114 protein-coding genes and 1 pseudogene (2 of these 115 cut by a window edge) are annotated in these 115,343 nt (G+C 33.6%); 72 read left to right on the forward strand and 43 right to left on the reverse strand.

Annotation, left to right across the window (positions count from 1 at the left end):
• Together GSY47_RS21015 and GSY47_RS21020 are read right to left on the reverse strand one after the other, a co-directional pair.
• Window positions 1–601, reverse strand: the 5' portion of a protein-coding gene (locus tag GSY47_RS21015; protein WP_179002978.1) for an RDD family protein. 47 nt of this gene lie to the left of the window's left edge; the window shows 601 of its 648 coding nt (coding positions 1–601); its start codon is at window positions 599–601; its stop codon lies beyond the left edge, outside the window.
• Between the two features lie 160 nt (window positions 602–761).
• Window positions 762–1,712, reverse strand: a complete 951-nt coding sequence (locus tag GSY47_RS21020; protein WP_179002979.1) for a 2-hydroxyacid dehydrogenase — start codon at window positions 1,710–1,712, stop codon at window positions 762–764.
• A gap of 256 nt (window positions 1,713–1,968) precedes the next feature.
• On the opposite strand from GSY47_RS21020, the gene nhaA reads away from it, so the two are divergent.
• Together nhaA and GSY47_RS21030 are read left to right on the forward strand one after the other, a co-directional pair.
• The gene (nhaA, locus tag GSY47_RS21025) at window positions 1,969–3,132 is read left to right on the forward strand and encodes a Na+/H+ antiporter NhaA (protein WP_179002980.1); all 1,164 of its coding nucleotides are present in this window, start codon (window positions 1,969–1,971) and stop codon (window positions 3,130–3,132) included.
• On the forward strand, window positions 3,125–3,646 hold the full coding sequence (locus GSY47_RS21030) for a hypothetical protein (RefSeq protein WP_179002981.1): 522 nt from the start codon (window positions 3,125–3,127) through the stop codon (window positions 3,644–3,646). The genes nhaA and GSY47_RS21030 overlap by 8 nt, the downstream gene beginning before the upstream one ends.
• 109 nt (window positions 3,647–3,755) lie before the next feature.
• Here the strand turns inward: GSY47_RS21030 and GSY47_RS21035 are convergent, their stop codons facing one another.
• The 9 genes from GSY47_RS21035 to GSY47_RS21075 all read right to left on the reverse strand — a co-directional run bounded on the left by GSY47_RS21035 (window position 3,756) and on the right by GSY47_RS21075 (window position 12,759).
• Window positions 3,756–3,896, reverse strand: a complete 141-nt coding sequence (locus GSY47_RS21035; protein WP_179002982.1) for a hypothetical protein — start codon at window positions 3,894–3,896, stop codon at window positions 3,756–3,758.
• A 158-nt stretch (window positions 3,897–4,054) separates the two neighbouring features.
• Window positions 4,055–4,831, reverse strand: coding sequence for a pyrroline-5-carboxylate reductase (gene proC / locus GSY47_RS21040; protein ID WP_179002983.1), 777 nt, complete (start codon window positions 4,829–4,831; stop codon window positions 4,055–4,057).
• Window positions 4,832–4,942: 111 nt separating this feature from the next.
• Complete coding sequence (mgtE, locus tag GSY47_RS21045) at window positions 4,943–6,292, reverse strand: magnesium transporter (protein ID WP_179002984.1); 1,350 nt, start codon at window positions 6,290–6,292, stop codon at window positions 4,943–4,945.
• Window positions 6,276–7,061 (reverse strand): 16S rRNA (adenine(1518)-N(6)/adenine(1519)-N(6))-dimethyltransferase RsmA, encoded by a 786-nt coding sequence (gene rsmA, locus GSY47_RS21050; protein WP_179002985.1) that lies wholly within the window; start codon window positions 7,059–7,061, stop codon window positions 6,276–6,278. Before rsmA ends, mgtE begins: the two co-directional genes overlap by 17 nt.
• 200 nt (window positions 7,062–7,261) lie before the next feature.
• On the reverse strand, window positions 7,262–7,573 hold the full coding sequence (locus GSY47_RS21055; RefSeq protein WP_091489692.1) for a DUF4286 family protein: 312 nt from the start codon (window positions 7,571–7,573) through the stop codon (window positions 7,262–7,264).
• Window positions 7,574–7,649: 76 nt separating this feature from the next.
• Window positions 7,650–9,431 (reverse strand): tetratricopeptide repeat protein, encoded by a 1,782-nt coding sequence (locus GSY47_RS21060; protein ID WP_179002986.1) that lies wholly within the window; start codon window positions 9,429–9,431, stop codon window positions 7,650–7,652.
• Between the two features lie 56 nt (window positions 9,432–9,487).
• Window positions 9,488–10,324, reverse strand: a complete 837-nt coding sequence (gene lgt / locus GSY47_RS21065; protein WP_179002987.1) for a prolipoprotein diacylglyceryl transferase — start codon at window positions 10,322–10,324, stop codon at window positions 9,488–9,490.
• Window positions 10,325–10,407: 83 nt separating this feature from the next.
• The gene (serS, locus tag GSY47_RS21070) at window positions 10,408–11,679 is read right to left on the reverse strand and encodes a serine--tRNA ligase (protein ID WP_179002988.1); all 1,272 of its coding nucleotides are present in this window, start codon (window positions 11,677–11,679) and stop codon (window positions 10,408–10,410) included.
• Between the two features lie 159 nt (window positions 11,680–11,838).
• On the reverse strand, window positions 11,839–12,759 hold the full coding sequence (locus tag GSY47_RS21075) for a PA3715 family protein (RefSeq protein WP_179002989.1): 921 nt from the start codon (window positions 12,757–12,759) through the stop codon (window positions 11,839–11,841).
• A 196-nt stretch (window positions 12,760–12,955) separates the two neighbouring features.
• On the opposite strand from GSY47_RS21075, the gene GSY47_RS21080 reads away from it, so the two are divergent.
• Window positions 12,956–13,438 (forward strand): hypothetical protein, encoded by a 483-nt coding sequence (locus GSY47_RS21080; protein WP_179002990.1) that lies wholly within the window; start codon window positions 12,956–12,958, stop codon window positions 13,436–13,438.
• A gap of 21 nt (window positions 13,439–13,459) precedes the next feature.
• On the opposite strand, the gene GSY47_RS21085 is transcribed toward GSY47_RS21080, so the two are convergent.
• Window positions 13,460–13,999 (reverse strand): DMP19 family protein, encoded by a 540-nt coding sequence (locus tag GSY47_RS21085; RefSeq protein WP_179002991.1) that lies wholly within the window; start codon window positions 13,997–13,999, stop codon window positions 13,460–13,462.
• A 97-nt stretch (window positions 14,000–14,096) separates the two neighbouring features.
• Between GSY47_RS21085 and GSY47_RS21090 the strand changes: the two genes are divergently transcribed.
• Both GSY47_RS21090 and GSY47_RS21095 read left to right on the forward strand, forming a co-directional pair.
• A complete protein-coding gene (locus GSY47_RS21090; RefSeq protein ID WP_179002992.1) occupies window positions 14,097–14,537 on the forward strand; it encodes an SMI1/KNR4 family protein in 441 nt (146 codons plus the stop codon).
• A gap of 88 nt (window positions 14,538–14,625) precedes the next feature.
• Window positions 14,626–15,075 (forward strand): protease complex subunit PrcB family protein, encoded by a 450-nt coding sequence (locus GSY47_RS21095; protein WP_179002993.1) that lies wholly within the window; start codon window positions 14,626–14,628, stop codon window positions 15,073–15,075.
• A gap of 3 nt (window positions 15,076–15,078) precedes the next feature.
• Here the strand turns inward: GSY47_RS21095 and GSY47_RS26500 are convergent, their stop codons facing one another.
• The 3 genes from GSY47_RS26500 to GSY47_RS21110 all read right to left on the reverse strand — a co-directional run bounded on the left by GSY47_RS26500 (window position 15,079) and on the right by GSY47_RS21110 (window position 18,763).
• Window positions 15,079–16,635 carry a patatin-like phospholipase family protein gene (locus GSY47_RS26500; RefSeq protein WP_179002994.1) on the reverse strand — a complete coding sequence of 519 codons (1,557 nt, stop codon included), beginning with the start codon at window positions 16,633–16,635 and terminating at the stop codon, window positions 15,079–15,081.
• Window positions 16,636–16,782: 147 nt separating this feature from the next.
• Window positions 16,783–17,010 (reverse strand): CDGSH iron-sulfur domain-containing protein, encoded by a 228-nt coding sequence (locus GSY47_RS21105; RefSeq protein WP_057115344.1) that lies wholly within the window; start codon window positions 17,008–17,010, stop codon window positions 16,783–16,785.
• 253 nt (window positions 17,011–17,263) lie between these two features.
• A complete protein-coding gene (locus GSY47_RS21110; RefSeq protein WP_179002995.1) occupies window positions 17,264–18,763 on the reverse strand; it encodes a family 43 glycosylhydrolase in 1,500 nt (499 codons plus the stop codon).
• 454 nt (window positions 18,764–19,217) lie between these two features.
• Here GSY47_RS21110 and metG point away from each other — a divergent pair, with 454 nt between their 5' ends.
• The 14 genes from metG (at window position 19,218) to GSY47_RS21180 (ending at window position 34,382) form a co-directional block, all read left to right on the forward strand.
• Window positions 19,218–21,353: a methionine--tRNA ligase gene (gene metG / locus GSY47_RS21115; RefSeq protein WP_219071527.1), complete on the forward strand. Its 2,136-nt coding sequence runs from the start codon at window positions 19,218–19,220 to the stop codon at window positions 21,351–21,353.
• 198 nt (window positions 21,354–21,551) lie between these two features.
• Window positions 21,552–21,827 carry a hypothetical protein gene (locus tag GSY47_RS21120; protein WP_179002997.1) on the forward strand — a complete coding sequence of 92 codons (276 nt, stop codon included), beginning with the start codon at window positions 21,552–21,554 and terminating at the stop codon, window positions 21,825–21,827.
• A gap of 149 nt (window positions 21,828–21,976) precedes the next feature.
• Window positions 21,977–22,543: an NfeD family protein gene (locus tag GSY47_RS21125; RefSeq protein WP_179002998.1), complete on the forward strand. Its 567-nt coding sequence runs from the start codon at window positions 21,977–21,979 to the stop codon at window positions 22,541–22,543.
• A gap of 11 nt (window positions 22,544–22,554) precedes the next feature.
• A complete protein-coding gene (locus GSY47_RS21130) occupies window positions 22,555–24,075 on the forward strand; it encodes a flotillin family protein (protein ID WP_179002999.1) in 1,521 nt (506 codons plus the stop codon).
• A gap of 145 nt (window positions 24,076–24,220) precedes the next feature.
• Entirely contained in the window at window positions 24,221–25,699 is a 1,479-nt protein-coding gene (locus GSY47_RS21135; RefSeq protein ID WP_179003000.1) for a hypothetical protein, read from the forward strand.
• Between the two features lie 78 nt (window positions 25,700–25,777).
• The gene (locus GSY47_RS21140) at window positions 25,778–26,662 is read left to right on the forward strand and encodes a DMT family transporter (protein WP_179003001.1); all 885 of its coding nucleotides are present in this window, start codon (window positions 25,778–25,780) and stop codon (window positions 26,660–26,662) included.
• A 409-nt stretch (window positions 26,663–27,071) separates the two neighbouring features.
• Complete coding sequence (locus GSY47_RS21145; RefSeq protein ID WP_109191051.1) at window positions 27,072–27,779, forward strand: HAD family hydrolase; 708 nt, start codon at window positions 27,072–27,074, stop codon at window positions 27,777–27,779.
• On the forward strand, window positions 27,779–28,408 hold the full coding sequence (locus GSY47_RS21150) for a chloramphenicol acetyltransferase (protein WP_219071528.1): 630 nt from the start codon (window positions 27,779–27,781) through the stop codon (window positions 28,406–28,408). Before GSY47_RS21145 ends, GSY47_RS21150 begins: the two co-directional genes overlap by 1 nt.
• Before the next feature lie 33 nt (window positions 28,409–28,441).
• The gene (locus tag GSY47_RS21155) at window positions 28,442–29,839 is read left to right on the forward strand and encodes a hypothetical protein (protein ID WP_179003003.1); all 1,398 of its coding nucleotides are present in this window, start codon (window positions 28,442–28,444) and stop codon (window positions 29,837–29,839) included.
• Window positions 29,840–30,016: 177 nt separating this feature from the next.
• Entirely contained in the window at window positions 30,017–31,147 is a 1,131-nt protein-coding gene (locus tag GSY47_RS21160; protein ID WP_179003004.1) for an OmpA family protein, read from the forward strand.
• A gap of 215 nt (window positions 31,148–31,362) precedes the next feature.
• Entirely contained in the window at window positions 31,363–32,715 is a 1,353-nt protein-coding gene (locus tag GSY47_RS21165) for a hypothetical protein (RefSeq protein WP_246611371.1), read from the forward strand.
• Window positions 32,716–32,816: 101 nt separating this feature from the next.
• The gene (locus GSY47_RS21170; RefSeq protein WP_179003006.1) at window positions 32,817–33,335 is read left to right on the forward strand and encodes a ferritin; all 519 of its coding nucleotides are present in this window, start codon (window positions 32,817–32,819) and stop codon (window positions 33,333–33,335) included.
• Window positions 33,336–33,417: 82 nt separating this feature from the next.
• Window positions 33,418–33,603 carry a hypothetical protein gene (locus GSY47_RS21175; protein WP_091489749.1) on the forward strand — a complete coding sequence of 62 codons (186 nt, stop codon included), beginning with the start codon at window positions 33,418–33,420 and terminating at the stop codon, window positions 33,601–33,603.
• 86 nt (window positions 33,604–33,689) lie between these two features.
• A complete protein-coding gene (locus tag GSY47_RS21180; RefSeq protein WP_179003007.1) occupies window positions 33,690–34,382 on the forward strand; it encodes a DUF2461 domain-containing protein in 693 nt (230 codons plus the stop codon).
• A 78-nt stretch (window positions 34,383–34,460) separates the two neighbouring features.
• Here the strand turns inward: GSY47_RS21180 and GSY47_RS21185 are convergent, their stop codons facing one another.
• A complete protein-coding gene (locus GSY47_RS21185) occupies window positions 34,461–34,787 on the reverse strand; it encodes a single-stranded DNA-binding protein (protein ID WP_091489754.1) in 327 nt (108 codons plus the stop codon).
• A 177-nt stretch (window positions 34,788–34,964) separates the two neighbouring features.
• Between GSY47_RS21185 and GSY47_RS21190 the strand changes: the two genes are divergently transcribed.
• From GSY47_RS21190 to GSY47_RS21240, 12 genes and pseudogenes are all read left to right on the forward strand, one after another.
• The gene (locus tag GSY47_RS21190; RefSeq protein ID WP_179003008.1) at window positions 34,965–36,494 is read left to right on the forward strand and encodes a bifunctional GNAT family N-acetyltransferase/carbon-nitrogen hydrolase family protein; all 1,530 of its coding nucleotides are present in this window, start codon (window positions 34,965–34,967) and stop codon (window positions 36,492–36,494) included.
• 24 nt (window positions 36,495–36,518) lie between these two features.
• Window positions 36,519–36,863 (forward strand): hypothetical protein, encoded by a 345-nt coding sequence (locus GSY47_RS21195; protein ID WP_179003009.1) that lies wholly within the window; start codon window positions 36,519–36,521, stop codon window positions 36,861–36,863.
• Between the two features lie 10 nt (window positions 36,864–36,873).
• Complete coding sequence (locus tag GSY47_RS21200; RefSeq protein WP_091489760.1) at window positions 36,874–37,221, forward strand: hypothetical protein; 348 nt, start codon at window positions 36,874–36,876, stop codon at window positions 37,219–37,221.
• 16 nt (window positions 37,222–37,237) lie between these two features.
• Window positions 37,238–39,634 (forward strand): M28 family peptidase, encoded by a 2,397-nt coding sequence (locus GSY47_RS21205; protein WP_179003010.1) that lies wholly within the window; start codon window positions 37,238–37,240, stop codon window positions 39,632–39,634.
• 181 nt (window positions 39,635–39,815) lie between these two features.
• Window positions 39,816–40,631, forward strand: a complete 816-nt coding sequence (locus GSY47_RS21210) for an NAD-dependent epimerase/dehydratase family protein (RefSeq protein WP_179003011.1) — start codon at window positions 39,816–39,818, stop codon at window positions 40,629–40,631.
• A gap of 139 nt (window positions 40,632–40,770) precedes the next feature.
• Window positions 40,771–41,247, forward strand: coding sequence for a methylated-DNA--[protein]-cysteine S-methyltransferase (locus GSY47_RS21215; protein ID WP_179003012.1), 477 nt, complete (start codon window positions 40,771–40,773; stop codon window positions 41,245–41,247).
• Window positions 41,248–41,441: 194 nt separating this feature from the next.
• The gene (locus tag GSY47_RS21220; RefSeq protein ID WP_179003013.1) at window positions 41,442–42,155 is read left to right on the forward strand and encodes a 3'-5' exonuclease; all 714 of its coding nucleotides are present in this window, start codon (window positions 41,442–41,444) and stop codon (window positions 42,153–42,155) included.
• Between the two features lie 103 nt (window positions 42,156–42,258).
• Window positions 42,259–43,332 carry a winged helix DNA-binding domain-containing protein gene (locus GSY47_RS21225; RefSeq protein WP_179003014.1) on the forward strand — a complete coding sequence of 358 codons (1,074 nt, stop codon included), beginning with the start codon at window positions 42,259–42,261 and terminating at the stop codon, window positions 43,330–43,332.
• Between the two features lie 110 nt (window positions 43,333–43,442).
• Window positions 43,443–44,882 (forward strand): nucleoside recognition domain-containing protein, encoded by a 1,440-nt coding sequence (locus tag GSY47_RS21230; protein WP_179003015.1) that lies wholly within the window; start codon window positions 43,443–43,445, stop codon window positions 44,880–44,882.
• A 14-nt stretch (window positions 44,883–44,896) separates the two neighbouring features.
• Window positions 44,897–45,013 (forward strand): annotated as a pseudogene (locus GSY47_RS26505) (IS200/IS605 family transposase); the annotation flags it as partial.
• 4 nt (window positions 45,014–45,017) lie between these two features.
• On the forward strand, window positions 45,018–45,764 hold the full coding sequence (locus GSY47_RS21235; RefSeq protein WP_179003016.1) for a hypothetical protein: 747 nt from the start codon (window positions 45,018–45,020) through the stop codon (window positions 45,762–45,764).
• 73 nt (window positions 45,765–45,837) lie between these two features.
• Window positions 45,838–47,442, forward strand: a complete 1,605-nt coding sequence (locus tag GSY47_RS21240) for a fumarate hydratase (RefSeq protein WP_179003017.1) — start codon at window positions 45,838–45,840, stop codon at window positions 47,440–47,442.
• Between the two features lie 117 nt (window positions 47,443–47,559).
• On the opposite strand, the gene GSY47_RS26395 is transcribed toward GSY47_RS21240, so the two are convergent.
• On the reverse strand, window positions 47,560–48,060 hold the full coding sequence (locus GSY47_RS26395; RefSeq protein ID WP_179003018.1) for a PAS domain-containing protein: 501 nt from the start codon (window positions 48,058–48,060) through the stop codon (window positions 47,560–47,562).
• A gap of 102 nt (window positions 48,061–48,162) precedes the next feature.
• Window positions 48,163–49,245 carry a DNA polymerase IV gene (gene dinB, locus GSY47_RS21250; RefSeq protein WP_179003019.1) on the reverse strand — a complete coding sequence of 361 codons (1,083 nt, stop codon included), beginning with the start codon at window positions 49,243–49,245 and terminating at the stop codon, window positions 48,163–48,165.
• Between the two features lie 140 nt (window positions 49,246–49,385).
• On the opposite strand from dinB, the gene GSY47_RS21255 reads away from it, so the two are divergent.
• Both GSY47_RS21255 and GSY47_RS21260 read left to right on the forward strand, forming a co-directional pair.
• On the forward strand, window positions 49,386–50,120 hold the full coding sequence (locus GSY47_RS21255; protein WP_179003020.1) for a metallophosphoesterase family protein: 735 nt from the start codon (window positions 49,386–49,388) through the stop codon (window positions 50,118–50,120).
• Window positions 50,121–50,171: 51 nt separating this feature from the next.
• Window positions 50,172–50,699 (forward strand): DUF6646 family protein, encoded by a 528-nt coding sequence (locus tag GSY47_RS21260; RefSeq protein WP_179003021.1) that lies wholly within the window; start codon window positions 50,172–50,174, stop codon window positions 50,697–50,699.
• Between the two features lie 127 nt (window positions 50,700–50,826).
• Here the strand turns inward: GSY47_RS21260 and GSY47_RS21265 are convergent, their stop codons facing one another.
• The 6 genes from GSY47_RS21265 to GSY47_RS21290 form a co-directional block, all read right to left on the reverse strand.
• Window positions 50,827–51,480 carry a CoA transferase subunit B gene (locus tag GSY47_RS21265; RefSeq protein ID WP_179003022.1) on the reverse strand — a complete coding sequence of 218 codons (654 nt, stop codon included), beginning with the start codon at window positions 51,478–51,480 and terminating at the stop codon, window positions 50,827–50,829.
• A gap of 62 nt (window positions 51,481–51,542) precedes the next feature.
• Entirely contained in the window at window positions 51,543–52,433 is an 891-nt protein-coding gene (gene bla, locus GSY47_RS21270; protein ID WP_246611372.1) for a class A beta-lactamase, subclass A2, read from the reverse strand.
• A gap of 91 nt (window positions 52,434–52,524) precedes the next feature.
• A complete protein-coding gene (locus GSY47_RS21275; protein ID WP_179003023.1) occupies window positions 52,525–53,226 on the reverse strand; it encodes a CoA transferase subunit A in 702 nt (233 codons plus the stop codon).
• A gap of 166 nt (window positions 53,227–53,392) precedes the next feature.
• Window positions 53,393–55,693, reverse strand: a complete 2,301-nt coding sequence (locus GSY47_RS21280; RefSeq protein ID WP_179003024.1) for a penicillin-binding protein 1A — start codon at window positions 55,691–55,693, stop codon at window positions 53,393–53,395.
• A gap of 10 nt (window positions 55,694–55,703) precedes the next feature.
• Window positions 55,704–56,183: a gliding motility lipoprotein GldH gene (locus tag GSY47_RS21285; protein ID WP_179003025.1), complete on the reverse strand. Its 480-nt coding sequence runs from the start codon at window positions 56,181–56,183 to the stop codon at window positions 55,704–55,706.
• On the reverse strand, window positions 56,167–57,558 hold the full coding sequence (locus GSY47_RS21290) for a PSP1 domain-containing protein (RefSeq protein WP_179003026.1): 1,392 nt from the start codon (window positions 57,556–57,558) through the stop codon (window positions 56,167–56,169). The genes GSY47_RS21285 and GSY47_RS21290 overlap by 17 nt, the downstream gene beginning before the upstream one ends.
• Window positions 57,559–57,900: 342 nt before the next feature.
• On the opposite strand from GSY47_RS21290, the gene GSY47_RS21295 reads away from it, so the two are divergent.
• The 29 genes from GSY47_RS21295 (at window position 57,901) to GSY47_RS21435 (ending at window position 83,075) form a co-directional block, all read left to right on the forward strand.
• Entirely contained in the window at window positions 57,901–58,632 is a 732-nt protein-coding gene (locus GSY47_RS21295) for a WGR domain-containing protein (RefSeq protein ID WP_179003027.1), read from the forward strand.
• A gap of 169 nt (window positions 58,633–58,801) precedes the next feature.
• On the forward strand, window positions 58,802–59,980 hold the full coding sequence (locus GSY47_RS21300; protein ID WP_179003028.1) for an ankyrin repeat domain-containing protein: 1,179 nt from the start codon (window positions 58,802–58,804) through the stop codon (window positions 59,978–59,980).
• A 207-nt stretch (window positions 59,981–60,187) separates the two neighbouring features.
• A complete protein-coding gene (locus GSY47_RS21305; RefSeq protein ID WP_246611373.1) occupies window positions 60,188–61,531 on the forward strand; it encodes an ankyrin repeat domain-containing protein in 1,344 nt (447 codons plus the stop codon).
• Window positions 61,532–61,584: 53 nt separating this feature from the next.
• Complete coding sequence (locus GSY47_RS21310; RefSeq protein ID WP_179003030.1) at window positions 61,585–62,109, forward strand: hypothetical protein; 525 nt, start codon at window positions 61,585–61,587, stop codon at window positions 62,107–62,109.
• A 17-nt stretch (window positions 62,110–62,126) separates the two neighbouring features.
• Complete coding sequence (locus GSY47_RS21315; protein ID WP_179003031.1) at window positions 62,127–62,567, forward strand: hypothetical protein; 441 nt, start codon at window positions 62,127–62,129, stop codon at window positions 62,565–62,567.
• A gap of 111 nt (window positions 62,568–62,678) precedes the next feature.
• Window positions 62,679–63,221 (forward strand): hypothetical protein, encoded by a 543-nt coding sequence (locus GSY47_RS21320; RefSeq protein ID WP_179003032.1) that lies wholly within the window; start codon window positions 62,679–62,681, stop codon window positions 63,219–63,221.
• Between the two features lie 61 nt (window positions 63,222–63,282).
• Window positions 63,283–64,011, forward strand: a complete 729-nt coding sequence (locus GSY47_RS21325; protein ID WP_179003033.1) for a hypothetical protein — start codon at window positions 63,283–63,285, stop codon at window positions 64,009–64,011.
• Window positions 64,012–64,278: 267 nt separating this feature from the next.
• Window positions 64,279–64,857, forward strand: coding sequence for a hypothetical protein (locus tag GSY47_RS21330; protein WP_179003034.1), 579 nt, complete (start codon window positions 64,279–64,281; stop codon window positions 64,855–64,857).
• 174 nt (window positions 64,858–65,031) lie between these two features.
• The gene (locus GSY47_RS21335) at window positions 65,032–65,337 is read left to right on the forward strand and encodes a DUF1493 family protein (RefSeq protein ID WP_179003035.1); all 306 of its coding nucleotides are present in this window, start codon (window positions 65,032–65,034) and stop codon (window positions 65,335–65,337) included.
• 114 nt (window positions 65,338–65,451) lie between these two features.
• The gene (locus GSY47_RS21340) at window positions 65,452–66,468 is read left to right on the forward strand and encodes an Imm26 family immunity protein (RefSeq protein WP_179003036.1); all 1,017 of its coding nucleotides are present in this window, start codon (window positions 65,452–65,454) and stop codon (window positions 66,466–66,468) included.
• 81 nt (window positions 66,469–66,549) lie between these two features.
• The gene (locus GSY47_RS21345) at window positions 66,550–67,269 is read left to right on the forward strand and encodes an ankyrin repeat domain-containing protein (RefSeq protein WP_179003037.1); all 720 of its coding nucleotides are present in this window, start codon (window positions 66,550–66,552) and stop codon (window positions 67,267–67,269) included.
• Window positions 67,270–68,162: 893 nt separating this feature from the next.
• Complete coding sequence (locus GSY47_RS21350) at window positions 68,163–68,960, forward strand: KilA-N domain-containing protein (RefSeq protein ID WP_179003038.1); 798 nt, start codon at window positions 68,163–68,165, stop codon at window positions 68,958–68,960.
• A gap of 341 nt (window positions 68,961–69,301) precedes the next feature.
• Complete coding sequence (locus GSY47_RS21355) at window positions 69,302–69,889, forward strand: hypothetical protein (protein WP_179003039.1); 588 nt, start codon at window positions 69,302–69,304, stop codon at window positions 69,887–69,889.
• A gap of 167 nt (window positions 69,890–70,056) precedes the next feature.
• The gene (locus tag GSY47_RS21360; protein WP_179003040.1) at window positions 70,057–70,266 is read left to right on the forward strand and encodes a hypothetical protein; all 210 of its coding nucleotides are present in this window, start codon (window positions 70,057–70,059) and stop codon (window positions 70,264–70,266) included.
• Window positions 70,267–70,347: 81 nt separating this feature from the next.
• Window positions 70,348–70,713, forward strand: coding sequence for a hypothetical protein (locus GSY47_RS21365; RefSeq protein WP_179003041.1), 366 nt, complete (start codon window positions 70,348–70,350; stop codon window positions 70,711–70,713).
• Between the two features lie 165 nt (window positions 70,714–70,878).
• The gene (locus tag GSY47_RS21370) at window positions 70,879–71,472 is read left to right on the forward strand and encodes a hypothetical protein (protein WP_179003042.1); all 594 of its coding nucleotides are present in this window, start codon (window positions 70,879–70,881) and stop codon (window positions 71,470–71,472) included.
• 170 nt (window positions 71,473–71,642) lie between these two features.
• Window positions 71,643–72,365, forward strand: a complete 723-nt coding sequence (locus tag GSY47_RS21375; protein WP_179003043.1) for a leucine-rich repeat domain-containing protein — start codon at window positions 71,643–71,645, stop codon at window positions 72,363–72,365.
• A gap of 305 nt (window positions 72,366–72,670) precedes the next feature.
• Window positions 72,671–73,624: a hypothetical protein gene (locus GSY47_RS21380; protein ID WP_179003044.1), complete on the forward strand. Its 954-nt coding sequence runs from the start codon at window positions 72,671–72,673 to the stop codon at window positions 73,622–73,624.
• Window positions 73,625–73,668: 44 nt separating this feature from the next.
• The gene (locus tag GSY47_RS21385) at window positions 73,669–74,286 is read left to right on the forward strand and encodes a hypothetical protein (protein ID WP_179003045.1); all 618 of its coding nucleotides are present in this window, start codon (window positions 73,669–73,671) and stop codon (window positions 74,284–74,286) included.
• Window positions 74,287–74,370: 84 nt separating this feature from the next.
• Complete coding sequence (locus GSY47_RS21390; protein ID WP_179003046.1) at window positions 74,371–74,547, forward strand: hypothetical protein; 177 nt, start codon at window positions 74,371–74,373, stop codon at window positions 74,545–74,547.
• 178 nt (window positions 74,548–74,725) lie between these two features.
• Window positions 74,726–75,076, forward strand: coding sequence for a hypothetical protein (locus GSY47_RS21395; RefSeq protein ID WP_179003047.1), 351 nt, complete (start codon window positions 74,726–74,728; stop codon window positions 75,074–75,076).
• 6 nt (window positions 75,077–75,082) lie between these two features.
• Window positions 75,083–76,141: a DUF2931 family protein gene (locus GSY47_RS21400; protein ID WP_179003048.1), complete on the forward strand. Its 1,059-nt coding sequence runs from the start codon at window positions 75,083–75,085 to the stop codon at window positions 76,139–76,141.
• Between the two features lie 198 nt (window positions 76,142–76,339).
• Window positions 76,340–76,984 carry a hypothetical protein gene (locus tag GSY47_RS21405; RefSeq protein WP_179003049.1) on the forward strand — a complete coding sequence of 215 codons (645 nt, stop codon included), beginning with the start codon at window positions 76,340–76,342 and terminating at the stop codon, window positions 76,982–76,984.
• A gap of 1,102 nt (window positions 76,985–78,086) precedes the next feature.
• The gene (locus tag GSY47_RS21410; protein ID WP_179003050.1) at window positions 78,087–78,368 is read left to right on the forward strand and encodes a hypothetical protein; all 282 of its coding nucleotides are present in this window, start codon (window positions 78,087–78,089) and stop codon (window positions 78,366–78,368) included.
• Window positions 78,369–78,387: 19 nt separating this feature from the next.
• Window positions 78,388–78,936 carry a hypothetical protein gene (locus tag GSY47_RS21415; RefSeq protein WP_179003051.1) on the forward strand — a complete coding sequence of 183 codons (549 nt, stop codon included), beginning with the start codon at window positions 78,388–78,390 and terminating at the stop codon, window positions 78,934–78,936.
• A 37-nt stretch (window positions 78,937–78,973) separates the two neighbouring features.
• Window positions 78,974–79,690, forward strand: coding sequence for a hypothetical protein (locus tag GSY47_RS21420; RefSeq protein WP_179003052.1), 717 nt, complete (start codon window positions 78,974–78,976; stop codon window positions 79,688–79,690).
• Between the two features lie 21 nt (window positions 79,691–79,711).
• Window positions 79,712–80,467, forward strand: coding sequence for a hypothetical protein (locus tag GSY47_RS21425; RefSeq protein WP_219071529.1), 756 nt, complete (start codon window positions 79,712–79,714; stop codon window positions 80,465–80,467).
• A gap of 22 nt (window positions 80,468–80,489) precedes the next feature.
• On the forward strand, window positions 80,490–81,539 hold the full coding sequence (locus GSY47_RS21430; RefSeq protein WP_179003054.1) for an XAC2610-related protein: 1,050 nt from the start codon (window positions 80,490–80,492) through the stop codon (window positions 81,537–81,539).
• A gap of 102 nt (window positions 81,540–81,641) precedes the next feature.
• A complete protein-coding gene (locus GSY47_RS21435; RefSeq protein WP_179003055.1) occupies window positions 81,642–83,075 on the forward strand; it encodes a hypothetical protein in 1,434 nt (477 codons plus the stop codon).
• A gap of 89 nt (window positions 83,076–83,164) precedes the next feature.
• Here the strand turns inward: GSY47_RS21435 and GSY47_RS21440 are convergent, their stop codons facing one another.
• The 3 genes from GSY47_RS21440 to trhO all read right to left on the reverse strand — a co-directional run bounded on the left by GSY47_RS21440 (window position 83,165) and on the right by trhO (window position 86,219).
• Entirely contained in the window at window positions 83,165–83,395 is a 231-nt protein-coding gene (locus GSY47_RS21440; protein WP_179003056.1) for a ferredoxin, read from the reverse strand.
• On the reverse strand, window positions 83,395–84,636 hold the full coding sequence (locus GSY47_RS21445) for a peptidase U32 family protein (RefSeq protein WP_179003057.1): 1,242 nt from the start codon (window positions 84,634–84,636) through the stop codon (window positions 83,395–83,397). Before GSY47_RS21445 ends, GSY47_RS21440 begins: the two co-directional genes overlap by 1 nt.
• A gap of 224 nt (window positions 84,637–84,860) precedes the next feature.
• Entirely contained in the window at window positions 84,861–86,219 is a 1,359-nt protein-coding gene (gene trhO / locus GSY47_RS21450; RefSeq protein ID WP_179003798.1) for an oxygen-dependent tRNA uridine(34) hydroxylase TrhO, read from the reverse strand.
• A gap of 261 nt (window positions 86,220–86,480) precedes the next feature.
• On the opposite strand from trhO, the gene GSY47_RS21455 reads away from it, so the two are divergent.
• The 3 genes from GSY47_RS21455 to GSY47_RS21465 are packed head-to-tail and all read left to right on the forward strand — an operon-like array spanning window position 86,481 to window position 92,146.
• Window positions 86,481–87,635 carry an efflux RND transporter periplasmic adaptor subunit gene (locus tag GSY47_RS21455; RefSeq protein ID WP_179003799.1) on the forward strand — a complete coding sequence of 385 codons (1,155 nt, stop codon included), beginning with the start codon at window positions 86,481–86,483 and terminating at the stop codon, window positions 87,633–87,635.
• A 3-nt stretch (window positions 87,636–87,638) separates the two neighbouring features.
• Window positions 87,639–90,785: an efflux RND transporter permease subunit gene (locus tag GSY47_RS21460; RefSeq protein WP_219071530.1), complete on the forward strand. Its 3,147-nt coding sequence runs from the start codon at window positions 87,639–87,641 to the stop codon at window positions 90,783–90,785.
• Window positions 90,782–92,146, forward strand: coding sequence for an efflux transporter outer membrane subunit (locus GSY47_RS21465; protein WP_179003801.1), 1,365 nt, complete (start codon window positions 90,782–90,784; stop codon window positions 92,144–92,146). Before GSY47_RS21460 ends, GSY47_RS21465 begins: the two co-directional genes overlap by 4 nt.
• A 311-nt stretch (window positions 92,147–92,457) precedes the next feature.
• On the opposite strand, the gene GSY47_RS21470 is transcribed toward GSY47_RS21465, so the two are convergent.
• From GSY47_RS21470 to GSY47_RS21480, 3 genes are all read right to left on the reverse strand, one after another.
• Window positions 92,458–92,868, reverse strand: a complete 411-nt coding sequence (locus GSY47_RS21470; protein ID WP_179003802.1) for a BrxA/BrxB family bacilliredoxin — start codon at window positions 92,866–92,868, stop codon at window positions 92,458–92,460.
• A 189-nt stretch (window positions 92,869–93,057) separates the two neighbouring features.
• On the reverse strand, window positions 93,058–93,855 hold the full coding sequence (locus tag GSY47_RS21475) for a tetratricopeptide repeat protein (RefSeq protein ID WP_179003803.1): 798 nt from the start codon (window positions 93,853–93,855) through the stop codon (window positions 93,058–93,060).
• Window positions 93,856–93,872: 17 nt separating this feature from the next.
• Complete coding sequence (locus tag GSY47_RS21480; protein ID WP_179003804.1) at window positions 93,873–95,054, reverse strand: lycopene cyclase family protein; 1,182 nt, start codon at window positions 95,052–95,054, stop codon at window positions 93,873–93,875.
• Window positions 95,055–95,194: 140 nt separating this feature from the next.
• Here GSY47_RS21480 and GSY47_RS21485 point away from each other — a divergent pair, with 140 nt between their 5' ends.
• Genes GSY47_RS21485 through GSY47_RS21495 form a run of 3 tightly spaced genes read left to right on the forward strand, consistent with a single transcriptional unit; the run spans window position 95,195 to window position 98,303 of the window.
• A complete protein-coding gene (locus GSY47_RS21485; RefSeq protein WP_179003805.1) occupies window positions 95,195–96,019 on the forward strand; it encodes a DUF6492 family protein in 825 nt (274 codons plus the stop codon).
• 34 nt (window positions 96,020–96,053) lie between these two features.
• The gene (locus tag GSY47_RS21490) at window positions 96,054–97,133 is read left to right on the forward strand and encodes a glycosyltransferase family 4 protein (protein WP_179003806.1); all 1,080 of its coding nucleotides are present in this window, start codon (window positions 96,054–96,056) and stop codon (window positions 97,131–97,133) included.
• Between the two features lie 33 nt (window positions 97,134–97,166).
• Window positions 97,167–98,303, forward strand: coding sequence for a glycosyltransferase (locus GSY47_RS21495; protein ID WP_179003807.1), 1,137 nt, complete (start codon window positions 97,167–97,169; stop codon window positions 98,301–98,303).
• On the opposite strand, the gene GSY47_RS21500 is transcribed toward GSY47_RS21495, so the two are convergent.
• From GSY47_RS21500 to GSY47_RS21525, 6 genes are all read right to left on the reverse strand, one after another.
• The gene (locus GSY47_RS21500; RefSeq protein ID WP_179003808.1) at window positions 98,298–99,494 is read right to left on the reverse strand and encodes a glycosyltransferase; all 1,197 of its coding nucleotides are present in this window, start codon (window positions 99,492–99,494) and stop codon (window positions 98,298–98,300) included. The two genes, GSY47_RS21495 and GSY47_RS21500, sit on opposite strands and share 6 nt — an antisense overlap.
• A gap of 317 nt (window positions 99,495–99,811) precedes the next feature.
• Window positions 99,812–100,276, reverse strand: coding sequence for a thioredoxin family protein (locus tag GSY47_RS21505; RefSeq protein WP_179003809.1), 465 nt, complete (start codon window positions 100,274–100,276; stop codon window positions 99,812–99,814).
• 177 nt (window positions 100,277–100,453) lie between these two features.
• Window positions 100,454–102,706, reverse strand: coding sequence for a TonB-dependent receptor (locus GSY47_RS21510; RefSeq protein WP_179003810.1), 2,253 nt, complete (start codon window positions 102,704–102,706; stop codon window positions 100,454–100,456).
• Window positions 102,707–102,921: 215 nt separating this feature from the next.
• A complete protein-coding gene (locus GSY47_RS21515) occupies window positions 102,922–103,836 on the reverse strand; it encodes an NAD(P)/FAD-dependent oxidoreductase (RefSeq protein ID WP_179003811.1) in 915 nt (304 codons plus the stop codon).
• A 12-nt stretch (window positions 103,837–103,848) separates the two neighbouring features.
• Window positions 103,849–105,054: a GTP-binding protein gene (locus GSY47_RS21520; RefSeq protein WP_179003812.1), complete on the reverse strand. Its 1,206-nt coding sequence runs from the start codon at window positions 105,052–105,054 to the stop codon at window positions 103,849–103,851.
• The gene (locus GSY47_RS21525; protein WP_179003813.1) at window positions 105,051–105,404 is read right to left on the reverse strand and encodes a MerC domain-containing protein; all 354 of its coding nucleotides are present in this window, start codon (window positions 105,402–105,404) and stop codon (window positions 105,051–105,053) included. The genes GSY47_RS21520 and GSY47_RS21525 overlap by 4 nt, the downstream gene beginning before the upstream one ends.
• A gap of 92 nt (window positions 105,405–105,496) precedes the next feature.
• Here GSY47_RS21525 and GSY47_RS21530 point away from each other — a divergent pair, with 92 nt between their 5' ends.
• The 3 genes from GSY47_RS21530 to GSY47_RS21540 all read left to right on the forward strand — a co-directional run bounded on the left by GSY47_RS21530 (window position 105,497) and on the right by GSY47_RS21540 (window position 108,578).
• Window positions 105,497–105,889: a Fur family transcriptional regulator gene (locus GSY47_RS21530; protein ID WP_068841836.1), complete on the forward strand. Its 393-nt coding sequence runs from the start codon at window positions 105,497–105,499 to the stop codon at window positions 105,887–105,889.
• A 74-nt stretch (window positions 105,890–105,963) separates the two neighbouring features.
• On the forward strand, window positions 105,964–107,835 hold the full coding sequence (locus tag GSY47_RS21535) for an Nramp family divalent metal transporter (RefSeq protein ID WP_179003814.1): 1,872 nt from the start codon (window positions 105,964–105,966) through the stop codon (window positions 107,833–107,835).
• A gap of 89 nt (window positions 107,836–107,924) precedes the next feature.
• Window positions 107,925–108,578: a metal-dependent transcriptional regulator gene (locus GSY47_RS21540; protein ID WP_179003815.1), complete on the forward strand. Its 654-nt coding sequence runs from the start codon at window positions 107,925–107,927 to the stop codon at window positions 108,576–108,578.
• A 51-nt stretch (window positions 108,579–108,629) separates the two neighbouring features.
• On the opposite strand, the gene GSY47_RS21545 is transcribed toward GSY47_RS21540, so the two are convergent.
• The 7 genes from GSY47_RS21545 to GSY47_RS21575 form a co-directional block, all read right to left on the reverse strand.
• Window positions 108,630–109,115, reverse strand: coding sequence for a DinB family protein (locus GSY47_RS21545; protein ID WP_179003816.1), 486 nt, complete (start codon window positions 109,113–109,115; stop codon window positions 108,630–108,632).
• Window positions 109,116–109,124: 9 nt separating this feature from the next.
• The gene (locus tag GSY47_RS21550) at window positions 109,125–109,523 is read right to left on the reverse strand and encodes a hypothetical protein (RefSeq protein ID WP_179003817.1); all 399 of its coding nucleotides are present in this window, start codon (window positions 109,521–109,523) and stop codon (window positions 109,125–109,127) included.
• Between the two features lie 168 nt (window positions 109,524–109,691).
• Complete coding sequence (locus GSY47_RS21555) at window positions 109,692–110,474, reverse strand: enoyl-CoA hydratase/isomerase family protein (RefSeq protein WP_179003818.1); 783 nt, start codon at window positions 110,472–110,474, stop codon at window positions 109,692–109,694.
• An 11-nt stretch (window positions 110,475–110,485) separates the two neighbouring features.
• On the reverse strand, window positions 110,486–111,901 hold the full coding sequence (locus GSY47_RS21560; protein ID WP_179003867.1) for a sensor histidine kinase: 1,416 nt from the start codon (window positions 111,899–111,901) through the stop codon (window positions 110,486–110,488).
• Window positions 111,902–112,091: 190 nt separating this feature from the next.
• Entirely contained in the window at window positions 112,092–112,640 is a 549-nt protein-coding gene (locus GSY47_RS21565; protein ID WP_179003819.1) for a CopD family protein, read from the reverse strand.
• A 31-nt stretch (window positions 112,641–112,671) separates the two neighbouring features.
• Window positions 112,672–113,685, reverse strand: coding sequence for a ferrochelatase (hemH, locus tag GSY47_RS21570; RefSeq protein ID WP_219071531.1), 1,014 nt, complete (start codon window positions 113,683–113,685; stop codon window positions 112,672–112,674).
• 192 nt (window positions 113,686–113,877) lie between these two features.
• Entirely contained in the window at window positions 113,878–114,753 is an 876-nt protein-coding gene (locus GSY47_RS21575) for a helix-turn-helix domain-containing protein (protein ID WP_179003821.1), read from the reverse strand.
• Window positions 114,754–114,980: 227 nt separating this feature from the next.
• Here GSY47_RS21575 and hemA point away from each other — a divergent pair, with 227 nt between their 5' ends.
• Window positions 114,981–115,343 carry the start of a glutamyl-tRNA reductase gene (gene hemA, locus GSY47_RS21580; RefSeq protein ID WP_179003822.1) on the forward strand. The gene runs 888 nt beyond the window's last position, so the window shows 363 of its 1,251 coding nt (coding positions 1–363); its start codon is at window positions 114,981–114,983; its stop codon lies off the right edge, out of view.

Raw genomic sequence — 115,343 nt, forward strand, 5'->3', positions numbered from 1 at the left:
TTTTATCTTGATTCAATAATGAAGCTAAATAGATAAACGGGAAGAAAACACATAATCCTTTGATAAGATTTCTTAAGATTGTATAGAAAGGCAGCACATTTTTTCCTTCGTTATAATCAACTGTTTTAATTGAAAGCGCTAATTTGCCTACAGAAGAACCTTTCAGTAAAAAATCGCAAAGCATGAAATAAGCAAAACCTATTAACGGAATAAACCCTAAACCTGATTGTATGTAATAAATCAGAATAAAATTAAATGCATACAAAAGCGCTAAATCGATAACAAAAGCACCAATTCTTTTTCCAAAATCACAAGGCACAAGGCCAATTGTACTATTTTCTTCTTGTGAAGTATTCCCTAATCTATTTCTTGTGTCGTATTCGTGTGAAGAAAGAACAGATCCTGGAACATAAGTACTATTACAGAAAAAACAGTTTAATTCATCTCCCAATTCTTTAATTTTAAGCAATGGAATAAAGAAAATATGAAAATACAGCTGATAGTTTTTTAATTGATAGCTTTCTTGTCTTCTGCAATTTGGACAGTCAAATTTTCCAGATTTAATTGTGCTTTGAACTGTTTTTCTTCCGTAAATAATCATAGGATTTTTAAATTTATAAGTTAAGCTTTTTGTTTTTGGGAAATTTCAACACAAACATTCTAAATGTTTTGTTAAAAAACTGGAACAATATTATTAAAAATTAACATACAAAACTAATTCGCTTTCAAAATTCAAAAGAAAAGAAATCCGAGCTAAGTTGTTAGCGTACATTATAAACCGCTTTAATCTTATCCACAATTACTTGGGCCAAGCGTTCATGGCTTTCAAAAGTCCAACCAGCGATATGAGGCGTAAGCAAAACATTCTGGGCTTCTAAAAGATATTGAAAAGCTTCTGGCGTATTTTTATCACTAAAAAGCGTTTCAAACGAAAGTTTCTCGTACTCCAAAACATCAAGTCCAGCTCCTAAAACTTTTTTTGATTTCATCGCTTCAACTAAATCTGCTGTAATTATATTTTTACCTCTAGAAGTATTAATAATCCAAAATGGCTTTTTAAACGCATTTATGAAGTCCGCATTGACCATTTTATCAGTTTCTGGTGTCCAAGGAAGATGAAGACTTAAAACATCTGTTTTTTCCTGTAATTCAGCCAGCGAAACTTGTCTAGCATTTTCGTCTCCTACATTATCCAAAATATCATAACAAAGCACTTCTGTATCAAAACCTCTTAGTTTTTTAGCAAATGCTTTTCCCATATTTCCGTAACCGATAATTCCGACTGTTTTAAGATCCAGTTCGTGACCTCGGTTGCTCTCTCTATTCCATTGCCCCGATTTTACTTCGGCGTCGGCCTGATTCAGGTTATTGAATAAAGATAAAATCATTCCCAACGAATGTTCTGCAACAGCATTTCGGTTTCCTTCTGGCGCAGCAATCAAATGAATTCCTTTTTCAGCAGCATACTCACAATCAATACTTTCCAATCCTGCACCGACTCTTGCAATAAATTGTAACTTTGTTGCACTGTCTAAAAAGGTTTTATCAATTTTGAATCGGCTGCGGATTACGATTCCATTGTAGTCTTGAATTTTAGCTTCTATTTCTTCTTTAGAAGATTTAAAATCGGCGTGATTTTCGAAACCTGCTTCTTCTAATTGATTCCATAGAACTGGATTATTGCTGTCGATATGAAGAATTTTTATGCTCATTTTTATTGAATTTAATAACAACAAAAATACGGTTAATTTAATCTCGCGAAGACGCAAAGTCGCAAAGTTTTTTTCATGAACATCAGAGCGATTTAAGAGGATTCTCAATTTTCCCAATTGATTTCAACAACTAAAACAAAACCTTGCACCTTTTGCGCCTTTGTGGCAAATCCTTTTTATTGCGCATATTTTTTTCTAACTTTGAATGTATTCGGATTAATAAAATCCTTTCTCTAAATCTTCAGAATCCTTTCAGATGAAATTAACCAAAACCTTTAAAGCCTTTTTTGAAAACGAAAAATCAGGAGGAATCATCTTGCTCTTTGTCACGATTTTATCTCTTTATTTAGCCAATTCCTCTTTTCAAGTTCCGTATGTCGCTTTTTGGGAAAAAGAAATTTCAGGACATTCTATCACAGAATGGATAAACGATGGCTTAATGACCATTTTCTTTTTATTGATTGGTTTAGAATTGGAACGTGAAATTTATCACGGAGAATTGTCTAATTTTAAAAATGCCTCTTTGCCAATCGTCGCTGCTTTTGGCGGCATGATTGTTCCCGCAGCAATATTTCTAGTTTTAAACTACGGAACAACCACTCAAAATGGCGCAGGAATTCCTATGGCTACAGATATTGCTTTTGCAATTGGAATTTTATCGCTTCTGGGCAATAAAGTTCCTGCATCACTTAAAGTGTTTTTAACAGCGCTGGCAGTTATTGATGATTTGGGAGCGATCATTGTCATCGCCGTTTTTTACAGTACATCCATTTCTTTTTTAAATCTCGGAATTGCACTTGCGATCTGGATTATTCTATTTGTTTTAAACCGAATGAAAATTCATAATTTGATTCCGTATTTAATTGGCGGAATTATCATGTGGTATTTTATGCTTAATTCTGGCGTTCATGCTACGATAACTGGAGTAATTTTAGCCTTTGTTATTCCGTTTGGCGATGGCGGGGAAAAAACATCTTCGTATAAACTGCAACATTTTTTACATCAGCCCGTAGCCTTTTTTATCCTGCCCCTTTTTGCGGTTGCTAATACAGCTTTAACCATAACCGAAAACTGGCACGAAGGATTAAACCACTCCAACTCATACGGAATTATTCTAGGGCTTGTTGTGGGTAAACCGCTTGGGATTTTATTATTTTCTTCTGTTGGTGTTACATCAGGTTTATGTTTACTACCAAAAAATTTAAAATGGGCACACATTTTAGGCGCAGGAATGCTGGGTGGAATTGGTTTTACAATGTCGATTTTTATAACTGTTTTGGCTTTTAAAAATCCTGAAATAATTGTTTTTTCTAAAATAGCTATTCTTATCGCTTCGTTCCTAGCCGGACTTTTGGGATTTGTTTATCTAAAATACATTTTAAATAAAACCCCATCCATTCAATCTAGTGATTATGAATAAAATTCGATTTTCTACATTGCTTTCTTTTTATTTCTTTCTAATTTCCTGCAATCAAAAAGCAGAGAAAATTTATTCGAACGAAACCCCAAAAGAAACTACTATATCTCCAGAATTACCTGCCCAAGATGAAGTTGAGGGAACCTACAAAGCTCATGGATGTGATATGTCTATAATCATTTCAAAAATCAAAACTGAGTATCACTATATTTTAAAAACAAGCATAAGAACTTTAAAAGGTAAAGCAACTTATACAAAAAGCAGTACAGGAGAGAAATATCTTGTTTTGGAAGGAATTCAATGGGATGAATATGAAGGCGACATCAGCAATGAAGAAGAAAATGACTCTATCCCTCGAAAAGAATTAGAAATTCCAGTTGGCATTGATGCTCTATATGTAAAAGATACTTTGACAATCCAGAATTATGGAAATGCAATGAATTCTTACACTAAGATTTCGGAATGTGGATTGAAGTATATTCAGTTAATTAAAAAAGGAAAATCCAAATTGCTTTGACTGTTCGCGAGGGCTCGGATCAAATTGAAGTACTTTGTCGAATTTCTTGTGTAATGCTTCGTTCCTCACTATGACAAAACAAATATTATTAAGCTGGAGAAACGGTAATTTATAATTCATATTTCTTTTTTAAGTCAGCGTAAACTGACTCGGCTTCCTTATAAATACTTATGTCTAAATTTAATTGATTATTTAAAATCTCTTGTTGTTCATCTGATAATTCATAAGATTTTATAATTTCTTTCTCCATATTTGATCTACTAGTTATTCTTTGACAGTTTAATAACAAAATTAAAACAAAAGTCAAGGTTTGAGTTAATTTTTAAAAACAAAAAATTCCAAATTCCTTCCGAAGCCTCGGGATAAAATTTGGAATTTGGAATTTAAAATATTGGAATTTCTTTAAAACTAACCTTTAATCTGTTTCAAAGAAGTTTTGATTCCCTTAATTAATGACGAACTAAAACCATTGTGTTCCATTTCATTCAAACCTACGATTGTACAACCTTGTGGTGTTGTTACGCGGTCAATTAATTGTTCTGGGTGTACTCGTTCTTCTAAAAGCATTTTAGCTGCTCCTTTTACCGTTTGAGCTGCTATTGCTAAAGCAGTATTAGAATCGAATCCAATTTCGATTCCTGCCTGCATAGACGCACGAATGTAACGTAAAGCATACGCCGTTCCGCACGCACCTAAAACAGTTGCTGCATCCATTAATTTTTCATCGATTACAGGAGCTGTTCCTAAATCCTGAAATAAGTCAACAATTGGCGCTGCGTTTTCTTTGTATTTTTCTGGAAAAGAAATACAAGTTGCTGATTCTCCAAACTGTGCTGCGATATTAGGCATAATACGCACAACTGGATATTCAAAATTTGTTTTCGTCTGAAGCATCTCCAAAGACAAGCCGCTTACTGCCGAAGCAATGGTTTTGTTTTGGATAACCGGTAGAATTTCAGCTAAAACAATATCAACTTGATACGGTTTTATCGTTAAAATTACCACATCGGCTTCTTGAATATTGTGTTTGTTATCGTTAGACACAGTGATTCCATATTCAGTTAAATACTGAATACTTGCTGTATTTCTTCTGGTAACAGTGACTTGATTGTTTTTCGAAAATTTAGCGATTCCCAAGGCAATAGAAACCCCAAGGTTTCCTCCTCCAATAATGTGTACTTTCATTCTTCTTGGTTTGAATTTATGATGACTGATTAACAGTATATTTTCCGCCTGTAAATTACGCAGATTTTACAGATTTTAAATCACTGTATGCTGCTAATTTGTGGCAAAAATCTAAAATCCAAGAATAAGATTTGCAACTCCAAAATAGAGCATAATTCCAAATACGTCGTTGGTCGTTGTAATAAACGGCCCCGTTGCAATTGCGGGATCAATTTTGTTTTTATTCAAGAAAAGGGGAACCAAAGTTCCTAAAGTAGCTGCAAACAGAATTACAACTATCATAGAAATTGAAATCGCAAATCCAACCAAATATTGTTGGTACATTATAGAATGATACCCCAATAAAAGCAATGAAATGATACTTCCCGAAATCATCGAAACCGTAATTTCTTTAGTAAAATAAGCTCGGCTGAATTCTTTCAAAGTTCCGTTGGCCAAACCTTGCACCACGATCGCCGATGCCTGAACTCCAATATTTCCTGCTGTTGCAGAAAGTAATGGCACAAAAATGATTAAAGTAGAATATTTTTGGAATGTACTTTCGTTTCCTTTTAAAACAAAAGAAGCTACAATTTCAATTACCATTCCAATCAAAAGCCAAGGCAAACGTGCTTTGGTCAATTCATAAACACTGTCATTCGATTCAACGTCTTGTGTAATACCCGCAGCTAATTGGTAATCTTTATCCGCTTCTTCCTTGATTACGTCTACGATATCGTCAATGGTAATTCTTCCTACCAATCGGCCCAATTCGTCGACAACTGGAATTGCCTCTAAATCGTATTTCTGCATGATACGAGCAACTTCGACATCTTCTGTATCAACATTTACAAAATTTAATTTTCGGATATACACTTCCCCAATCTGAGTTTTGGTCGAAGAAGTCAGTAAATCTTTAAGAGAAAGCCTTCCTTTTAATCGGTTTTCATCATCCACTACATAAATAGAATGAACTCTTGAAACATTTTCTGCCTGAATTCTCATTTCTTTAACGCAGGTCAAAACGTTCCAGTTTTCATTCACTTTTACAAGCTCTTTACCCATCAAACCACCAGCCGTATTTTCGTCGTAACGCAAAAGATCAACAATGTCTTTGGCGTGTTCAACATCCAATATTTCTGAGATTACTTCCGCTTTTATTTCCTGCGAAAGTTCTGCGATAATATCGGCAGCATCATTCGTTTCAAGTTCGTCAAGCTCTTCCGCGATTTCTTTTGGTGAAAGTCGGCTTAAGATGTTTTCACGCAGATCTTCTTCTAATTCCAGAAGAATTTCGGCTGTTTTATCACTATCTAAAACCTTAAAGATATAGGTTGCCTCGTCGAAATCTAATTCGTCTAAAATTTCGGCAATATCGGCATGGTGCAGATCATTAAGTAAAACTTCTAATTCATTGTCGTTTTTCTTATTGATCAGCTCCTCTAACTGGTGTATAAATTCTTTACTAACTTTGAACTCCATCGGTTTCTATTTTTAGAGTTAGTTCAATAAACTCATCGACACTTAACTGCTCTGGACGTTTATCAAAGATAGTGTCTTCTCGCAATTTGTCTGATAAATTTAATGTTTTCAAACTGTTACGTAATGTTTTTCGTCTCTGCTGAAATGCTGTTTTTACAACTGTAAAAAACAACCTTTCGCTGCAAGGAAGACTGTAATCTTCCTTTCGGGTCATTCTCATCACACCCGATTTCACCTTGGGCGGAGGAATAAAAACGTTTTCATCAACCGTAAACAGATACTCTGTAGTATAGAAAGCCTGGGCTAAAACGGATAGTATTCCGTAGGTTTTCGAGCCTTTCTTTTCGCAGATGCGCTCGGCTACTTCTTTCTGGAACATTCCTGAAAATTCTGGAATCTGGTGTTTTAGATCTAATGTCCTAAAAACAATCTGAGAAGAAATATTGTACGGAAAGTTTCCAATTATGGCAAACTGCTTGTCCTGATAAACTTCATTTATATTATACTTCAGGAAATCCTGAGAAATAATTTTGTCTTTTAATTTTGGATAATGCGCATCCAAATACGCTACCGATTCGGTATCGATCTCAATAACGTGAGTATTGATTGGCTTTTCAAGTAAATATTTAGTAAGCACACCCATTCCTGGCCCTATTTCCAGAACCTCTTCATATCCTTTAAGACTCAAAGTATCTGCAATAGCTTTTGCTACACTCTCGTCTTTAAGGAAGTGCTGTCCTAAATGTTTTTTTGCTTTTACTTTTTCCATTTCATTTCTTGTTTGCCACGAGGGCGCAAAAGTATTCTTTTTGCATTAAAGACTCAAAGCTTATTGGATTTATTTTGCCGCTAAGACTCGAAGACACAAAGTTTTATTTTTTGTTTTTTTTTGCCACGAAGGCACAAAGACACCAAGTTTTATTCTTCAAAGCTGAATACTTATTCCTGAACACTGAACACTTTATCTATCTAGTGCTCTGAAATAACTTCTAATTCTGTTCTGAAAGAAAGCATTTTATCAGCAAATAAACCTAAAGCTTCTCTGTGAAATTCCGGTTCGTCTTCGATATAAAACTTATCCAGCGTTTCTTTACTGTCTGTCACATACTGAGTCGAATAGGTAATGCCGCCCATTTCTTCTTCAACCAAAACTTTTACTATTCTTGCCGAAGAAAATTTATTAGTAGCCAGAATTTCCGGTATGTGTTTTTCCTGCATCCATTTTAACCATTGGTCGTGAACGCTTTCGTGTATATTGGTGGTAACGTTGTAAATGATCATTTTTTTTGATTTTTGATTTTAGATTTTAGATTTTAGATTGCAATAAGAATCTAAAATCTAAAGTCTAAAATCTGAATTATAAATTTTTATCTCCTCTTAACTCGCGGTATTTTTTTCTGGCATCGACAAAGTAAATACTGTCCTGATGATTAAAAATTACCTTTTCATATAAAGGCTTTGCCTTTTCTGCATCTTTTAGTTCGTCGTTGTAGATTTCTGCTGAGAAAAATAGTGCTTCATCTACATAAATTCCATCGCTGTGATTATCGATAATTTGCTGGTATTGGCTTAAAGCCGAAGCAAAATCTTTTTGACTCTCGTAAATTTTTCCTAAACGAAGTAACGTTACCGCTTCTATTTCCTGACCTTTAAAGGTTTTTAGAATATTTTGAAACTGTGCTATTGCTTCTGGTTTTTTATTCTGATAAATTAAAAAATCTCCTTTTGCAAATTGCTTCAGCGCCACTTGAGTCGAATCTGCTGCAGTATTATCATTAATTAACAGAAAATATTCTAAAGCATCGTTGGCAATTAACTGCGTATTTGCCGCTTTTAATTCTTTGAATTGTTTATTCGCCCATTCAAAATCGCCTTTGTAATAACTTGTTTTAGCTGCTTTCAAACTGGCTTCGTGCGCCATTACATCATTCTTTAAATCCAATTGAATTTGGGAATAATAAATAAGCGCTTGATTGTACTTTTCTTCCAAAAGCAAAATATCCGCCAACTCCATTTTAGCATCGGCTTTTTGATATTCGTTTAAATTTAATTCTAAAGCTTTTTTGATTATTGCCTTTCCTTCTTCTGTTTTTTTCAAATTAAAAGCCAGAAAATGGGCTTGAATGATTTGCAAAGATAAGGTAAAAGGATTGATTTCGTAAGTTGCCAGCAATTGCTGTAATTCCTGATTGATGGCAGGATAATCTTTTTCTTGTGCGTTATCAATCTTTATCTGCATTAAATACGCATTAGACTGAATTAACAGATTTAAATCTTTGGTGTTTTGAAGAATGAAATTTAAGATTTCAACTGCAGTTTCATCATCATCTTCATTCATGGCAAACTGACTCAAATTCACAATACTCATCAACGATTCCGGTTCACGCTTATAAATCGCTTTTTCCTGAATAAATGCTTTTCCAAATTCTTTCTGTTGTACATAAAACCAGCTCAAATAATGATTCCAGAAAACATCCTGATCTTTTTGGGTTCTAAGAATTAATGCTTTTCGCATGGCATCTTTAAAAGCCGTATTGTCTGTTTCGCCATTCATAAAACGTGACAATTGCGTCTGAATCAAATTCGTATTCTGCGGATTCGCAAAAGATTCTGTCAATAACAAATCGATCATTAAATCGGTTTTACCCAACTGTCCGTACAGCATTCCGATTTGAAAATTGAAATTGAAATTCGGCTGTACCTGCATTGCTGTCTGATACGACTTTAAAGCATATTCCAACAATACTTTTTTCTCAAACGAAGTCGCAATTCCGTAAACATCGTTTGGACTTGTCTTTATTTTTTCGATAGCCTGTTCGTAGTAATTTTTGGCTTTCGAATCGTTTTTCTGCAATTGAAAATTGTATCCCAATTCTACTAAAAAAACACCTTGTTTGTATCTATTGTAACGATCCTGAATGGCTTTTTCGGCATTGGCAAACTGCTGTAACTGTTGGTAACAATCGACAGTTCGTAAAAAATACTGTGTATTGGAAGGTGCACTTTTTAAAAGTTCCTCGTAACTGATTTTAGCTTTTTCAAAATCGCCTTTGTCATAATAATACTGCGCCAGCTGCTCGTTTTGGCTAAATGCAAAACCAGAACATAGTAAGACGATACAAATCAATATGTTTTTCATATTGCAGTTTTTAAAGTTGATGTTTCCAATTAAAATTTAGAAACTGAAATCAAATATTATGAAATACTGATGTGTTCTTGTTTTTTTGATTTCCAGATAATCAAAGTCAAACCAAGTAATACAAACGGAATACTTAAAATCTGTCCCATATTAATCAGCATATTATTTTCAAAGGCTTCCTGATTTTCTTTGAAAAATTCAATAATGAATCGGGCTGAGAATAATAAAGTTAAGAAAGTTCCAAAGATTAATCCCTGTGCATTTTTAATTTTCTCTGATTTATACATATAAAACAAGATTCCAAAAATTAACACATAAGCAAAAGCTTCATACAATTGCGTTGGATGCCTCGGAATTAAATCGTCTCTTTCAAAGACAACTCCCCAATTTCCATTGGTTGGTTTTCCGTAGATTTCAGAATTCATAAAATTTCCCATTCTGATAAAGGCTCCTGTTACAGGAACTGCAACCGCCATTTTATCTAAAAGGCCTAAAAATTGCACTTTATATTTTCGGCAATATAAAATCATCGCAGTCAAAACTCCAATAGAACCTCCATGACTTGCCAAACCTTGATAACCTACAAATTGATAAACTCCTTTTATTTTCTGAATTGGTAAAAGGATTTCTAAAGGATGTTTGAAAAAATAATCCGGTTCGTAAAAGAAGCAATGTCCAAGTCGGGCACCAAGAACGGTTCCGACAATTACATAAATCAATAAAGTATCCAGATTGTCCAGAGAAAGGTTCTCTTTTTTGTAAATATTTCTAACAATATAAAAGCCCAGAAGAAGTCCGCAGGCAAAAAGAGCTCCATAATATTTTAAAGGAAAACTATCTGTAATCCAGAAAATAACAGGATCTACATTCCAATTTAAAATTCCATTCATCATGCTCCGTTTTTTAATTTCTATAAATTAAGAAACCTAACAGGTTTTAAAAACCTGTTAGGTTTGTATTTTAAAACTAATCTTTTTTAGTTTATAATATCAAATCCACAGTAAGGACGTAAAACTTCTGGTATTACGATTCCTTCTGGAGTTTGGTAATTTTCAATAATTCCAGCCAAAACTCTAGGAAGCGCTAATGAACTTCCGTTAAGTGTATGTGCCAGTTGATTTTTTCCGTCTTTGTCTTTGAAACGTAATTTCAAGCGGTTGGCCTGGAAAGTTTCAAAGTTAGAAACCGAACTAATTTCTAACCAGCGATCTTGTGCTGTAGAAAACACTTCAAAATCATAAGTTAAAGCAGATGTGAATCCCATATCTCCACCGCAAAGACGTAACACTCTGTATGGCAATTTTAGTTCTTTTAAAATCTCTTTTACATGTTCTACCATTCCGTCCAATGCTGCATAAGAATTATCTGGATGCTCCACACGAACGATTTCTACTTTATCAAATTGGTGTAAGCGGTTCAATCCGCGAACATGTGCTCCATAAGAACCTGCTTCACGACGGAAACATGGTGTATACGCTGTATGTAAAACCGGAAGTTCATTTTCATTCAAAATGACATCGCGGAATAAGTTCGTTACCGGAACCTCAGCCGTTGGAATCAAATATAAATCATCAATTGTAGAATGATACATCTGTCCTTCTTTGTCTGGTAATTGTCCCGTTCCAAATCCTGAAGCTTCATTTACCAAATGTGGCACTTGAACTTCGTTGTATCCTGCAGCGGTATTTTTGTCTAAAAAGTAGTTGATCAAAGCACGCTGTAAACGAGCTCCTTTTCCTTTGTAAACAGGAAATCCTGCTCCAGTAATTTTTACACCCAATTCAAAATCGATAATATCGTATTTCTTAACCAGTTCCCAGTGAGGTTGTGCGCCTTCGTGTAAAACTGGAATATCTCCTTCTTGGAAAACATTCAAATTATCGTCTGGCGTTTTCCCTTCAGGAACAATATCTGCAGGAAGGTTTGGTAAAGTGTATAATTTATTGGTTAACTCAACAGCCAAAGCTTCTGCTTTTTCGCTTAGTTCTTTACTTTTCTCTTTTAGTGAAACTGTTTTTTCTTTTAAGATTGCTGCTTTAGCTTTCTCACCAGCTTTCATCAATTCACCAATATCTTTGGACAATTTATTAGATTCTGATAAAGTATTGTCTAATTCCACTTGAGCAGCACGACGATTTTCGTCTAATTGAACCACTTCTTCCACAACGCTTTTAGCATCGATATTTCGTTTTGCTAAAGCTTGGATTACTTTCTCTTGATTTTCTCTAATAAATGCAATTTGTAACATAGCTTGATTTTTATAACTATTGTATTTTTTATAACGGAAGCAAATTTAAGGAAATGTTTGTTAACAATAGGTCAAAGTTTTGCAGTAAAACCGAAATCTCTTATAAACACCAAAAGCACCTTAAAAGTGCCTTTGCTATTGTTTCTAAATTTATAAAATTTACTCTAAAAAACGGTGCCTGTCGTCTCTGTGAAAAGCGTATTCTTTGCCATTAAACTTCAATTTCTCTGATTCTTTTTTGGTCTTCAGTTCCCTGCTTTCTTCCATTTCGTATTCTAAACTATCTTCGACAGCTTCTTCATACGTGAAATTTTTGGTTACGATTAAATCAAAAAAGCCATTTGTTTTATGATCCCCTAAACTCATTCCTGTTTCTAAGGTTTCGATTTGGTAGGTTCCGCTTCCGTTCGAATCGCCATTCGTCAAGCGGATTGGGTATTCGTATAAAACTTTCTTGATTTCAGTTCCTGCCAAAGTAAGCAGTGTAAATTTTTGTTCCGAATATAAAGCTATCCTACTTCTGGCGCTCGCTTCTGTATAAAAACCAATTGCAGGAGTATTCTCGTTTAAATACACTAAATCTTTTAGAATATGTGATTTTGAAAATCGAATGGCTTCATTATGATAATATCCTAGGTTATCATCAAATTCTTCTGCAATTATATCTCCGCTTTCTCGGTTGACAAATAAATATTTGCGTTGCAAATAATTACCTAGATTTTCGTAACCATCAGGTTTTGAAACTTTCTTATTCTGTTCTACAATTGTCAGGACAAAAAAAGCTGTTTTATCGTTGTAGTTGATAGAACTGGTCTCGTTGATTTTAATGTTAGAATATTTAATTTTTAGATTTGATGCAACTTTAGAAAGCAATGGAAGGTTCAATTCTTCTGAATCTTTTATATCATCCAAATTTTTAAAAACGAGTTTTTTAAGCTCTTTTTTATCCAAATCAGTATCAGTTTCCATCTGCGAAAGCAGTTCTTGATTCTGAGTTTCTAATTCGTTTCGAGCTTTTTCTTTTTTTCCGCAAGCGAATAAAAACATTAAAACTCCACTTAAGAGAATAGTTTTTTTCATAGGCATCAATTTGTTTGTAGATTTTTTGGGCTCTTCAAATATATAATTTTCTTACAATCCCAACTAAAAAAAAGCTAACTGAATTAGATAGAATTAAAATGCCATTAAACATGTTTCTAAAATTTGCAGCAAAAACAATCTTAGTAGAATAATTCTGATATATTTGCTTTAACATTAATTTATAAAGTATAAGCTTATGAAAAAAACTACTTTACTGCTAATACTACTTGTTTGCACACTATTAACAAGCTGTAATGAACGAACTACAAAAAGCTACAACGACACAATTGTTGATGCACACACCAAACTTTTTCAAGCAAACGATGCTTTTTTAAAGAACAGTCTAAATTACCTTGGAAAACCTGAATCTAAAAAAGAACTTCTAAAGCTAATTTCAACAACTAGAAATCAATTAGTTGAAGCCAAAAAACCTGTAGAGCTATTAGCTCCTCTTAACAAAGATCATGGTTTAAGAAAAACAATGCTGGATATGTTTAATAGCAGTATAACTTCTATGGATGGTTTGGAACTAAACATAGATCTTTTGACAGCAAAAAATAACGAAGAGAAGGCTGCGACTATGTTACAGGGTGCTTTTAGTGAAATATTGGAACTTGACGAGCTAATTAAAGAACTTCAAGTAGAATATGCTCACGAAAACAATGCTCAATTAAGATAAGAACTGAGAGATTTTGGGCATTTAATCTCTTTTGATTTCATGCCCAACAAACTCTTCCAAAGCAGCAAACATTTCTTCTACAGAAAGTATTTCTGTATCAGGATGCGATTTTAAAAACGCAGCGTTCAATTCTACTATATTTTCATCCAATTCAAAATAAGCATTATTATTTAAAAGATCTCGAAGCGGATTCGGGGTTTCAAACTTCGCCTGCAGAAATTTCCCTAGTTTAATATTGCTCTGTAAACGCAGTTTACGGGATTGTTCTTTAAATAATTCTAAATGTTTTTCGGCACCAATTAAGGCTAAACCTTCTTCTATTAATTCGTTCAATTCTTTGTTCCAGCCTGAATCATGTACGAATTTCGAAAAATTTCCTTCTGTATATTTAGAAGCATAAAAATCTAAATAGTAACTCATCAAAGCGTCTTCGTGAATCAAATCATCGTCTATTTTTTCTTCACGCATTAAGTTGATTACCGAAATATTCGAATTAACAACGTCTTGAGGATTTTCGCTATTTGCCGCCGTTTCTGAAATAATGATTTTACCGAATTCCATTTGAGTTCTGTTTTAAAAGATTGTTTTGCAAAGTTGAGGGAAAAAATTGAAATAATTCTTTTTAAAATCTGAATTAAAATAAACTACTTTTGAATATATGTCTACAAATTATAATTTAGAAAAAGAATTCCTTCAAAAGGTCGAAAGTAAAAATGATAATCAAAATAAAAGACAAATATTAAATAATGATCAAATAGAAAAACTTCTTTCAGAATACCCTAAACTACCTCAAGATTATATTGTTTATCAGCAAGAAATTGGTTCGGGAAGTTTTATGCAAGGTCAATTTAACATCACATCTTCTTTATTTGATTTAGAAGATTTAGGTTTGCAAGATCACTTTGAATTAAAATCGAATGTTTGGTTCTTTGGAGATAATTTCTGTGGCGATTTTTCTGGTTTTGATTTTGACCACAATGACGGAACTGTTGTTGAGTTTTGGCATGAAAGCGGAGAGCTTTATTACACCGATAAATCTTTTCAAAGTTACATCAGAGAGCAAATGTGCATGGATGAAAATGGAAATGAAATCAAGTAAATCCAAAAAACTAAGTACCTTTAACGCAACCATTTAAAAAAAATCAATCTGTTAAATAAATAGTATTATTAAACTAATAACCAAAACCATGAAACAGATTTTCTTATTTTTTAGCATCATATTTGCATTTACAAGTTGTGACAATGACGATTTACCAATCACTAATGTACAATATTCATCAATTGCTAAAGGAGATTCTTTTCCTAATGATCAAAGCATTGCACCAAGATATTTAGTTATTAAAGACTCTAAAAGTTGGAATAATTTAATGACTGAAATGAGCACTCCAAATAATTTAGTAAAAGAATTCAGCGAGACTAATATTGACTTCAATAAATATCAAATTATTGCCGTTATTGACAGAACAAATGGAAATGGCGGACATTCTATAGATATTATGAAAATCAGCCAAAACCGTAAAACTGTAATTGTAAAAGTTGAAAAATTAAAAAAAGGAGACCTAACAGCTAGATTATCTAGACCTTACGATATTGTAAAAATAGAAAAGACAAACAAAAAGGTAGTTTTTGAGCAATAGTACTTAAAACCCCTTATTCTCAACCAACAGACCTTTCAATTCATCAGCCTTGGAATAAGCTGCAAAACGTCCAGAAAGCAGCAACATTTCTTTTTCTTCGGGGGTTATTTTGAGTTTGGTCTCTACGTGAGATGAATATTCATAAAGCATTAAAAGTTCGCTGGCACCAAAATCTTTAAACTTTTCTTTGTCTAAACTTGAAAGCAAAACTTCTCCGTTTTTGTCTTTTTTAAAACTATCAGAACCAAATTTTGAAATCAATTGAGCTTTAAAATCGTCATGCAGTTTTAGCCAGCTTGCTGCTTCATCATCACTGTTTTTTAGTTCCGCAATCAAAGATTCGTATTTTTCATCTTTTTTCAACTTAGACAAATGATTGCGTAAAGTCGTAAAACCAATAACTTGATAATTGGAAGCTGGAATTTTATAGCGTTCCAAAACCGTTTCGACATCTCTTTCAAAAGTCATATATCGAGTTTGAACTGTATACAAAGAAGCTGTTTCTAACAAAGAAATCAATCTAATTTTTCCATCACTTATAAAAGGCGACTTTTTTCCCTGCCCTAAACAATCAATAAAAAGCGCTTTTTTGTTTTTATCTTTTACTTTATTGTCATTATGAAGCAGTTCTATCAAAGTTTCATATCCCATATTATCTGATGCTCCGCCATCAACCACACATAAAATCTTATCCTGATTTTTGATTCCGAATTTGGTTTTTGGCAATACGCCAGGAAAAGCAGAACTTGCTGTGATGGCATACGTAAGCGGAAAATCGTAACCATTATTTATTTGATTTCCGTCAAGCGGAAGGGACGCTTTATTGGGAGCCAAAGACGAATTGATCTTTAAAGCTCGAATAATATGTGGCATAAACGGAAAACGTTCTCCATTGTTATAAGCTGTTCCATTAGCAACCATTATGGGCAATTGCGGATTGAGTTTACTGTCTTTTGGAATAAAAAAATCCGATAACTGCATCTGCGTTTTAAACTTATTCTGATTTTCTGGATTTGTACTATCGTATTGCAAAACTTCCAAATCTAATCGCTGTGCCATAGAGATTTTTTCTCCTTTTTCGTTTCGGCTATTATTAAGGAGAGAAAAAAGCGTAGCCGATTTATTGACATCTGATTTAAAGGCATCTGCTTTAGAAAAGTAAAACTCATTGAAAGTACAGTTATCGTATTGCAGTTTGTTTTTTAGAATTGTCAAATAATATCCCGCCGAATAACAGCCTCCAGAAACAGTAGAAAAATAATCGATTTCATTTAAAAAATTACGATTCGAATTCTCTTCCTGAATTTCTTCCAATCCCAAAAGCACTCCCAAACTAAAAAACTGAGCTCTCGATCCACCACCCGAAATACCAACTCCCAAAGCAATATTCGGATTTTGAAATTGCACATCGCGTTCCTGAACCGATTTGTATTCGTTTAAACTAACCGCAGGAATCGAATTATAATTGATTTCTGAAAAGAGATTTATTTTGTTTTGAGCAATTCCTTGATTATAAAATGCAAGAAATAAGAATCCTATAGAAAGCCTTTTAAATACCATAAACCGAAACATTGTTTAAACCCTATAAAATTAGTTGAATTAATTCAAAATGAAATAGTTGTGTTTCTGTTTTTTCATAATAATAACAAAAAAAAACCGCATCCAAACAGAATGCGGTTTTCAAATATTTAAAACTATAAAAAAATCCTAGTTTGTTTTCATTGGCGGTAAATCAAACGCAACAGAATCGTGTTCGAAATTGTTTCTGTGTCCTCCATCGCAGAATGGTTTGTTAGCAGATAATCCGCAACGGCAAAGTCCAAGTGCAGATCTTCCTTGTAAACCGTAAAGTACTCCTTCTGGATCCATGATTTCAAAATCTCCTTCGATTTTAATAGATCCATTTTTATTGATGATTAATTTAGTCTTGCTCATAAATTTTGTTTTTTTCGGATGCAAAGATTGCGAAATATATCTTTATTTAAGAGCAATGAACGTAGTTTAAACTGGTTCTATTTTATTTGCGTTTTGCCACAAAGACAGTAAGGCACAAAGTTTTTTTACTAAGAATCGAGGTTCCTTAAATGAGTCATCTGTGCAAATTTGTTTAAATCTTTAATTCCGATAGCTATCGGGAGCATGAAATAATAAACTTTGCGCCTTAGCGCCTTTGTGGCAGACAAAAAAACTACAGCGTCTTATAAACAAAATTTCTAAACTTTACACTTCCCTTTCCAATAGAACAAAGACCAATTCTTAATCCTAAGAAACCACTCAAAACATTATGGTTGTATCCTGAAACTTCTACAGAATTCTCGATTTTTTTCCAGTCTTTTCCATCAATACTGTAAAACATATCGACCGTGTTTTTGATGTTTTTTAAACGAAGAAAAACTTTTCGGTTATGTGTATTTTTCTCTGTTGGAAACTGCCATCCTCTCAAATTTGCCAAAATGTTATTTTGATCGGCTAAGATTCCTGAGTAATATTTATTGTCATAAAAAAGCACCAATCCACCAACTGCATCTCCTTCCATCTCCAATTCGACTTCAGCCGTATACGAATGTCCACCAGGAACAATTACCAGCGGAGAACTATTTCCAACACCATCTCCTTTTCCTTCAATAGTCAGAGTATTATTGGCTACTTTAAATCTTGAACTTTCAATTCCATTATAAAATTTCCATTGTGGTTTTAAAGCCGAACCTTCAAAATTATCACTTAACGAAAATTCAGGAAGTGTCTTCCCTTGTGGTTTTGCAATCGGTTTATCTGTTTGAGTGTTATCAGAAATTTTATACCAGCCGTCTTTTGTCCATTCCACAGGTTGTAGCAAAGTCTGACGCCCCAAGTTGTAATAATCTTTTTCGTAACCGTGAAAAATCATCCACCATTTTCCGTTGGCATCTTCAAAAATAGTACTGTGTCCTTTTGACCACCAAGTTTCAGAACTATTATTGGTTCGCAAAACCGGATTATGTGGCGAGTTTTCCCAAGGTCCAAGTGGCGATTTTGATCTTGCCGAAATTACCATATGACTTGTCGCCGGACCAGCAGTTCCGCCTTCGGCAACTGTTAAATAATAATATTCTCCTCGTTTGAACAATTTTGGTCCTTCCATACAGAAACATTCAATACTCCATTCTCTTGGAATTTTCCATCCGTCATAAACATGTTTTAGTTCGCTTGTTACCGAAAGTCCGTCTTTGGATAACGCCACATAACCTCCGTTACTGAAATACAAAAATCGGTTCCCTTTATCATCTGCAATATGTCCGGGATCAATGTTTCCGATTTTCAAATCTATTGGCTCGCTCCAAGGGCCGTTAATAGAATCGGCTGTAACTACAAAATTGGTATTATTCGCAGGAAAATAAATGTAGTATTTGTTGTTGTACTTAATTAAATCGGGGGCCCAAACAGCTCCAACATATTTTTGAAGCGCATTGGTAACCGGTTCCCAATTCATTAAATCCGTAGAATGCCAGATTAAAAGTCCTGGATAATAATCGAAAGAAGAATGTACGACATAATAATCTTTTCCGTCTTTTAATAAACTCGGATCGGGATAATCTCCTGCAAAAATTGGATTGGTATATTGTCCTTGCTTTAAACTCTTTTCTGATTGTGATTGAGAGTAACCACAATACACAAACAATATTGAAATGATTAGATATATTTTATTCATGTTTTGATATTTTTATTCAAATATAGTCAAAAAGACCATAAGGTTTTAATGGAGTGAAATTTTGTTAAGCTTTTACACAGAGATGCACGAAGAATTTCGCAGAGATTCGCAAAGTTTTTATGAAAGAAGTTAAAAATAATCTCGCAAAGTCGCAGAGGCGCAAAGTTTTTAGGACTAGTTTGTCATTTCGAGGAACGAGAAATCTCCACAAGTAACTCCGCTCCTAAAAGAGCCAATCTTTGTCGAGCTTCTTGTGGAGATTTCTCGTTCCTCGAAATGACAAACTGCATGGTTAATCTTTAACTTAAAAACAAAAACTTTGCGCCTCTGCGACTTTGCGAGAACCAAATTCAATAAAATCTTAGCGAATCTCTGCGCTTTTTCTTTGCGAATCTCTGTGTAATATTAAAATCTCAATTCTATTGCTTATTTTTGCACTCAATAAAATTGAATTATGATACAAGATCCAAAGAGATATACGATCACGGCGGCATTACCTTACACCAACGGGCCTATTCATATTGGGCATTTGGCTGGGGTTTATGTGCCTGCAGATATATATTCTAGATATTTAAGATTGCAAGGGAAAGATGTTGCATTTATTTGCGGAAGTGATGAACACGGTGTTGCAATTTCGATGAAAGCCAAAAAAGAAGGAATCACACCGCAGGAAGTTATTGATAAATATGATGGAATCATCCGTAAATCGTTTGCTGATTTCGGAATTTCATTTAACAATTACTCTAGAACTTCGGCGAAAATTCATCATGATACGGCTTCAGAATTCTTCAGGACTTTGTATGATAAAGGCGATTTTATTGAAGAAGTTACAGAACAATTGTACGATGCAAAAGCCAATCAGTTTTTAGCAGACCGTTTTGTGGTTGGAACTTGCCCAAAATGTGGAAACGACGGAGCTTATGGTGATCAATGCGAAAATTGCGGATCGACTTTGAACGCAACTGATTTGATTAACCCAAAATCGACTATTACAGGCGAGACTCCAGTTTTAAAATCAACGAAACACTGGTTTTTACCTTTGGATCGTTACGATGCTTTTTTACGCGAATGGATTTTGGAAGGTCATAAAAACGACTGGAAAACCAACGTTTACGGTCAAGTAAAATCGTGGATCGATGCCGGATTAGAACCTCGTGCGGTAACACGTGACTTGGATTGGGGAATTGATGTTCCTGTTGAAGGAGCTGAAGGCAAAAAATTATATGTTTGGTTTGATGCGCCGATCGGATATATTTCGTCTACAAAAGAATGGGCAGCACGCGAAGGAAAAGACTGGGAACCGTACTGGAAAGATCAGGATACGAAACTGGTTCACTTTATTGGAAAAGACAATATTGTTTTCCACTGTATTATTTTCCCAGCAATGCTTAAGGCTGAAGGAAGTTACATTTTACCAGACAACGTTCCAGCAAATGAGTTTTTGAATTTGGAAGGAAACAAACTTTCGACTTCTAAAAACTGGGCGGTTTGGTTACACGAATATTTAGAAGAGTTTCCAGATAAACAGGATGTTTTACGTTATGCTTTGACATCAAACGCTCCTGAAACAAAAGATAACGATTTTACGTGGAAAGATTTCCAAGCTAGAAATAACAACGAATTGGTTGCTGTTTTTGGAAACTTCATCAATCGTGTGGTGGTTTTAACCAACAAATATTACGATGGAATTATTCCAGCGCCAAACGAATTTACAGAAGTTGACGAACAAACTTTAGCAGAATTAAAAGCGTATCCAGCTGTAATTTCAAGTTCAGTGGAGCGTTACAGATTCCGTGAAGCTTTGGGCGAATTGATGAATGTGGCTCGTTTAGGAAACAAATATCTGGCAGACGAAGAGCCTTGGAAAGTGATGAAAGACAATCCAGAGCGTGTAAAAACACAAATGTATGTAGCGTTACAAATTGCTGCGGCGTTGAGCGTTTTGGCTGAACCTTTTTTACCTTTTACTGCGGCGAAACTTTCTAAAATATTGAATTTAGGGGATCTTAAAGAGCACTTTGCAGGTTTCAGCAAATTCCTGAAAGAGAAAGATCGCGATGCAAAAGACATTTTTATTGATAAAACATTAGGTTGGAATGATATTTCTGAAAATTCAGATTTACTTCCGGCAGGACATAAAATTGGCGAAGCAGAATTGCTTTTCGCTAAAATCGAAGACGAAGAAATACAAAAACAAATAGATAAATTGGAAGCAACAAAAACAGCTAATCTTGCCGAAAACAAACAAGCAGAACCACAAAAAGATTTAATTCAGTTTGAGGATTTTGCAAAAATGGATATTCGTATCGGAACTATTTTGGAAGCTGAAAAAATGCCAAAAGCAAACAAACTTTTAGTGCTTAAAGTAGATACAGGAATCGATGTTCGTACGATTGTTTCTGGAATTGCTGAAAGTTTTTCGCCAGAAGAAATTATCGGGAAACGTGTTTCTGTACTAGCAAACCTTGCTCCAAGAGCTTTACGTGGTATTGAAAGTCAGGGAATGATTTTGATGACAACAAATGCTGAAGGGAAACTGGTTTTCGTAAATCCAGATGCTGATGCGCCGAATGGTGCTACGGTAAACTAAAGATTTTAAAAGATGTGTTATTGCACATCTTTTTTTATCTCTTTTAAGTTTATTTTGGATGTCCTGCAAGGTTTTCGAAACCTTGTAGGAATAAAAGCAAAATAAAATTCTTACTTTTTTTGTTTCTTTCAAAATCATTTTTATAAGTTTGTTCTGCAAAAAATACCCTTAAGGATTTTTAATTAAAACTTTAAGAGAATGATTAAAGAAAATCAAAAACCGACACACCACGATGTAATGCCATCAATGGCAAAATTTCTTTCAGACTTATGGTTTGAAGGCGATTTTAGAGAACAACCCCATTATCTGTCTGAAATTTTCAAGCGAATTCTTGAAACAGATTTGGGAGATGACAAAGAGCTAAGATCAAAAATGATGGAATGCATCAAAACCAGTGAAATGCTTGCCGAAACACTCGAACCGTTTTCGGATAAACAAATTCAGAAAGACTGCAATAAAATCATAACGGCTTAAGATAAAAGCGTAAATCGATTAACTTTTTTAATTGATTTGCGCTTTTTCTTTTCTACATATTATTAAATCATTGATTTTCCTTTAAAATTAGTTTTCTTACAAAAAAAATGAGATATTAGCGCCAAAAGTTATTCGAAAAACTGAAAATTATGGAGCTATTAGACAGTTTACCTACGTTGCTTAAATCTTTTTGGTACATCGCGATTCCAACAAGTTTAATTTTTCTTATTCAAACCATTATTACCTTTTCGGGTCTTGATGTTGCGGACGGATTTGATACCGATTTTGATGCTCACTTACATGATGGCGGTGATTTTCAGCTTTTTTCCTTAAGAAACTTAATCAACTTTTTGTTGGGTTTTAGCTGGACTGGGATTTCTTTTTATTCGACTCTTGGCGAAAAGCCAGTTTTTCTTATTGTTACTTCCTTTGTTGTTGGGGTTTTGTTTGTGCTTTTGTTTTTCTTCGTGATCAAACAAGTACAAAAACTAGCCGAAGACAATTCTTTTAAAATAACCAATACACTAAATAAAACTGCCGAAGTTTATCTGACTATTCCTGAAAAGAAAAGTGGAAAAGGCAAAATCATGATCAGCGTAAACGGTGCCTTTCATGAACTGGAAGCCATGACCGAAAATGACAGAATTCCGTCGGGAAGTTCAGTAAAAGTTGTCAAAATAGAAAACAACAACCTCTTAATCGTAGAAACCATATAACATAAATTATAATGATCAACCCAATTATTTTGATTGCAGTTGCGGCAATCGTTCTATTCGTAACCATTTCAGCATTAATCTCGAGGTACAAGCGCTGTCCTTCGGATAAAATTTTAGTAATCTACGGACGCACTGGCGGAACCTCAGCACGCTGTGTACACGGTGGAGGTGCTTTTATCTGGCCGGTAATTCAGGATTATTCTTTCTTGGATTTAAAACCGCTTTCTATCGAAGCCAATCTGACCAACGCGTTAAGCCGTCAGAACATTAGAGTCGATGTTCCTTGTCGATTCACCATTGCCATTTCTACAGAATCTGACAGCATGAATACAGCTGCTGAAAGATTATTAGGTTTGTCATCAGAACAAGTTCAAGAGCTTGCAAAAGATATTTTATTTGGTCAGTTGCGTTTGGTTATCGCAACGATGACTATTGAAGAAATTAACTCTGACCGTGATAAATTCCTGGATAACATTTCTAAAAATGTGGACAGTGAATTGAAGAAAATCGGTTTAAAACTAATCAACGTAAACGTTACGGATATTCGTGACGAATCTGGTTATATCGAAGCTTTAGGAAAAGAAGCTGCTGCAAAAGCAATCAATGAGGCTAAAATTAGTGTTGCTGAACAAGAAAAAATCGGGGAAACTGGTAAAGCTCTTGCCGACAGGGAAAAAGACACTCAAATTGCAGAAACGCACAGAGATCGTGACGTAAAAATTGCCATTACTCAAAAAGACCGTGAAATTAGTATTGCAACAGCTGCTAAAGACGAAACCATTGGTAAAGCAGAAGCTGAAAGAGATACAAGGGTAAAAACTTCTGAGGCTAACGCGATTGCGATTCAGGGAGAAAACGAGGCAAAAATTGCCATCGCTAATTCTGAAGCGATTCGTAGAGAAAAAGAAGCAGAATCGTTGCGTATCGCAATTGCAGCAGAAAAAGTACAACAGGCAAAAGCATTGGAAGAATCTTATCTTGCAGAGCAAAAAGCCGAGTTGGCGCGTTCTGAAAGAGAACGTTCTACACAAATTGCGAACATTGTAGTTCCTGCCGAAATTGCTAAACAAAGAGCCATTATCGAAGCACAAGCAGCTGCTGAAACTATCAGAGAAAATGCAAAAGGAGAAGCTGATGCAATTTTCGCTAAAATGGAAGCAGAAGCAAAAGGTCTATTTGAAATATTAACGAAACAAGCCGAAGGTTATAAAGATGTTGTGGCTGCAGCAGGCGGAGATCCAAGCAAAGCATTCCAACTTTTATTATTAGAGAAACTTCCTGAATTGGTTAAAACTCAAGTTGAAGCTGTTAAAAATATCAAGATTGACAAAATCACGGTTTGGGATTCTGGAAATGGTCAGGGCGAAAATGGTTCAACTGCCAACTTTGTTTCTGGTATGATGAAAACTGTTCCGCCTTTAAATGATTTATTCAACATGGCCGGATTAAATTTACCTTCTTATCTAAAAGGTGAAGATCCAACTACACCGGAAGTTCCACCAACGATTCAGGTTGAAGAAACTAAAGAATAAAGAAGTTCTTCTTTTTAAAATAAAAAAGCACGAACCGATTATAATTTTTAATCGATTCGTGCTTTTTGCTTTCATGATATCAAAAAGGTATTTAGATTTGTAACCATCAAAATCTTACTAAATAACATAATTCAACCAAAAACCAATGTTAAAGAAACCATTATTGATCTGTTTTCTATTAAGCAGTTTAATTTCTTTCTCTCAAGAAATTGTAAAAGAATTTGATTTAAAACTAGAAAAGAAAAGAGATTTTTTTCAGATAGTAAACGAAAGCAAAAAAGAGGTTGTTTTACTTCTGAATGATAAAGAAAAAGTCACTTCGATAAGATTTGATGAAACGTTTAGTATTAAAGATTCTCTGTCCTTTGCAAGACCTGAGAGAATGTATGAAGAAATAATTGGTTACAGTCAAAATGAAAATGATTATTTTGTTTTTTGGGGATCAAAAGACAGAAAAAAAATCAGCTCTCAATACTTTAATTTTACAACAAAGGAAAGCAAAACCAATTCGATTAGTTTAGAATTAAAGAAGGAAAAAGTAATTAAAGAACTCACAATAAAAAATGTTTTCTATCTTATTACAATCGTTAAAAATACGAGTATTTTAAAACTTTATATCTCTGATAATAACGGCAACTTAATCGAAAAGACTATGGACTTATCGCATTTAGAGTTTAAGAACATGTATAATAATCCTGCAGACTTATATACCGTTTTAACAGATGAATCGTCTGAACCTTCCTTTCAAAATATAACAAATGATAGTCCGCCATCACTTGCTTTGAGTGCCAAGAGATATAAAATTTATACTTACAGTTCCGATGAGATTATATTCACAATAGACAACACTGCAAATGCAACTCAGATTTTAAGAGTCAATCTTCAAAATTTTACTTCAGATCTCAAATCTATTGCACAGCCAAAAATCGAAAAAGGACAATATGGTTCACTGCAATTTAAATCGAATTCTTTTTTGATTGATGATAAAATTCTTCAGTTAAAAACCAATTCATTTGTTCTCTTTGTTACAATTAGTGATTTGAATGGTACTAAAATTAAAGAATACAAAGTTTTACACGATCAGGAAATAGATTTTAAAAACTCTGATTTTGTACAAGAAAGTAATGGAATTCACAATCAAAAAATTATTGAAAACACAGAAAAGTTCCTTCGAAAAATTCACAACTTCCCTAGTATATCCTGCTATAAATCAAATGGTGTTTATTACACTATTTTAGGAAGCTCTGTAGATAAAACTCACTATAGTGGCGGAATGGGAATGGGAGCTCCAGGTATTGGCATGGGTACTGTTGGAATGGTACCTGTTTTCTACGGAACCAATTATACCGTGGAAAATTTGATTTCTTATAAGGATAAAATTGTATTCTACACAAACTGCTTATTCGATTCCAATTTCAATCATGTTAAGGGTGAGATAAAAAGTTCTGCTTTTGACAAAGTCAGAGCATTTATTGAAGAAAATAATGAAATCCGTGAAAGTGTCACGCTCCTTACTACAAGTTTATATAAAGATTTAATTCTTTTTAAGCACAATACTAATTTATATCTAGGGAATTATAATAAGAAAAATAAAAAATATCAGATTTTTAGTTTTAGCGAATAGCTAAAAAATTTCTTTATTGAATAAATATGCTTTTAGTGAAGTATCTTTGAAAAAAAATATTTAAGAATAAATAATCCAATGAAACTCACTAAACCAAGATTAGCCCTAATCTGCGGTATCCTTTGCATTTCGATTTTCCCAATATTGGTAAAATTACGTTTAACACCAGGATTGATTTCGGCATTTTACCGAATGTTTTTTGCTGTTTTACTTTTACTGCCTTATGTCATTTTTAGCGGAAACTTTAAACTTCCTAGTCTGAAATTTACACTTTTGGCAATGCTTTGCGGTGTTTTATTTTCATCAGATGTTGCGGTTTGGAATATTGCTATTCAGGAATCAAGTGCGACTCAGGCTTCTTTGTTAACTAATTTATCTCCTGTCTGGGTTGGAGTTGGTTCTTTTCTTTTTCTGAAATCAAAACCTGCTACAAACTTCTGGATTGGAACTGTTGTTTCTCTTTTCGGAATGGTAACTTTAGTGGGCTTTGAGTTTTTTATTGATTTGAATTTCGATCAGGCATTTTTGTTTGCTGTTTTATCTGGAATTCTATATTCGATTTATCTTTTGGTCAGCAAAAATGTGCTTTCAGGAGTTGATGTTCTTTCGTTTATGACCATTAGTTTAACGGCTTCCAGCATCTATTTGGGAATTTTATGTTATTCGCTGCACGAACCTTTTACTGGATTTTCAAATGCGGGCTGGTTTGTTTTGGTTTTACAAGCTGTAATCTGTCAATTGTGCGCTTGGCTTTCGATTAGTTATGCCACACAGCACATGCGTGCAACCAGAGTTTCGTTGAGTTTGTTAAGTCAGGCGGTAATTACTTCTATTTTGGCTTGGTTGTTTTTGGAAGAAAAAATAACTTTACAGATGGTTTTCGGCGGCATCGTTTTACTTTTCGGAATCCGAATTACTTTTTACGATAAAACTATTTCTTTGAAAAGGTTGCTTTCTAAGTGAAATTAGTATACTGATTTACACTGCTAATTTGTGAAATTCATGACATTCTTTTCATGCAGATTTTGGCTAAAAAGTCTCCCGCAGATTTAGCAGATTTGGCAGATTTATTTCTTATATTTAAAGAAAGTCATCAGAAAAAAATTAGCATGAATTCGTGAAATTTGTGGCAAAAAAAGTTTCAAGCAGATTCGGCAGATTTAAGCAGATTTATTAAAAAAATCCTTATAATCTAAATAATCTGTGGCAAAAAAATTAGTGAAATTGGCGACAAAAAAGTCTCTCGCAGATCTGGCAGATTGAGCAGATTTAATTTTAAAATCCTCTTAATTTATTAATCAAAAAAAATAATTCGTGAATTCGTGGCAGAAAACCTGAAACTTGAAACAAGTCAAACCTGAAACAAAAATCTATGTTACATAAAACTAAAATACCAAACTTAAAAGTAATTGCATTTGATGCAGATGATACTTTATTTGTAAACGAACCCTATTTCCAGGAAACCGAACATAAATTTTGTGCTTTGATGGAAGATTATCTTTCGCATCAAGGCATTTCACAAGAATTATTTAAAATTGAAATTGCCAATCTTCCTTTGTACGGTTACGGAATCAAAGGTTACATTCTTTCGATGATTGAAGCAGCAATGAATATTTCGAATAATACTATTCCTGTTGAAGTCATTGAAAAAATCATTCAGTACGGAAAAGAATTGCTAGAAAAACCAATCGAATTACTAGACGGAATCGAAGAAACATTACAAGCTCTGCACGGAAAATACAAATTGGTCGTAGCAACAAAAGGCGATTTAAAAGATCAGCACAGCAAATTGCATCGTTCAGGTTTAGGACATTATTTTCATCATATCGAAGTCATGTCAGACAAACAAGAAATCGATTATCAAAAACTATTGGGCCGTTTAGACATTCAAGCGCATGAATTTCTGATGATCGGAAATTCACTTAAATCAGATGTATTGCCCGTTTTAGGAATTGGCGGATATGCCGTTCATATTCCGTTTCACACCACTTGGGAACACGAAAAAATTAATCATACTATAGAACACGAGCATTTTAGTTCATTTGAAACTATTGCAGAAGTGGTTCCGAATTTATTATAATGAAAACACTTTTAGACTTAGAAAACTGGAATAGAAAAGAGCATTTTGCTCATTTTAAACAAATGGAAGAGCCTTTCTTTGGCGCAACGGTAGAAATCGATTGTACCAAAGCGTATCAAACTGCCAAAAGTTTAAATGCTTCTTTTTTCATCTTCTACCTGCATAAAACCTTAGTTGCAGTAAATACAATTGAGAATTTTAAATACCGAATTTCCGAAAACAAGATTTACATTAACGAGCGTGTTGATGCTTCGGCAACAATTGGTCGCGAAGATGGTACTTTTGGATTTTCATTAATTGAATATCATCCCGATTTTAAAAGGTTCGAGCAAACAGCATTAGCAGAAATTGAACGCATTCAAAATACAACTGGACTTTTTACAAGAGAATTTAATGATGATAATTTGATTCATTTTTCAGCAATTCCGTGGTTGAACTTTACATCGCTTACACATGCGAGAAGTTTTACTTATCCGGACAGCTGTCCTAAAGTTTCTTTTGGAAAAATGATGATTTCAGAAACTGGAAAAAGAACCATTTCAATGGCTGTATATGTGCATCATGGTTTGATGGACGGAATGCATCTTGGACAATTCGTAGATCTTTTTCAAGAGCTTATGAATCAATAAATTAAATGGAATAATTTTTGTTCGAAGAAACTTATGAAACAAATCTTCCTTTTTCTTGTTTTAATGTATAGTACTGTTTCGTTAAGTCAAACAGTATTGACTTCCTATCCTATAGATTTAAAAACACAGAAAGAGGACTGCGAAACTTTAAACGCAGAAAACGTTGTTACGCATGAAGTTTTCGCTTTTATTGCCTCTCGTGATAGTTTGACTATTCTCAAATACAATAATGCTTTATTCCTAAACGATAAGTTTACCACTACGCGACAATATACAGAAAACAGATCCTTAATGGGTTATAGTTTCAGCGAAGACGGCAATCCGACTTTGTATTGGTTTTCGCCAGCAGACAACAGCATTATCGTTATCAAATATTATTTTGAAACTAAAACAACTAGAGCTTTAAAATTTGGTTTACCTGTTGACGAACAATCTATTCTAGCACAATATCAAAAGGATAATAATTTTTATCTGGTTTTGAAATACAAAGAAAAACCAGCCTTAACAGTTTATCTTTTTAAAAATGGAATGGCCGATGAAAAGTTTTTAGACTTCTCCCCTTTTATTTTTCGAGATCGAAAAACACAGCAAAAGACATTCAACCAGATTTTAAATGAAAATCCGATTGAAAAAATGGAACCTGGAGAATATAATCCACTTTATAAAGCAACTGCAAAAAGTAAACTTTATATACTTCCAAATCGTTTAATTCTGACTTTAGACCAAGGCCTAAGAAAAACACAGCTTTTTGACATCAATCTCGAGAATTCTGAAGTAACAGAAAAAACTTTTTTACAGCCTTTGGGACAAAAAAATGCTAGAACATCCAACTCATTTTATCATGAAAACAAGCTTTATCAGATTAACGTAAACGCTAATGAGCTTTTATTTGATATTAAAGATTATAATACTGGAGAATCGATAAAATCATTCACTGTTTTAAGGAAAGATACTATTCGTTTTAATAACTCTCCTCTTTTAATGCAGATTGAGGACCGTAAACCTAAAACCATAAAAAATACCAGTAATTTTATTAAAGAACTGGCTTCTACCAATGCAGGTCTTTCTGTATATAAAAACCAAAAGAACCTTTTTATAACATTGGGCGGGACTGGTAGCAGCTCAAAAACTGTATCTATGAATGGTTTTAATATGTTTGATGATTATTTTCGAGATTTTCCTTCCAGCGGTTATTACAACATAGACAGTGATTATTCTGTTTTTTTTGAAAGCATCTGGACCAAGAAACTGGAATTAACTACTGAAACACACGAACCGCTTGCTTCAGATAAGATTTTTTATTTTATCGATACACACCGAGAAATATTTATTCCAAATATTCTAAAATTAAAAAATTATTCCATTTTAGGTTATTACGATACAATTGCCAAGCAATACACTTTACGAAAATTCACAGATGGATTTAACTAAACAACTCATAACAAAATAGTTACACCTTAAAGCATCAAGCCCGCAATTCATAAGGGGTTTTAATCAGAATTATCAACCCATTAAATTACCTTATTTTAACACCTTTCTGACTTATTAAGGAAGCTTTTACTTTTATTTTATTGTTGTTTTGGCGCAAAATTTAAAACATCAATAATAATGAAAAAAGTTGTAATGACTTTAGCTTTTGCCCTTGCACTCACAGGAGCTCACGCACAAACAGAAAGCAACAGCGGATTTAATAAATGGTCTATAGAATTTGCTGGTGGTTTAACTAAACCTCAAAGACCATTTTCTTCAGGCTATGCAACAGACACTCCAAGCCCTTGGGTTGGTGATTTTGGAGTTCGTTACATGCTTAACAATAAATTCGGTTTAAAGGCTGACTTTGGATATAACAGTTTCAAAGGCAAAAAGAATTCTATTGATTTTGATTCAAAATACTACAGAGTAGATGTGCAAGCAGTTGCCAACTTAGGACGCATAATGAATTTTGAAACTTGGACTAACACTTTTGGTTTACTTGGACACGCTGGTTTTGGTGTTGGCCAATTAGAAAGTGATAATTTTAGAGGAAAAGATAAAGTTGGTAATTTTATTGCGGGTGTTACAGGGCAGATAAGATTATCGAATAGAGTTGCCTTAACTGGGGATCTTTCAACTATTGTAAATGCAGGACAAGATCATACTTTTGATGGAGCATCAGCTACAGGAAACAGAGGCTTTTCTGGAGTTCTTTTCAACGGAACTATCGGATTAAATGTCTACTTAGGTAAAAACATTAAACATGCAGACTGGATGGTAACATCATCTGATAATTCGAACGTTGGCGCCTTAGAAAACAAAATTGCAGAACTTGAATCTCAAATCAAAAAAAACCCAGCATCAAAAGAAGTTGTTGTAGAAAAACAAGTTAGTACTCCACAATTAAATGAAAATGATTTGATCAAAAAAATGATCAATGATAAATACTATAGTGTGTACTTTGATTTTAACAAATCAACACCAATCCAACACTCAACCGCAGCAATCGATGTTGTTTTAACTTACTTAAGAAATAACCCATCTGCATCACTTGATTTAATTGGCTATGCTGATCAAGTTGGAAAAGCAGGATACAATGAGAAATTATCAAATGCAAGAGCAGCTAACGTGAAAACTATTTTTGAAAAAGCAGGAATTGCTTCTTCTCGTTTGAATATTGTTGCTAATGGCGCTGACACCTCAATTCAAAAAGATTCTGATGAAGCTAGAAGACTGGCTAGAAGAGTTGTCTTTATTGTGAAATAGCCTTTTTTTACAATCATAAAACAAAAGTCCTTAAGAAAAATATCTTAAGGACTTTTTTATTGTTTAAATTTAAGGTATTAAATACCATAAAAATTGGAATAAATTTTGATGAATTTTCCACTATGAAAAAACTGCTTCTACTCTTCGTTTTATTTTCTAAAACCGTGCTGTTTAGTCAAACAGTACTAAATTCTTTACCATTAAATCTCAACTTTTTGGGAAAGACCCAGATTTTAAATGCTCAAGATGAAAAAAGTAAGGACATTTATGTTTTTACGTGGGACAATAAAAACGTAAATATTTTAAAATACAATCCGTCTTTATTCCTCGCAAATCAATTTACAGATTCCATCAAACATGAAACTAGTCGGGATTTAATTGGCTACAGCATCAGTGAGGATAAAAAACCATCCCTTTACTGGAGTTCCCGTGATTATAAAAATATTTTAATTACAGTCTATAATCTAGATAATAAAACCTTAGAATCCTTAAACTTCGATTTCCCAAAAAATCACGATTATATTATTAGTTCTTTCCAGCAGAATAATACTTTCTTCATTCTTGCAAAAGAAAAAGACTTTGAACATCTGCTTCTTTACAAATTTGAAGATGGAAAATGTCAAGTTAAAATGTTTGATTTTTCTTCCTTTGTTTTTAAGAATGAAAGGAATACTCAAATCTCTTTTAATGCACTTATTAAATATTTCCCGATACAGAAAATAGACCCAGATATTTATGCTCCAATTGAATTGGCTTCAAGTACTAGCAAAATGTATGTTATTCAGGATCATATTATTTTGACATTTGATAATAGTCTTATCAAAACACAAGCATTCGATCTTAACATTAAAACGGGTGAAATAAAAGAAAAAACTTTTGATCTGCCTGCTCCAGAAACTCCGTTACGAACAACGAATTCTTTTTATAGTGATAATAAACTATTCCAAGTAAAGGCAAATAGAGAATTCTTTTTATTTCAAATCAAAGATTTTGATTCAGGAAAAGGCATCAAGAATTATTCATTTTCAAAAAATGATACGATTCCTTTTATGAATTCTCCTTTCATTACACAAATTGACAATAACGAACCTCGTCAATTAAAAACTACTGAAAAGTTTCTGAAAAGCATAAACGGGCTTCCTGCTGGTGTTTCCGTTTTTAAAAACCATAAAAACAGTTTTATCACTTTTAGCGGTTTTGGAGAATATTCAGATTTTTATTTTTCATTCAATTCTTCAAATGATTTTGGAGAGCGTGTCCCTTATTCGCTAAGCAAAGCAGTTTATTTTGACGCAATGTTAAGTGAAAACCTAAATTTCGCAAAAGACTATCAATCAAGACCTTTAGCTATAGACAATTTGTTTTACTTTTTGAACAGTAATAAAGGCATAAAACTTTATGATGCGTTAAGATTGAAAGATTTTTATGTTTTAAGCTATTTCGATAGTGGTTCTCAACAGTTTATAATGCGAAAATTTACCGATGGCCCTATGATGCAAGACAATGGAAATCCGATTATGAATAAATCTCAATTCTCAAAACCTTTCTCTTTTGGCGATATAAAATAGTATTAAATTTATTGGAAGTGAATTGAAATACGTATTGTTTTCAGGGTTTTGAAAAAATGGTTTGGATTATTTTTTCTAATTTTACAAAAAAGACACATATTATGCTATCAAAAAATATTGAATCGGCTTTAAACAAGCAAATCCGCATAGAAGCAGAATCTTCGCAAACGTATCTTTCTATGGCTTGTTGGGCAGAAGTACAAGGATTAGAGGGAATTGCTCAATTTATGTACACGCAGTCAGATGAAGAGCGTGCACACATGCTTAAATTGGTTAAGTATGTAAACGAACGCGGAGGCCACGCTCAGGTAACAGATTTAAAAGCACCTAAAATAACTTATTCTACTTTTAAAGAAATGTTTGAAGAGCTTTACAATCACGAACTTTTTGTATCGAAATCGATCAACGAATTAGTGCATATTACTTTTGAAGAAAAAGATTATGCTACACATAATTTCTTACAATGGTATGTTTCTGAACAAATCGAAGAAGAAGCAACTGCTAAATCTATTCTGGATAAAATCAATTTAATTGGGGAAGACAAAGGCGGACTTTACTTGTTCGACCGTGATATTCAGCAATTAACAGTTACAAGTTCGATTGCTATCAATCCAAAATAAAAAAAGTTAAAGTTTATTTAGAATATTTAAAAATTACTTTTTTGGTTTATATTTGTCTCTGTTTTTATAATACAGAGGAAAATTGGGCAAGAAAGAAAAAGACAAAGAGAAGAAAAAGGATAAAAAGAAAAAGAAAAATTCTGAAATCCTTGATAAGATTAAGAAGATTGAAAATTGCAAATCTTCTTGCTGTGAGAAATATAAAAAGAGCGAAAAAAAGCGCTGTTCTCGCTGTCCTATGTTTGATTTATTCAAAAAAACGGCTTAACAACATATACAAAAACCCATTAGATTTCTCTAATGGGTTTTTTAGTTTTAAATTGCAATCAATTTTTCTGATTTTTAAATTCACTTATGGAAAACCACGTTACTATACCAAAATCAAGCCTTGATTTTTTGGTTCAGCTTAAAGAAAACAATAACAAACCCTGGTTTGACGATCATAAATCCGAATATTTAATCGAATTAGAACATATTCAAAATTTTGCTGATGCTTTATTAAAAGAACTTTCTAAAACCGATGTTTTGGAAAATGCTTCAGGTAAAAAAAGCGTTTACCGAATCTATCGCGATATTCGTTTCTCTAAAGACAAAACTCCTTTTAAACATTATTGGGGCGGAAGCTATACACGCGCAACGGCTGCGAGACGTGGCGGTTATTATTTTCATTTGGAAAAAGGAAACAGTTTTTTCGCCGGTGGCTTTTGGGGACCAAATGCATCTGACTTAAAACGCATCAGAACTGAATTTGGATTTAACTCTGAAGCTTTCCGAGAAATCCTAAATTCCAAATCTTTCAAAGATACATTTGGAACACTGCAAGGCGAACAATTGAAAACAGCTCCAAAAGGTTTTGATGCCGATCATGAAGCCATTGATTTACTGCGTTACAAACAATTTTTAATCATCAAACGTTTTACAGACGAGGAAGTATTGAACCCAAAGTTTTTAGAACAAGCTTTGGACACTTTCAAAAAAATGAGACCTTTCTTCGATTACATGAGCGAAGTATTGACAACAGATAGCAATGGAGCTTCGATTTTATAATCATGTTATAAAAGTTAAACCCGACAGGTTTTAAAAACCTGTCGGGTTTGCTTTTCGTGGCGTATAATCAAAAGTTATTTATAGCAATAAAATCTCGTTTACAACAACTTCGGTTATGTATTTTTTCTCTCCGTTTTTGTCATCGTAACTTCTGTGAGTTAGTTTACCTTCAATTGCGACTTCTTTTCCTTTTACGACAAACTTTTCGATAATTTCGGCTACTTTTCCCCAGGCAGTTACACGATGCCATTCGGTTTGTTCTACCTTATCTCCTTTTTCGTTTCTGTAAACATCGTTGGTTGCGATTGTTAAATGCGCTAGCTTTTTACCGCTTTCTAATGTTTTAACTTCTGGATCATTCCCTACATTCCCAATTAATTGTACTCTGTTTTTCATTGCATTCATGGCGTATATTATTTAAATGTTAGTATAACTTGAAATTGTTCGTCAACTTCAACGATGCAAAGATGATACAGCCCAGCAATAACAGTCGGTTGTTAACTATTTACTATCGAATGTAACTATTTGTAACCGTTTGTAATTGGAAATGATTTTTTGTATATTTGAGAGAAATCTTACTATATGCAGGCAAAAATCAAAAAAGTCGAGTTACGAAATTTAGAAATTGAAGACTATAAACAATTAAAAAAATCAATGATAGAATCGTATCCTGAAATGGCCGATTCGTATTGGGGATCTGAAGATATAGAAAGATTACTTTCTATTTTTCCAGAAGGACAACTGGTAATTTTAGTTGATGGAAAAGTCGTTGGTTCTGCATTATCTCTAATTGTTGATGAAAAATTAGTAGAAAAAAGACATAATTACCAACAAATTAGTGGCGATTACAAATTCTCTACCCATAATCCAAATGCTGAAATTTTATACGGAATAGATGTTTTTATCCACCCAAATTATAGAGGTTTACGTCTAGGTCGTCGATTATACGATGCCAGAAAGGAACTTTGCGAACAGCTGAACTTAAAAGCAATTGTTTTTGCAGGCAGAATTCCGAGTTACAGGGAACATGCTAAAAAGATGTCTCCAAAAACCTATATCGAAAAAGTACGAACCAAAGAGTTGTATGATCCTGTTCTTTCTTTTCAGTTAAGCAATGATTTTCATGTTTTGAGAGTCATCAAAAATTATTTGGAAGGCGATGAAGAATCGAAAGAGTTTGCTGTTTTACTGGAATGGAATAATATTTATTATGATGACAGTCCGAAACTAATTAATCTAAAGAAAAACATCATTCGCTTGGGATTAATTCAATGGCAGATGCGTCCGTTAAACAACGTTGAAGCACTATTTGAACAAGCCGAATTCTTTATCGATGCTGTTTCTGGATATGGCTCTGATTTTGCTCTTTTTCCCGAATTATTCATTGCGCCTTTAATGGCCGATTACAATCATTTATCTGAAGCAGAAGCAATTCGGGAATTGGCACGCCATTCTGACCCAATCAGAAAGCGATTTCAGGAATTTGCCATCTCCTACAACATCAATATTATTACCGGAAGTATGCCATATTTGGAAGGCGGAAATCTGTATAATGTTGGCTTCTTGTGCAAAAGAGACGGAACTTCCGAAATGTATACCAAAATTCATATTACCCCAAACGAAGTGATTCATTGGGGAATGAAAGGTGGCTCTGAGTTTAAAACCTTTGATACCGATTGTGGGAAAATTGGAATTTTAATTTGTTATGATGTCGAATTCCCAGAACTTCCAAGACTTTTAGCTGATGAAGGAATGGATATTTTATTCGTGCCTTTTTTAACAGACACACAAAATGGATATACTCGTGTAAAACATTGTTCACAAGCACGTGCAATCGAAAATGAATGTTATGTAGCCATAGCAGGTTGTGTTGGAAATCTTCCGAAAGTAAACAATATGGACATTCAATATGCACAGTCTTCTGTATTTACACCTTCTGATTTTGCTTTTCCAAGCAACGGAATTAAAGCTGAAGCCACTCCAAACACCGAAATGACTTTAATTGTAGATGTTGATCTGAATTTATTAAAAGAACTTCATGAACATGGAAGTGTCAAAACATTAAAAGACAGAAGGAAAGATCTTTATGAACTTAAAAAGCTAAATTCATAAAGAGCTCATTAAATAAAAGAACCAATGACTGTCATTAGAAGAAATCCGTTATTTGAAATCTATATTGAAAATGATCATTTGGTAGTTAATAATACTGATTTCAGGAGGGATAACGGCATATTTGAAATTGACAGTATTACAAGTGTAGAACTGATAAGAAATTTATCTTTTATTAATAAAATAATAGAAACAACATTTGGACTAAATGTCCCCGCAAAATCAAGCGAACTTAGAATTAATTTGGAAAATGGTTTTAAGGATATTGTTCTAACCCATTGTGACCTTAAAAAAGTGGAACTTTTAATCTACAAAATCAATCAAGCAATTATTAAAAGAGAAAACGAAAAACCTAGTTTATCAACGAAATAAAAATTGTTAAATGAAGACATGCCTCGAATGTTCCGTTAAGATTGTTGGACGAGAAGACAAGAAATTTTGCTCTGATAGCTGCCGAAATGCGTACAATAACAAAATAAATAAAGATAGTACAAATTTCATGCGAAATATAAACAACAAGTTACGCAAAAATTACCGTATTTTGGCAGAGTTAAATGTAGATGGAAAATCAAAGGCATCGCGTGACAAATTATTAAACAAAGGCTTTGATTTTGAGTTTTTTACAAACATTTTACAGACGAAGACAGGAAATACATATTATTTCTTGTATGACCAAGGCTATCGTTCCTTGGACAATGATTATTTTATGCTTGTTAAAAAAGAAATATAGTTAGCGTTTATTAACCATGAGAAAAAACCAAACCTCAATTCTAGCCATTGTCTGTGTCTTAGCTCTGCTGGGCATTATATACGCCACCATGATGCCGCAAGGAATCAATAAAGATGATGAAGCACTCGCGGAATTCTCAACCGAAAGAGCTTTAAACCAGGTCGAAATTATTGCGCAAAAGCCCCATTATGTCGGATCGACAAATCATGAACTAGTTGCCAATTATTTAAAACTCGAATTAAACAGAATTGGTTTAGAAACTAGTATTCAGGAAGGTTATACTTTAAACGACAGAGGCCTTTTAGTAAAATCTAAAAATATTTTAGCAAGAATAAAAGGAACTAACAATACCAAAGCACTTTTACTTCTTTCTCATTACGATAGTGCTCCACATTCTTTCTCAAAAGGAGCAAGCGACGACGCTTCGGGTGTCGCAACAATTTTAGAAGGTGTTCGTGCCTTTTTATATTCTAAACATCCTCAGAAAAATGACATTATCATTTTATTTTCAGATGCCGAAGAATTAGGTCTTAATGGAGCTGCTCTTTTTGTGAATCAGCATCCGTGGGCAAAAGATGTTGGTGTGGTTTTAAACTTTGAAGCCCGCGGAAGTTCTGGACCAAGCTATATGCTAATGGAAACCACAAAAGGAAATGAAGCCATGGTAAAAGCATTTTCTGATGCCAAAACTTCTTATCCAGTTTCCAATTCATTGATGTACAGTATTTACAAAATGCTTCCAAACGATACAGATTTAACAGTTTTTAGAGAACAAGGAAATATTCAGGGCTACAATTTCGCTTTTATTGACGGACATTTTAACTATCATACACAACAAGACGACGTTCAGCATTTGAGCAAAACTACTTTAGCACATCAAGGGACTTACATCATGCCTTTGATCAAATATTTGAGCAACATTGATTTAACTAAAACAGAATCTACAGAAGATAATGTTTATTTCAGCGCTCCGTTTTCATTCATAAGTTATCCTTTTTCGTGGGTAATGCCAATGACATTAATCGCCTTTGGATTATTGGCTTTGTTTATTTTCATCGGAAAAGTAAAAAGAATAATCACTTTCAGAGAAATATTCAGAGGTTTTGTACCTCTTTTGGGATCTATAATAATTGCTGGTTTAGTAACGTTTTTAGGATGGAAACTGATTTTGGAAATCTATCCGCAATATTCTGATCTTTTAAACGGATTTACCTATAACGGACACGCTTACATTGGCGCATTTGTCACTTTAAGTATTGCGATTTGTTTTGCTTTCTATCATCATTTTTCTGAAGCTAAAATTACCATGAATCATTTTGTGGCTCCTCTTTTACTTTGGATTATCATTAATGGATTTTTAGCAAACAGTTTAACAGGTGCAGGATTTTTAATCATTCCTGTTTATTTTGGAATTCTGTTATTCGGAATATTTGTTTTCACACAGCATTACAGTTTGGGAGTAAATTTAATTTTCAGTATTCCGGCTTTAGCTATTATTGCTCCATTTATTGTGATGTTCCCAGTTGGTTTAGGGCTTAAAATTCTATTTGGAAGTGCCATTTTAACTGTTTTATTGTTTGGATTATTATTGCCGATATTTGGAGATTTTGCCAAAAAAGGTATTTGGACTGTGGTTTTCTTTTTGGTTTCTATTTCATTTTTCATTTACGCTGGATATCATTCTGAATACGAGCCAGGAAAAGCCAAATCAAATAGTTTGCTGTATGTTTATAATGCCGACAATAATTCTGCTGTATGGACAACTTATGACAAAAACCTTGATGATTGGACAAAATCTTTTTTAGGAGAAAAGAATCAAAAGGCAGTTGGTTTAAATTCGCTTCCATTGGCAAGTAAATACAATTCGACATTTACTTACAGTTCAATTGCTCCGGTTGTCGATGTTCCAAAGCCTACTATTCAGTTTTTAAGAGATAGTGTAATTGGTAATAACAGATACCTGAAGATCAGAATTACACCTAACAGAAAAGTAAATCGTTACGATATCTACGCCAATCCCAAAATGACGTTTTATAACTTTAAAGCTAACGGCGTCGAAGAATCCCGAGCAAAAACCAATAAACTGGAACGCGAAGGTTCAAGAGTTTTATGTTATTATGTTGTAGGCAATGAACCTTTGGAAATGGAATTCTACATCAATAAATCGTCTATTTTTGATATGGATTTAATCGAAAGTTCATTTGATCTAATGTCGAATCCACTGTTAAATGTTAAACCAAGAGAAAACTGGATGATGCCAACTCCTTTTGTTTTAAATGATGCTGTATTGATTCAGCAGAAATTAAAAAGATATGTCGCACCAGTAAAACCAATTGAAACGGCTCCTGTTGTAGATAGTTTGGCTATCTCGAAAGACAGTGTAAAACCGGTTCCGGTTGCAACACCAGAATAAAATAGTAAAGGCAGATTTTTTTTAATCTGCCTTTTTTATTATACGCTCCCGATAACTATCGGGATCAAAAGATTTAAGCAGATAATCGCAGATCTTTATTTGAAAAATCTTTTTTAATCCTTTTAATCTGTGGCTAAAAATCTTTGCAACTCTGTACCTTTGTCGCTCTGAACCTCAAAAAATGACACAAATAAGCATATTAGGCTGTGGATGGCTTGGACTTCCTCTAGCAAAAAAACTAATTAACAATGGAAATTCAGTAAAAGGATCCACAACTTCTGAAAATAAACTTTCAACGTTAGAAGAAGCAGGAATAAATCCATTTTTGATTCATGTTGAGAGTGATGCCATTTTAGGAAACACAGATACTTTTTTAGCCGAAAGCAAAATCTTAATTATTGATATTCCACCTAAATTGCGAAGTGAAAATCCTGATTCCGAAAAGAAAGTTTTTGTTGAGAAAATCAAAAATCTGATTCCTTTTATAGAAAAATCAACTATTGAAAAAGTACTTTTTATAAGTTCTACTTCGGTTTATGGAGATGACACTAACTTGGTTACAGAAGAAACCATTCCAAATCCGGAAACAGAAAGTGGCAGACAATTGCTTTTAGCCGAAGCTTTACTTCAAAACAATCCAAACTTCGAAACTACAATTCTACGTTTCGGCGGATTAATTGGAGAAGATCGTCATCCTGTCAAATTTTTAGCTGGAAAAGAAAACCTTGAAAATCCAGATGCTCCAGTGAATTTAATTCATCAAAAAGATTGCATCGCTATCATTGAAGAAATTATAAAACAGTCAAAGTGGAATGAAGTTTTTAATGCCGTTGCTCCTTTTCATCCCACAAGAGAGGAATATTATACACAAAAAGCAAAAGATTTAAATCTGGTTTTACCGAAATTCAGTTCTGAAAAATCAAACATTAAAAAGACTATTTCTAGCGGAAAAATTGAGACAATTTTAAACTATCAATTTAAGCTGGAGAATTATTAAAACCGTATAAGTTATGTAAGTTCATTTAAAAAGGCTTTTCCTAAAAACAAAAACTTAAATTACTTATATAACTTACATGGTTTAAAAAAAACTTTGCGAACTTTGCGCTAAACTTAGCGTCTTTGCGGTTAAAAAAATTATGGAAACAGTTTATATCAACTCCCCTTTAGGAATCACCAAAATTATTGGAGATGAAAATGGTATTGCCGTAATTTCAGTTTCTGATGTTGGCACAAACGAAGTTTCTCAGACTATTCCCGAAGTTTTACAAAAAGCAGTTTTGCAGTTAAATGAATATTTCGAAGGCAAAAGAACCGATTTTGAGCTCAAACTAAATCCGCAGGGAACCGAATTCCAGCAGAAAGTCTGGAAATCCTTATTAGAAATCCCATACGGAAAAACGGTTAGCTACATGGATCAGACCAAAAAACTGGGCGATGTTAAAGCCATTCGTGCAGTAGCTTCGGCAAATGGAAAAAATCCGCTTTGGATTGTAGTTCCTTGCCACAGAGTTATTGGAACAAACGGATCACTAACAGGATATGCAGGCGGATTGTCCCGCAAGAAATGGCTTTTGGAACATGAATGCCCATCTCCACAGCAAAGTTTATTCTAGTTTTATAGCCACGAATTCACGAATTTTCTTTTTAATTAATTCGTTTAATTTATATTTCAATACTTTTTACATAAGAAAATTCATTCGGTTTGTGTTTTTTAAAAATACTAAAATCAAATTTGTGTACATTTATATCAAATAAAAAAGTCAGAGTAAATTCGTGAATTCGTGGCTATAAAAACCACATCAAAACTATGATTGAAAAAATAAATCTCAACAACATTCTCTTTCTTGATATAGAAACCGTTCCAGAAGAAGAAAACTTCAATTCGCTTGACGCGGAAATGCAGACGCTTTGGGATTTGAAAACGCAATATCAGCGAAAAGACGAATTCTCTCTGGAAGAATTTTACGAACGTGCCGGTATTTGGGCTGAATTTGGCAAAATCATCTGTATTTCTGTCGGCTTTTTTACCATAAAAGGAGATGTTCGAAACTTTAGGGTTACTTCTTTCTTCGGCGAGGAAAAGAAAATCCTAAAAGACTTTTCTAATCTAATCAACAATCACTTTAATCAGCCACAGCATTTGTTGTGCGGCCATAATTCTAAAGAATTTGATATTCCGTTTATAGCGAGAAGAATGATTATTAACCAAATGCCTATTCCGGACAAACTGAATTTATTTGGAAAAAAACCTTGGGAAATTCCGCATCTCGACACTTTAGAATTATGGAAGTTTGGAGATTATAAACATTTTACATCTCTAAAACTGCTAACTAAAATCCTCGGAGTTCCATCGCCAAAAGGCGATATTGACGGAAGTCAGGTTGCGCATGTTTACTATGTTGAAAAAGACATTGACCGAATTATAACGTATTGCGAAAAAGATACTATTGCTGTTGCTCAGATATTTCTTCGTTTGAGAAGAGAAGATTTGCTGATTGATGACGAGATTATTCATGTTTGATTCTAAGATGCTATCCCGATAGCTATCGGGACTAAGTTGCTGAGATACTAAGGTTGGTTTTAATGAACTTATATAACTTACATGGTTTAAAATAATTCTAATTATGATTCATTCTGAAATTTCACATCATCGTATGAATGCTCAAAAGTTGTTTAAAACAACTCAGTGCTCTCCTCAAGAAGTTGTAAAACATTTTGGTGCGATGCAGGCGCAGGATTATGCTATGGCAAAATGGGCCGTTGGATCCCGATGTGATGCTTCTGAAACCGAAATTGAAGAAGCGGTAAATTCAGGACAGATTATTCGAACTCATATACTGCGACCGACCTGGCATTTTGTTGCTGCTGATGATATTTATTGGATGCTGGATATTTCGGCTCCTCAAATAAAAAGATTGGCCGTTTCTGGAGCTAAAAAATTTGATGTTGATCTCAAAAAGCTCGATCAGTTTAACACCAAAATTGAAAAACTGTTATCTGGAAACAATCATTTGACGAGAGAAGAAATTATGCAGGAACTTGATGTCAAGAAAACCTCTAAAGAAGATTTTCTCGCCGCCTCCATTATGATGAATGCAGAATTGGAAGGTTTGGTCTGCAACGGAAGAATGAAAGGGAAACAAATTACGTATGCTTTACTTGAAGAACGTGTCGAAAAACCAAAAACAAAACTCACCAAAGAAGAAGGTGTTGCCAAACTTGCGCAACGTTATTTTGAGAGTCACGGCCCGGCAACTTTGCTCGATTTTTCGTGGTGGTCTGGTTTTTCTCCAACAATTTGCAAATCAGTTATTGATGCAATTAAGTTGCATTTAAACCATATTACTATTGATAATCAGATATTTTGGTTTGGAAAAAATTCTAAAGAAGAGAATCCCTTTCGCGAAAGCGTTCATTTTCTTCCAGCATTCGATGAGATATTAATTTCGTACAAAACACGAGAAGTTTCCTTTTCAGGAGATCATCAATCCAAAACTTTTACTAATAATGGTATTTTTAAGCCTATTATTCTGGAGAATGGAAAAGTAATTGGAATCTGGAAAAGAACCATTAAAAAAGATCACATCAAAATTGAAACGGAATTTTTTAATGAGACAGAAAGTTCTAAAAAACAAGTTTTGTTTGAAGGAATTAAAGCTTTTGAAAATTATATGGGAACTAAAATTGTGATTGAATAGATTGCATTTTATCCTCAATATCGTTGTTTTTCGTAAACACTTCTCGTTTGACTACTAAAATCTTTATGCTTATTATTGCTAAATAATTACATTTACAAAAAATTATAGTTATGGTATTGAGCAGATTTTGGTTAGTTATTTTTATTTCTTCGATTATTTTCATTGTAGCCAGTTTATTTACTGCCAATACATATACTATTGATTCTGTTTTAAATGGAAAAAAAGACGATCCTATTTTAGTTTCAGAAAAGTACATCGAAGAACTTCCTGCTTTTATCAAAGACAGCATTCACAAAGCTCCCGATCAAACCATGATTATCAATCGTGATACGCTTAATGCCGACACGACTTATGTTTACAAAAACAAAACTGTAAAAATTTTCAGCGGACTTCAGAAGTCTGATGGTTTACTGCCAACTTGTAAAAGTACTTTAGTCGATTTGATTTTACCGCTTATTGCCTATTTGGCCTTTTTCTGCGGATTAATGGAACTTTTAATTATTTCTGGAGCATCTGGAAATCTGGCAAAAGCATTGAGTCCAGTATTTGTAAAAGTGTTTCCAAGTATTCCAAAAAACCATCCTTCAATATCGTACATGACTTTAAATTTTGCTGCCAATTTCTTGGGATTAGATTCGGCTGCAACTCCATTTGGACTTAAAGCAATGGAAAGTCTGCAGGAAATAAATCCGGATAAAGACAAAGCCAGTGATGCTCAGATTATGTTTATGTGTCTTCATGCTTCGGGATTAACCTTAATTGCCACTTCTATTATCGGTTATCGCGCTGCTGCAAATGCCAGTAATCCAGCCGATGTAATGCTTCCGTGTATTATCACTTCATTCATTGGTACAATCGCTGCGTTCTTAATTGTGGGTATCAAACAGAAAATCAACTTTAAAAGTGCTTCACTTCTTATTGGGTTAATGGGTTTAATTGCTGCTATTGTTGGTTTATTGATGTATGTTAATCATTTGGATTTAATTGGAAAAAACTATTTTACTTCTAATCTTTCAGGATTGATATTATTGACGATCATCGTTTTCACGTTGATTTTTTCTTTCAGACATGAACAAAAGTTCAAAGATGCCAATACAACCGTTTTTGACACTTTTGTAGTCGGAGCAAACAATGGAGTAAAAACAGGAGTTACGATTTTCCCTTATGTTTTAGGGATGTTAGTTGCAATTTCCTTATTCAGAAACAGCGGTTTATTTGAAATTATCAGCGACGGAATCGGATTTGTATTTTCAAATATGGGTGTAAGTAAAGAAATTACTAATGCGTTGCCTGTTGCGATGCTTCGTCCGTTTAGTTCTGCAGGATCGAGAGGTTTCTTAATCGATTCCATGAATACTTTTGGTGCTGATTCTTTAACGGCTAGATTGAGCAGTATTTTCCAGTGCAGTGCCGAAAGTACGTTTTACGTAATTGCAGTTTATTTTGGGTCTGTAAACATCAAAAACACACGTTACGCTTTGGGTACAATGCTTTTGGTAGATTTGATTTGTGTGATTACGGCAATTTTTGTGGCGACTTGGTTTTTTTAATTTGAACCAATCTCATTCAAAATCAAAAAGAGCATCACAAAAAACAAAGCTTTAATGAGGAATATTTAAATTTTCTGAATAAATTTAGCATCCAATACGATGAAAAATTTATTTTTGAAAATCTAAAATAATACCATGAAAACCCCAATTTTCTTTTCCTTACTACTTTTAATCGGATGTCAAAACAAACCTACTAATTCAGAAGCCGTTACAGAATTGCCCGTGCCGCAAGAAATTGCTATGATCACAAACGATGATGCTGCTGATGAACGTGCTCTTCGAACGGATACTATTTATCTTTCTGAAGATAAAAATAGTTCAATTACACATGTTTTAGCAAATCTTGTAGATCTAAAGGCCGATCAGGACAGCATAATGACTTCAAAGTTCAGATTGGATTTTTATCAGAATAAAAACAAATTGATTTCTTCTAAAGTTGTCATTAAAAATTACGAGAAAGGATCAGAATGGGGAGGCTCTATTGGTTTAACCAATACTTCTCATAAAAATTCTCCTTTCATACAGCTAGGTTTTGGATATCCTGCTTGTGGTTATGTACATGAAAACTATTTGTATTACTTCAAAAACAATTCTTTACAGCTTGTTCATCAATGGAATACCATGTCAGACAGCGGTTGGGGAAATTGGCTGGAAATTGTAAATCCTTCTAATGATTCTGATCCAAAATCTTTTTATTGCAAAACTGTTGCATTTGTGCCGGCAGATGAAGATGAGAACATGGACATGGGAGTTCTTACACACTCAGATTCAATTAGTTTTGAATTAAAAGGAAACCAATGGAGCAAGAAATTACTTTCGGCAAAAGACAAAGCATACTTTCAAAAAAAGATGACTTTTGATCAATTTAACAGTGCTGAATAAAACTGTCTAGAAGGCCTTATTCAAATTCTTTCTTAGGTAAATAATTTCTAAATTTGTAAAAAAAAACAAAGCAATGATTGATTTTATATACCAAGATCCTTATCCGATCTTAAAGGACGATACGCAGTATCGCAAAATCACCTCAGATTTTGTGAAAGTGGAGCAATTTGGAGAACGTGAAGTTTTAACTGTTGATCCAAAAGGTTTAGAATTATTAGCTGAAGAAGCTTTAACGGATGTTTCGTTTATGTTACGAACGACACATTTGCAAAAATTAAGAAAAATTCTAGACGATCCAGAAGCTACAGACAACGATCGTTTTGTTGCTTACAATTTACTTCAAAATGCTTCGGTTGCTGCTGAAGGTCAGTTACCAAGTTGTCAGGATACCGGAACGGCGATTGTAATGGCTAAAAAAGGAGAAAGCATCTTTACTGGTGTTGATGATGCTGAATGGTTGAGCCGAGGAATTTTTAATACATACCAAAAAAGAAACTTACGTTATTCGCAGATTGTTCCGATTTCGATGTTTGAAGAAAAGAATTCAGGTTCAAATCTTCCGGCTCAAATCGACATTTATGCTAAAAAAGGAACTTCTTATGACTTTTTGTTTATGGCAAAAGGCGGAGGATCTGCTAACAAAACATACTTATACCAACAAACAAAATCTTTGTTGAATGAAAAATCATTAGATGAATTCATTCGCGCCAAAATTAAAGATTTAGGAACTTCTGCTTGTCCTCCATATCACTTAGCTTTGGTAATCGGTGGAACTTCTGCCGAAGCAAACTTAAGTGCTGTTAAAAAAGCTTCTGCAGGATATTATGATCATCTTCCAACTACTGGAAACATGGCTGGTCAGGCTTTTCGTGATCACGAATGGGAAGAACGTGTTCAGAAAATCTGTCAGGAAAGTGCTATCGGAGCACAGTTTGGTGGAAAATATTTCACACATGACGTTCGTGTAATCCGTCTGCCTCGTCACGCAGCTTCTTGCCCGGTTGGATTAGGTGTTTCTTGTTCTGCGGATAGAAACATCAAAGGAAAAATTACCAAAGACGGAATCTTCGTTGAGCAGTTAGAAGTAAATCCAAAACAGTTTTTACCAGAAACAGCGCCGCATTTAGAAGCTCCTGTAGAAATTGATTTAGATCAGCCAATGGCAGATATTTTAGCTAAATTATCTCAATATCCAGTTAAAACACGTTTAAAATTAAACGGAACTGTAATTGTTGCCCGAGATATTGCTCACGCCAAAATCAAAGAATTATTAGACGCTGGAAAACCAATGCCTGATTATTTCAAAAATCACCCCGTTTATTATGCTGGTCCTGCTAAAACACCAGACGGAATGGCTTCTGGAAGTTTTGGCCCAACTACTGCCGGCCGTATGGATGTTTATGTAGATGAATTCCAGAAAAATGGTGGAAGTATGATTATGCTTGCAAAAGGAAATCGTACCAAACAAGTTACGGATGCCTGCAACAAATACGGCGGATTCTATTTAGGTTCTATTGGAGGTCCTGCAGCTATTTTGGCTCAAGACAACATTCTTAAAGTTGAAGTAGTTGATTTTGAAGAACTAGGAATGGAAGCTGTTCGTAAAATCACAGTGAAAGATTTCCCTGCATTCATTATTACAGATGATAAAGGAAATGATTTCTTTGCTAATTTATAATTTTTTGCCACAAAGGCTCTAAGACACAAAGTTTTTTATAAAAGTTAAACCGCTCATCGAGCGGTTTCTTTATTTCTATATTAAATAAAACTAGCGTCTTAGAGCCTTTGTGGCAAATCAAGCACTTAAATCTTGCTTTTCAAAAGCTATAAAATGCGAAACTTCTCCTTTTAGGTTATAAACTGGCGAAGCATCAATTTTACATTTATATGTTTTCCCATTTTTTCGGTAGTTATCCAGTGTTTTTTCAAATGGAATTTTCTTCGCCAAAGCTTCTCTGATTTCTTTCAAAGTCTTTTTTGAAGTAGCAGGTCCTTGAAACATCTTTGGTGTTTTACCTAAAATTTCTTCTGCTTTGTAACCCGTCATTTTTTTGATACCACTCGAAACGAAAACAATTTTCAAATCTAAATCAGTTACCACAACAACTTCTTCTTTGATTCTTTCTTTGATATTCAGCTTTTTTTCATCCCAGGTAAATTGAGTAGAAATCTGATCCACCTTTTCCAAATCAGCAGTTAAATCTTTTAATTCTTTTACATATTCATAATGAAAATCCCAAGAAAGAATCGGAACAGTATTTCGTTGCAATAAATCGTCAGAGTTTGTATCTTTCATATAAACCTAGTTTAGATCATCAACAAATGTTTTCCTCCAAAGGTAAATTAAAAACCCCATTAACCCCTAAAGAATACTGTGATATATGTGTTAAAAATAGTACTAAAACGTAAATTTTAGTTGTACAACGACAGCCTTTTTTTCTTCGGTATTCAAATTACTTAAAGAAATCCCAAGTAAACGAACCGAATCTTTCATTTTTTCCTGATATAACAATTCTTCTACGTTTTCCATAATCAAACTTTTATCCGAAATAAAATAAGGTAGCGTTTTACTTCTGGTCTGCTGCGAAAAATCGCTGTATTTTATTTTCAAAGTAATTGTTTTACCTGAAATATTGTGTCTTTTCAACCGTTTTTCCAATGAAACTGCAATTCTTTCCAACTGTTCCATCATAAAAATCTCTGATGAAAGATTGACATCAAAAGTGTGTTCTGCCGCTACAGATTTGGTAATTCGAGACGATTTTACTTCACTGTTATGAATGCCACGAACGACATTGTAATAAAAAGCTCCCGATTTCCCGAAGTGTTTTTCTAGAAAATCTAGAGATCTACTTTTTAAATCCGTTCCTGTAAAAATCCCAAGTTGATACATTTTTTCGGTTGTCACCTTCCCTACTCCATAAAATTTACGAATCGGCAGATCCTCCAAAAAAGCTTCAACTTCATCTGGATTTACGGTTTTTTGTCCATTGGGTTTATTATAATCACTGGCAATTTTAGCGACAAATTTATTGATTGAAATACCCGCAGAAGCTGTTAGCCCCACTTCATTAAAAATTCTGCTTCGAATTTCCTGTGCTAGTAAACTTGCACTTGGATTTCCTTTTTTGTTCTGAGTTACATCTAAATATGCTTCGTCAAGCGAAAGAGGTTCAACTAAATCAGTATAATCATGAAAGATTTTATGGATCTTGGATGAAATTTCTTTATAACGATCAAATCTCGGGCGGACAAAGATAATATCCGGACAGTATTTTTTAGCCAAAACCCCGCTGATTGCACTTCTAACACCAAATTTTCTAGCTTCATAACTTGCCGCTGAAACCACTCCTCTATTTTCTGAACCGCCGACCGCAACGGGCTTTCCTCTTAATTCAGGATTGTCCATCTGCTCTACCGATGCATAAAAAGCATCCATATCGATGTGAATGATTTTGCGATATGTTGGTATTTCAGACATGTTGCAAATTTACTGAGGAAAAACAATAAAAAAATGTTGTAAATAGTTATAAATCATATCAATTTTTAAAGAATGTAAATTCAATGAGTGCAAACCAATTATTCTTTTTATTTTTGTTCTTCTACTCGAAAAATTAAATAATGCGAACATTTGTTATAGGTGACATTCATGGCGGATTACTTGCACTTGAACAAGTGATTGAAAGAGCCAAAGTTACTACAGAAGATACTCTAATTTTTTTGGGCGATTACGTAGACGGCTGGAGTCAGTCTGTTGAAGTAATCGACTATTTGATTCATTTAAAAAGCAAACAAAATTGTGTTTTCATTAGAGGAAACCATGATCAGCTGGCGTTGGACTGGCTGGAAGAAAGACACGATGATTTTGACGAAGAAATGTGGTACAAACATGGCGGAAAAGCTACTGTTGAAGGTTACGCAAAAATTTCAGCAGATAAAAAGAGAACACATATTGAATTTCTAGAAAATCTTCAAGACTATTATCTTGACGATCAAAATCGTTTGTTTGTTCATGCAGGATTTACCAATTTAAACGGCGTAAAATGGGAATACTTCTCTAAGCTTTTTTACTGGGACAGAACGCTTTGGGAAACTGCCCTTTCGTTAGATCCAAAATTAAAAGAGGATGATGTAAACTATCCGAAGAGATTTACCGTTTATAAAGAAGTTTACATTGGACACACCCCGGTTACAAGAATTGGACAAACAATTCCGGTAAACAGAGCCTGTGTTTGGAATGTCGATACGGGCGCTGCCTTTAGAGGTCCGCTTACGATTTTGGATATCAATACGAAGGAATACTGGCAGAGCGAGCCCTTAAACGAATTGTATTTTAACGAAAAGGGTAGGAATTAATTTATTTAAAATTTATTTTTGCTTTTCAAAATAATTAATATTTAAAAATTTATGAAAAAGGTTATTACACTCTTGTTCTTAGTTTCATTCGGATTTATCAATGCACAAAAAGCCTTCACTGGTAAAGGTGATACTAGAGTAAACGTTGGTGCTAATCTACAAGATGGTGGATCTGGAATTCAGGGATCTATTGATTTTGGTTTAGGAGAGAACTTCTCTTTTGGATTTGTTGCAAACTATTTATTAGGCGTTGATAATTTTAACGGTTTCTACCACGGAAGCACTGTTTCCTATAGTAATGCAGATCCAGATTTTGGCGATCGTTTTGATGCTAAAGCAAGAATCAATGCTAATTTATCAAGCGTAATTGGTGTTGAACAATTAGACGTTTATCCTGGATTAAGTTTAGGTTTACATAATTTTGGTGGTCATGTTGGTGGTCGTTACTTCTTTACTGACGGATTTGGTGTTTTCACAGAAATCGGATTCCCAATTGCAAAATATGGTTCAAACAATGATCCTTTCTATCATTTGAATAATCAAGCTACTTTTAGTTTAGGAGCTTCATTTAATTTATAATTTTTTTTGCCGCAAAGGCACTAAGTCACAAAGTTTTTTAAAAGATGAAAACCGCCTTATTGGGCGGTTTTCTTTTTTTGCTTTAAAAAATTTACTTTGAGTCTTTGTGCCTTTGTGGCAATTTCTCCTAAATAGACATTTCCGGAATTTCTCCTTCAATAATCAAATCAGCTTCGGTTGAAGCGATGATGTGCTCGACTGAGATACCTGGCGCTCGTTCTAAGAGCTTAAAACCTTTTTCTGTTACTTCGAGAACCGCAAGCTCTGTTACGACTTTTTTAACGCATCCTACGCCCGTTAATGGCAAAGTACATCTTTTTAATATTTTTGATTCCCCTGCTTTGTTCACATGCATCATCGCAACAATAATATTTTCGGCGGAAGCCACCAAATCCATTGCGCCTCCCATTCCTTTTACCATTTTGCCTGGAATTTTCCAATTGGCAATATCTCCATTTTCAGAAACTTCCATTGCGCCAAGAATCGTCAAATCTACTTTTTGGCTTCGGATCATTCCGAAACTAAACGCCGAATCAAAGAAACTTGCTCCCGGTAATGTTGTTATAGTTTGTTTTCCTGCATTTATAATATCGGCATCTTCTTCACCTTCAAATGGAAAAGGTCCCATTCCGAGAACTCCGTTTTCGCTTTGGAATTCTACTGCAATATCTTCTCTAACATAATTTGCAACCAAGGTTGGAATTCCAATTCCAAGATTTACAAAGTATCTGTCCTTAACTTCTTTTGCAATACGTTTTGCTATATCTTCTTTTGTTAACATATCTCTAATGTGTTAATTAGTCCATTTTATAATTAGATAATTGATTTGATCATCCTAATTCTCTAATTCTTTTTTGCAAAATAATTCCAAGTTGCCTTGGTTATATCTGCGATTATTTTCTCTGTGTCTTCTCTCTTTTCTGTAATTTCTTTTAAATAAACAGAAACAATGAGATGTTTTCCATTTGGAAGTTTTACAATACCAACATCGTTCATAGCAACTCTCAAATTATGATCATTTGTACCTGAAATTCCAGTTCTATGCGCTAATTCTGTTCCTTCAGGAAGTCCTGCTTTCATCCACGTTAATCCTCTTGAAGTTTCTATCATGATTTGATACAAATACTTTGTCGTGGTTTCTTTCAGAATCTCTCCTTTGTAGAATTTCTCCAGCAATTCTGTTGTTGCCAAAGGAGTTGTTGTATTTATATAAAGTTTTTCCCAAGTTTTCATCTGTTCTTCATTCACTTTAATGACAAAGTCTTGGATTCCCTGCTTATTTATAAATTTCTGAACTTCTTTAGTTCCTCCAACCAAATTGATCAAAATATCACATCCGTTATTATCGCTATGTGAAACGCTATATCGAAGCAATTTATCTAGAGTCAGATTTACATTTCCGTTTGGATAATCCTCCATCATCGGACTCCAAGTATTTTCATGTAAATCTTTCTTTTTTATGAAGATATCCTGAGTTAACGAAAGCTTTCCTTCATCCACTTTATTTAAAACAGCCAATGCAATATGAAATTTAAAAACACTCATTAAAGGCATTTTCAAATTTCCATTAATACTTAAAGTATCTTTATCTTCAATGTTTTTTATTGAAACTCCAACAGTAGCATTTTTATTCGCAATAATCTGTTTGAGTTCTTGACGAAGTTCATTTGTTTGAGCAGCAGTTTTCAATGAAATAAAAGAAAGCATTAAGCAACAAAAAAGGTTTTTTATCATTTTTTAATGAATCAAAAGTTATTTTATGGTTAGATTATACTTTAAATAACACTATTTAATTACCATATTATCAAAACATATACCTATACAATTACACCTTTTTTCTAACTGTTAGCTGTTCAATTCTCTTTTCAAATTTCTCTCCCTGAAAGATACGCTGTACCATAATTCCCGGAATATGAATCTGATTTGGATCTAATGAACCAACCGGAACTAATTCTTCAACTTCCGCGATTGTGATTTTTCCAGCACCTGCCATACAAGCATTAAAGTTTCTGGCAGTTCCTTTGAAGATTAAATTTCCTGCTTCATCACCTTTCCAAGCTTTTACAATAGCAAAATCTGCTTTGAAAGCTTCTTCCATGATATGCATTTTCCCGTTGAATTCTCGAGCTTCTTTTCCTTCAGCCACTTCAGTTCCGTAACCTGCTGGCGTAAAGAAAGCTGGAATTCCGGCTTGTGCTGCACGACAACGTTCTGCCAAAGTTCCTTGTGGAGTTAACTCAACTTCTAATTCTCCTGAAAGCATCTGGCGTTCAAATTCGGCATTTTCTCCAACGTAAGAAGAAATCATTTTCTTGATCTGCTTCTTTTGCAATAATAATCCTAGTCCAAAATCATCAACTCCTGCATTATTAGAAATACAAGTTAAATCTGAAATCGATGTGTTTACCAAAGCTGCAATGGTATTTTCAGGAATACCGCACAATCCGAAACCACCAAACATGATGGTCATCCCACTTTCAATTCCTTTAATAGCATCCTCAACGTTATTTACTTTTTTTGTTATCATAACAAACTGTCTTTATTACTGTATATTTTTGATAAAAATAAGATTTTTAGATTGAATTATAACGATTTCGTAAAAATAAAACCCAAATAAAAATCCCTTTACTAATCTTTTATAAAAGAGCAGTAAAGGGATGATATATAATTAATTAGCTTTTATTGCAACATTGTCACAATTCAAACTCATCTGTATTTTGTTCTGTTGCCGTAGTATCTTTCACAATGGTCGGTCTAGTATAACAATCTACTTTTATTGAAAGATTAGCTGGACGCTCAAATTCACCTTTGGAAATCTGAAGATTTTTATCAGCATAACATTTTTTCATGAAATACCCCCAAACAGGTAAAGCTGCAGTTGCTCCTTGTCCATAAGTCAAACTTTTGAAACGAGCAGAACGATCTTCACATCCAACCCAAACTCCAGTTACTAGATTTGGAACCATTCCCATGAACCAGCCATCAGATTGATTTTGCGTTGTTCCTGTTTTACCAGCAATTGGATTTGTAAACATATATGGATAACCTGTCCAGCGATTATCTCCACTTCCACCGCCTTGCGTACGTAAACGTACACCAGAACCACTTTCAGTAACCCCTTGAAGTAATTTAATTACAGCAAATGCAATATCTTTATTTAAAACATCGTGAGACTCAGGAATCGGTTCATAAATAACCTCACCGCTTTTGTTCTCGATTCTGCTTAAAAACTGTGGTTTTACATAAACTCCTTGGTTTGCAAAAGTACTATAAGCCGCAACCATGTCTTCAACCGTAATATCAACAGCTCCTAGAGCAATTGAAGGCTGTACTGGAATTTCTGTTTTAACTCCTAATTTCTTAGTCAATTCTACAACTGCTTCTGGACTTGTTCTGTCAATTAATTTAGCCGAAACTGTATTAATCGAAGCCGCTAAAGCTTGTTTTAAAGTAACCATTCCTCTGTATCTGTAATCAGAGTTTCTTGGTTCCCAATCGGCTGTAACATGATGACGTCCTTTGTGAATCATAAAAGGGCCATCTAAAATAGAATCACAAGGAGACATATTAAGTTCTTCAATCGCAGTTGCATAAACGAAAGGTTTGAATGTTGAACCAACTTGTCTAGCTCCCTGTCCTACGTGATCATATTGAAAATATTTGTAATTAATACCTCCAACCCAAGCTTTAATTGCCCCAGTCTGAGGTTCCATTGACATCAAACCAGATTGTAAAAAGTGTTTGTAATAACGAATAGAGTCTAACGGTGTCATAGTTGTATCTCTTTCACCTTTCCAAGTAAAGACACGCATTTTTGTTTTTACTTTAAACGAAGCAATGATATCGTCTTCACTTTTATCCATTTCTTTCATTTGAGCCCAACGAACAGAATTCTTCATTGCCTGCATCATGATTCTGTCTGTTTCTGCTTGAGTAATATTTACAAAAGGAGCATTTTTATTTGTTTTCTGCTCAATAAAAAATTGCTGTTGAAGGTTCTGCATGTGTGCAGAAACTGCTTCTTCGGCATATTGCTGCATTCTCGAATCTATCGTAGTATAAATTTTAAGACCATCCTTGTAGATATCATAGTCTGATCCGTCTGGCTTTTTGTTTTCAGCAACCCATTTCTTCATGTAATCACGAAGATATTCTCTAAAATAAGTTGCCATTCCTTCACGATGGCTTTCTAATTTAAACTTTAAAGCTATTGGTAATGCCTGATATTTCTCTTTTTCTGCTTTGGTAATCATCTTTGCTTTTACCATCTGACCCAAAACTACATCACGACGGTTTTTTACTCCAACAGGATTTCGAAGCGGATTGTAAAGAGATGAATTGTTAAACATCCCCACTAAAATTGCCGACTCGTCTATCGTTAAATCTTTAGGATCTTTGGAAAAATAGGTTTGAGCTGCTGAACTAACACCAACAGCATAATTTCCGAAGTCATAAACGTTGCAATACATAGCCAAAATCTCGTTCTTGGTATATTGCCTTTCCAAACGAATAGCAATAATCCATTCTTTTATTTTTTGCACGATTCTAAAAGGCAGAAAGCTAGATCCTCCACGATGAAATAACTGTTTTGCCAATTGCTGTGTTATTGTACTTGCTCCTCCATTGGTTCCCAAAGAAAAAGCAGCACGTAGAGTTCCACGACCATCAATTCCTGAATGTTCATAAAAACGAGCATCTTCAGTTGCGACTAAAGCATCTACTAGGTTTTTAGGTAGATCTGAATATTTAAGCTGTGATCTGTTGGTTTTAAAATATTTACCAATTACCACACCATCAGAAGAAATAATTTCTGTGGCAAGGTTTGAATCTGGATTTTCTAAATCTTCAAATGAAGGCATAGATCCAAATAAACCCCAAGAGGCAAATAAAAAGAAAGCTAAAATTCCAAGTAAAGAGTAAGCAAAAACTCTCCAGAATTTCTTTTTGTAATAATTAATATCTTTATTAGATTGATTGTTTTTTTTAGTAGCCATACCTATTTTTCTAATCTTTTTGTTCTATTCTGAAACCAACGTCTGTAATTCCTTCTAAAGCATCAACACCAGTGATTTTGCCTGATTGTCTAACAGCTTGTTTTATGTGGACTTGATATTTCCCTTTAAATTTGACATCTTCTTTGTAATACAACTTACTTTCTTTGATATCAGTAAATCCGTTCCCCAACAAAGTTCCATCTGGAGCTGCCATTTGATATTCTAAAGTATCCACTTTTGTAAATCCGCTTGGCGCTTCGATCGCAACAATCAAAAATAAATTATTAAACGGATAATTGTTGTTATCTCGTATGTTTACAAACAAATTGTATTTTTTTGTAGAATCTAAAACTGGCAGATTAAAGGTTACAACACTGTCTTTGTGCCAAGCACTTCCAACAGATTTATACTCATCAAATACCCTCTTTTTATCACACGAAAAAAGAAGAATAGCTGCCAAAAGAAGAATTCCGCTATTTTTTATTCTCATTTTTAGTATTCGTTATTGGTTTTCTAGGTTCAGCAGGCTTGTTTTCATTTGAATTTTGCTTGTTCGAATTATTTTGTTTATTCGGATTTTGCTTGTTCTTATGATTTTGCTTGTTGGGATTATTAGGCTTATTCTGCTTGTTGGGATTCCCATTCGGATTGTTATTTCCTGCAGGTTTAGCGTTATTATTCGTGTTTTTTTCCTGCTGTGGTTTTACCGGAGCTGCAACACCAGCCGCTTCCGCATTTTGTTTGCGTTTGCGGTTTGGTTTTTTCTTTCTTTTTGGCTGGTCAAAACGAGTCAAACTCTCTTGTCCCATTGCATTATTAAAATCTTTTTCTGGTTCTGCAACTACCTCAACAGCAAAATCTTCTAAAGAAGAAACTTTGTTTTTCTGTTTATTTTCTGCAATAATTTCTTTTACCTGATCAATTTTTAAAACATGCCAATTGGCGAAGTTGTTTGTGTAAGCAAACCACATCAATCCTTTAAAAATATCTTGTTTTTGACAAACAGCATCTCCTTTTTCCGTAATCAGCTTAGTATCATAATCTGGAAAATCCTTCAATGCATCCATGTAAGTATCTAACTCATAGTTTAGACAGCATTTTAATTTCCCACATTGACCCGCTAATTTCTGTGGATTCAATGATAACTGCTGATAACGAGCTGCAGAAGTATTTACGCTTCTAAAATCAGTCAGCCAAGTAGAACAGCAAAGTTCACGTCCGCAAGAACCAACGCCACCTAAACGAGCTGCTTCCTGACGAAAACCAACTTGTTTCATTTCAACTCTGGTACTGAATTCTTTAGCAAAATCTTTAATCAACATTCTAAAATCGACACGATCATTTGCTGTGTAATAAAACGTTGCTTTTGATCCGTCTCCTTGAAATTCGATATCTGAAATTTTCATTTCTAATTTATGCTGAATTGCCAATTCACGTGCACGAACTTTCATTGGTTCTTCGCGATCGCGGGCTACAGACCAAATATCGATATCTTTTTGAGATGCTTTTCTGTAAATTTTCGGAACTTCATTACTATCCGGATTAACTCCTTTTTTCTTCATTTGAATTTTAACCAATTCTCCTGTCAAAGTAACAATTCCAATATCATGTCCTGGTGAAGCAACAGTTGCTACAATATCACCAATACTTAAAGTTAATTTTTCTGAATTTCTAAAAAATTCCTTGCGTCCATTTTTAAAACGAACCTCAACACAATCAAAAATCGCCTCTCCATTAGACGGACTCATGTTTGAAAGCCAGTCAAAAACCGTCAATTTATTGCAGCTATCGGTGCCGCAAGTCCCATTATTTTTACAACCTTTTGGTGCACCACCATCTGAGGTTGAACAACTTGTACATGCCATAATTATATATGTAGTGCTGCCAGAATGCAGCTTAAGTTCATAAACGTTTGATCGGTAAAGATAGTATTTTTTTTATTTGGCTATTTATAGATTAATTCTAAAGGGTTGTTAAATAAAAAAAAGGTCTCTTAATTCCCATTTTTATTAAAAACCAACTTAAAATATTCTAAAAAAACCTTATTCTGTCAATTTTAAAACATAAAAAGACAATTTTAATTTCAATTCTGAGATATATTTATCGCTTTTTGTGTTTTATCTTACAATTATATTTTTTGAAAATCCAGATGAATTCTCGACGCAATCAAAATTCATTAAAATAGTAATCAACAAACTGAAAAACTTATGGAAGCTTATCGATACCAGGACGAGAAAAGTGATAAATTCTGGCGAATTGAACAGGATGAACCTGCATTTGCGGTCAATTATGGTAAAACCGGAACAACTGGAAAATATCAGATCAAAGAATTTGACAGTGTAGAAGAGTGTCAAAAAGAGGTTAAGAAACTGATTGATTCTAAAAAGAAAAAAGGGTATAAACTTTACCCAGAATTTGATCTTAATAATCACTATTATTTTGATGATGAAGAAATTGGACTCCATCCTTTAACCTCACATCCAAAATTCCGTGCCCATTTTAAGGATGAATTTTATTATGACTGCGGCGATGAAGAAGCTCCTTTTGGAAGTGATGAAGGTTCTGATACTTTGGCCCAAATAACTGAAGATTTGCGTAAAACAAAAACTTTTGACTTTACTTCTTTTCCTAAGAGACTGATTGAAGAGTATTGGGATATGACGTATCTGCCAGCTGAGGATATCTCTCGTGAAAATATAGAACAGTTAGTAAAAACCGATGAAATGAATCTCACACAAAGTGATATGGTAACATATGCTACCGCTTTCGCACAAATCAAAATCACAGGAGAGGTAGATGGAGCATTAAAAGTATTAGCCCTAAATGCCATGAAGCGAATGGAAATTATAGCCGAATTGTTAAAATGGAATACAACTGGTAAACCATCTGAAATTGGCACAAAAATGATGCATGACTTAGAGCAATTTCACGAAAAATAATCTCAAAAACCCTATTCTGTCAGTTTTACGACTTAAACTGTCATTTTTAATTTTTATCCTGAAATATATTTACGAATTTTATGTTTTATCTTACAGCATGGTTTGCGAAGTCAATAATTACAAAGTAAACCGCTATCAAAATTTATCATCATTTTTAAATATATTTCAAATGCAGACAAACCAGATTGAAAATTTCCTTTTTCAGGGAAAATTTGACGAGGCTAGAGAATGCCTAAATAACGGAGAAAATTTTAACGCACAATACCTTCAAAATAATTTTTCTCAAATCGCCGCCAAAATTATTGAAACCAAAGAAATTGATTTCATTGAAAGATTGATAAAAGCCGGTTTTATTGAAACCGACATCTATGAATTGGATAGTTTTGACAAATCTATCTTCAATTCCCTTTCCCGAAATATAAAAAATGATGAGGAATCTATTTCTTTCTTCAAAAAGATCTTATCGAAAGTGGATAATGTGAACGACGAAATCAGCGATCAGACTTTATTGGGATATTGTATCGAGAAAGAAGCTGTTCCGGAAGTCATTAAAAGTTTAATAGAAGATTTTGGCTGTAATGCCAATTATAAAAGCAATTCACAAGAAAATTTAATTCATAAAATTGTTAATAATTATTCTTTAAATGCTGAAAAAGGCACAGCGTATATTAAAACCCTTCTTGAAAACGGAGTTGACATCAATGAGAAAAATGTAGTTGGTACAACGCCTTTGATGTATGCCATTAAAAGACATAAAAAAGAATACATTCCGATGTTGTTAGAAAATGGAGCAGATCCAAATGAAAAAGACAATCAGGAAAACAGTTCTTTTTATTATGCTGTAGGCGAACAGTTTTCGATTCCGATGTATGAACTTTTGGCCGAATCGTCATCTACAGATTTTAACAGCATCAACAAAGACGGTAGAACTTTACTAACTGAATTTATCCGAATGATGTCTGATTCTGAATATGATTTGAATTCTTTACAACGATTATTATCAGATGGCGCCGACTTAAATCACTGTGCTACTTATTATGGAAATCCAAAATCGGGTATTGATTATATTGCCGAGAAAAAGTCGGGTATCCTAAAATCAGCATTAGACAGCGGATCAATCGATGTTAACGAACAGGATAATCAGGGAAATACCATTTTACACAAAGTTTGTGCTTTCAATGTAAACTATGACGCAGAAGCTGCCAAAGAAATTTACAGAAAAGTAAAACTGCTTCTTGAAAATGGTGCTGATAAAGATATTACAAACGATAAGGATGAAACAGCTCTTACGCTTGCTTCGGGAGATAATTTGAAAATAAAAACTGTTGAGCTTTTAATGAAAGCTTAAACTTCTCCGCTAGTAAAAAAACAATTTAAACACATAGAAACATAGTTTTGAAACTTTAGAATTGTGTTGAAAAGAGAGCAAAAGAAACAAGTTTCCACACATAGCCAAACTATGTGAATTTGAATAAGTCAAACGCCTTCTTTAATTTTCAATAAACTATGTCTCTATGTGTTTAAAATAATTATATAAAACTAAGATTCTATGTCAATGTCATTTATAATTGCCTGTGAAAACGGCAACCGAAAAATAGCTGAATTGTTACTTCAAAACAAAGAAGTAGATGTAAAATATACCGACGAAAAAGGAAGAACCGCTCTTCATTATGCCGCACACAGAGGTTATCTCGATATTGTAAAAATATTAGCTGAAGACGGTGCCGATATCGATTATGAAGATCATGCAGGAGAAACACCTTTGTTTTTCGCTTGTCTTCAAAAACAAAAACAAACTGCTTTGTATCTTTTGGATAACGAAGCCAAAATTGAAATTAACGATAAAAACGGTAACAGCCTGTTACATTTGACTGTACAGACGGCTCAAATCGAAATTGCAACAAAGTTGCTTGAAGCAGGGACTGACGTTAATCTTCTGAACAACAACGGAGAAACACCATTATTACTGGCTTCGGCAAGATTAAACCGAGAGATCATCCAATTGCTTTTAGACAAAGGTGCAGACATTAATGTGACCGACAAACAAGGTAACACACCATTGCTTTATGCGTGTTATACCAAATCGATTCCGATGGTCACTTTACTTTTGGACAACGATGCCAATGTGAATCATGTCAATCATGCTGGCGAAAACGCTCTTTTGATCGCCTGTTATGAAACCAACCGAATGCTGGCCAAATTATTGGTCGAAAGAGGTGCCGATGTATTTACGTCAAACAACAACGGTTATTCTCCAATTTGGTATGCCTGCGCGAACAATCAAAAGGAAATTGTGGCCTTGTTTTTAGAAAATGGTGTTGATGTAAATTACAGCAAACCTGTCGCTGGCGATACTTCGTCAATGAATGATTATTTGGATTGGGTGGTAAGCGCTTCTAATATTTCGAATGAATCCAGTTTTTCATTAAACAACAGTTATACTTACGGCGGAGAAAGTCTGCTTCATGTCGCTACCAAAAAAGGAAACCTCAGCATGGTTAAATTACTTATTGAAGCTGGAGCGAATATTAATATCCAGGACGAATCTGGAAATACGCCTTTACATTACAGCGCCGCGAACGGAAAGAAAGATGTCGTTAAATATTTACTGGACAATAAAGCCGATGCTTCTATCGTAAATGTAAAAGAGCAAAAAGCAATTGATTATTCGAATGTAAAAGGTTTTAATGAAATTACTGAGCTGATCTTGAAATATGCTCCTTCCGGAACAACTATTACGCCAATTCAAACTTCTAAAGCTGAAGAACCAAAAGCGGATGCTGGAAATGTCATGGAAGCAAAAAAGAAAGCTTTACTAGACTTAAAAGAGCTTTTGGATGCGGGAATTTTAACTTCAGAGGAATTTGATGCGGAAAAAAGTAAAATTCTGAAAGGATAATCTTTTTATATTTTCTGACAAGTTCAATGCAATAAAAACCTAATAATCATTCTATGACTCAAATTATTTCTAAAGAAAACCGTATAGATGAGCTTTTAAACTTTGGATTTCCAAAAGAATTTATAGAAAACATAGGAAATATTCCTGAACTAGCCTATCGTGTGCAAGATGCAGAAGGAGCTTATTTTTATTTACCAACGATATTGAACTATACCATTCTAAATGGAAAAAGAATTATTCCAATTTACGGTTCAGGAGAAAGTTTTTGGACTATTATTGATGATAATGAGTCCCAAAAAATTATAAAATTTGAACTGGAATGTGATCAGATTTATATCGATTATGGAAATAATTGGGAATTACTACTTATGGACATCATGATTGAATATTTTGATGATCATATTGATGATGAAATTAGCATTGAAAAATTCCAGTTGGTAGCCAATAAAATAGGATTTAGTAAAGCCGAAGCGTTATTCAAATTAAGAAATCTTTCGATAGACGAATACAACGAGAAATATGAAGATATGGAGCTATGGCGAAATGAAATAGCACAAGAGTTGAAAATACTGAATTAAGAATAAAATAGTAAAATATGACAACCCAAATTAAAACAATCATTACCAATCTTGAACAATACATTCAAAAAGCATACGAAACGGGAGATAAATATGAATTTATAGATCCTGCTTACGAAATACGTGACGAATTGGAAGCGATGGAAGATAATTTCAACGCAATAGAACCCATTTTTGAGCTTATTGAACGTAGTCCGGATATAGATTATGGCGGGCCAGGCCCGTTAGGCAGTTTTATGGAAAATCATTATAAAAACGGATACGAAGAATTGCTTTTACAATCTATTGAACGTAAACCAACAGAATATACTTTGGGCTTATTACATCGTCTGATAAACGATGACAATAATGCTGAACATCAAAAATACCTGGACGTAATGAAGAGTATTTCTTTAAATACAGCATATCCGCAAAATATTATTGATAATGCAAAAGACAGTTTGACCTATTTTGAATAGATCAAAGATTAGATTTCAAAGAACTTGTCGATTCCGACATTTTAGCTTCGGAAGAATTTGATGATGAAAAAGTAAAATCTTAAAAGTGTAAATTATAAACGAACTCAAAAAATGAAAAAAATCTTAAATACCACAACTCTATTTTTAGTATTAATCGCGACAGCACTCGTTTCTAGCTCTTGCAACAACCTTTCGCCAGAAAAAACCTTTGAAATCGCAGCGTTAAATGCAAACCTGTTGTCTCGTTTTGGCAGTAAAGAGATAAATGAAAAACTACAATCGGAACCACAAATTTATGATGAAGGCCAGAAAAAGATGATTCCTTCTTCTTATTATGATGCCTTTAAGTATGATATAAGCAATCTAGAAACGAGATTTCAAACTATTAAAGATATAGCCGAAGACGATGACAATAAAGAATTTCTTCAGGCATCAAAAGATTTGTTTACTTATGCAATCGCGAAACAAAAAGAAGGTTATCTGCCCATTGCGAAAATGAAAGACGAAAAAGCCTCTCCTGAACAAATTGAAAAAGCAATTGCCGATTTTGACGCTTCAACCCAAAACGACATAGATGCCAAGTTTACAAAATTGATGAATGAGGCAAAGGCATACGCAGAAAAACACAATATTAATGCTAAAATTGGAATTTGAAAAATTCTGAAAATATAAAATTTAGAGATTTTTTTAAGCGAGTGCACCAGAGATTCAAAAAATGAAAACAAAATTCATCTTTATAATTACAGTACTAGCTGTATTAAATTCTTGTAGTAAAAGAAATAATCCTGTTGTTGCAACAGAAACACCAACTGCTGATACTACAACGACAGAAAGTTATTTCAACTCTGATACCACTTTATTTGCTAAAGGACATTCATTCCAAGTTACAACCATTGACCCTGATTTAGAAAATAGTGATACGCTTTTGGTCATGGTTAAAAAAGACTCTTTAAAAATTTTTCAGACCTACATTGAAAAAGGAGGACTTTATAATCATGAATTTATAGATTTTAATAATGATGGTAATTTTGACATCCTTTTTTCTCGTGGAGACCAGAGAGGCGAACATGAACTTTATTTGTATGATTCATTAAATACTACGTTTGTAAAATCCAGAGGTTTTGAACGTATCCGTGAGTATGTTCGACTAAAATCTAACTCAAATTATTGGTATAGCTATAGTCGGGCAGGTTGCGCTGATATGAATTGGACAAGCAAGCTGTTTACTTTCAAAAATTTTGAGACAGTTGAACTAGGCTATATCTATGGAAAAAATTGTGAAGATGAAGAAGAACCGCAAAGTATTCAGATTTCCAAAGTACTTAAGAATGATGAAAGCAATTTAAAATTGACAAAAAAACTCCCGTACTCAGTCTTAGATGATACAGACAAATGGAATTTCATTGAAGAATATTGGAATAAGAACTATCAGAAGTTCAGATAAGGTTTATGTTAGATTGAATAGCTAAAAAAATCTTTTGTCAAAACATTAAAAGTAAACTTTCCTACTCCCTTTTTAAGTTTATTAAAAACTTATTCTAATACAAAAAGAGCCTTTCACGGCTCTTTTTGCGTTTTGCATTTCATACGTTTATCAGATTCGGCTTTAATATCATAAACTTGATAGCGCTAATTTGTAGTTTTATCAACCACGACATGAAATTTGGCAATTACAAGGAAAATATTTGGAAGTGTAACACAAGATTCGAACATGACAAAATTGAAGTTTGAACATACCACCTGCAAGGAAAACTTACGAAAAGAAACCCCTTTTAAAGACCTTATCACATCTAAATTTGTCATTTATTTAGTGGTTTTAGTATTGGTATATTTATTTGCACTACTATTATTTTACATCAATCCGCTTTTTGATTTTGGTTTATTTGGTTTCTTTGTAGCAGTCGGTTCATGGAGTTTGTTTTACACGGTATCACAAGATATTATAAACCAGAATCTGTTTGCGCAATTTTTTTCATTAAGTTTTATTATTATCCTTTTCAGCGGAATCCTTATCCTTTTAACAGAAAGCAGTTTTTATAATTTCATTATCACAGGATATCCGCTTCTTTACATTCTTTTCTTTCGCCTGTTATTGTTGCTGTTTTATAAAGATTTTGCAACCACTTATACAAAACCAACCATTCTTTTTGCATCAAGATACAGCAAGTGGACGCATGAAAACGCAGACCGTTCCTATATTGTTACCAAAAAAGAACTCCTATTTTCCAATTTGCTTTTTTTTGGAACTCCTGCCATTGCTGGTTTGATTGCCTATTTTATAATTGTGTAGTAAACTTGCTAATTCCAACTTTTTAAGTTTATTAAAAACTTATTCTAATACAAAAAGAGCCTTTCACGGCTCTTTTTGCGTTTTGCATTTAATAGGTTTATCAGATTCGGCTATTAAATAAACAACAAATCGAAAATACATCTGAGGTGGTCAGAAGGAAGGAATTAAAGGGAAATGAATAACAATATAAAACTCTATCAATTTCTAAAGGAAGAAACCGGTAAAACAATTACGGACACTTCGCCCAATTGGAAAATTGAAAAAGATTTAGGGATTTATGGAGACGAAGCCGAAGAATTTATAACCCGTTTTTCAAACAAGTTTAATGTAGATATAAGCGATTTTGATTTTGTCGCATATTTTAATTCCGAAACAGACGTCATAAGCTTGCTCATAAGCCGTCTTTTTTATAAAAAAGAGAAAAAAGAACTGACAATAAACGATTTAAGAGAAGCTATAAAAAAAGGAAAATTGACATAAATAGCGCAGTCTTGCGAAAACCGAGCATACACTTATCAATTAACTAGTGACATTAATAAAAACACACAAAGAAAAGCGCCAGACAAATAAACGAACAACACAACCAATTATAAAATGGAAGACAAATCAATATTAGATATCGAAATAAACAGCGCAAAAGATATTGCGTTTTTAAAAGACATTAATCTTGACGAGATTGAAGATTTACGTTTATATGTTTTTTGCCCAATTCCACTTCGGTTTTTAAAAAATTTCAAGAACCTTAACAGACTTTTAATTGGTGGAAGCGTAAAAGACTATTCGCCGGTTTCAGACTGTACAACTTTAGAAACTTTATATATTTCAACCAGCGGTGCCATTGATAATTTAGATTTCATAAAACCTCTTTCTATCAAAACCTTGGAGTTAGAATGTTTTAGAACAAAAGCAAAACCGTTTATTATTCCAAATTTAGAAACGATTGAATCGCTGAGCATCTCAAGTGTTTCAGCAATTGTTGATTTGTCTTTCTTGTCTGAGTTTGCAAACCTGAAAAAACTCTCTCTTTTTGAACAGCAGTCAAAAGTGTTATTCGACTTTACAAAACTAAAGAAATTACAGGTTTTGCATCTTACCAATATGTTTCATTTAAAAAACTTTCAGGAGTTAAAAACAAAATGCAATTGCCTACAAAAACAAACAATGAAACGAAAAAAATATTTAGGAGCTGTATTTGCAATTCCAACAACAAAAAAAGAATATTTAACAGGTATTGTAGTAAGGGAACAAGGTAGTATTCTTTTGGGTTACTTTTTTAAAACAATCTATCAAACTCCACCAAATCAAGATATAATAGACACCATCATTAATGACGATATTCTCTATATAAAACAAGTAAGCAATATGGGTTTAAAAGATGGTTCGTGGAAAGAAATCGGACAACTTGAGATAGATAAAAGCAAATGGATAATACCAGTTTTTACACTTCAAGACATCCTAACAAAGGAGTTTTATGCTGTACAAGTAAACGAAAAATTAGACGAAATTGCTAAAAAAAGAATTACTGAAGAAGAAAGTAAAAATATGTATAAAACCGGTTTAGCCGGAAGTATTTTTATGGAAGAGTTTCTATCCATGTTAATTTATAAATAATTCTGGCAATCTTTCAGATTAAATGGTTTTATAAAATAGAAAGTAATTATAACAGCTATAAACCAAAATAATCCCACAATTATGAAAATAAATACACTTTTGTTATTATTCATACTGAGCAACTGCTGTTTAGCTCAAAATAATAATTGTACGAAACTAAACGAATCAATTATTCAAGGAAATAATTCCCTTTCTGAAAAATTAATTGGTAAAATACCTGATGTAAATTGCAGAACAGACGTTTCTCCTTTATCAACAGCTTGTTTGTATGGTAATTTAAATATTGTTCAATTGCTGATAAAAAAGGATGCTGACGTAAATTTAATTCAATACAATAATGATAATAAATCAGAAGGTAGTGCAATATTCAGTGCATTATCAATTTGCCCTCAATCACTTGACCCTATATTAATTGATGTAGCAAAATTAAGCTTAAATAAAGTTGCAAAACCAAAATCGTGTTCCATTAAAACGAAAAATGAAATTGCCCTGCTTTTAATTAAAAGCGGAGCAAATTTAGATATAAAAACAGAAGATAATACAACCGTGCTAATGGCCTCAGCTATGAACAACAGGCATCAATTAATACCATTAATTTTAAAAAAAGGTTTAAATATTGATGCTCAAAACAGCTATGGCAATACAGCACTTATTTACGCAGTTTATTCTGGAAATATAGAAACAGTCAAGTGTCTGGTTAAAAACAAAGCAAATTTACACGTTAAAAATAATTTAGGCAAAACAGCAATTGATATAGCAAAAGAGAATAATGCTGAAAATATTTTACAATTATTACAATAATTCTACTAAAAAAAGTAATTCATCCATAAGCAACTATGAATTTTGATATACATTAAAAAAAAAAAAACTATAAGGAACAATTCTCGGAAGATGAATATGAAGATGCTACAGAGCTCTTTCTTATTTTAGAGGAGTTTAAGTTTCTGTATGTTGGTTATATTAAATTAGATTTTGGAAACAATAAAATATTAAAAATAGATTATGATTTTGAATTTATTGTAGAACACACGGAGTTTCTGGAAATATTAGATTATCTAAATAATGAAAAAATAATTAAATACACTATTTGGGTTTGCGAACAAGGAGCAGATTATTACCTAAATCATGAAAAAAACAATGATTTTATAATTGTTTCTATTGTTAAAGGTAAAAATAGCGGACTAGATAGTAATGAATTCAAAGTTACTGTCCTAATTGATGATTATAGAAAGGAATGGGAAAGATTATTTAAAAAATTATTTTCCTTTATCACAACTAAACTTCCAAAACATAAAGATACAATCGCAAGATTATATCCAGATTTTTAAATCAGCTTCGAAAATTATTGTTTTACGAAGTTTCTTAAAAAAAACTTCAAAAAAATTAAGAGATTGCTGTGCATGCTGAAAAATAACAGTTGCTTGTTTGGGAAGACTTTGGAGATGAGGTAAATTAAAACTTATTTAGACACAATTATAGCTTATAAAAGCTGTTTTTGTGTTTTTCTTTTTGCACTTTTATCAGATTTTGCTCTCCAGCTGGTGCAAGTATAAGAATGTTTGATATTGAAGCAGAACATTAAAAAGGACGGATTTGTGGTAGCGTAACTAACGCTTGGTATTTTTTTTAAATTTGAAAACAGTAAAAATGTTTCCATTAAATCACTAACAGAAAGGAACTATGGCCAAAAAAATGTGTTGAATGCAGAAATTACGATTGTATCGGTTGAAGAGAAAGATTATATCTCGCTCACAGATATGGCAAACGCAAAAGAAAGCCAAAGCCGTGCATCTGACATAATAAAAAACTGGTTAAGAAACCGTTATACACTTGAATTTTTGGGAACATGGGAGCAAATATACAACCCCAATTTTAAAGTGGTCGAATTTGACCACTTTAAATCGCAGGCAGGATTACCAAGTTTTGTACTTAGTGTTTCAGAATGGATTGAGAAAACAAATGCTGTAGGCATAATTGTAAAAAAAGGAAAATACGGTGGCACGTATGCACATAAGGACATTGCCTTTGAATTTGGCTCGGCTATTAGCGTTCCTTTTAAACTGTATTTGATAGTCGAATTTCAACGGCTTAAAGCAGAAGAACAAAAACAACTTGGCTGGACAGCCAAACGGGAACTGGCAAAACTCAACTACCATATTCATACAGATGCTATCAGACATAATTTAATTCCAAAAGAACTTTCTTCGGCACAAACCTCTATCATATACGCCAACGAAGCCGACGTTTTGAATGTTGCATTGTTTGGAATAACAGCCAAACAATGGAGAGAAGCGAACCCTTCCTTAAAAGGAAATATCCGTGATTATGCTTCAATTAACGAATTGATTTGCCTGTCAAACATGGAAAGCCTGAATGCCCTTTTTATAAACGAAAAAATGCCCCAAAAAGAAAGATTGATAAAACTCAATAAAATAGCCATTCAACAAATGAGCATATTGCAAGATGTTGAAAAACGAAAATTATTGAAATAAAAGAAACATAAAACCCTAATTTTTTGTCTTTACAAATCATGCCCCACTACCTGACAAATTCCTTCGTGTGGCTGTATGTTGCTTAAAGCTCGTTTTATGAGTAGTTAAAAAAACCTTCAAAAATTAAGAGATTGATGTGCATGCTAAAAAATAACAGTTGTTTGTTTGGGAAGACTTTGGAGATGAGGTAAATTAAAACTTATTTAGACACAATTATAGCTTATAAAAGCTGTTTTTGTGTTTTTCTTTTTACACTTTTATCAAATTCAGCTTTTTAGATAAAAAAGCAGTTCATAGTTTGTGTCCACAACCTAGATTCACATAATTAATACCAACGCAATATGATTAGATTATTCGGTAAAAAAATATTTTTTGATGTGTCTTGCATTGACTTTAAAGAGGTATGTTGTAAACTTCCTGATGGAAAAATAATTCCAAGTATTACATCTGTTCAAGAGAATGAACATGCTACGGTAAAGGATTTCATGAATCTGCATAATTTTAGGATATCTCTACTTGACTTAAGCCCAGACAACATTGTTTATGTCAAAAATTTAGGCACAATGGGAATTAGTTTTAAAATGGATAAAAAAACGACCCTGTATTTTAACTTTGACTTGAGAGATGATAAAACGCTCCAATATATTCTGGGGATTTTTTTTACAGAAGGACTGCTTTTTCATGATAAAAATAATTATGACAGATGTATCTATTTAAAATTTAGAAATGAAAACAATCAGTTTACCCAAAAAATGAATCAGTTCATTCCAGATGTCATTCATAAAATTGCATTTAACGCTATTTCAAACAATCCTGAATACAAAGATTTGACTGTTAATGAACGAAAAGATATTATGATTAACCATCCTGAAATTGCTTCAAACATCTATACTACATATCAAAAATACTGGAAATTAGAAACCCTATAGCGTGGATTTGCACCCGAGCGATAGCGAACTGACGAAGTAATCCGTACACCTAAAGTATATCAACAAAGTGAAAGAGAGAAAAAAATAAAAACTATGAGAATAAATAAGATCGCTAATTGGAACGGACATAGATTGCAAATCTGCACTATCGGCTGAAATAGAAAATAATGAAAAAAATAGCGATTGATACTAATTTCAATTTTTTAGGCCCGTATTATCCCGCATTATCTTTTGATGAGGTAAGAAAATTAAATTTAATTGAAGGTGAGAAAATTATAGCTTTCCAAGATAATGATGAGTGGGAAGGAATTATTCATTTTGATAAAACACTTCCGCAAATGTACCAATGGTATATAAAACTGCTATTTCAAAAGTAAAACAAATGCTGTTCGGTATGTTGTAACACATTTACTAGCGCTTTGCTACGAAATACTCTTTTAAAAAACAAACAATAAAACATGAAACAAAACAGATTACTTCTATTAACATTACTAATTCTATTGACTGGCTGTTTTCCTAACATGACACCAGATAAAACTGTACTAAGTTCCTTCAAAATAGGCAATGCTACAGTTGAGCATTTTAATCACTCTTCTGCATATGCCGAAACGCCGGATTATATTACAATAACCAAAGGAAAAGTGGTTGATACCATATGTATTGCTACCAACATTGCTGTTGTGGCAAAAAATCCTGAAAGTGCTGTAATTACAATTGGCTTTTATGGAGTACCTAAGTTTTACACGAAAACCATTCAGTTGCCTAAAACTGTTTTTGAATGTAAGATTGCTATTGATACTACTTATAAAAAAAAGCTCCATTAAAAGTAGAACAACTTCTCTATAGTAAATTGTTTCCCTTTATTAAAACTTATTCTGGTAAAGAGATAGCTTTTAGTAGCTGTTTTCATTTTTAGATTTTGATACTTTTATCTGATTATGAAACCATTGCACTTCAATAACGATTCCCTAAATTCACAAACAAGAGACTTGAGTGAGCACGAGAGATATCATCCTGTTATATCGTTTTCAATCAGCCTTACCATCACTACTTTTATAATTTTAATAATTGGATTTTTTTACTTCATATCTACCTTTAGTTTTGGAGGAGGAGAAACTTTAAGTGAGATCGAAATGGAGCATATTCTGCTACTATATATATCCATCCTGATTTTTGCTGTTGCACTCTTTGTTACAATATTTTACCTGCGAACTGGTAAAAAATATACGGCATTGGGAATACTTGTTCTTCCCATTCTACTTGTATTTTCCTCATCAAATTATTTACTAGAAAACAATTTCAATCATACTGATTTTAGTAAAACAATTTGGATGCAGTCTAAGCAGAAGCCTGAAAAAATGGCCAAGACTTTAGTTAGAGAAAAAAAATTGATTGGCCTAACAAGAACACAAGTAAAAGATATGTTGGGAGAAGGCTTAAAAGAATATGGAAATACAGGCACCGGTTATAGCAGAATAGAATATTGGGTCTCAAATAACTGGACATTAACTGTATTGTTTCAGAAAGATAAAGTAATTGAATCTGAACTCATGCTTCCTTATTATAGCTTGTGGTCACGTTAAATGTACTTCGTTCTACGAAGTTATTCTAAAAAGAAGAAACATTCAAAAATTAAGAGATTGCTGTGTGTTCTAAAAAGAATATTAGCTTGTTTCGAGAATATTCGGTGGGCGGGGCAATCAAAACAACGGTAAACTTACAAAACAGATTAACAAAACTAATTTAAACAGCTATGAATTGGGATAATTATTTATTAGAAGAAAAAGCACCTTATGGTACATTCGCTCATTTAGGTGTTTTTGAAGGAGCAGTTAGAGGCATTTTTGATTTATCAGAATTGCCCGAAGACACAATATTTTTAGAGCTTTCAACTCCTCTTAAAAAATTCAAATTAAAGTACACCAACTTATCATTATTAATTGGAAATGATAAAATCGAATCTATAAGAGTGAACGATATTGACGAAGAACGTATTTCGGTTTTTTCAACAATGCCCAATTTAAAACATCTACATATTAGTATTAACCAACAGGATGAAATTCCCAGCCTTTCATCCCTGAAATCTGTTGAGATTTTAATACTTGCCAACATCAAAAGAATGCAGAATATAGACTTTGTACAGAACATGAAAAATTTAAAAACACTTTACATGTATGGAGTAAATAATCTATACGACCTAACTCCCATTGCTACATTAGTCAACCTGCAGGAACTCTATATTGACCACGGAAAAATGAGCGGTACTGGTAAAGCCGTTAAAAGCATAAATTCGTTAAAAGCATTGACACAGTTGAAATATTTAAGATTGGTTGTGGCAATAGAAGAAAAGAATGTTGATTTGAGCGTATTGTATGACTTAAAGAAACTTCAAAAACTTATATTGCTTCCCCGATATTTAAAGAATGGAAAAAAAGAACTTTTAATGAAAGAATTGCCACTATTAACCGATCTATAAAAAGTATTCTACGAATGCTTATGCTAGATGAGAGATCCAGGCACTGGCAAAAACGAAATAGAATATTGGGTCTCAAATAACTGGACATTAACTGTACTTTTTCAGAAAGATAAAGTAATTGAATCTGAACTCATGCTTCCTTATTATAGCTTGTGGTCACGTTAAATGTAATTCGCTCTACAAAGTTATTATAAAAAGAAGAAACATTCAAAAATTAAGAGATTGCTTTATGAAACCGGTAGACTTCGCACAACCTCAATAAATAACTTGATGTCAATACATATCAATAAAATTAATCAATTACTATGAAAAAAATTATTCTGATTCAGCTTATATTATTCGGATTACAATTGACATCTTGTGCTCAAAAAAATGAACAATCTCCAATGTCAAGACAAATAAAACAATATGAAAATCAACCAATATACCGATTGAAAATTGCAAGTTCCCTGTCTTATGTAGTTACAATAAATGGAATAACAACTGCAACCAAAAATCAAAATGCAGGAGATGATAGGTGGTTTCTAATTAATAATTGTATTCCAGTTTCAGGGAAACAGGATATTGAAGTAACAATTTTTCCTAGAATGAATGAAAAAGGAACTCAGCATATTCCTTTTTTTGAAAATAATGATTTTTTTGAACTGGAGATTGAATTAACAAATTTGGGAAAAGAACCCAAAATAGTATATGAATATGAATTGCCCCAAATGGAATTAGGCAGCAAAAGCAGTTATAAATTTAAAGACAGCTTTAAAGCAAACGTACCGTATCAACTTACAAATTGGAACACAGGAAAAGAGTTGACAAAGATCGATAGTACGTGGCTAAAAAATGAGGTTCTAGCATCTTATAAAATGCTTAAATCGTATTTTGAAAATCAGCAAGGAGAACAGTTTGTCATACTGGTTGATAATGGTATGTATAATATTGCCCAGAGTGCTTACTTAGATCAATTGGAATATGAAACAATGAAGACCATTAAGGCAAATTTTATTAATGAAGAACCTTGTGTTCTGGAAGAACTGGATAACTATGAGCTTGTAATCTCGGCAAATGGCAAACTTGTTTCTTTACGAAGAAATGATGGCTATAATATGGGCGAAGGAGTACTACGAAGAAAATATATAGAAAATGGACAAGAAGTGGTTCATATAGATGATGTCGTATTTTATGCTCCTCAAACAAAATCCTCTGCAACGTTTCCAAAATTAGAGGTTATCATGTATCAAAATCTCGAAAAGCCATTTAATCCTTAATACTTTTTGTATAAATGTTTAGAACAGTATTAAATAAATTCAATATGCAAAACTTCCTTTTTATTATCGTTTTTATTTTATCTATTCCAATATACAGTCAGAATGTAAATAATAATCAGACAATAGATGAAGTAAATAGTCTTGCTAATACAGAAAACAATCTTAAAATTATAATAGGAAAAACAGACAGAAAAACAATAGTTGATTATTTAAGAGAACCTGATAATGACTTTAAAATAAGTGCAGACGGAACCATGGTAACAACGGAAACTAAAAAAATACTTTTTTGGAAAAGAACAAAAACCCACATTTCAGGAACTGGTTATTCTGTAAGCAGATTAGCTTATAAAAAATATGGTATCTGTATTAATTTTTCTCGTGTTGCTTCTGGAGAAGATCAAAACACAAGCAAAGTGACTGCTATTGAGATTTTTGACAATAAAAATTTAGAAGGAAAAAGAAGTACACAAAACGCCTGGTATTATTACGGCGATTTTGAACCTTTAGAACAAGCAGCAATGTTCAAAATATTTGGTAAATCATTCTTAAAAGACGATGATGACGAAACCGAAACGTATAAATATACTTTTACAGATAAAAACCTAAACTTTACTTTTAGCAAAAAAGACAATCAATTACTGAGTTTAGAGATTAAAAAATAATATTTCAGTTAAAGACTTATTCTAACAAAGTAATGACTTTTAGAAGCTCTCATTATTTTTTGTTTTAGATATTTTTATCTGATTATGAAACCATTACACTTTAATAACAATTCACAAAGTTCACAAGCAGGGCATTTACGCCAGCAGGACAAATACCATCCGATTGTATCTTTTTTAATCAGCCTGAATATCACTGCTGTGATACTGGTAATTATTGGATTTTTTTATCTCATATTTACCTTTAGTATCGAAGGAGGATAAACTTTAAATGAGTGATAAACGGATTTAATAATCCAAGATATTGTAGAAAAATGTGGTAGAAATTCTAATTAAGTTGAGGATATTCTCAAACCTTAATAAGGTTTCCAAACACTTATGATCGCAAATCCGTGCTATCGGATATTGACAAAGAAAGTTAGAGAAAAAAAACAATAAAAACATGGAAACACAAAACAATATGCTCAAAGAAGATCAGGAAAATGGTTCGTTTGGCATATTTGCATTAGTCTTAATCATAATAAACGCATGCTGTCTTCATGGACTTTTGATGTCATTAAATCAGGAAAACAGTTTTATCAAAAAACTTTGGATACCAAATCAATTAATAAGCATTTTAGCCGTTCCTACTTTTATATTTATTTGCCTTATCACTATCTGGATAATAGCTCCGGCGAAAACACAAATGAAGCAAATTTTTAAAATAGCAGGAATTATTGGTATTGTTCTTTATTTACTTTGTCTGTTGTTTATTATATATGTGATTGGGATGGCAAGAGCATGGAATCATTAAAACAGTATGAAAAACATAAAACATTTTAGAGAGAAAAGTATTATTTCGGCATTGATATTCCTTTTTATAGTAATAGTTGGAGCACATAAATATGTTTCCTACTATTACCACGAAGACAAATGTTACGAATGGCATGCTAATGCGCAAACCACTATTGGTTTGCCAGTGATGTTTGCTAAGTGCAGTTTGCATCATACAGGACATTACGAAAAGAATTGCGATAAAAACACAATGCTTTATGGGGATAATGATGATCGTGCAATAAGTTGCGGAGGCTCTGGAATTGGCGATGGAAAAGATCTATATCCGGACAACTTAAAGATATTGTATTACTCATTTAATGAAAACAAATTTTATGGCGGAACTTTTAAACTTGATTATAACAAGATATTGTCCATTGCAGAAAAAATGCGCAAAGCTGTTCAAATAGAATACGATTTAAGTCAAAATATTGTTTTTGAAACAACAGTTTATCCAAAAGGCAAAGTAGAGGTTTCGATGAAAAGCTACATAAAAACCTCGGTAGGAAAAGCAATTATTGGAAGTTTTCAAGCGAAACCTGAAAACCACGATTGGTCTGTATTTGCAGACAGCGATTATGCTAATAAGAGAAGCGTTAGTAAAAATACATCAATAGCTGTTCAACGGGCATTATTACTGAACAAATACAACTGGAAAGTTGATATAATACTGCCTGCAGAATGTACTATTAAAAAACTGGATGTGGATGTTTACGGAAATAAATACCTGGAAATGGATACGCTTAAAAATTCCAAACTTCCCAGTTACGGTAATTTTGTCTATTTGCCCCAACAATTATACTTAAACTGGAAGAGAAAAGATACGATTGAATTTAGCACAGAACTTAATTTTGATGAAAAAGAAATAATTAAAGCATTTGAAACTATCCACACTAAAAATGATACTGTTCCTATTACAATGAAGCTCATCGTAAAAGATGATACAACAGCCGTAAGAGCAATATTATACAATAAAGGTAAAAACATTGAACTCAAAAATATAAAGCCCTCAGGAATTTGGAAGCAGAAAATATATCATTACTAATATAATTGAAAGAATTCATATAATGTGACTATGAAAAACATAAAAAAATACGTTTATCTATTTTTGTTTTCAGTTATACTAAACAGTTGTCAAACAAATACTCAAGATTACCACCCCGCTACCGCACGAATCCTTTCATGTGGCGGTATAGAAAATAAACGTTCTTAAAATCATAGAATAATTAACAAAAGTAAAAAAATGAGAATTTCATTAACATTATTGATTTTTCTATTTATTTCTTGTAAACAAGATGCGGAGAAAAAATCTGCAACAGAAATAAAAGAAAATTTAGAAATTTCAAAAACTGAAAATATAAAAATCGAACCACAAGCTGAACCAAATACTTTAGTTGAAAGTTTTAAAGAATTTAGAAATGCAATTTATCAAAGAGATAAAGTAAAAGTGAAAGAATTTATAGATTTTCCAATTTATAATGACAACAACGAAATCTGGTATTTGGGAAACATGGCTGATGACGAATTCTTTAAAAAAGCGGGAGATAAAGTTATACCTTTTCCAGAAACGGAATTCGATAAATATTATGACAAAATATTTTCAAACTACTTTTTAAGGGGAATTTTAAAGATAAAAACTGGAATTTTATTTAGCAAAGGAGAATTTGAAACTATTGAACTTACTGATAAAGATACAAAATTTAAGATTTATGCAACTTACAATGATAAGGAGAATGAAATCATATTGAATTTAGCAATAGAAAGTCCGATTAAAGTAAATGATGGAGAAAATGATTCAATAGAGAACTCAGAATCGAATGTAATTTACTATTTCAAAATAGAAAACGGGAAAGATATAAGATTTAAACAAATAAGAGTTGCTGGATAAAAAATGAACCTCTAAAAGGGTTTAATTTCGAGGTGGGTATTCCTGCTCCTTTACTAATCCTTTCGTGTGGCGCAAAGAGAATCAACAAAGAATATAAAACAAAACCATACAAAATGAATACAGATATTTTTAGCCACTTTACAAAACAGAACATACCACACGAAAGGATTCGTTCGGTAGCAGGGGGGCTGGTTTGATTTTGCAACACCCGGAGTAAAAACACCTGCTGTACCCGCTCAAAAATATCTTATTAATGGCGATACACTTATAGGGAGAAATAAAGATTTAAAATTTGTTCTTGATAAAGATTTAACAGCAAGATATCAGGGGAAATAAAAGAATTACAATTTAATTCTTTTGTAATGTTTAAGATATAGATAAATATGAGAAGTCCGTAAAAACAATTAAACTTAAAACATCGAGAAACCAAGATATTCAGTTGACATTGTTTATTCATTTGAAATTAAAACTGATAAATACTTAAATCTGACAGAACACAGAAAAAACAAAAGATATTTTTGATAAATTTTAAAAGTAAAATGCATGAAATTATTTTGGAAAGTAAATTTATTCATAAGTATAGTAACATTTGTATTATTTACAATTCCTATAGTGTTGGATTTAACTAACAGAACTATTTATTTTATAAGTGACTTTTCTAATCTTATCTATTTATTAGATCCGTATTTTGAAATGATTCAAATGCCTATATCTTTTTTAATAGCAATCTATAATAACAAAAAAATATTTTGGATATTCTTTTTAATAATGTTTATTCTTTTTGTCATAAAAATGGGATTATTTATTTATGTATTAGGATCTGGTTTGTAATTAAAAACATGGAGATAATTTATAAATCCTATTTCGATAGCAGATTTAAAATCCCTGCCCGTAAAGCATATCGACAAAGAGAGAAAAAAAAACTTTTGAGAATAAATAAGATTAACCAATTGCAACGGGCACGGATTGCAGTCAAAAAAAGACATTAATACTAAAACACTATACAAAGAATCTTTAGAAAACACCAAAACTAAAATGAAAAATCGGGCATATTTTGTCCGATTTTTTTTAATTTAATAACTTAGTAAATTAAAATCTTGTAATGAAAAAACTTATAGTACTCTTTCTACTAACAATTATAATTTTTACAATACTCACCTACTCCACTGCCAGTCTGCAAATGAAAGTAGACGGAAATGATATGTATGGTTTTCCGGCTTCGTTCTATGTTCTTTATGGCGGAATGGTAGCGCCCGCTCCAACATCAGAAATGACGAATTTTGTTTTTCTAAATTTAATCCTTGATATTGCTGTTGCTTTTATATTGGCAGTTATCGTTTTGATGTTTTATAAGAAAGTGACAAAGAAATTCGTTAAAAAATAATCTTAAAAACCATTAAACGATGTTTGATATTGTATCCATAATTTCGAAACATACAGCCTTTTTAGAAGATCAATTAAAACAAATTAACGCTAATCAGAGAAAAAGCATTGCAATTGCCTTTGCTCAATTCTATTTTTTATTACCTGATGTTACGGAATGTTTAGAAGAACATCTTAATGTTAAAATCACTAAAGAACAGTTTATTGCTGACTTAAAAAATGATAATCTTCAATATCTAAAAGAAGCGTTACAGAAATATGACAATGATATAGATCCATACTCCGAAGATTTTGTAGAATTAGAACCAATAGAAATCAATATTTTAAGCGGACTAGAAAATTGTATCTACAATCCTGAAAAACCGCAAAATGCTCCTTCTAATTTCTTATTAATTATTGATATTCTGGATTATTATGAAAATTTCTCAGATAATCCAGAATACTGGAATAAATTGCTTGAAGAAGAAATTCAATTTCAAAGGGAAATAACAGAAAGAATGGCAAACGGAGAAATCCCGGAAGAAAACCTGTATTACGAACGATACAAAAATGTGGATTTTGTGTTATAAATTCCCCTTTTGAAAACCTAAAATAGTATTGACCAAAATGAAATATTCATTTTTACTTTTTCTTCTTATTGGCAATTTTGTCTTTTCACAAACAGAAACGCAAATAGAAATAGATTCAATTCCGAGAATTACATTTGAAATTAATTCCTCCGTCAATGTTTCGGACATTCGTGATATTGATTTTACTAAAGAAAAACCCAAATGTGAGTTTGAGCTAAAAGGAAAAATTCCTTTGAAATATGCTTTTTTTCTCGAAAATGATTCGATAGCATCTCTGCATCAATTTAAAAAAAATGAACTCAAATTTCAGGAGAATATGGATTATCAGCCTTTTATGTGGCTTGTTGATGATAACTTAATATTCTCGAATTTTAAAATAATGGATTTTGATTATGATGGTGATGACGATTTAGTTTGCTGGGTATATTCTAATGTAAATGGAAATGAATGGACGGTTATTTTTATTAATGACCAAAAACAGCAAAAACTAGTAAGGCTTTACAATACAGCTGATGATACTTACATTTGGAACAGACCCGAATTTGACAAAAAAACGAACACTATAAATACAGAACTGTATGGCAGTGCCTTTGGAACATCAGAAGAAAGCAGTTATAGATTACAGGATGGTCTTACTATAATTCCGTTAAAAAAACATTTTCAGGATCGAACCGGGAAACGAATGTATGATTATAAGTATGTTGGAAAAAACGGAAAATGGAAATTAATCTCTAAAACCAGTTCAAAAAACTAACCACCAAAATACTATTTGTTTATGAATAAGTTATTTAATAATGTATTTACAATTATTTTACTGCTTGGAATTGCGAGCTGTAATAAAACCAAAGAGAAAACCGGAGCTGTTCAGGTTTCAGAAATGCCAACCGTCGAAGAAGTCTTTGAAGGAGATACAGTTCAAGCAGAAATAAAGAAAAAACCCGAAGACTTCATTCCGAAAGGATATATTCCTTTTGACACCATCACAGGCGATTTTAATAAAGACGGATTAGAGGATTATATTTTAATTATTAAAGGAACAGATAAAAGCAAAGTAGTTCAAGATGAATATCGAGGCAAATTAGACCGAAACCGCAGAGGATTTATAGCTTTAATCAACAAAAATAACGGCTACGAGCTGGCAGTTAAAAACTACAGTTGTTTTTCGTCTGAAAATGAAGAAGGAGGCGTTTATTATGCCCCAGAACTTGACCTCGAAATAAAAAACGGGAAACTATATATTGCCTACCGACACGGCAGATACGGCTATTGGGAATATACTTTTAGATATCAAAACAATGATTTTGAACTGATAGGTTATGATGCCAGCAGTAACCACGGGCCAGTTACTCTAACCGAAACCAGCATCAATTTCCTGACCCGAAAAAAGATTGTCAATCAGAACGTTAACGAAAACACTTACGACGGCGATGAAATTTTCGAAAAAACCGAAACTAAACTTCCTCAAAATAAACTTCTTAGATTATCTGATATCAGTGATTTCGATGAATTAGATGTATCAGATAACCGATAAAAACCTCAACAAGACAACAATTATGAGACTAAAAATTTTAGTTCTTTTCATTTTATCAGGAATCTCAACTGCAAGTGCTCAAAAAGCTTATCTCATTCATGATTTCATGAAAGGTTATACTTTGTATTTTATTCAGCAAAAAGCTGGCTCCCAAATAAAAGAATATTACAAACTTACCGAAGATAAGGGCACAAAAATGGTTTTAGAGTTTGGTGCGAAGGAATTGGCGAAACCACAAACAATCAAAACAGCCAAAGAAGTAACTTTCAAAAGTCTTTCTGACAAGAATATTCAAATTCTAGGCGATGTAAATTTTGATGGAAAACCTGATATTATTATTCATGAAACACAAATTAATGATGATGATGGCTGTTATTATCCAAGGGCATCATCTCATATTTTTATTAATACCGAAAACACATTTACAATTAGTCAAAGTATTAGCGATGTTTATAATGATGCTAATTGTATGCGTGGCGGTTCGTTTGATATCGATGCAAAAAACAAACGTATTATTACATCGAGTACCTGCGGTGCAGCTTGTCATGGTTGTGAGCATTACAGCGTCTCGGGTAAAGAGGCTAAAATGATTTCCAGCTTTGATGAAGATGGATTTGCCCAAGGGCCTTTCTCTAAAATAACAGGTAAGAAATTAGAAAACAACAAATGGGTTTCTTTCAATTCTTTATCTATTTACGAACCAAATTTAGATCCAGATAAAATACTTGCTTTTGATACCAAAAATGGCAAAGGGCGTATATTGTTGTTTAAAATAGATACTATCTTATATTATGCTTTTCAACAAAACGACGAGTATAAATTTATTTCTTTTGCTCATCCGTCCAGTCCTGAAAAAGCCAATAAAGCCATCTTTAAATTCAGAAAACAAAATTCAAGTTATGAACTTGAATTTAACAGTGGCAGTATAAAACATCTGGTTTATGAAACAGCAAATAGCGTCGGCATTAAAATTAATGTCAACGGAAAAATTTCCGACTGGCAAGGAATGACTAAAACTGGAAGTTTAGAAGCATTGGTTAAAAACAAATTTAGTAATGTTATAAAAGAGTAATTGGTTTTTAAAACAAGAACTAAAATTTGTTATGTTTACTTACGCTAAACATATAAAAAAGAACATAATATTCCATTTTAAATAAACCCAAAACTAACCAAAATGAACACCGAAAATGTACTTGACCAACCAAAAGAGGAAACAAACTATTTTTATCACTTTAATTTTTCAAAGTTTAAGGCGATCACTTTTCCTCTGGCAATTATTGCCGTGCTTTTTGTTATTAAACAACTTATCATAAATACTTTTTCCGTTTCCAGTGCTGGAGGATCTGGATTATCAGGTATGCTAATCTCTTTTCGAGGACCTCAAAATTTACCTTTATGGGCAAATATTTTGAATACAATAATCAATGCCCTAATCTTAATAATAGCACTTTGCTGGGAAGCTGTCAATGAAAAGAAATTCGATAAAATAAAATACCTTCTTTTGTTATGCCTGCCAGCAATACTATCAGACATCATTTCTACTTTTTCAGACCTTCATGAATCTTATGATAAGAGTTCTTTTTATATAATTTATTTTACTCTAGGTTATTTGTACCCTTACGCACTATATGGTGCGTTAAGAGGAAAAATACTTTATGGGAAAAAAATCAATTTTTTAGGCTATCTAATAGGAATGTTTACTTCTATAAATCTAGATGCTTTATACCAAAAAATAGTTTCTATATTAACTTTCCGTGATTTTTACGGCTCTGTTTCGTCTTATGAAATAATATTTTCAAAATTATTTGCGATACTGTCTTTTTTCTACTTTATGCTTTTATTAGAAGCGGGATTTTCTTTTAAGAGTTTTATAAAAATGCCTGATACTGCTTTTCTAAGTTATAAAAAATTCGTGATGCATTTTTCCTTGCTGTTTACTTCATTCCTTGCTGTTCATTTTGTTTTTACAGAACAATTCTCTGTGAATTGGTTCAGTTCTTTGGCACCAAGTATTTCGAGAACTTACTATGATATATATACCGTTATTCGCGTGGTTTTTCAAATTACATTTGTCTATTTATTATTCTCCCAATTACTGCTTTTGCAGTTAGGTGCTTTACATAGAAGACCTTTATGGATTTACCTATTGAGCTTTATACCTGTAATTAATTTAATTCCGTTATTATTCTTTTTTCGCAAAAATACTCCATTGACCCATGCTGAATATTTAGAAATAGAACAAGATGAAAATCAAAGAAAATTATACTTCCAAGCATTTCTTTTGTTTGTAATAAGCGTTTATGCATTTTACAAATTTATAGGACTTGGCTTAAACCGTCAGGACTTAATTTGCTTAACTGGGATAGTTATTGCATTGTATATTTCTATAATCTATTTTAGAAAAGGTGTTTGGATAGGTTTTGCAGTATTAGCTCTAGGAACTCTATTCTTTTTCTATCAGGAAATCCCAAGTGGTTTCTATTATTTCTGCGTCTTTTCTTATGGGGCAATTGGAATATATAATCTTCATATTGCCATATTTTGGGAATCTCCAGAATGGGCTGAAATTGATGAAAATATCGAAACAGTAAAAATCGAAGAAGCATAAACATCATCATTGTAATAAATTCTTACAACGTATTTTAACCAAAAAGAGTCGCAAAATTGCGACTCTTTTTTTATGTGATTCAAATATTCCTAAGTCTCTTTAACCGTAATAATCTTCACTGGACAAGCTTTGGCCGCCAATTCACAACTTTCAACAATCGTATGATTTTGAGATTTCAGCGTAAAAAATCCTTTTGCATTTTGCGAATGAATCAAAACCGATTTCCCATCTTTTTTTGACATTTGAAAATGAACCGGATCCATCTCCACACAGTAATTACAGCCAATGCATTTATCTCTTTGTAAAGTAACAATAACCATTATGCCTCAACGATTTTATAGAGTTTATCAGACATTCTGATTCGAAATGGCAGTTTAAAACTACAGTCATCGCCTTTTGTTGCTTTTTCTCCAGCTGCATCGTTTACAAACATCTCATCGATAATCATTTCCTGAGCGCCTGTAGTTGGCCCTGTAACTAAAATTTTATCTCCAATTTTAATATCATAGGCTTCAATCTTAAACTGCCCAATCTCAGCTTTTGGAAAATAGTGTGTTCCTTTACCCACATAAACCTTCTTCTGAGTTGCTGCAGATCCTGGAATATCACTCCATTCTCCTAATTCCTGACCTAGATAATATCCCGACCAGAATCCTCGATTGTAAACGGTTTCTAAAGCTTTCATCCAAATTGCCGTTTTTTCTTTAGAGAAAGTGCCATCGTAATACGCATCAATAGCTTCACGATAGCTTTTGGTTACGGTTGCTACATATTCCGGCGCACGGCCTCTTCCTTCGATTTTTAAAACTTTAATTCCGGAATCAATAACTTGATCTAAGAAATCCAGCGTACATAAATCTTTAGGCGACATCATGTATTCGTTATCCAATTCGATTTCGAAACCAGTTTCCTGATCAATAACGGTATATTTTTTTCGGCAGTTTTGTTTGCAAGCACCTCGATTTGCAGATGAATTATGCGAATGTAAACTCAAATAACATTTCCCCGAAACCGCCATACACAAAGCACCATGTCCAAAAATTTCGATTTCGACTAAATTCCCGTTTGGCCCTTTGATCTGTTCTTTTTCAATTTGATCCGTAATATTCTTTACTTGGCGTAAACTTAATTCTCGACTCAAAACCATTGTATCAGCAAACAAGCTGTAGAATTTAATGGTTTCAATATTCGTGACATTCAACTGAGTTGAAATATGAACTTCCATTCCAATCGATCTAGCCATAGCGATTACCGCTTGATCTGAAGCAATTACGGCTGTAATGTTTGCTTCTTTGGCTTTCATCAATAATGTTTTTACAACCGATAAATCGTGATCATAAATAATGGTGTTTAAAGTAAGATAGCTTCGAACATTTTTAGCTCCGCATCGACTGGCAATTTCTTTTAAATCGTCAATCGTAAAATTCACTGTCGAACGTGCACGCATATTAAGCTGTTCAACTCCAAAATATACGGAATCACAGCCATTATCTAAGGCAGCCTGAAGCGACTCAAAATCTCCCGCTGGAGACATGAGTTCAATTGTATTGTTAATTGTCATTTTTGATTCTATTATTTCAATGAAATGATTTTTCAATCAGTCATCTAACAATTGACAAAAATAATGTGGGTGTAGATTAGATTCCTATGATTTATATCATAGTTTATATTTTAAAAAATTATCGCAGTATATTCTCTTATTAAAAAAAAGCCCACAGTTTTAACCGTGGGCTTTGTTCTATATTATCAAAATTTAACGTAAATGCCGTAACACTCCTATTTAATTCAATCTAAAATCTTATATACTTTATCTGACAAACGAATACGAAATGGAACCTCAAAAGTAACTTTATCACCAATTTTAGCAGACTGAGTTTCTTCACCATTAACAATGATTCTATCCAAAACCATTTCCTGATCACCCGTAGTTGGGCCGGAAATTAAGATTTTATCACCGCTGTTTAACTCTTGGTTCTCGATAGTAAACTGTCCAACCTGAGCTTTTACATAATAATGCTCCGCTTTTCCAAGAAGGACTTTCTTTACTTTTATTTTCTGACGAATATCGGCCGGCTTTTGTGCTGTAGCCAATGCAGTTTCTGGCAATTCTCCTGAATGTTTGAATTTTAAGTTTTCAGATTTTCCTTTTCTGAATACTTTATTTCCAACTTGTTTACCTGTTCTTAAACGAACCTGATCTACTAAAGGCATGTGAATTATTTCTAGACATTCTGTAGAACAGCAGTTTTCCATAGCAGCTTTACAATCATCGCACTGAATAAACAATAAATGACAGCCGTCATTTTCGCAGTTAGTGTGATTATCGCAAGGTTTTCCGCATTGGTGGCATTGCGAAATAATATCATCTGTAATTCTTTCGCCTAGACGATTATCAAATACGAAGTTTTTACCAATGAATTTACTTTCTAAACCTTCTTCTTTCAATTGTTTAGCGTAATTGATAATCCCGCCTTCCAATTGATAAACGTTTTTAAAACCTTGATGTTTAAAATAAGCACTCGCCTTTTCACAGCGAATTCCTCCAGTACAATACATTACCAGATTTTTATCGTCTTTGTGATCTTTAAGCTGTTCGTTGATGATTGGTAAACTCTCTCTAAAAGTTTCAACATCTGGAGTAATCGCACCTTTAAAATGTCCCACTTCACTTTCGTAGTGATTTCTAAAATCAACTACAATAGTGTTTGGATCATCAAGAATTTCGTTGAATTCTTTGGCTTTCAAGTGAACGCCAATATTAGTAACATCAAAAGTTTCGTCATTTAAACCGTCAGCAACGATTTTATGACGCACTTTGATGGTCAATTTTAAAAAGGAATGATCGTCTTGCTCTACGGCAACATTCAATCGTATGTCTTTCATGAAATCATAAGCTTCAAGAGTTTCTCTAAAAGCTTCAAAATTTTCTGCAGGAACACTCATTTGAGCATTAATTCCTTCATGGGCAACATAAATTCTTCCTAGTGCATCTAGTGCATTCCAGGCAATGAATAAATCGTTACGAAATTTTTGTGGATCTTGAATTTTGGCATACGCATAGAAAGACAACGTTAGTCGTTGTTTACCGGCATCATCAATCATGATGGCTCTTTCTTCTGCGCTCAAAGTGTTATACAGTTGCATGCTATAAACAGTTTTAAGTTAAGAATAAATTAATTACGAATCTATAAATGGAATAAATTCGGGCGCAAAGGTAAGGCTTTCTTTTCAATTTTAAAAAGAATAAAACTCTTGATTTTAAAGCCATGTAAACAAGATATATTCATTTAAATTCTAAAACCGTAAACAAGCAACAATGTTGCATTAATAAAAAACAATCTCTGTTTATCAATTGGTTACAAAAATTCATTAAATTTATGTGGTACAATTTTAACATTTGTGATTATGAATGCTTTAAAACTACCAAAACCAATCCTTCCCCTCTTCTTTCTTTTAACCTTATTTTCTTCCTGTAAAAAAGAACAACCCAAGGCGCCACCTCCGATGCAGGCTCCATTCGTAACGGTCAAAAGTGAAGATGTCCCCATTTACAAAGATTTTGCGGGACAGACTTTTGGAGATTTAGACATTGAATTAATCGCAAGAGTTGATGGTATTCTGACCGGCATTCATTTCAAAGAAGGTCAAAGAGTCAAAAAAGGCCAGCTTTTATATACCATCGACCCGTTAGAATATGATACCAAAGTAGAGCAAGTGCGCGGACAAGTTGCGGGCGCTCAAAGTAATTTGGTAAATGCCGAAGAAGAACTCAAAAGAATACGACCGCTTGCTGATATGAATGCAGTGAGTAAACGTGAGTTGGATGCGGCTGTAGCCAAAGACAAAGCGGCACGATCTAACTTAAACAGCGTACAAGCCAGTTTAAGAAACCAGCAGATTGAACGAAGCTACTGCGATATTCGATCTCCAATCGATGGCGTCATCGGACTTTCGAATGCCCGATTAGGCGATTATATTACCCGAATTGGAAATGATGCTAAACTCAATACTGTTTCGAAACTAGAAAAAGTAAGAGTTCAATTTACAGTTAGTGAATCTGATTATCTTCGTTATCAAAAACAAGTCAAAGCCGGAGAACGTATTACTGATCTCGCTTTAATACTTTCTGACGGAAGTACCCATTCTGAAAAAGGAAGTCTCAATTTCTCCGATACCAAAATAGACCCAACAACAGGAACAGTGACTATTGAAGCACAATTTCCTAATCCAGACGGTACTTTACGTTCGGGACAATTCGCAAAAGTCCGTGTTTTACTGCGAACTCAAAAAGATGCTATCGTTATTCCTCAAAAAGCCGTAACCGAAATTCAGGGACTTTTCCAGGTTTCTATTATAGATGAAAAAAACACTATACAAACCCGAATGGTCGAAGTCGGACAAAAAATTGGTGTCGACTGGATTATTACCAAAGGTTTAAAACCCGACGAAAAAGTCGCTATTATTGGCAATCAGTTTATTCAGCCCGGATCGACAGTTGTTCCAGTTCCTTATGTAGCCGACAAAGATAAAAAGCAGATTGCATCATCTCTAAACAACTAGATTATGGATAATTTCTTTGTACGCAGACCAATCGTTGCTATTGTTCTCTCCATTTTCATTGTTTTAATTGGAAGTCTTTCTGTCCTTTCGACTCCTATTGCTCAATATCCGGAAATTGCACCGCCTTTGGTACAAGTTTCAACGAGTTATCGTGGTGCAAATGCCTTAAATGTGGAGCAGGCCGTTGCAACTCCTATCGAGCAAAAAGTAAATGGAGTTGAAAACATGCTTTACATGCAATCCACCAATACAGGTGATGGGAGTATGACGTTAAATATTACATTTGATATGGGAACCGATCTGGATAATGCCACCATGCTAACCCAGAACCGAGTTAACGAAGCGACCAACAAACTTCCAAATGATGTAAAAACTACAGGAGTTACCACGAAAAAGTCGCTCTCAATGCCGATGCTCATTTTGTCCTTGTATTCTCCCAACAAAACCTTCGACGGAAACTTTCTGACCAATTATGCCAATATCAACATTGTAGATGCTTTGGCCCGTATTAAGGGAGTTGGAGAAGTTACGCTTTATGGAGGAAGTAATTATGCCATGAGAATTTGGGTCAAGCCCGATATTATGGCCAAATACAACTTGACAGTTCCCGATATTATACGATCAATCCAAGATCAAAATGCCATTGCGCCCGGAGGAAAATTTGGCGCTCCGCCAGCAACTGAGAACAATGAGTTTACTTACAACGTAATGCTGAAAGACCGTTTGGTCAATCCTGAAGACTTTGAAAATATCATTTTAAAATCAAATATCAATAATCAGCAGGTTCGTTTGAAAGATATTGGAACCGTAACTCTAGGTACAGAAAGTTATGCTTCGATTGCGAAATTAAACGGAAATCCCGCAGGAACAATCGGAATCAAACAAATGCCGGGTTCCAATGCATTGGAAGTGGCCGAAAACGTAAAAAACACGATCGAAAGACTCAGCAAAAGATTTCCGCAGGATTTAAAATATCGTGTTTCATTAGATACAACTCTCGCCATTTCTGAAGGAATCAACGAAATCATGCACACTTTGGTCGAAGCGATTATTCTGGTAATCATCGTAGTTTTTATCTTTCTCCAAAACTGGCGCGCGACTTTAATTCCGCTTTTAACCGTTCCTGTTTCGCTAATTGGGGTTTTTATGCTTTTTCCGTTACTTGGATTTTCCATCAATGTACTTTCCCTTTTAGGATTAGTATTGGCCATCGGAATTGTCGTCGACGATGCCATTGTGGTTGTTGAAGCCGTAATGCATCATATCGAACAGGGGATGTCGCCTCGGGAAGCCACCAATCAGGCGATGAAAGAAGTTTCGGGACCTGTAATTGCGATTGCGATTGTATTGACCGCCGTGTTTATTCCCGTCGCTTTAACACCCGGAATTACAGGACGACTCTATCAGCAGTTTGCTATTACAATTGCTATATCGGTGATTTTCTCAGCTTTAAGTGCTTTAACCTTAAGCCCCGCTTTATGTTCACTTTTATTAAAACCAAATCAAGAAGCAAAGGGCTGGCTTGGAAAATTCTTTCACTGGTTTAATGATAAATTTGGAAAATTCACTAATAAATACACTGGCTTTTCTGGTTTTCTAATTAAAAAAACTGCCCGAAGCTTAATCTTTATCGGAATAGTTGTTGGGGCAATTATTTTGCTTGGAGGAAGAATTCCGGGCGGTTTTGTACCCGAAGAAGATCAGGGCTATATGTTTGTAAACATTGAACTTCCCGGCGCTTCTTCATTAGAACGAACAGGAAAAGTGATTCAGAAAGTGGAACATATTTTATCGCAGAATCAGGGCGTTGAATATTATACTTCGGTGGCGGGATTTAGTTTAATCAAAAACTCGGTGGCAACCAACAACGGATTTTTCTTTGTCGCTTTAAAAGAATGGAAAGAACGCGAACAAGATGTTTTTCAGATTTTAAAGGAAGTCAACGGAAAAGTAGTTTTCGGAATTCCCGAGGCCACAGTCTTTGCCTTTGGTCCTCCACCTATTACCGGAATTGGAAATGCTGCCGGATTTTCGATGATGCTTCAGGATCGGGAAGGAAATACGCCGCAGTATCTTTTTGAAAATGCGAAGCAATTTATGGCAGAAGCTAAAAAAAGACCTGAAATTGGAACGATTCGAACGACTTTTAATCCTAACGTACCACAGATTAGTTTAGACATTGATCGGGAAAAAGTTACCGAATTAAATCTTTCTTTATCAGATGTGAACCTTGCGATTGGTGCCAGTTTAGGAGGGCAATACATTAATGAATTCAATAAATTTGGGCGACAGTATATCGTACTGCTTCAGGCAGATCCAAGTTACACCGTAAATCCCGAAGACATTAATAAGATATTTGTTCGGAGCAAAGACAACAAAATGATTCCGATTTCGAGTATTGCCACAATTCGAAAAGTAAGCGGCCCCGAATTTACAACGCGTTTCAATTTGTACCGCGCTGCCGAAATTGGAGGAACTCCCGCTCCTGGATTTACTTCAGCGCAAGCCATGAATGCTTTACAGGAAACGGCAAGTAAAGTACTTCCCGCAGGAATGGGTTACGAATGGGCGAACATGAGCTATCAGGAAAAACAGGCCGAAGGAAAAGGAAATACGGTTTTTATCATGGCACTTCTTTTCGTGTTTCTAATTCTCGCCGCACAATACGAAAGCTGGAAACTCCCTTTCAGTGTTTTGCTCGGAACGCCTTTTGCTGTTTTCGGTGCTTTTCTGGGTTTATACATCTGTCGATTGCTCAGTCCGGATTATGTGAATAACGTTTTTGCCCAAATTGGTTTGGTAATGTTAATTGGTCTTGCTGCCAAAAATGCGATTCTGATTGTAGAATTTGCCAAAGAAGAATATGAAAAAGGAATGCCTGCAAAAGAAGCGGCTTTATTCGCTGCAAAATTGCGCTTCCGCCCAATTCTAATGACGGCCTTTGCTTTTATTTTAGGAGTAGTTCCCTTATTAACGGCAACTGGAGCTGGAGCTCAAGCCAGAAAAGTTATGGGAATGACCGTTTTTAGCGGTATGCTCGTTGCCACTATTCTAGGAGTTTGCTTGATTCCTGTGTTGTTTGTTTTTATTGAAACCTTCGGAAAGAAAAAAACCGATGAAACCGATGAACCTAAAAAGGATGAACAATGAAAACTCTAAAAATACTTCTAGCGATATTTTTGATAGCTGTTTTCCCTTACGGATGTATGGTTGGGCCAAAGTATGCCAAACCAGAACAGCCTCAGACAGATTCTTTCCGTTATAGTAATCAACCTGCCGATAGCACAAAATCGGTTACAACTATAAAATGGTCGACTATTTTTAATGACAATGTTTTAATTGGTTTAATCGAAAAAGGAATTCAGAACAATTACGATCTAAAAATTGCCATTGCTCGTTTAGAACAAGTACAAGCCAATCTCGGAATGGCAAAAGCCGATTTATATCCTTCTTTTCAATATACAGGTCAGGTCAATAGTGCAGAAACCTTTATGCAACCTTCTTCTATATTTGCCAATATGTCTTGGGAATTGGATTTCTGGGGAAAATACCGTCATCAGACTAAAGCTTTACAAAATGAACTTTTAGCCTCTGATGAAGCTCGAAAAGTAGTGTTATCTAATATCGTAAGTGCAATTGCCATTTCATATTTTGAACTGCGTGACTTTGATAATCAATTAGAAATTACCATTCACACTTTAGAAACCAGACAAAAAGCGTACGACATCATCAATGAACGTTTCATAAGCGGTTATGTTGCAGAATTAGATAAAGTGCAAATCGAACAGCAAGTTGCCATTGCCGAAGCCAATATTCCGTTAATCAAAAGACAGATTACGGCTTTAGAAAATTCTATTTCAATTCTAGTTGGACAAGTTCCCCAACCAATTCAGAGAGGAAAAACCAACAGCGAATTATTAATTCTGACTGAATTTCCAACTTCGGTTCCATCTGCTTTATTAGAAAACAGACCTGATGTGAAACGTCAGGAATATTTGTACAAAGCCGCTTTTGAAAGAATTGGTGTTGCCCAAGCTATGCGTTATCCATCATTTAATATTGGTGCGCTTGCCGGTTTTGCGAGTATTACGGTTGGAGATTTATTTAACGACGGTTCTTATACACAAAATGTTGGCGCTGGAGTTGCAGGACCGATCTTCAACTTCGGAAAAAACAAACGACGCGTTGAAGTGAATAGACAAATTGCTGAAGAAATGAAATTCAATTTCCAAAAAACCTTTTTAACCGCGATTTCCGAAGTCGAAAACTCACTTCAAAATGTAGCCATGTTTAAAGAAGAATGGACAGCCCGAAACCGACAAGTAGTTGCGGCTCAAAAAAACTATGATTTATCTAATGCGAGATATTATAACGGTTATGTTTCTTACCTAGAAGTTTTAGATGCACAGAGATCTTTGTTTGAAGCCCAATTAAGCCTCTCACAGTTAACTCAAAAACAACTAAGTTCTATGGTTCAATTGTATAAAGCGCTGGGCGGAGGGTGGAATTAGTTTTTTTGAGTTGCTAAGGTTCTAAGGCGCTAAGATTCTAAGTTTTTTACATTGAGTTATCATTCCTGCGGAATGTTTAATCGGTAGAAAAAACGTAATCGCCTGTATTAACGTTCCGTAGGAACGTAAAACAACAACAATACATTTTTTTCTACCGACAAGATGTTCCTACGGAACATATAAAAATAAAAAAGGTCTGTTTCAAAATTGAAACAGACCTTTTTTTAAATTTTTCACCTCCGCACCTTCGACACTTTGAATCTAAAAAACTTAGAATCTTAGCGCCTTAGAACCTTAGCATCTCTAAAAAATTAACAAAACTCGTTAAACGCATCTTGCAAATTCTCAGCGATTAGCTCAGCTGGACGTCCTTCGATGTGGTGACGCTCTAACATGTGAACCAATTCTCCGTTTTTGAACAAAGCCATAGATGGCGATGATGGAGGAAAAGGAAACATATGTTGTCTTGCAGCATCAACCGCTTCTTTGTCAACACCAGCAAAAACTGTGATAAGGTGATCTGGTTTTTTAGCTCCCTCTAAACTCATTTTTGCTCCTGGACGTGCATTTCTAGCAGCACAACCGCAAACAGAGTTTACAACAACTAAAGTGGTACCTTCAGCTTTGATAGCATTCTCAACAGCTTCAGCACTATGTAAATCTTGAAAACCTGCAGCTGTTAATTCAGCTTCCATTGGTTTTACCATGTCTAGTGGATACATATTCTTGTCTTTTAAATTTTACTTTTGAACTGCAAAGTTACAAAGTTTACTCGCAACTCCTTAATTTCAAGTATAAAGTTTTGTTATAGTTCGATTGATTTAGTCGAAGGTTGTAAAGTCATAAAGTCGAAAGTCAAAACTAAACCATAAAAAATTCTTTTTTTACTTTGTCTAATTTCTTTCTAATCGTTATTTGCCAAACTTCATTTGGTATGGATAAGTCTCGTAAATGGCGTTATCTTCATTAATAGAAAAACCTTTTTTTGCATCATCTCTCGCAATTTTAAATAGAGCCATTACTTCTTCTTGAGATTTCCCTTGCTTTAACCAGCATATCGCTTTATAAGCTTTGGCATCTGAAAATTCCGGATAGATTTTTAGCGCTTTATCAAAAATCGCAATCGCTTCATCCCACTTTTTAAGTTCGTATTTGGCAATTCCCTGATAGAAATAGGCTGTTGGATGTTCTAATTGTTGTCTGTTTTTATAAATATCATTTACATAGTCGTCGAAAAGTTTCTCTGCTTTTTCATATTCGTTCAATTGCAAATAGCATAGTCCTTTGTAAAAGCTAAAAGAATGATCCATAACATAGCTATTTCCATATAATTTAATGGCTTCGTCAAAATCTATGATAGCTTCTTTGTAATCACGTGAAAAAATACATTTCATAAAAGCTCTGTAAGAAAGCCATCTTTCTTTATTATACAAAACAGCTTTATTTAAATAAGGCATTCCAACTTCATACTTTTTGCATTTGAAATACGGCATTGCCTTTTGCTGCCATAAATAAGCAACCGTACTATCTTTTTTTAGACCTTGATCCAGACAGTCCTGCCATTCGCTCATTTCAATAGTATAATTATGTTTCTCGGCACAATTGGTTAGAAATTCTTCAATAATGACATCATGAGCTTTATTGGTCGACACTTGTCCGAAAGAAAAAATAGAGATAAGAAAACTGAAACCTAGAATAATTTTTTTCAATAGTTAGTGATTTAGAGTTATGATTTATTTGAAAGAAAAATCACTCTAAATAACGCTTTAATAAATGGAAATTTTGGGCACTTTAAAATAACTTTAACATCTTCTAAAAAAGTACTCTCTTCATCTAAAAACTTAAAAATCAATTGCGGATTTCCTTTTTTAAACAAAGAAGAAAAAATAGCACTTCCCAATTCGTTATGACGATACAGAATATCCAAAAGCAGTAAATCATAAAACCAAAACCGGTTTTTTTTATGAAACGCTTTCATATTGAGCGATGTTGAAGAAACACTTTGAAGAAATTCAATCAGCTGTGAAGATTTTTTATCCGAGTTTTTAAATGTATAACCCGTACTCGCTTTTGTCCATCCACCGGCAGTTCCAATATTTAAAACACGTTTCGTATTCTTTTTCCAGAAAGGATAACAGGTCATTGGAATACTTCCCTGCTCTTTTTCAATAATTTCAAATTGGTTTATTCCTTGCTTTTCTAGATAACGTTTAATTTCATTTTCGTACTCTGAGGTTTCAAGCAGTTTTTCTGAGAACAAAGTATATTCTACCAAAGCTTCCGTTTTCGAAGTTGGCAAAACATACATAAATCGTGTATTTCCTTTCTGTTCAACCGAAAAATCCATAAAAGTGACCTCTTCTGGATTAAAAACTTCGTTTTCTGTTCTCACAAACCAACCAACAAAATGTTGTTGCAAAACAGGATATTTGGCTTGCCTTTCGGCGAAAGCCTTGGCATAAATGCTGTTGAATAAATAATCGCAGGTATATCGATTTTCTTCTGTACCCACAAAAACATGTGTTTCGAGTTCGTTGATATCGGTTACTTTTTCGTGTAAAAAAGAAATATTTGACTGACTAGAAATCTTTTCAAAAACAAAACTATAAAAATCTAATCCATTGATTTTATTATAGGTATATGGCTCTAATTCAAGATCTCGTTTAAATTTTTCATTAGCAAACAGAGCCAAATTCCACTTTTTAGTAATAACCGAATTCCAAATAGAATCTTCTTTTTCCCAAAAGCACCAAGTTCTGTCATTTATCTTCTTTGAATCCTGATCTAACAGCAAAATAGACTTATCTGAAAACTTTCTAGACAAAATCATTTTATAAACTGTCATTAAGGATGCCAGTCCAGTTCCAGTAAAAATGTAGTCGAAATGTTTTATTTGCGAAGAGTTCATTTTCAAAAATAAGAAAAAATTATTTGTTCCGTTTTTCAAAAAAACCAAAAAAAAGATGACAATTATTGTTTGGTTTTACCGTTTGCTTACAATACCATTTAATTCTATCTTTAGTATTCCAAAAACAAAATCTCTTTTGTATGCATAAACTAATTCTTTTCATCAAGACTTATGAACCTGATTTTAAAACAGTTTATAAGCTTTTGGACTCTATAGATAAGTTTAACAAAGACAATATTCCGGTAATTATTTCTGTGAATGATGATCACTTTAATCTTTTAAGACCAGATTGTTTCGAAAAGTATAAAGTTTATCGCGATTCTGAAATTTTCAAAACTACAATTACTGAAGGATGGCGCTATCAGCAAATAATAAAATGTAACGTTTATCATCTCAATATCTGCGAAAATTATGTTGCCATAGATTCCGATTCTATTTTTATACGAAACTTTTATGTTTCAGATTTTATGTTTGATGCGAACACGCCTTACACTATCATGCAGGAATCGAAGGATTTACTTGAAATGACCGAAAGACTTCAAATGGATTCTCAAACTATTTTCTTCAAAAGAGCATTAAGAGATACTCGTCCTTTTTTTGGAAACAAAGGTAAAGAATGGGATTATGGTCCTTCGCCCTATATTTGGAATTGCAAAGTTTGGGAACATTTTAATGAGGTATTTTTGAAAGATCTCAACCTAGACTTTGATACATTTTTTACTCAGATTGACAAAAAAAGCTACTCTCCAAGTGACTGTGTGATTTATGGAGAATATCTATTGAAAACCAGATTAATCAATATAATTCCAGTCGGAAGTTTATTTAAAGTATATCACTATAAACAACAATATGCAATAGAGAAAAACCAGCTTAATATGGAGCAGCTGAGCAAAATTTATCTCGGTTTGATTCATCAAAGCAATTGGAAAAGAAAGAAAAAGAAATGGTACCGATTTTTTCAATGAATTAAAGAAAAACGCTATTCTAAAAATTCTTCAGATGAAAAAAACAAGTAAAGTCTATTTAGTATTTCTAAACGGCAAATCTAATGCAGGAGGTGCCGAACGCATGGTACATTATTTGGATGAGTATCTTAAACGCCGAGAAATTTCGACTGAAATAATTGATGAAGATTTTTTAAAAAACACTTTTGCAGGGAAATTATATTGGAAATCATTCAATATCAGGCATTTTGAGAAACGAAGAGCTAAATATATTGCGAGATTTATAACTGCCTTTCTTTGGTTAACATATCGTCCGAATAAAATCGTAATCAGCAATGGAGAGCCAACGGCTTATTATCCTACAGATTACGTAATTTCTAATGGCTGTTATCATAAAATGGAATTAGACTATGGCCGAAAAGATTCCAGATTGAGCAGAGTGGCTAAACTTCAAATGAAAGCCTGTAAAAATGCCAAGAAAATAATCGCTGTGGAATCGAATGTCAAAAAAGATTTAATACACTATTATGGGATAAACCCAGATAAAATCAGCATTGTTCCGAATTGTATTGATCAAAATAATTTCTATCCCATTCCAAAACAGCCTTCCAACTTTAAAACCATAGCATACATTGGAAGACTAGAACACGGAAAAGGTATTACTGAATTACAAGATCTGGCACAACTTGTTGAATCACAATCCGACTGGAAACTGCTTATTGCCTCAAACAATTCTTCTAATACGGAACTTTTTAAGAATTTACAGAATACTAAACTTTTAGTTGGATTAACAATTGAAAACATCAACAAACTAGCCTATTCCTGTGCTGACATTGTTTTTTATCCGTCCTATTCAGAAAGTTTTGGAATGGTAATCATAGAAGCACTTGCCTGCGGAAAACCCATTGCAGGAAATGCCGTTGGCATTTTACCTAAACTGGTTGAAGAAAAACATCCAGCCTGTTATCTTCTACCCAAAAAAATAGATGAAACTATTTTTAATTTTTTCCAAGATTGTATTGAAGATTCGAAACAATATAAATCGGAAGAAATCCATGAAATGACAATGAAGAAATTCAGAATCGAATCGTATTTCGAACAACTGGATCAGCAATTTTTTCATCAGAATACTTAAATTAGCATAAAACAGATAAAAAACACTTCCCTCATGAGAATTTTATATTTCTATCCCGAAAATCCACTACACAAAACAAAAGGAAATAATGCGAGAGCGTTGGCTTTGTTAGAATATTTCAAAGACAGAAATATCGAAGTTGATTTTGTAGGTGTCGAAACAGATATATTTGGAACAAATGAAATAAAAGCTCTGAAAGAAGAAAAACTAATTTCTAATGGCTATTTCCTTCCCATTTTTATTCGAAAGAAAAACAAACTGAAGTATTTTTTTTATTACTCACTTCCTAACAAAATAAAAGGAAAAATTGGTTTGTTTGATAATATTCGTTCGGGTCATCTAAATGCTTTTAATAAGGTTCTTAAAACAAACAATTATGATGTTATTTTGATTTCATACGCATACTGGTCAAAACTAGTTATGAATAATCCTCATATCAAAGAAGCAAAATTGATGATTGATACACACGATTTCTTAACCTCGCAATTTCAGAAAAAGAAGAATTTCCGTTTAGGAAAGTTTTTTGAAAAAGAAATCGAAATCTTAAGTCATTATGACAAAATCCTAGTCATTTCTGCCGAAGAAAAATACCTTTTCTCTCAGTTTATTGATAAAGAAATTGCGTTGGTAACACATAGTTTACCGCAGAAAAGTGCTTTAAAAACTGAGTCAAAATATGATATTATTTACGTTGCAAGTGAAAACGAACACAATGTTAAATCGGCCAAATGGTTCTTCGGCCAAGTTTATCCCCTACTTTCAAAATCACTTAAAATTGCTGTAATTGGAAAAATCGGCAAATTTATTGGCGAGCATAACAATGTCGAAAAAATCTCTTTCATTGAAAATCTAGATGATGCATATCGTGAATCTAAAATAGCAATATGTCCAATGCTCAGCGGAACTGGAATAAAAATTAAAGTTATTGAAGCTTTGTCTTTTGGAATTCCCGTAGTTTGTAATGAAAGAGGTGTCGACGGATTAGTAAACAAGACTAATAATGGCTGTTTAACTACAAATGACCCTAATGAATTTGCAGCTTATATAAATGAATTATTAACCGATTCCAATTTCTATAATAAAATCCATTCTGAAGCGGTTTCCTATTTCAGCAATCATCATAGTACTGATGCGACTTACAACGTATTAGATGATGTATTCAAATTATAGCGTCTCAAATTTTAAAAACAATTCTTCTAAAGCCTGATTTGAAAAAGGCTTAAGGCTTTGTTCGGAGTTTTGATGCAATTCCTGCCACAGGGTTTTATTGTTGTACAAATTAAGAATTGCCAGTGCAAACTCTTCTTTTGCATCGTAAATCAAAGCATTCCTTTGATGAATCAGTTCCATTCCCTCTGCTCCAATCGAAGATGTGATAACAGGCAAATAATACTCAAACGCCTGTCCTATTTTCCCTTTTACACCTGCGCCATATCGCAAAGGTGCAATCATGAATTTGTTTGCAGTAAAAAAAGGCTCTATGTTGCAAACATGACCTGTAAAAATAAATCTTGAGTCTTCTATTCCTTTAATATTTTCATTAAGATTCCCAATTATATTTACTTTTATCTCATTATTTTCTTTCCAGACTATCGGCATTATTTCATGATACAAATAATGAACAGCATCAATATTAGGTTCATGTTTCGAGCCTATAAAAAGTATGCCTTCTCGATCTTCAAAAAGCAAGGCTTTTTCTTTGCTTATTTTTGGATAATGAATGTTGGGAATGGTTATGAGCTTATCGACATCAATATATCTTGACATAATTTCCTTTTCCACATTAGAAATGGTCGCTACATAATCTACCTTTCCGGTTAATTTTGTTTCGATGAAAAAGAATTTCAAAAAGTTTTTCCAAAGTGAAATACGCTTCGGATTAATTTTAATAGCTCTTTTATAACGTAAAAAATGAATATCAATCATATCGTAAAGCGATGTGGCTTCAGGAAGAATTTTAGATACTTTTTTTAAGTTAAAATAAAACGATTTCCCGCCATAATACCACACAAAATCAACTTTCGGAAGCGATTTTACAAAATCAAAATAGCTCGAATATTGACTGTTTTCTACAAAAACAATAGCTCCAAAATCGCTAAAATAATCTACATAACCATTGTCCCTAAAAGTATTTTTTGAACAGATAATACAATTGTAATTTTTGTTTTTAAAAAATAATATGATTTCTTTTAATCTGTTAGAACCCGAATCATGTGCAGGGGCCGGCATATGAAGATTAAAAAAGACAATTGTTTTATTGTCCGGATTATAAGTATTATAGTTTGGTATTGATTGATCAGATTGTTTTTTAACTCCTTCTTTTCGTGTATAGTATCGTTTGATACTTTTAAATATACCCATATGTATTCTGTTTCGTCCCTATTTTTTACAAGTCTGACTATAAATTATAGATAACCAAAAATGGATTTGGTTGCGTTTCTTTTTAAAAAAAAATACTTTTTCTTTTAAACTAAAACTCAATTTGCTTTTTCTTTATTATCTGAAAAGCATTAAAACTTATAAAATCAAAATCCAAAAGAAAATATTCTCCATTGATTTTCAGCGATTTTTGTTTCCGAACAGTTTTTTAACTAATTTACAAATTAATTCACAAAACCACTGTATAAGAGCAACTTATATTAAAACAGTATGTAAAAAGAGCATTTTTTAGTAAGAATCTATTCGAGAAGTTTTACTAGAAAAAATTTAAAATCATTAGGTGACAAATAATTCGAATATTGAAAAATAATCTCATTTTTCTCATTCAAAACACATAAAACAGGATAGACAATTTGATTGTTTATAGTTCCAAGCTCTAGAGCCAATTCATTAACTCCAATGTTATTTCCAGAAGGTTTGTATTTAAAAACCTGATTAGTAAAAGTAATATCTCGTTTTTCTTCGGCATTAAAATCAATGAAATAGAAATCTGAATTAAGTTTATCAATGATTTCTTTGTTTTTGAAAGTTGTGGTTTTCATTCTTTGGCAAAACTGACACCAGTCGGTATGGATAAAAACAATGATTTTTCGTTTTTGAATTTGCTGTAAACTCTCTATTTCTTCAAAAGAATAGCTTTTCAGCTGACCAAAACCGATTGCCGAAATCCCTAAGAAGAAAATAAATAGAATTAGCTTTTTCATTTTTTTAGTGAGTCTGATTTCTATTACTAAAAATTTTTAAACACATAGAAACATAGGTTTTTCTATTTCTATAAAAAGATAAAAGAAGAAGCTAGCTTCCACACATAGCTATGTGAATTGATGCAAGTGAAACGCCTTTCTACACAAAGCTAAACTATGTTTCTATGTGTTTAAATTTTACCTCAAAGTATATCGCAATCCCAAGAAGCCGCGAATCGTTTGATTCTGCCCATAAACATACGTTGTATCAAAAGTCAAACCGTACGGATTATCGGGCGTAACCAAAACTTTCCCGTTTGCATCGTATTGCACATTTTTATCAAAAGGATCATTGGTTCTTGAAATCAAAAACGGATTATTTTGTTTGGGAGTAAAGTTCAGCAGATTTTTGACACCTCCATAAACTTCAAAATTCTTCCAGCCCGTATAGGTAAACTGAATATTCTGAATACTGTACCAAGGCGAATTTGGATTTCTCGGATCGTATTCGCTCAACAAAGGCAATTTCATCGGACTGTAAACATTTCCGGTATAATCCAGTAATAAATTCCAAGGTTCAATTTTGTATGAAACTGTCCAAGTTCCTGTAAATCTTTCAGTCAGAAAAGGTCTTTCTGAAATTCCATCCTCCACATTTTTATTGTCCAAAACCGTTGCTCCCAAAATAAACTTTAAACCATTGGTAAAATTAACATCCACATTGGTGCTGATTCCCTGACTGATCGCATAACCATCAATATTGTCATAAATGATTTTATTTGGATCGGTTTCATAATCTGAAATGATTTTATTGCTAAAACGGGTATAAAAAGCTGTAGTTTCAATTCCCATAAAAGTTCCATTTCCGAAGTTTATTTTCTGAATATAATTCAAATTCACATTTACTGATTTCTCTGGTTTCAAATCATTTTCAATCACAACATCTCTCGAACCCGTTAACGCTGCGTGATCTTCGGTAAATAAATTGACCACTCTAAAACCTGTTCCGGCATTCAACCTGAAAATAGTATTGTCATTGGCTTTAAAGCGATAGGCAAATCTTGGTGTAAAAATCGAACCGTGAATTGAATTATAATCGTAGCGTGCGCCCAGCAAAACCTGACTTTTTGGAGAAAAGGTTATTTCATCCTGCACAAAAATTCCTGGAAGCCAAGTACTTTCAGCATCTTTTGTGGCTGGTGTATTATCATCGTAATAGGTATATCGGCTTGCGATTCCTGCCAATAAATCATTTCGTCCGATTTTTTTATCCCAAGTTAATTGAAGAAATCCGATTTTTTGATTGGCGATGTATGAAGTGGTTCCGTAACGGCTGTCTTGATAATGCACATTTCCAGAGAAAGAAAGCATTAATTTCTCCTCAAATGGCAATTGATAACTTCCAATCAATTCTGCTCTTTTGGTATAAATGCTTTCTCCGTAAATTTCGTCTCCTCCACGATATTTTTTCTCCCAGCGAACGTCTCCGCCCCAGCGATCTTCGTACATTGCACGTGCGGCAATGGTAAAAAGCCTATTATTATTGCGCTGAAAACTCCATTTATTAAAAACCGAAATTCGTTCAGAAAGCGTTACATCGGTAAAATTATCTTTGTCTTTATCAATTACTTGGTCATAATTGAAGTAATTAATTCCTAAAAGTGAAATCGCTTTTTGGCCAACATTAAACTTCATTCCCAAATCCAGATTACTTTCAAAATAAGAAGTCGTAAAATAATCAGCTGAAAACATCGGGGCATTGGTTGGATTCTTGGTAATAATATTGATCAAACCTCCGACCGCTTCGCTTCCATAAAGTGATGATGCTGGGCCTTTTACGATTTCTATTCGTTCGACCAAAGAGTTCGGAATTCCCGATAGGCCATAAACCGTCGAAAGACTGCTCACAATTGGCATTCCGTCAATCATTACTAAAGTATAAGGGCCTTCCAACCCGTTTATATGAATATCTCCTGTATTACAGACACCGCAATTCAACTGTGGACGAACTCCATTTATGTTTTGAAGTGCATCATAAATGCTTGGTGTTGGATTTTTCTTAAAGAAAACTGGCGAATAAACCTCAACGGGAACCGCACTTTCTAGTCGTTTTACTGGTTTTAAAGTTCCAGAGACCACTACTTCATTTAGTTCGTTTTGGTCTTCTTTTAATTCAAAATCCAGATTGAGATCTTGATTTTCTGATATTGTTATTTTTTGGATTAAAGATTTGAATCCAGTCGAGTTTACCGCAATTTTATAAGTTCCCGCCGGAATATTTTCTAACTGATAATGACCAATTGAATCTGCTTGAGTTTTAAAGTTTGTATTTAACAAACGAACATTAATTTCCTGCACAACAGGACTATCTGCCGTTACCTTTCCAGATATATTTTGTGCGTAAATGCTTTTTGTATAAATTATTAATATTGTCAAAAATAAATATTTCATTCTTTTAAAATTAAATTTAGACAAAACTAAAAATTAAATTTGACAAACAATTATTCTTCAGGCAGAAATTTTTAAACGGATTGAATTCAATATGTTAGAATTTTGATTTTATCGAGCAAAGTCACAAAACACAAAGTTTTTTTAAACCATATAAGTTATATAAGAAAATGTAAGTCTAGTTTTAAATGAACTTATATAACTTATATGGTTTATTTTCACTTTGCGTAATCTTCGTCAATTAGTTCTTTATTAATGACCGCTCCGGCAAAAGATCCTGTAGAAACGGCAATAGCAACTGAGCGCATTGGAGTTGTACAGTCTCCACTTGCAAAAACTCCTGCCACATTTGTTTTTTGCATAGCATCAACTTTTACCAAACTTTGTTCGTTGAGTTCACAGCCTAGAGCTTCAGGAATTGGACAATGCTGTTCGAAAGGTGGTTTGGCATACACAGCTTTTACCTCAACTTTTTGCTGATTTTTAAAAACTATATTCTGAATATATCCTCCTTGATGTTCAAAAGATTCTATTTCATCTTCAAAAATCTGAACGCCATGATTTTCTAAAGTTTTGATTTTTTCCAAAGTCAATTCTGATTTTCCATTCGTGCACAATCGAAGGTCTTTTGTCCAATTCGAGATCAGTTTGGCGTATTCAAAGCCCATTTCACCATTGGCAATAATCGCAGTTTTTTCATTTTTAACTTCATAGCCGTGACAATACGGACAATGCAAAACCGAAATTCCCCAACAATCTGCAAAACCTTTAATTTCAGGAAGCAGATCTTTAACGCCACTTGCAAACAGGATTTTTCTTGAATTGAAAGTTTTACCAGATTCTGTAAAAACCTCAAATCCATTTTCATTTTTAATCGCTTTTACCACAAGTCCGTTAAAAAAATGAATTGTTTTATAAAGATCGACTTGTAATTTGGCTTTCGCCGAAATTACAGCGGGCTTTTCGCCGTCTTGTGTAATAAAATTGTGCGAATGTGGCGTTTGTCGGTTACAAGGCAAACCACTGTCAATAACCAAAACCTCACGCAAAGCACGTCCTAAACTCATTGCTGCAGATAAGCCACTGTAGCTTCCGCCAATGATAATCACGTCATATGTATAATTGTCTTTCATAATTTTAACGATTTAAGATGTTCTTGATATTGGAAAAAGATCCTTTTTTGGAAACAAACCTTCTTGATAATCTATAATTTCATCTTCTGTACAAAGGCATTTTTTAAGTTCGTTGAGAATCTCCGTCTCTTTTATTTTCTGTCCGATAAAAACAAGTTCATTAAGTCGGTCTCCAAAGTTAGCCGTCCAGCGTTCTTCTATAATATCCTGAAATTCAACAAAATTATTAAATGTCATTCGCTCACTTAACGGCATACTCGCCCACCAAACTCCTGCCCCTTCCGCTTTCATTGAACCTCCAGCCTGGCTCCAGTTAATTGCCTGCTCTGGTCGGGATGCCATCCACAATAATCCTTTACTTCTAATGATATTCTCTGGAAAATCTGAAGTAATAAAATTCCATAATCGATTGGGATGAAATGGCCTTGAATCTCTAAACACAAAAGAATTGATTCCGTATTCTTCGGTTTCAGGCGTATGGATTCCTTCTAATTCTCTGATCCAACCTGCTGAATTTTCCGCTTCCTCATAATTGAATAATCCCGTATTTATAATTTCGTTCAGGTTTACTTTTCCTAAAACCGAAGTGATTATTTTCGCCACAGGATTCAACTTCTGAATTGACGCTTTCAACATTTGTAATGATGCTGTATCAATAAGATCGGTTTTATTCAAAATAATAACATTCGCAAATTCGACCTGATCAACCAAAAGATTGACTATCGTGCGAGTATCGTTTTCAATACTGGATAAATTTTGTTCCTGCAAAGTTTTAGCCGAACCAAAATCTTTAAAAAAGTTAAAACTATCCACAACAGTTACCATCGTATCGATGTAGCTAAACCTTGACAAATCAATGCTAGCATCTTCATTTACAAATGAAAAAGTCTGAGCGACCGGTATTGGCTCGCTAATTCCTGTACTTTCAATAAGTAAATAATCAAATCTGTTTTCCTTTGCTAATCTTTCCACCTCGATCATTAAGTCTTCACGCAGCGTACAGCAAATACAGCCATTTGTCATTTCAACTAACTTCTCTTCGGTTCTTGACAACGTATTTTGATTTTTTACAAGTTGTGCATCAATATTAACTTCACTCATGTCGTTAACGATTATGGCCACTTTCAATCCTTCTTTATTATGAAGAATATGATTTAGAAGCGTCGTTTTTCCTGCTCCAAGAAATCCGCTTAACACTGTAACAGGGAGTTTTTTCATTTGTGTATGTTTTTATGATTTTTATAATTAATCAAATGGCCGATAATCATTCCGATGCCACCGAAATAAATCAGATCCAAATGAATCTCTAAGAATAAATCAGTCAAAATAGTGATCCAAATCAGGCTCATGGAAACAATCAAAATCGACGAAACCAAAAGAGTTGATTTTTTCGTAATTTTGAAAATTGCAAACAAACCTATTGAAGCAAATAGTAAATCGATAATTGGACTGTGACTCAACCCTAAAGGAAGAATCGTTAAAAGAGGAAAAACCAAACAATGAACGAGACAAATCGTTGCGCTTGAAATTCCTAAAATATCGTAAAAGGGTGTAGTCAATTTCTTCATTTTGTGTACTTTTACTTAATGCAATTTTGTTGCAAATATACAGATTAAATTCAAACGCAACATTGTTGCGTTAAATTTTTTAATTTATAAAAATGAAAACAACACGTAATACTACCGCGAAAACAGCTGTATTAGAGGTATTTGAGAATTCTAAAACGGCATTATCACACACCGAAATTCAAAAACAATTGAATGATGTCTGCGATCGCGTGACCATTTATAGAATTTTAGATCGTTTGGTTAACGATGATATTATTCATAAAATCTCCAATTTGGACGGCACGGTTAAATATGCCAAATGCAATCATTCGCATCAGCGCGTACACATCCATAACCATGCTCATTTCAGCTGTGAAAACTGTCACGAAATTACTTGTCTTGAAAATGTGAAACCGAGCTACATTATGCCGCACAATTATAAAGTGAACGAAATAAACTTTACATTATCAGGATTGTGCCCAAAATGTTTGAATTCTAACATTTAAATTTTAGACTCGCCTAAAAATATTGTTCCGCGAATATCATTTTTCTATATATTTGTGAAAACAATACATTTACAATGAGTAAATCTTTAGAAGAAGTCCACGAATCGGTTTCTACAGAACATAAAAAAACAGGTTTCAGAAAAATATTAGCCTTTTTAGGCCCGGCTTATTTAGTAAGCGTTGGTTATATGGATCCAGGAAACTGGGCTACAGACATTGCCGGCGGAAGCCAATTTGGTTATACTTTGGTCTGGGTTTTATTGATGAGTAACTTAATGGCTTTGCTTTTGCAAAGTTTAAGCGCAAGACTTGGAATTGTAACACAACGAGATCTAGCACAGGCTTCGCGAGAAACTTATTCCAAATACATCAACTACATTTTATATTTTCTGGCAGAAATTGCAATTGCCGCCTGTGATTTGGCCGAAGTGCTCGGAATGGCAATCGGAATTAATCTTCTTTTTGGAATTCCGCTTTTTGAAGGTGTTTTGATTACCGTTTTAGATACTTTCATTTTATTGTTCTTAATCAACAAGGGAATCCGTAAAATGGAGGCTTTTATTATTGCTTTGGTAGCGATTATTGGTTTTTCTTTCATTTTTGAAATGATTTTTGCCGAACCTGAAGTTTCTAAAATTATCGCTGGATTGGTTCCTTCTATTCCAAATTCAGCTGCCTTATATATTGCAATCGGAATTATTGGAGCAACGGTAATGCCTCACAACCTTTACTTACACTCTTCTTTGGTGCAAACCAGAAAATTCGATAGAAGTCCAGCGGGAATCAAACAAGCCTTAAAATACAATTTGATTGATTCAACTATTGCTTTGAATTTGGCATTCTTCGTCAATGCTGCCATTTTAATTTTGGCAGCCGCCACTTTCCATAAAAATGGAATGTTTGAAGTTGCCGAGATTCAGGATGCACATCAATTCCTGGAACCTTTGTTAGGCACAAAATGGGCACCAATCTTATTTGCCGTTGCCTTAATCGCTGCAGGACAAAGTTCAACCGTAACGGGAACACTTGCAGGACAGATTGTGATGGAAGGTTATTTACACTTAAGAATTCAGCCTTGGGTTCGTAGAATTATAACCCGTTTAATTGCTATAGTTCCTGCTTTGATCGTGATTTGGATTTATGGCGAAAACATAACTGGAAAACTTTTAATTTTAAGTCAGGTTATTTTAAGCCTACAATTAGGATTTGCGATTATTCCGCTGATTCATTTTGTGAGTGATAAATCGAAAATGAATGGTTTTCATATTTCTAGAACCACACAGGTTGTTTCTTGGATTATTGCTTTAATTATTGTCTCATTGAATGCTAAGTTGGTTTATGACGAAATTACTTCATGGCTGGCAAGTTCGAATCATCCAATAATTTTATGGGTTACGGTAATACCGCTTGCGATTGCTTTTGCTGGATTACTGCTTTATATCGTTTTTAAACCTTTTATCGCAAAAGCCAAATCTAAAAAAGTTATTAATCACTCGCCGCATAACCTAAAACTTCACTTTACGCCAAAAGAAAGTCAGAGCATTAAAAATATAGCCATTTCTGTAGATTTTTCTCATGCAGATGAAGCCGCATTAAACAAAGCCTTTGAATTGGGTGGCATTGATACCGAATATACTTTAATTCATATCGTTGAAACTGTGGGTGCGTTAATGTACGGCGTTCATGTTCACGATCATGAAACAACAATAGATGAAAAACTATTATTGAAATACAAAGAAATGCTGTCGGAAAAAGGATTCAAGATCAAAACAGAACTTGGTTTTGGAAAACCCAACAATGTAATTCCGAAAATTATAAACGAAGGCAATTTCGACATTCTCGTTATGGGAACCCACGGTCACACTGGATTGAAAGATATTCTTTTTGGCACAACGGTAGACAAATTGAGACATAAAATTTCAATACCTTTGTTGATTGTTAAATGAAGATGCAAAGTTTCAGAGTGACAAAGTAACAAAGTTTTTAGCTTTGTCCCTTTGCAACTCTGTCTCTTTGTTACTCAAAAAGAAAAAAAATGACCTTTTCAGAAGAAAACTACCTTAAATCGATCTATCACTTAACGGCGGCTTTAGAAACAGAAGTCAGTACGAATGCTATTGCAGAAATCATGGAGACTAAAGCTTCTTCGGTAACGGATATGTTGAAGAAACTGGCGGAGAAAGATTTGGTTAATTATAAAAAATACCAAGGGGTTTCGTTAACCGAAAACGGAAAACTAGCCGCTAAAATGATTGTGAGAAAACATCGTCTTTGGGAAGTGTTTTTAGTGGAGAAACTAAATTTCAGCTGGGATGAAGTTCATGATATTGCGGAACAGTTGGAGCACATCAAATCAGAACAATTGATTAACCGATTAGATGATTTTCTAGGAAATCCGACTGAAGATCCACATGGAGATCCAATTCCAGATGCTAACGGCCGAATTATTAAGATTGAAAAACATTTACTTTCCGAGTTATCTGATAACCAAACTGGAGTTTGTGTTGGTGTGAAAGATACTTCTTCGGAGTTCTTGAAATATCTCGATAAACAAGGAATTGCTTTAGGTTCTAAAATTGAATTTCTTTCTAAAGAATCCTTCGATTTATCGGTCAAAATTAAGGTTGATGAAAGGGAATTATCGATTTCGAATAAAATTGCTTCTAATTTGTTTGTAAAGCTGGTTTAGTGGGCTGTTTTCGTAGAGATCTACAAGGAAGTTCTTAGAACATTAACTATATCAATATTCTTTAGCCGTTTGTGAAACCCATTTTCCTGCTGTATCAACATTTTGTCTCAACAATAAATTTAGCTGGCCAACATGATGCTGAACATGTCTCATGTTGTACAAAATCATTTCAATTCTGTTATAATTCTTCTTCTTTGTGATGAATCTTTCTTTTGAAGTTTCTTCATTTAATCCTTCAATTAAAAAGAAAACCTTTTTACGAGAATGCTCAAGATATTCAAGCAATTCTTTTTTTAGGTAAATTCTTTCCGGTAAAATTCCTTTTGGATTAAATTCAGATAAAGAAAATGGTTGTGGTGGAGAAAATTCGTCTGGTTTTACAGATGAATAATAATCAAGCCAGAAAATGGTGTGATAAGCAGAATACCAAAAATCTTTTTTATCCCAAAAACTCTCAGGACAAACTAAGATTGAACTCTCAAGCATGTCTATCACAGCTCCAAATTGTTTCCATAATATTTTCTTAAGTTCCTCCATAGTTTAATTTTAAACAATCCCTTTTTCAACCATTTCCAGCATAACCGGCGATGCATTTTTAAATGTAGGCGGCTGTTCGATAATACTTCCAGCATTCTTTTTATTTACTTTAAAAGTAACGTCATTATCTGTTGTAAACAAAAGCGCAGTTAAAAACGGTTTTTTGATGTAAGTCCCTAAAACCAATAAAGCTTCATCTAAAGTATGAATACTTTCGATTTCTTCTGTCTTGTATCGGGTAGTTAATGAGATAGAAAACGTATGATCTTCGTTGAGAACCAATCGGAAGTAAATGTTTTTAATTTCGGTATCGCCCATTGTTTTGGCCAATGTCAGTTTTGCGAAAGTTCCGTTTTGGATGCTTTCTTTAACTCGTTCACAAAAAAGGGCAAATATTGGTTCGTACATTTTTTTTTTAAGGTGCTAAGGTTCTGAGATGATGAGGTTCTAAGTTTTTAAAACCTTTGTCTATTATTTAAACGCAAAGGTCGCAAAGATTTACGCAAAGGACACAAAGATTTTAGAAAAACTTGCGAACCTTGCGCTGTCCCTTGCGACCTTTGCGGTTAGAAAATTTTATTTCCCTGTAAATTCAGCTTTACGTTTTTCTAAAAAGGCTGTTGTTCCTTCTTTAAAGTCTTGGGTTCCGAAACATTCTCCGAATGATTTTATTTCAGTATCGAAACCATTTTTACCATCTTTAAAGTTTGCATTGATGGCTTTTATGGCTTTTCCAATGGCAAAAGGCGCATTTTTAATGATTTTCTGAGCGATTACGTTTGTAAACGATAGTAATTCTTCTTGAGGTACGACATGGTTTACTAAACCGTAATCTTTTGCTTGTTCAGCAGTAATCATCGCTGCGGTCATAATCATTTCCATGGCACGGCCTTTTCCAATTAATTGCGGTAAACGCTGTGTTCCTCCGTAACCTGGAATCAATCCTAAAGTTACTTCTGGAAGTCCCATTTTAGCATTGTCTGAAGCTACTCTGAAATGACAAGCCATCGCCAATTCTAATCCGCCGCCAAGAGCAAAACCATTAACGGCTGCAATAACTGGTTTTCTTAGATTTTCTATGAAATCAAATAAAGACTCCTGCCCTTCTGCAGCTAATTGTGCGCCTTCAACAGTGGTATAATTCGCAAACTCCGAAATATCAGCTCCAGCTACAAAAGCTTTCTCTCCGCTTCCGGTTAAAACAATAACACGAACATCATCATTTTTGGATAATGAGTCAACAGCATTACTCAGATCACTAATCGTTGCTTTGTTTAAAGCATTTAACTTAGTTGGTCTGTTAATGGTAATGGTAGCCACTTTTTCTTCAATTGAAATTAAGATATTTTCGTAGTTCATAACAGCTGGTTTTATGAGTTTGTGATGGGTAAAGAAACCCTGAAAGTCGTTCCTTTTCCGTAAGTTGATTCAAAGGTAATTGTTCCTTTGTAATTTTCTATAATGTTTTTGATAATTCCTAGTCCAAGTCCCATACCGCTCGTTTTAGTGGTAAATTTTGGTTCGAAGATTCGTCCGATATCTTGTTTTTGGATTCCGATTCCGTTGTCTTTTACCGCAATTTCTACATTATTGTTACGTCGTTTTACGGTAACTACAATAGACTTTTGAAACTGACTTTCCGGAATTGCCTGTGTCGCATTTTTAACCAAATTGGTAATAACACGAATCAGTTGCGTACGATCCATTTTGGAAATGATTTCTTCTTCTTCTTTTTCGAAAACAATATAATCTTCGTTAAAAATATCCAAGGCTAATTCTACAACCTCAACCACATTTAAAGTTTCATTTTGCTGCGCCGGCATCGAAGCAAAGTTCGAAAATGCCGAAGCCACGGAAGTCATTGTATCAATCTGTTGAATTAAGGTTTCGGAGTAATCATTCATTTTCTGCTTCACGTCTGGATCACTTGGATCAAACTTTCTTTGGAAACTCTGAACCGTCAAACGCATCGGCGTAAGCGGATTTTTAATTTCGTGTGCGACTTGTTTTGCCATTTCGCGCCAAGCTTCTTCACGTTCACTTTGTGCCAGTTTAATGGCGCTCGTTTCGAGTTTATCCACCATTCCGTTATACGCTTTGATAAGGAAATTGACTTCTTTGCTATTCGCTTCTAAAACAATTTTCTCGTTTTTCTGATCCAGATTGGTTTCTTCCAAACGATCTGAAATGGTTTTAAGCGATTTTGTGATATAAGTCGAAAGGAAATAAGCCAATGCAAAAGCCACAATCAACATAAAAGAATACACCTGACTCAGGCGAATCAAGAAAGTATTCAACTCATTATCGTAGTAACCGTCGTCTTCTAAATACGGAAGGTTTAGAATTCCGAGCGGTTTGAATTTCTCGTCTTTAATTAAACTGTAGGATGATCGGTTTTTGACTCCGTCAATCGTCTTAATGTCTACAAAACGTTTTTCAATTGAGGAACGAACTAATTTCAGAATATATTCCGGAATTGGCGGAGCAATTTTATCAACCGCAAAAGACTCTTTGGATGATTTTAAAAGTTTTCCGTCGAGACTGTAAATATTGATTTCGATTTTATGAATCTGCGCTAATTCGTGGATTTTATCTTTAAAAATCAAATCCAGATTTTGCGTTTTCAGCGGATAAGTTGTAGTCGCCAGAACGTAATTGATATGCTCTTTTACCGCATTTTCTTTTCGTTCCAACCGTTCCTGATGGTATTCTTTTGCCTCAGTTTTAAACTGAATAATCGAAATCGAAGCCAATAAAAAAGATGCCACAACAATCAATACAATCATCGACAGGAAAATCCTGGTACGAAGCGAAAGCATTGTCATTTTTATGTTGAGCATGATTTTAGTATTCAGTGTTCAGATTGTTAGTGTTCAGTTATTTTGCAAACGTGTAACTTCGTTTTAAAGTTATAATATATAAAAATTTAAAAGACAATGATTGTAAACTGATCACTAAAAAACTGACCACTGCCAACTATTTTCTTTCTCTAATTCTTTTGTAAAAACGGAATCCCAGCATTATTAAAACCGAGAATAAAACAATTCCGATTACGCCGAAAATCCAGTTGATGGCACTTTTTAAAACTACTAAAAAAACAACAGCAAACAAAATAATCGTTGCGCCTTCGTTCCATAAACGCATGAAATTGTTGGAATATTTTACCTCATCTCTCTGTAATTGCTTAAAAATCTGATGACATTTTCCGTGATATAAATATAAAAGAAAAACGAAACATAATTTTACGTGCATCCACGGCATTTTGATCCAAACGCTTCCTGCATCTGTAAAAAACAGCATCCAAAAAGCAAAGATACTTGCCAAAACCGCCGACGGCCATGTAATAATATACCACAAACGATAGGCCATTATTTTGTATTGCGCCTGTAGAATTTCTTTTTCTGGTGAAGGTTTGTCATTGGCTTCTATTTGGTAAACAAACAAACGCACAATATAAAACAAACCCGCAAACCAAGTTATCACAAATATAAGATGCAGTGATTTTAGATAATTGTAATATTCCATTTAGAAATGTCTTTTTTCTTTACTCTTTCCTCTATTTCGCCCAATCATTAATCCAATTGGAAACCGTCTGGCACCATTCGTCATCATCATTCAAACATGGAATTGCCAAGAACTCTTCTCCCCCATTTGCTTCAAAATCTTCTTTGGCACGCATGGCGATTTCTTCCAAAGTTTCTAAACAATCTGAAACGAAAGCTGGTGTTACAACTGCCAATTTCTTGATTCCTTTTGCAGGCATGTTATCAATTTCGACATCGGTATAAGGTTCTAACCATTTATCTCCTGCTAAACGAGATTGAAAAGTCAAACTATATTTATCTTCTGAAAGACCTAATAATTTCACGACTTGTTTTGTAGTTTCATAACATTGGTGACGATAACAAAATTCGTGCGCTGGCGAAGGTGTGTTACAACAAGATCCGTCAATTTTACAATGTGATTTCGTTACATCGGTTTTGCGAATATGACGTTCTGGAATTCCGTGATAGGAGAACAATAAATGGTCGTATTCAAATCCAACCAAATGTTTCTGAATAGAATCTGCTAAGTTTTTGATGTAATCTGGTTTGTTATAAAATGCCGGAACATCAGTAAATTTCATGTGCGGGAATTTTTTCTTGCGAATTTCTTCGGCTTTTACTAAAATAGTCAAAGTGGAAGCCATTGCATATTGCGGATATAGTGGAAAAAGCATTACATCGGTAACTCCTTTATCGCTCAATTCCTGAAGTCCTTTTTCGATTGTCATACTTCCGTAACGCATTGCTAACGAAACTGGGACATTTACTAAAGGTTGCACTTTTTGCTGCATTCTTTCTGAAAGAACTACTAAAGGCGAACCTTCTTCCCACCAAATTTTTCCGTAAGCATGTGCTGATTCTTCTGGTCTTTTTCTTAAAATAATACCACGAACTAATAATGCTCTCAATAAATACGGAACGTCGATCACGTATTTATCCATTAAAAATTCATCTAAATAAGGTTTTACATCTTTTGGAGTTGGACTTTCTGGAGATCCCAGATTTACTAATAATACACCTTTCATTATGTTCTTTTGCTTTAAGCTTTTTATTTGTTTTTTAATTTTCGGCAAAAGTAAACGCTGTACTTTATTCGAAATATGATATTTATTACTTTTTAATTATTGTCGAATATCTAAAATCAATTTCTCTCGCAGATTCGGGAGATTTAGCAGATTTTTATTTTGTGCAAATTCGTGAATCTGTGGCGAAAAAAATTAGACATTCGCATTTATCGACATCAAATATTTTTTTGGAGTTGTGGCAAACTTTTTCTTGAATGCTGCTATAAAGTGACTTCCTGTACTATAACCTATTTTAAGTCCAACCTCGTTTACATTATACGAACCGCTGTCTAAAAGTTTTCGGGCGAAATCCATTTTGTAATCGAAAAGGAAACCATAAACCGTATCGCCATAAATTTGTTTGAAACCCATTTTAAGTTTTTTCAAATTCAAACCAATTTCGTCTGCTAGTTCTTGCAATCCTGGTGGTTCGGCCATATTGGCGATAATAATTTCTTTGGCTTTTCGGATTTTCAGCACATTGTCTTCGTCAATCAAAAACGGACATTGTTCTGCATTTGGATCCTCCGTTCTGTTAAAATACAAACTCAACAATTCGTATCCTTTTCCTTTATAATAAAGGTTTTTTATGGACGGATGTAGATTGTAATGAAACAACTGACTCAAAACAATCGCCATGGATGGACTGATATTTCCTTCGTTATAATACTTTTTATCCTTATTGTCTGGACTTAAGAAAGTAATATAGTCGGCTTCGGCAGAAAACAACGCGTGAAATTTCTTAATGGATACAATTACCGAAATTGCCCATGAGTTTGGAGCCAATTCTAAATTGAGCGGTAATTCTTTCTGCGGATTGTATAAAAGCAATGATTTTTCCTCTTTCAATTCTAAAGCATAATTGCCTTGATTGAATAAAAATTTTGCATTTCCTTTTATTCCGAAGTGAAACTGTATCAGGCCAGTACCTACTATTTCATGCTGTGCATAAAATGGTTCTGAACCATCGTTTTGAAAACGAATCAGCGTAAAGTCGTCTTCAATTTTTATAACTTCTTGAGAACTCATAGCGATATTTTTTTGAAACGAAAATCAAAACAAACTCAAAATGTTATTTAGAACGACTCTAAACTAATCACTTCAAAGGAGTTGATTTTGCTACAAAAGTAGTCCTTTTTACTCAAAAACACCTATTTAGGTTCAAAAAAACATACAGCGACATAAAAAGTACTTTTAGCGTTATTTTTATCACTGGTATAGTAATAATTTTGTTGCACTTTTATGAAAGTGAATTTATGGAAAACAATAACGTACCGAAACACCTTTATTTTTACTCAGTTGGTCTGAGTTATAAAAAAGCTGATGCTGAGGTTAGAGGTCAATTTAGTTTGGATGCAGTTGCGAAAACGAGATTACTGGAACAAGCTAAAAACGATGGAATAGAAAGTTTATTAGTTACTTCAACTTGCAACAGAACCGAAATTTACGGTTTTGCTGAACATCCATTTCAATTAATAAAATTAATCTGCGATAATAGTAACGGATCTGTAGACGCTTTTCAAAAAGTAGGTTTCGTTTACAAAAATCAAGAAGCTATTAATCATATGTTCCGTGTAGGAACTGGTTTAGATAGTCAGATCTTAGGAGATTTCGAAATC

Origin of the sequence: Flavobacterium quisquiliarum, assembly GCF_019308285.1 — a bacterium.
GTDB lineage: Bacteria > Bacteroidota > Bacteroidia > Flavobacteriales > Flavobacteriaceae > Flavobacterium > Flavobacterium quisquiliarum.

What these genes read in the sequence shown, in the direction of transcription:
- lgt (WP_179002987.1), bottom strand. Translation starts at nt 10,324, where the DNA reads ATGATGAATGGAATTTTAAATTGGAATGTAGATCCTGTTATTTTCTGG.
- GSY47_RS21155 (WP_179003003.1), top strand. Translation starts at nt 28,442, where the DNA reads ATGAAACAAATCTTCCTTTTTCTTGTTTTAATGTATAGTACTGTTTCG.
- GSY47_RS21390 (WP_179003046.1), top strand. Translation starts at nt 74,371, where the DNA reads ATGAAACCATTACACTTTAATAACAATTCACAAAGTTCACAAGCAGGG.
- GSY47_RS21425 (WP_219071529.1), top strand. Translation starts at nt 79,712, where the DNA reads ATGAATAAGTTATTTAATAATGTATTTACAATTATTTTACTGCTTGGA.
- GSY47_RS21415 (WP_179003051.1), top strand. Translation starts at nt 78,388, where the DNA reads ATGTTTGATATTGTATCCATAATTTCGAAACATACAGCCTTTTTAGAA.
- GSY47_RS21330 (WP_179003034.1), top strand. Translation starts at nt 64,279, where the DNA reads ATGACAAAATTGAAGTTTGAACATACCACCTGCAAGGAAAACTTACGA.
- GSY47_RS21285 (WP_179003025.1), bottom strand. Translation starts at nt 56,183, where the DNA reads ATGAGAATAAAAAATAGCGGAATTCTTCTTTTGGCAGCTATTCTTCTT.
- GSY47_RS21485 (WP_179003805.1), top strand. Translation starts at nt 95,195, where the DNA reads ATGCATAAACTAATTCTTTTCATCAAGACTTATGAACCTGATTTTAAA.
- GSY47_RS21510 (WP_179003810.1), bottom strand. Translation starts at nt 102,706, where the DNA reads ATGAAATATTTATTTTTGACAATATTAATAATTTATACAAAAAGCATT.
- GSY47_RS26500 (WP_179002994.1), bottom strand. Translation starts at nt 16,635, where the DNA reads ATGGTATTTAAAAGGCTTTCTATAGGATTCTTATTTCTTGCATTTTAT.
- GSY47_RS21240 (WP_179003017.1), top strand. Translation starts at nt 45,838, where the DNA reads ATGATTGATTTTATATACCAAGATCCTTATCCGATCTTAAAGGACGAT.
- GSY47_RS21120 (WP_179002997.1), top strand. Translation starts at nt 21,552, where the DNA reads ATGATTAAAGAAAATCAAAAACCGACACACCACGATGTAATGCCATCA.
- GSY47_RS21210 (WP_179003011.1), top strand. Translation starts at nt 39,816, where the DNA reads ATGACACAAATAAGCATATTAGGCTGTGGATGGCTTGGACTTCCTCTA.
- GSY47_RS21440 (WP_179003056.1), bottom strand. Translation starts at nt 83,395, where the DNA reads ATGGTTATTGTTACTTTACAAAGAGATAAATGCATTGGCTGTAATTAC.
- GSY47_RS21480 (WP_179003804.1), bottom strand. Translation starts at nt 95,054, where the DNA reads ATGAACTCTTCGCAAATAAAACATTTCGACTACATTTTTACTGGAACT.
- GSY47_RS21340 (WP_179003036.1), top strand. Translation starts at nt 65,452, where the DNA reads ATGGAAGACAAATCAATATTAGATATCGAAATAAACAGCGCAAAAGAT.
- GSY47_RS21455 (WP_179003799.1), top strand. Translation starts at nt 86,481, where the DNA reads ATGAATGCTTTAAAACTACCAAAACCAATCCTTCCCCTCTTCTTTCTT.
- GSY47_RS21420 (WP_179003052.1), top strand. Translation starts at nt 78,974, where the DNA reads ATGAAATATTCATTTTTACTTTTTCTTCTTATTGGCAATTTTGTCTTT.
- GSY47_RS21030 (WP_179002981.1), top strand. Translation starts at nt 3,125, where the DNA reads ATGAATAAAATTCGATTTTCTACATTGCTTTCTTTTTATTTCTTTCTA.
- serS (WP_179002988.1), bottom strand. Translation starts at nt 11,679, where the DNA reads ATGTTACAAATTGCATTTATTAGAGAAAATCAAGAGAAAGTAATCCAA.
- GSY47_RS21110 (WP_179002995.1), bottom strand. Translation starts at nt 18,763, where the DNA reads ATGAATAAAATATATCTAATCATTTCAATATTGTTTGTGTATTGTGGT.
- GSY47_RS21545 (WP_179003816.1), bottom strand. Translation starts at nt 109,115, where the DNA reads ATGGAGGAACTTAAGAAAATATTATGGAAACAATTTGGAGCTGTGATA.
- GSY47_RS21090 (WP_179002992.1), top strand. Translation starts at nt 14,097, where the DNA reads ATGTCTACAAATTATAATTTAGAAAAAGAATTCCTTCAAAAGGTCGAA.
- GSY47_RS21575 (WP_179003821.1), bottom strand. Translation starts at nt 114,753, where the DNA reads ATGAGTTCTCAAGAAGTTATAAAAATTGAAGACGACTTTACGCTGATT.
- GSY47_RS21085 (WP_179002991.1), bottom strand. Translation starts at nt 13,999, where the DNA reads ATGGAATTCGGTAAAATCATTATTTCAGAAACGGCGGCAAATAGCGAA.
- metG (WP_219071527.1), top strand. Translation starts at nt 19,218, where the DNA reads ATGATACAAGATCCAAAGAGATATACGATCACGGCGGCATTACCTTAC.
- hemH (WP_219071531.1), bottom strand. Translation starts at nt 113,685, where the DNA reads ATGAAAGGTGTATTATTAGTAAATCTGGGATCTCCAGAAAGTCCAACT.
- GSY47_RS21305 (WP_246611373.1), top strand. Translation starts at nt 60,188, where the DNA reads ATGTCATTTATAATTGCCTGTGAAAACGGCAACCGAAAAATAGCTGAA.
- GSY47_RS21325 (WP_179003033.1), top strand. Translation starts at nt 63,283, where the DNA reads ATGAAAACAAAATTCATCTTTATAATTACAGTACTAGCTGTATTAAAT.
- dinB (WP_179003019.1), bottom strand. Translation starts at nt 49,245, where the DNA reads ATGTCTGAAATACCAACATATCGCAAAATCATTCACATCGATATGGAT.
- GSY47_RS21435 (WP_179003055.1), top strand. Translation starts at nt 81,642, where the DNA reads ATGAACACCGAAAATGTACTTGACCAACCAAAAGAGGAAACAAACTAT.
- GSY47_RS21365 (WP_179003041.1), top strand. Translation starts at nt 70,348, where the DNA reads ATGAAACAAAACAGATTACTTCTATTAACATTACTAATTCTATTGACT.
- GSY47_RS21445 (WP_179003057.1), bottom strand. Translation starts at nt 84,636, where the DNA reads ATGACAATTAACAATACAATTGAACTCATGTCTCCAGCGGGAGATTTT.
- GSY47_RS21220 (WP_179003013.1), top strand. Translation starts at nt 41,442, where the DNA reads ATGATTGAAAAAATAAATCTCAACAACATTCTCTTTCTTGATATAGAA.
- GSY47_RS21490 (WP_179003806.1), top strand. Translation starts at nt 96,054, where the DNA reads ATGAAAAAAACAAGTAAAGTCTATTTAGTATTTCTAAACGGCAAATCT.
- GSY47_RS21105 (WP_057115344.1), bottom strand. Translation starts at nt 17,010, where the DNA reads ATGAGCAAGACTAAATTAATCATCAATAAAAATGGATCTATTAAAATC.
- GSY47_RS21225 (WP_179003014.1), top strand. Translation starts at nt 42,259, where the DNA reads ATGATTCATTCTGAAATTTCACATCATCGTATGAATGCTCAAAAGTTG.
- GSY47_RS21300 (WP_179003028.1), top strand. Translation starts at nt 58,802, where the DNA reads ATGCAGACAAACCAGATTGAAAATTTCCTTTTTCAGGGAAAATTTGAC.
- GSY47_RS21190 (WP_179003008.1), top strand. Translation starts at nt 34,965, where the DNA reads ATGCAGGCAAAAATCAAAAAAGTCGAGTTACGAAATTTAGAAATTGAA.
- GSY47_RS21260 (WP_179003021.1), top strand. Translation starts at nt 50,172, where the DNA reads ATGAAAAAGGTTATTACACTCTTGTTCTTAGTTTCATTCGGATTTATC.
- GSY47_RS21095 (WP_179002993.1), top strand. Translation starts at nt 14,626, where the DNA reads ATGAAACAGATTTTCTTATTTTTTAGCATCATATTTGCATTTACAAGT.
- GSY47_RS21520 (WP_179003812.1), bottom strand. Translation starts at nt 105,054, where the DNA reads ATGAAAAAACTCCCTGTTACAGTGTTAAGCGGATTTCTTGGAGCAGGA.
- GSY47_RS21320 (WP_179003032.1), top strand. Translation starts at nt 62,679, where the DNA reads ATGAAAAAAATCTTAAATACCACAACTCTATTTTTAGTATTAATCGCG.
- GSY47_RS21080 (WP_179002990.1), top strand. Translation starts at nt 12,956, where the DNA reads ATGAAAAAAACTACTTTACTGCTAATACTACTTGTTTGCACACTATTA.
- GSY47_RS21565 (WP_179003819.1), bottom strand. Translation starts at nt 112,640, where the DNA reads ATGGAATATTACAATTATCTAAAATCACTGCATCTTATATTTGTGATA.
- GSY47_RS21290 (WP_179003026.1), bottom strand. Translation starts at nt 57,558, where the DNA reads ATGGCATGTACAAGTTGTTCAACCTCAGATGGTGGTGCACCAAAAGGT.
- GSY47_RS21235 (WP_179003016.1), top strand. Translation starts at nt 45,018, where the DNA reads ATGAAAACCCCAATTTTCTTTTCCTTACTACTTTTAATCGGATGTCAA.
- GSY47_RS21540 (WP_179003815.1), top strand. Translation starts at nt 107,925, where the DNA reads ATGACCTTTTCAGAAGAAAACTACCTTAAATCGATCTATCACTTAACG.
- GSY47_RS21345 (WP_179003037.1), top strand. Translation starts at nt 66,550, where the DNA reads ATGAAAATAAATACACTTTTGTTATTATTCATACTGAGCAACTGCTGT.
- GSY47_RS21355 (WP_179003039.1), top strand. Translation starts at nt 69,302, where the DNA reads ATGATTAGATTATTCGGTAAAAAAATATTTTTTGATGTGTCTTGCATT.
- GSY47_RS21310 (WP_179003030.1), top strand. Translation starts at nt 61,585, where the DNA reads ATGACTCAAATTATTTCTAAAGAAAACCGTATAGATGAGCTTTTAAAC.
- GSY47_RS21430 (WP_179003054.1), top strand. Translation starts at nt 80,490, where the DNA reads ATGAGACTAAAAATTTTAGTTCTTTTCATTTTATCAGGAATCTCAACT.
- GSY47_RS21400 (WP_179003048.1), top strand. Translation starts at nt 75,083, where the DNA reads ATGAAAAACATAAAACATTTTAGAGAGAAAAGTATTATTTCGGCATTG.
- GSY47_RS26395 (WP_179003018.1), bottom strand. Translation starts at nt 48,060, where the DNA reads ATGAAAGATACAAACTCTGACGATTTATTGCAACGAAATACTGTTCCG.
- GSY47_RS21375 (WP_179003043.1), top strand. Translation starts at nt 71,643, where the DNA reads ATGAATTGGGATAATTATTTATTAGAAGAAAAAGCACCTTATGGTACA.
- trhO (WP_179003798.1), bottom strand. Translation starts at nt 86,219, where the DNA reads ATGCAACTGTATAACACTTTGAGCGCAGAAGAAAGAGCCATCATGATT.
- GSY47_RS21560 (WP_179003867.1), bottom strand. Translation starts at nt 111,901, where the DNA reads ATGATTGTATTGATTGTTGTGGCATCTTTTTTATTGGCTTCGATTTCG.
- GSY47_RS21195 (WP_179003009.1), top strand. Translation starts at nt 36,519, where the DNA reads ATGACTGTCATTAGAAGAAATCCGTTATTTGAAATCTATATTGAAAAT.
- GSY47_RS21360 (WP_179003040.1), top strand. Translation starts at nt 70,057, where the DNA reads ATGAAAAAAATAGCGATTGATACTAATTTCAATTTTTTAGGCCCGTAT.
- GSY47_RS21055 (WP_091489692.1), bottom strand. Translation starts at nt 7,573, where the DNA reads ATGATCATTTACAACGTTACCACCAATATACACGAAAGCGTTCACGAC.
- GSY47_RS21135 (WP_179003000.1), top strand. Translation starts at nt 24,221, where the DNA reads ATGTTAAAGAAACCATTATTGATCTGTTTTCTATTAAGCAGTTTAATT.
- GSY47_RS21550 (WP_179003817.1), bottom strand. Translation starts at nt 109,523, where the DNA reads ATGTACGAACCAATATTTGCCCTTTTTTGTGAACGAGTTAAAGAAAGC.
- GSY47_RS21160 (WP_179003004.1), top strand. Translation starts at nt 30,017, where the DNA reads ATGAAAAAAGTTGTAATGACTTTAGCTTTTGCCCTTGCACTCACAGGA.
- GSY47_RS21230 (WP_179003015.1), top strand. Translation starts at nt 43,443, where the DNA reads ATGGTATTGAGCAGATTTTGGTTAGTTATTTTTATTTCTTCGATTATT.
- GSY47_RS21145 (WP_109191051.1), top strand. Translation starts at nt 27,072, where the DNA reads ATGTTACATAAAACTAAAATACCAAACTTAAAAGTAATTGCATTTGAT.
- GSY47_RS21530 (WP_068841836.1), top strand. Translation starts at nt 105,497, where the DNA reads ATGAAAACAACACGTAATACTACCGCGAAAACAGCTGTATTAGAGGTA.
- GSY47_RS21385 (WP_179003045.1), top strand. Translation starts at nt 73,669, where the DNA reads ATGCAAAACTTCCTTTTTATTATCGTTTTTATTTTATCTATTCCAATA.
- GSY47_RS21295 (WP_179003027.1), top strand. Translation starts at nt 57,901, where the DNA reads ATGGAAGCTTATCGATACCAGGACGAGAAAAGTGATAAATTCTGGCGA.
- GSY47_RS21525 (WP_179003813.1), bottom strand. Translation starts at nt 105,404, where the DNA reads ATGAAGAAATTGACTACACCCTTTTACGATATTTTAGGAATTTCAAGC.
- GSY47_RS21380 (WP_179003044.1), top strand. Translation starts at nt 72,671, where the DNA reads ATGAAAAAAATTATTCTGATTCAGCTTATATTATTCGGATTACAATTG.
- GSY47_RS21060 (WP_179002986.1), bottom strand. Translation starts at nt 9,431, where the DNA reads ATGAAAAACATATTGATTTGTATCGTCTTACTATGTTCTGGTTTTGCA.
- GSY47_RS21185 (WP_091489754.1), bottom strand. Translation starts at nt 34,787, where the DNA reads ATGAATGCAATGAAAAACAGAGTACAATTAATTGGGAATGTAGGGAAT.
- GSY47_RS21255 (WP_179003020.1), top strand. Translation starts at nt 49,386, where the DNA reads ATGCGAACATTTGTTATAGGTGACATTCATGGCGGATTACTTGCACTT.
- GSY47_RS21140 (WP_179003001.1), top strand. Translation starts at nt 25,778, where the DNA reads ATGAAACTCACTAAACCAAGATTAGCCCTAATCTGCGGTATCCTTTGC.
- GSY47_RS21460 (WP_219071530.1), top strand. Translation starts at nt 87,639, where the DNA reads ATGGATAATTTCTTTGTACGCAGACCAATCGTTGCTATTGTTCTCTCC.
- GSY47_RS21205 (WP_179003010.1), top strand. Translation starts at nt 37,238, where the DNA reads ATGAGAAAAAACCAAACCTCAATTCTAGCCATTGTCTGTGTCTTAGCT.
- GSY47_RS21150 (WP_219071528.1), top strand. Translation starts at nt 27,779, where the DNA reads ATGAAAACACTTTTAGACTTAGAAAACTGGAATAGAAAAGAGCATTTT.
- GSY47_RS21555 (WP_179003818.1), bottom strand. Translation starts at nt 110,474, where the DNA reads ATGAACTACGAAAATATCTTAATTTCAATTGAAGAAAAAGTGGCTACC.
- GSY47_RS21180 (WP_179003007.1), top strand. Translation starts at nt 33,690, where the DNA reads ATGGAAAACCACGTTACTATACCAAAATCAAGCCTTGATTTTTTGGTT.
- GSY47_RS21515 (WP_179003811.1), bottom strand. Translation starts at nt 103,836, where the DNA reads ATGAAAGACAATTATACATATGACGTGATTATCATTGGCGGAAGCTAC.
- GSY47_RS21500 (WP_179003808.1), bottom strand. Translation starts at nt 99,494, where the DNA reads ATGGGTATATTTAAAAGTATCAAACGATACTATACACGAAAAGAAGGA.
- bla (WP_246611372.1), bottom strand. Translation starts at nt 52,433, where the DNA reads ATGATAAAAAACCTTTTTTGTTGCTTAATGCTTTCTTTTATTTCATTG.
- proC (WP_179002983.1), bottom strand. Translation starts at nt 4,831, where the DNA reads ATGAAAGTACACATTATTGGAGGAGGAAACCTTGGGGTTTCTATTGCC.
- GSY47_RS21020 (WP_179002979.1), bottom strand. Translation starts at nt 1,712, where the DNA reads ATGAGCATAAAAATTCTTCATATCGACAGCAATAATCCAGTTCTATGG.
- GSY47_RS21280 (WP_179003024.1), bottom strand. Translation starts at nt 55,693, where the DNA reads ATGGCTACTAAAAAAAACAATCAATCTAATAAAGATATTAATTATTAC.
- GSY47_RS21395 (WP_179003047.1), top strand. Translation starts at nt 74,726, where the DNA reads ATGGAAACACAAAACAATATGCTCAAAGAAGATCAGGAAAATGGTTCG.
- nhaA (WP_179002980.1), top strand. Translation starts at nt 1,969, where the DNA reads ATGAAATTAACCAAAACCTTTAAAGCCTTTTTTGAAAACGAAAAATCA.
- GSY47_RS21495 (WP_179003807.1), top strand. Translation starts at nt 97,167, where the DNA reads ATGAGAATTTTATATTTCTATCCCGAAAATCCACTACACAAAACAAAA.
- GSY47_RS21315 (WP_179003031.1), top strand. Translation starts at nt 62,127, where the DNA reads ATGACAACCCAAATTAAAACAATCATTACCAATCTTGAACAATACATT.
- GSY47_RS21035 (WP_179002982.1), bottom strand. Translation starts at nt 3,896, where the DNA reads ATGGAGAAAGAAATTATAAAATCTTATGAATTATCAGATGAACAACAA.
- GSY47_RS21125 (WP_179002998.1), top strand. Translation starts at nt 21,977, where the DNA reads ATGGAGCTATTAGACAGTTTACCTACGTTGCTTAAATCTTTTTGGTAC.
- GSY47_RS21470 (WP_179003802.1), bottom strand. Translation starts at nt 92,868, where the DNA reads ATGTATCCACTAGACATGGTAAAACCAATGGAAGCTGAATTAACAGCT.
- GSY47_RS21075 (WP_179002989.1), bottom strand. Translation starts at nt 12,759, where the DNA reads ATGAAAAAAACTATTCTCTTAAGTGGAGTTTTAATGTTTTTATTCGCT.
- GSY47_RS21410 (WP_179003050.1), top strand. Translation starts at nt 78,087, where the DNA reads ATGAAAAAACTTATAGTACTCTTTCTACTAACAATTATAATTTTTACA.
- GSY47_RS21200 (WP_091489760.1), top strand. Translation starts at nt 36,874, where the DNA reads ATGAAGACATGCCTCGAATGTTCCGTTAAGATTGTTGGACGAGAAGAC.
- GSY47_RS21405 (WP_179003049.1), top strand. Translation starts at nt 76,340, where the DNA reads ATGAGAATTTCATTAACATTATTGATTTTTCTATTTATTTCTTGTAAA.
- GSY47_RS21265 (WP_179003022.1), bottom strand. Translation starts at nt 51,480, where the DNA reads ATGTTAACAAAAGAAGATATAGCAAAACGTATTGCAAAAGAAGTTAAG.
- GSY47_RS21465 (WP_179003801.1), top strand. Translation starts at nt 90,782, where the DNA reads ATGAAAACTCTAAAAATACTTCTAGCGATATTTTTGATAGCTGTTTTC.
- GSY47_RS21170 (WP_179003006.1), top strand. Translation starts at nt 32,817, where the DNA reads ATGCTATCAAAAAATATTGAATCGGCTTTAAACAAGCAAATCCGCATA.
- GSY47_RS21335 (WP_179003035.1), top strand. Translation starts at nt 65,032, where the DNA reads ATGAATAACAATATAAAACTCTATCAATTTCTAAAGGAAGAAACCGGT.
- GSY47_RS21130 (WP_179002999.1), top strand. Translation starts at nt 22,555, where the DNA reads ATGATCAACCCAATTATTTTGATTGCAGTTGCGGCAATCGTTCTATTC.
- rsmA (WP_179002985.1), bottom strand. Translation starts at nt 7,061, where the DNA reads ATGGAAAAAGTAAAAGCAAAAAAACATTTAGGACAGCACTTCCTTAAA.
- GSY47_RS21215 (WP_179003012.1), top strand. Translation starts at nt 40,771, where the DNA reads ATGGAAACAGTTTATATCAACTCCCCTTTAGGAATCACCAAAATTATT.
- GSY47_RS21505 (WP_179003809.1), bottom strand. Translation starts at nt 100,276, where the DNA reads ATGAAAAAGCTAATTCTATTTATTTTCTTCTTAGGGATTTCGGCAATC.
- GSY47_RS21275 (WP_179003023.1), bottom strand. Translation starts at nt 53,226, where the DNA reads ATGATAACAAAAAAAGTAAATAACGTTGAGGATGCTATTAAAGGAATT.
- mgtE (WP_179002984.1), bottom strand. Translation starts at nt 6,292, where the DNA reads ATGGAGTTCAAAGTTAGTAAAGAATTTATACACCAGTTAGAGGAGCTG.
- GSY47_RS21535 (WP_179003814.1), top strand. Translation starts at nt 105,964, where the DNA reads ATGAGTAAATCTTTAGAAGAAGTCCACGAATCGGTTTCTACAGAACAT.